80 protein-coding genes and 1 riboswitch are annotated in these 81,222 nt (G+C 64.2%); of the genes, 47 read left to right on the top strand and 33 right to left on the bottom strand.

The window, feature by feature from the left end; translation table 11 throughout:
• From N7333_RS08745 to N7333_RS08800, 12 genes are all read right to left on the bottom strand, one after another.
• Positions 1-1,203, bottom strand: a 1,203-nt coding sequence (locus tag N7333_RS08745; protein WP_279858693.1) for an AAA family ATPase, incomplete at its 3' end; no start/stop codon positions are given.
• A gap of 11 nt (positions 1,204-1,214) precedes the next feature.
• Positions 1,215-2,222 carry a type VI secretion system baseplate subunit TssG gene (gene tssG / locus N7333_RS08750; RefSeq protein ID WP_003242069.1) on the bottom strand — a complete coding sequence of 336 codons (1,008 nt, stop codon included), beginning with the start codon at positions 2,220-2,222 and terminating at the stop codon, positions 1,215-1,217.
• The gene (gene tssF, locus N7333_RS08755; protein ID WP_003242068.1) at positions 2,186-3,976 is read right to left on the bottom strand and encodes a type VI secretion system baseplate subunit TssF; all 1,791 of its coding nucleotides are present in this window, start codon (positions 3,974-3,976) and stop codon (positions 2,186-2,188) included. The genes tssG and tssF overlap by 37 nt, the downstream gene beginning before the upstream one ends.
• 30 nt (positions 3,977-4,006) lie before the next feature.
• Positions 4,007-4,393 (bottom strand): hypothetical protein, encoded by a 387-nt coding sequence (locus N7333_RS08760; RefSeq protein WP_129483200.1) that lies wholly within the window; start codon positions 4,391-4,393, stop codon positions 4,007-4,009.
• Positions 4,386-5,831: a PAAR domain-containing protein gene (locus N7333_RS08765; protein ID WP_129483199.1), complete on the bottom strand. Its 1,446-nt coding sequence runs from the start codon at positions 5,829-5,831 to the stop codon at positions 4,386-4,388. The genes N7333_RS08760 and N7333_RS08765 overlap by 8 nt, the downstream gene beginning before the upstream one ends.
• Positions 5,821-6,246, bottom strand: a complete 426-nt coding sequence (gene tssE / locus N7333_RS08770; protein ID WP_279858694.1) for a type VI secretion system baseplate subunit TssE — start codon at positions 6,244-6,246, stop codon at positions 5,821-5,823. Before tssE ends, N7333_RS08765 begins: the two co-directional genes overlap by 11 nt.
• A 6-nt stretch (positions 6,247-6,252) precedes the next feature.
• Complete coding sequence (gene tssC / locus N7333_RS08775; RefSeq protein WP_003242064.1) at positions 6,253-7,731, bottom strand: type VI secretion system contractile sheath large subunit; 1,479 nt, start codon at positions 7,729-7,731, stop codon at positions 6,253-6,255.
• A 25-nt stretch (positions 7,732-7,756) separates the two neighbouring features.
• Positions 7,757-8,263, bottom strand: coding sequence for a type VI secretion system contractile sheath small subunit (gene tssB / locus N7333_RS08780; protein WP_003242063.1), 507 nt, complete (start codon positions 8,261-8,263; stop codon positions 7,757-7,759).
• Between the two features lie 54 nt (positions 8,264-8,317).
• Positions 8,318-9,880 carry a type VI secretion system protein TssA gene (gene tssA / locus N7333_RS08785; protein ID WP_129483198.1) on the bottom strand — a complete coding sequence of 521 codons (1,563 nt, stop codon included), beginning with the start codon at positions 9,878-9,880 and terminating at the stop codon, positions 8,318-8,320.
• A 435-nt stretch (positions 9,881-10,315) separates the two neighbouring features.
• Positions 10,316-11,218, bottom strand: coding sequence for a D-hexose-6-phosphate mutarotase (locus N7333_RS08790; protein WP_129483197.1), 903 nt, complete (start codon positions 11,216-11,218; stop codon positions 10,316-10,318).
• Positions 11,219-11,322: 104 nt separating this feature from the next.
• Positions 11,323-12,699: a TRAP transporter large permease subunit gene (locus N7333_RS08795; protein ID WP_003242060.1), complete on the bottom strand. Its 1,377-nt coding sequence runs from the start codon at positions 12,697-12,699 to the stop codon at positions 11,323-11,325.
• On the bottom strand, positions 12,692-13,234 hold the full coding sequence (locus N7333_RS08800) for a TRAP transporter small permease subunit (protein WP_011920424.1): 543 nt from the start codon (positions 13,232-13,234) through the stop codon (positions 12,692-12,694). The genes N7333_RS08795 and N7333_RS08800 overlap by 8 nt, the downstream gene beginning before the upstream one ends.
• Before the next feature lie 184 nt (positions 13,235-13,418).
• Here N7333_RS08800 and N7333_RS08805 point away from each other — a divergent pair, with 184 nt between their 5' ends.
• The 3 genes from N7333_RS08805 to N7333_RS08815 all read left to right on the top strand — a co-directional run bounded on the left by N7333_RS08805 (position 13,419) and on the right by N7333_RS08815 (position 17,110).
• Positions 13,419-14,519 (top strand): TRAP transporter substrate-binding protein, encoded by a 1,101-nt coding sequence (locus N7333_RS08805; RefSeq protein ID WP_003242058.1) that lies wholly within the window; start codon positions 13,419-13,421, stop codon positions 14,517-14,519.
• Between the two features lie 568 nt (positions 14,520-15,087).
• On the top strand, positions 15,088-16,437 hold the full coding sequence (locus N7333_RS08810) for a cache domain-containing protein (RefSeq protein WP_011920423.1): 1,350 nt from the start codon (positions 15,088-15,090) through the stop codon (positions 16,435-16,437).
• Positions 16,438-16,477: 40 nt separating this feature from the next.
• A complete protein-coding gene (locus N7333_RS08815; protein WP_003242055.1) occupies positions 16,478-17,110 on the top strand; it encodes a response regulator transcription factor in 633 nt (210 codons plus the stop codon).
• A 75-nt stretch (positions 17,111-17,185) separates the two neighbouring features.
• Here N7333_RS08815 and N7333_RS08820 read toward each other — a convergent pair whose 3' ends face one another.
• Positions 17,186-17,587 (bottom strand): acyl-CoA thioesterase, encoded by a 402-nt coding sequence (locus N7333_RS08820; RefSeq protein WP_003242052.1) that lies wholly within the window; start codon positions 17,585-17,587, stop codon positions 17,186-17,188.
• A 349-nt stretch (positions 17,588-17,936) separates the two neighbouring features.
• Here N7333_RS08820 and N7333_RS08825 point away from each other — a divergent pair, with 349 nt between their 5' ends.
• From N7333_RS08825 to N7333_RS08840, 4 genes are all read left to right on the top strand, one after another.
• The gene (locus tag N7333_RS08825; protein ID WP_041772774.1) at positions 17,937-18,137 is read left to right on the top strand and encodes a hypothetical protein; all 201 of its coding nucleotides are present in this window, start codon (positions 17,937-17,939) and stop codon (positions 18,135-18,137) included.
• A gap of 19 nt (positions 18,138-18,156) precedes the next feature.
• The gene (locus tag N7333_RS08830) at positions 18,157-18,321 is read left to right on the top strand and encodes a DUF1328 domain-containing protein (RefSeq protein WP_003242048.1); all 165 of its coding nucleotides are present in this window, start codon (positions 18,157-18,159) and stop codon (positions 18,319-18,321) included.
• A 10-nt stretch (positions 18,322-18,331) separates the two neighbouring features.
• The gene (locus N7333_RS08835) at positions 18,332-18,793 is read left to right on the top strand and encodes an inhibitor of vertebrate lysozyme family protein (protein WP_129483195.1); all 462 of its coding nucleotides are present in this window, start codon (positions 18,332-18,334) and stop codon (positions 18,791-18,793) included.
• 164 nt (positions 18,794-18,957) lie between these two features.
• Entirely contained in the window at positions 18,958-20,187 is a 1,230-nt protein-coding gene (locus N7333_RS08840) for a spore maturation protein (RefSeq protein WP_003242043.1), read from the top strand.
• 242 nt (positions 20,188-20,429) lie between these two features.
• Here the strand turns inward: N7333_RS08840 and N7333_RS08845 are convergent, their stop codons facing one another.
• Entirely contained in the window at positions 20,430-21,011 is a 582-nt protein-coding gene (locus tag N7333_RS08845; protein WP_011920421.1) for a hypothetical protein, read from the bottom strand.
• Between the two features lie 283 nt (positions 21,012-21,294).
• Here N7333_RS08845 and N7333_RS08850 point away from each other — a divergent pair, with 283 nt between their 5' ends.
• Positions 21,295-22,272, top strand: coding sequence for an NAD-dependent epimerase/dehydratase family protein (locus N7333_RS08850; RefSeq protein ID WP_003242039.1), 978 nt, complete (start codon positions 21,295-21,297; stop codon positions 22,270-22,272).
• Here the strand turns inward: N7333_RS08850 and N7333_RS08855 are convergent.
• The 4 genes from N7333_RS08855 to N7333_RS08870 all read right to left on the bottom strand — a co-directional run bounded on the left by N7333_RS08855 (position 22,241) and on the right by N7333_RS08870 (position 24,331).
• Entirely contained in the window at positions 22,241-22,456 is a 216-nt protein-coding gene (locus N7333_RS08855) for a dodecin (protein ID WP_003242036.1), read from the bottom strand. The genes N7333_RS08850 and N7333_RS08855 overlap by 32 nt on opposite strands.
• A gap of 98 nt (positions 22,457-22,554) precedes the next feature.
• Positions 22,555-22,794 (bottom strand): hypothetical protein, encoded by a 240-nt coding sequence (locus N7333_RS08860; RefSeq protein ID WP_011920419.1) that lies wholly within the window; start codon positions 22,792-22,794, stop codon positions 22,555-22,557.
• Positions 22,795-22,847: 53 nt separating this feature from the next.
• Positions 22,848-23,759 (bottom strand): LysR family transcriptional regulator, encoded by a 912-nt coding sequence (locus tag N7333_RS08865; protein WP_096825006.1) that lies wholly within the window; start codon positions 23,757-23,759, stop codon positions 22,848-22,850.
• A gap of 74 nt (positions 23,760-23,833) precedes the next feature.
• Complete coding sequence (locus tag N7333_RS08870) at positions 23,834-24,331, bottom strand: DUF3060 domain-containing protein (protein WP_279858695.1); 498 nt, start codon at positions 24,329-24,331, stop codon at positions 23,834-23,836.
• A gap of 238 nt (positions 24,332-24,569) precedes the next feature.
• Between N7333_RS08870 and trpB the strand changes: the two genes are divergently transcribed.
• On the top strand, positions 24,570-25,784 hold the full coding sequence (gene trpB / locus N7333_RS08875) for a tryptophan synthase subunit beta (RefSeq protein ID WP_129483192.1): 1,215 nt from the start codon (positions 24,570-24,572) through the stop codon (positions 25,782-25,784).
• Positions 25,781-26,590 carry a tryptophan synthase subunit alpha gene (trpA, locus tag N7333_RS08880; protein ID WP_129483191.1) on the top strand — a complete coding sequence of 270 codons (810 nt, stop codon included), beginning with the start codon at positions 25,781-25,783 and terminating at the stop codon, positions 26,588-26,590. The genes trpB and trpA overlap by 4 nt, the downstream gene beginning before the upstream one ends.
• Positions 26,591-26,671: 81 nt before the next feature.
• Here the strand turns inward: trpA and N7333_RS08885 are convergent, their stop codons facing one another.
• Positions 26,672-27,481 (bottom strand): hypothetical protein, encoded by an 810-nt coding sequence (locus N7333_RS08885; RefSeq protein WP_279858696.1) that lies wholly within the window; start codon positions 27,479-27,481, stop codon positions 26,672-26,674.
• Between the two features lie 196 nt (positions 27,482-27,677).
• Positions 27,678-29,120, bottom strand: coding sequence for a SulP family inorganic anion transporter (locus N7333_RS08890; RefSeq protein ID WP_096825011.1), 1,443 nt, complete (start codon positions 29,118-29,120; stop codon positions 27,678-27,680).
• 203 nt (positions 29,121-29,323) lie between these two features.
• Between N7333_RS08890 and N7333_RS08895 the strand changes: the two genes are divergently transcribed.
• Positions 29,324-30,067, top strand: coding sequence for an SDR family oxidoreductase (locus N7333_RS08895; protein WP_096825013.1), 744 nt, complete (start codon positions 29,324-29,326; stop codon positions 30,065-30,067).
• A 15-nt stretch (positions 30,068-30,082) separates the two neighbouring features.
• Here N7333_RS08895 and N7333_RS08900 read toward each other — a convergent pair whose 3' ends face one another.
• From N7333_RS08900 to N7333_RS08920, 5 genes are all read right to left on the bottom strand, one after another.
• Positions 30,083-30,733 carry a 7-cyano-7-deazaguanine/7-aminomethyl-7-deazaguanine transporter gene (locus tag N7333_RS08900; protein WP_129483189.1) on the bottom strand — a complete coding sequence of 217 codons (651 nt, stop codon included), beginning with the start codon at positions 30,731-30,733 and terminating at the stop codon, positions 30,083-30,085.
• A 144-nt stretch (positions 30,734-30,877) separates the two neighbouring features.
• Entirely contained in the window at positions 30,878-31,276 is a 399-nt protein-coding gene (locus N7333_RS08905; RefSeq protein WP_252576712.1) for a C40 family peptidase, read from the bottom strand.
• Between the two features lie 359 nt (positions 31,277-31,635).
• Entirely contained in the window at positions 31,636-31,902 is a 267-nt protein-coding gene (locus N7333_RS08910) for a PilZ domain-containing protein (protein WP_129483188.1), read from the bottom strand.
• A gap of 116 nt (positions 31,903-32,018) precedes the next feature.
• A complete protein-coding gene (locus N7333_RS08915) occupies positions 32,019-32,906 on the bottom strand; it encodes a lysophospholipid acyltransferase (RefSeq protein WP_003241965.1) in 888 nt (295 codons plus the stop codon).
• Positions 32,907-32,999: 93 nt separating this feature from the next.
• Positions 33,000-33,566 carry a DNA-3-methyladenine glycosylase I gene (locus N7333_RS08920; RefSeq protein ID WP_011920372.1) on the bottom strand — a complete coding sequence of 189 codons (567 nt, stop codon included), beginning with the start codon at positions 33,564-33,566 and terminating at the stop codon, positions 33,000-33,002.
• A 247-nt stretch (positions 33,567-33,813) separates the two neighbouring features.
• Between N7333_RS08920 and glyQ the strand changes: the two genes are divergently transcribed.
• From glyQ to N7333_RS08970, 10 genes are all read left to right on the top strand, one after another.
• A complete protein-coding gene (gene glyQ, locus N7333_RS08925; protein ID WP_003241960.1) occupies positions 33,814-34,761 on the top strand; it encodes a glycine--tRNA ligase subunit alpha in 948 nt (315 codons plus the stop codon).
• Positions 34,758-36,812, top strand: a complete 2,055-nt coding sequence (glyS, locus tag N7333_RS08930) for a glycine--tRNA ligase subunit beta (RefSeq protein ID WP_129484049.1) — start codon at positions 34,758-34,760, stop codon at positions 36,810-36,812. The genes glyQ and glyS overlap by 4 nt, the downstream gene beginning before the upstream one ends.
• A 69-nt stretch (positions 36,813-36,881) precedes the next feature.
• Complete coding sequence (gene gmhB / locus N7333_RS08935) at positions 36,882-37,412, top strand: D-glycero-beta-D-manno-heptose 1,7-bisphosphate 7-phosphatase (RefSeq protein ID WP_129484051.1); 531 nt, start codon at positions 36,882-36,884, stop codon at positions 37,410-37,412.
• Positions 37,413-37,425: 13 nt separating this feature from the next.
• Complete coding sequence (locus tag N7333_RS08940) at positions 37,426-38,193, top strand: lysophospholipid acyltransferase family protein (protein ID WP_096825020.1); 768 nt, start codon at positions 37,426-37,428, stop codon at positions 38,191-38,193.
• A 210-nt stretch (positions 38,194-38,403) separates the two neighbouring features.
• Positions 38,404-39,009 (top strand): CDP-alcohol phosphatidyltransferase family protein, encoded by a 606-nt coding sequence (locus N7333_RS08945; protein ID WP_096825021.1) that lies wholly within the window; start codon positions 38,404-38,406, stop codon positions 39,007-39,009.
• Positions 39,010-39,034: 25 nt separating this feature from the next.
• Positions 39,035-40,789: a bifunctional alpha/beta hydrolase/class I SAM-dependent methyltransferase gene (locus tag N7333_RS08950; protein ID WP_129484053.1), complete on the top strand. Its 1,755-nt coding sequence runs from the start codon at positions 39,035-39,037 to the stop codon at positions 40,787-40,789.
• On the top strand, positions 40,789-42,126 hold the full coding sequence (locus N7333_RS08955; protein WP_177491336.1) for a phosphatase PAP2/dual specificity phosphatase family protein: 1,338 nt from the start codon (positions 40,789-40,791) through the stop codon (positions 42,124-42,126). Before N7333_RS08950 ends, N7333_RS08955 begins: the two co-directional genes overlap by 1 nt.
• On the top strand, positions 42,116-42,550 hold the full coding sequence (locus N7333_RS08960; RefSeq protein WP_129484054.1) for a hypothetical protein: 435 nt from the start codon (positions 42,116-42,118) through the stop codon (positions 42,548-42,550). Before N7333_RS08955 ends, N7333_RS08960 begins: the two co-directional genes overlap by 11 nt.
• Before the next feature lie 9 nt (positions 42,551-42,559).
• Complete coding sequence (locus N7333_RS08965; protein ID WP_129484056.1) at positions 42,560-43,183, top strand: lysophospholipid acyltransferase family protein; 624 nt, start codon at positions 42,560-42,562, stop codon at positions 43,181-43,183.
• Position 43,184: 1 nt separating this feature from the next.
• Positions 43,185-44,117 carry a phosphatidate cytidylyltransferase gene (locus N7333_RS08970; RefSeq protein WP_129484058.1) on the top strand — a complete coding sequence of 311 codons (933 nt, stop codon included), beginning with the start codon at positions 43,185-43,187 and terminating at the stop codon, positions 44,115-44,117.
• Positions 44,118-44,383: 266 nt separating this feature from the next.
• On the opposite strand, the gene gyrB is transcribed toward N7333_RS08970, so the two are convergent.
• The 4 genes from gyrB to dnaA are packed head-to-tail and all read right to left on the bottom strand — an operon-like array spanning position 44,384 to position 50,548.
• Entirely contained in the window at positions 44,384-46,804 is a 2,421-nt protein-coding gene (gene gyrB, locus N7333_RS08975; RefSeq protein ID WP_096825028.1) for a DNA topoisomerase (ATP-hydrolyzing) subunit B, read from the bottom strand.
• Between the two features lie 4 nt (positions 46,805-46,808).
• Positions 46,809-47,912, bottom strand: coding sequence for a DNA replication/repair protein RecF (gene recF / locus N7333_RS08980; protein ID WP_011920364.1), 1,104 nt, complete (start codon positions 47,910-47,912; stop codon positions 46,809-46,811).
• 7 nt (positions 47,913-47,919) lie between these two features.
• Positions 47,920-49,023: a DNA polymerase III subunit beta gene (dnaN, locus tag N7333_RS08985; protein ID WP_003246702.1), complete on the bottom strand. Its 1,104-nt coding sequence runs from the start codon at positions 49,021-49,023 to the stop codon at positions 47,920-47,922.
• A gap of 34 nt (positions 49,024-49,057) precedes the next feature.
• The gene (gene dnaA, locus N7333_RS08990; RefSeq protein ID WP_041772768.1) at positions 49,058-50,548 is read right to left on the bottom strand and encodes a chromosomal replication initiator protein DnaA; all 1,491 of its coding nucleotides are present in this window, start codon (positions 50,546-50,548) and stop codon (positions 49,058-49,060) included.
• 518 nt (positions 50,549-51,066) lie between these two features.
• On the opposite strand from dnaA, the gene rpmH reads away from it, so the two are divergent.
• The 22 genes from rpmH to glmS all read left to right on the top strand — a co-directional run bounded on the left by rpmH (position 51,067) and on the right by glmS (position 71,961).
• Complete coding sequence (gene rpmH, locus N7333_RS08995; protein WP_003246698.1) at positions 51,067-51,201, top strand: 50S ribosomal protein L34; 135 nt, start codon at positions 51,067-51,069, stop codon at positions 51,199-51,201.
• 13 nt (positions 51,202-51,214) lie between these two features.
• Positions 51,215-51,619 carry a ribonuclease P protein component gene (gene rnpA, locus N7333_RS09000; protein ID WP_003246694.1) on the top strand — a complete coding sequence of 135 codons (405 nt, stop codon included), beginning with the start codon at positions 51,215-51,217 and terminating at the stop codon, positions 51,617-51,619.
• A complete protein-coding gene (gene yidD, locus N7333_RS09005; protein WP_129483755.1) occupies positions 51,612-51,857 on the top strand; it encodes a membrane protein insertion efficiency factor YidD in 246 nt (81 codons plus the stop codon). Before rnpA ends, yidD begins: the two co-directional genes overlap by 8 nt.
• Positions 51,858-51,859: 2 nt before the next feature.
• Complete coding sequence (gene yidC / locus N7333_RS09010) at positions 51,860-53,605, top strand: membrane protein insertase YidC (protein WP_129483754.1); 1,746 nt, start codon at positions 51,860-51,862, stop codon at positions 53,603-53,605.
• Between the two features lie 162 nt (positions 53,606-53,767).
• On the top strand, positions 53,768-55,135 hold the full coding sequence (gene mnmE, locus N7333_RS09015; RefSeq protein WP_129483753.1) for a tRNA uridine-5-carboxymethylaminomethyl(34) synthesis GTPase MnmE: 1,368 nt from the start codon (positions 53,768-53,770) through the stop codon (positions 55,133-55,135).
• A 605-nt stretch (positions 55,136-55,740) separates the two neighbouring features.
• Positions 55,741-57,633: a tRNA uridine-5-carboxymethylaminomethyl(34) synthesis enzyme MnmG gene (mnmG, locus tag N7333_RS09020; protein ID WP_096825034.1), complete on the top strand. Its 1,893-nt coding sequence runs from the start codon at positions 55,741-55,743 to the stop codon at positions 57,631-57,633.
• The gene (gene rsmG, locus N7333_RS09025; RefSeq protein WP_177491283.1) at positions 57,630-58,277 is read left to right on the top strand and encodes a 16S rRNA (guanine(527)-N(7))-methyltransferase RsmG; all 648 of its coding nucleotides are present in this window, start codon (positions 57,630-57,632) and stop codon (positions 58,275-58,277) included. The genes mnmG and rsmG overlap by 4 nt, the downstream gene beginning before the upstream one ends.
• Positions 58,278-58,288: 11 nt before the next feature.
• The gene (locus N7333_RS09030; protein ID WP_003241395.1) at positions 58,289-59,077 is read left to right on the top strand and encodes a ParA family protein; all 789 of its coding nucleotides are present in this window, start codon (positions 58,289-58,291) and stop codon (positions 59,075-59,077) included.
• Positions 59,078-59,088: 11 nt separating this feature from the next.
• Positions 59,089-59,958 carry a ParB/RepB/Spo0J family partition protein gene (locus N7333_RS09035; RefSeq protein ID WP_003241393.1) on the top strand — a complete coding sequence of 290 codons (870 nt, stop codon included), beginning with the start codon at positions 59,089-59,091 and terminating at the stop codon, positions 59,956-59,958.
• Between the two features lie 131 nt (positions 59,959-60,089).
• Positions 60,090-60,479, top strand: coding sequence for a F0F1 ATP synthase subunit I (locus N7333_RS09040; protein WP_012020335.1), 390 nt, complete (start codon positions 60,090-60,092; stop codon positions 60,477-60,479).
• 24 nt (positions 60,480-60,503) lie between these two features.
• A complete protein-coding gene (atpB, locus tag N7333_RS09045; protein ID WP_003241389.1) occupies positions 60,504-61,322 on the top strand; it encodes a F0F1 ATP synthase subunit A in 819 nt (272 codons plus the stop codon).
• Between the two features lie 53 nt (positions 61,323-61,375).
• A complete protein-coding gene (gene atpE, locus N7333_RS09050) occupies positions 61,376-61,615 on the top strand; it encodes a F0F1 ATP synthase subunit C (RefSeq protein WP_224490516.1) in 240 nt (79 codons plus the stop codon).
• Positions 61,616-61,699: 84 nt separating this feature from the next.
• The gene (locus tag N7333_RS09055; protein WP_003241385.1) at positions 61,700-62,170 is read left to right on the top strand and encodes a F0F1 ATP synthase subunit B; all 471 of its coding nucleotides are present in this window, start codon (positions 61,700-61,702) and stop codon (positions 62,168-62,170) included.
• Positions 62,171-62,182: 12 nt separating this feature from the next.
• Entirely contained in the window at positions 62,183-62,719 is a 537-nt protein-coding gene (locus tag N7333_RS09060; RefSeq protein WP_003241383.1) for a F0F1 ATP synthase subunit delta, read from the top strand.
• 15 nt (positions 62,720-62,734) lie between these two features.
• Complete coding sequence (gene atpA, locus N7333_RS09065; RefSeq protein ID WP_003241381.1) at positions 62,735-64,279, top strand: F0F1 ATP synthase subunit alpha; 1,545 nt, start codon at positions 62,735-62,737, stop codon at positions 64,277-64,279.
• A 48-nt stretch (positions 64,280-64,327) separates the two neighbouring features.
• Complete coding sequence (atpG, locus tag N7333_RS09070) at positions 64,328-65,191, top strand: F0F1 ATP synthase subunit gamma (RefSeq protein ID WP_003241379.1); 864 nt, start codon at positions 64,328-64,330, stop codon at positions 65,189-65,191.
• Positions 65,192-65,221: 30 nt separating this feature from the next.
• Positions 65,222-66,598: a F0F1 ATP synthase subunit beta gene (gene atpD, locus N7333_RS09075; protein ID WP_003241377.1), complete on the top strand. Its 1,377-nt coding sequence runs from the start codon at positions 65,222-65,224 to the stop codon at positions 66,596-66,598.
• Between the two features lie 79 nt (positions 66,599-66,677).
• Positions 66,678-67,112: a F0F1 ATP synthase subunit epsilon gene (locus N7333_RS09080; protein WP_003241375.1), complete on the top strand. Its 435-nt coding sequence runs from the start codon at positions 66,678-66,680 to the stop codon at positions 67,110-67,112.
• A 124-nt stretch (positions 67,113-67,236) separates the two neighbouring features.
• Positions 67,237-68,595 carry a bifunctional UDP-N-acetylglucosamine diphosphorylase/glucosamine-1-phosphate N-acetyltransferase GlmU gene (gene glmU, locus N7333_RS09085; RefSeq protein ID WP_129483752.1) on the top strand — a complete coding sequence of 453 codons (1,359 nt, stop codon included), beginning with the start codon at positions 67,237-67,239 and terminating at the stop codon, positions 68,593-68,595.
• Positions 68,596-68,641: 46 nt separating this feature from the next.
• On the top strand, positions 68,642-69,253 hold the full coding sequence (locus N7333_RS09090; RefSeq protein ID WP_129483751.1) for a LysE family transporter: 612 nt from the start codon (positions 68,642-68,644) through the stop codon (positions 69,251-69,253).
• A 73-nt stretch (positions 69,254-69,326) separates the two neighbouring features.
• Complete coding sequence (locus N7333_RS09095; protein WP_090431647.1) at positions 69,327-70,097, top strand: DeoR family transcriptional regulator; 771 nt, start codon at positions 69,327-69,329, stop codon at positions 70,095-70,097.
• Positions 70,098-70,110: 13 nt separating this feature from the next.
• Complete coding sequence (glmS, locus tag N7333_RS09100) at positions 70,111-71,961, top strand: glutamine--fructose-6-phosphate transaminase (isomerizing) (RefSeq protein ID WP_129483750.1); 1,851 nt, start codon at positions 70,111-70,113, stop codon at positions 71,959-71,961.
• A gap of 52 nt (positions 71,962-72,013) precedes the next feature.
• Here the strand turns inward: glmS and map are convergent, their stop codons facing one another.
• Positions 72,014-72,793, bottom strand: a complete 780-nt coding sequence (gene map / locus N7333_RS09105) for a type I methionyl aminopeptidase (RefSeq protein ID WP_129483749.1) — start codon at positions 72,791-72,793, stop codon at positions 72,014-72,016.
• Entirely contained in the window at positions 72,790-73,002 is a 213-nt protein-coding gene (locus N7333_RS09110) for a ParD-like family protein (protein ID WP_129483748.1), read from the bottom strand. Before N7333_RS09110 ends, map begins: the two co-directional genes overlap by 4 nt.
• Before the next feature lie 160 nt (positions 73,003-73,162).
• Here N7333_RS09110 and N7333_RS09115 point away from each other — a divergent pair, with 160 nt between their 5' ends.
• Positions 73,163-73,393, top strand: coding sequence for a hypothetical protein (locus N7333_RS09115; RefSeq protein WP_129483747.1), 231 nt, complete (start codon positions 73,163-73,165; stop codon positions 73,391-73,393).
• A 221-nt stretch (positions 73,394-73,614) separates the two neighbouring features.
• Here the strand turns inward: N7333_RS09115 and cobM are convergent, their stop codons facing one another.
• Positions 73,615-74,370 carry a precorrin-4 C(11)-methyltransferase gene (cobM, locus tag N7333_RS09120; RefSeq protein WP_129483746.1) on the bottom strand — a complete coding sequence of 252 codons (756 nt, stop codon included), beginning with the start codon at positions 74,368-74,370 and terminating at the stop codon, positions 73,615-73,617.
• Positions 74,367-74,804: a cobalamin biosynthesis protein gene (locus N7333_RS09125; RefSeq protein WP_129483745.1), complete on the bottom strand. Its 438-nt coding sequence runs from the start codon at positions 74,802-74,804 to the stop codon at positions 74,367-74,369. The genes cobM and N7333_RS09125 overlap by 4 nt, the downstream gene beginning before the upstream one ends.
• 86 nt (positions 74,805-74,890) lie before the next feature.
• Positions 74,891-75,087: riboswitch (cobalamin riboswitch) on the top strand.
• A 93-nt stretch (positions 75,088-75,180) separates the two neighbouring features.
• Between N7333_RS09125 and cobW the strand changes: the two genes are divergently transcribed.
• From cobW to N7333_RS09140, 3 genes are all read left to right on the top strand, one after another.
• Positions 75,181-76,230, top strand: coding sequence for a cobalamin biosynthesis protein CobW (cobW, locus tag N7333_RS09130; protein WP_129483744.1), 1,050 nt, complete (start codon positions 75,181-75,183; stop codon positions 76,228-76,230).
• Between the two features lie 76 nt (positions 76,231-76,306).
• The gene (gene cobN / locus N7333_RS09135) at positions 76,307-80,053 is read left to right on the top strand and encodes a cobaltochelatase subunit CobN (protein WP_129483743.1); all 3,747 of its coding nucleotides are present in this window, start codon (positions 76,307-76,309) and stop codon (positions 80,051-80,053) included.
• Positions 80,054-80,193: 140 nt separating this feature from the next.
• Positions 80,194-81,195 (top strand): AAA family ATPase, encoded by a 1,002-nt coding sequence (locus N7333_RS09140; protein WP_129483742.1) that lies wholly within the window; start codon positions 80,194-80,196, stop codon positions 81,193-81,195.
• Positions 81,196-81,222 lie beyond the last annotated feature (27 nt).

Consider the following 81,222-nt stretch of genomic DNA (forward strand, 5'->3'; position numbering starts at 1 on the left):
AGTGTCGAGCACGTCCACCGCCTTGTCCGGCAACTGGCGACCAGCCAGGTAGCGCGCCGACAGCTCGGCGGCGGCGACCACGGCGTCGTCGCGCAGGTAGATGCCGTGGCTCTTCTCGTACACCGGCGCCAGGCCGCGCAGGATGGTCACCGCCTCGTCGACGGTCGGCTCATGCAGCTGCACCGGCTGGAAGCGGCGGGCCAGGGCCGGGTCCTTCTCGAAGTATTTCTTGTATTCGCTCCAGGTGGTGGCGGCGATGGTACGCAGCTCGCCACGGGCCAGCGCCGGCTTGAGCAGGTTGGCGGCATCGCCGCTGCCGGCCTGGCCACCGGCGCCGATCAGGGTATGGGCCTCGTCGATAAACAGGATGATCGGCTTGGGCGAGGCCTTGACCTCGTCGATCACGCCCTGCAGGCGGCGCTCGAACTCGCCCTTGACGCTGGCGCCGGCCTGCAGCAGGCCGAGGTCCAGGCACAGCAGCTCGACGCCCTTGAGCACCTGCGGCACCTCGCCGGTGGCGATGCGCAGGGCCAGGCCCTCGACGATGGCGGTCTTGCCCACGCCGGCCTCGCCGACCACGATGGGGTTGTTCTTGCGCCGGCGGGCGAGGATATCGACCATCTGGCGGATCGCGCCGTCGCGGCACAGCACCGGGTCGAGCTTGCCGTCGCGGGCCTGCTGGGTGAAGTTGTGGGTAAAGCGCGCCAGGTTCGACTCGCCCGGCGCCGCCGCTTTGCCGCCCGCGGCCTGCGGCTGCTGGCTGAGGGCGAAGTCGCGCAGACGCTCGGCATTGAGCTTGCTCAGCAGCGTCTGATAACGGCTGCCGGCGTAGCGCATGGGGTTGCGCAGCAGGGCGAGGATCAGCGCGGCCTGGTCGATCTGGCTGGCGCCCAGCTCCAGGTTGGCCACCAGCAGGGCGTCCTGCAGCCACTGCACCAGCTCGGCAGAAAACACCGGGTTGCGCGACTCGCTGTGCTCGCCGCGCGGCTGCAGCGTCTGGGCCAGCTCGCCGGCATCGATCTCGGCATCCTGCAGGGCGCGCGCCAGCAGGCTTTCCGGGCGCTCAAGGAGGCCCAGCAGCAGATCCTCGACGAGGATCTTGTTGCCGCCGCGTACCACGCAGCGTTCGGCGGCCATCTCCAGGTCGCGCTTGCTCGCAGCGTCCAGAGCTTGAACCAGTTGTTGCAGGTCGACGTTGATCATTTCATCTGTCCTTAATGAATCTTGCTGCCGAGGGTGACCAGACCGTCGGCGTTCTCACGGCCGAGCCAGGTGGTCCAGCCCAGCAGGCAGGGGTTGCCTTCGCCGATGCGCAGGTCGCGGATTTCGTCCTGACGCAGCTCCAGGCGGATGTCGTAGTCCAGCGGATCGCGCAGGGTGAAGCGCACCAGCGCGCAGAGCGGCTGGTAACCCGTGCCGATCGGCAGGAACTCGTGAAAGCGCGTCCAGCCCAGCTGGCGCACGTGGATGCGGAACTTGCCGCCGCGGTCGCGGACGCGCTCGCCGAGCACGGTGTCTTCGCCGAGCAGGCTGTTGGCGCGGCCGAGGCGGTTGCGCTGTTCTTCCAGCACCACCACCTGGCGCTCCAGGCACTGCTCGATGAACAGCTCGGCGTGCTTGAAGTAGTAACGCAGCACCGACTCGATCAGCGCCGCCGAATGGGCGCGCAGGCTGAGCAGGCCGAGGTAGGGCAGCAGGCGCTTCCAGTTCAGCTCCTGGGCCTGGCGGATCTGCTCGCTGCCCAGGCCGATCAGGGCGAACAGGTGCGCGGAGAAGGCGTCCATCGCCCCGCTCTGGAAGCTGGCGCGGTAGCGGTACTTCTGCCAGATCGGCAGCAACAGGCGCTGCAGACGGTTGTTGAACAGGTCGAGGAAGTCGCGGGTCGGGTTGCCGTCCTCGCTGTCACCCAGGGCCTGTTCGCTGTAGAAGGCCGGCAACGGCGAGCCGCCGCCGAACAGGCCGACCAGGTTGACGCGCATGCGCGCGCGCAGCTCGCCGTGCTCCTCGAAGAACTGCACGCGATCGATATCGCTGCCGGGGAAACCCAGGCTCGGGTTGGCCTGGAACTCCAGGTACTCGTAGAGGCGCTCGTCATCCAGTTGCGGATGGGCGACCTTGAGGCGCTCCAGCACCAGCTGTACGGCCTGGAACAGGCTGTACTCGCGGATGCCCCGGCTGAGCCGGTTCAGAGCAGGGGCTGCTGCCCCATGCGTGGCGTCCATTTGTACAACTCTCCCTGTGTGCTCTGTACGTGCAGCTCGTGGTAGCTGTTGAGGCTGGCGTAGAGGGCGAAAAATTCATTGAGTACCGAGGCGAAGAGGAACAGGTCGCCTTCGCCCAGGTAGCCGTCCGGGTTCATGGTCAGTTCGGTGCGCACGCCGCGCACCGGCAGGCCGCGGTGCAGGCGGTCGACATGGCGGTGGCCGATGCTCTTGAGGCCACCGAGCAGGCGCTTGCTGACGCGCTCGGCGTGCTGGTCGTAGTAGCGCGGCAGGTCGTAGGTCTCGAGGATCACCTTGAGCGCCTCGACGTTGGCCAGCGACAGGTAGTTCAGCGACATGTTGGAAATCAGCTTCCACAGGAAGTCGCGGTGCAGCGGCGGCGCATAGCAGGGGGTGACCGCGCTGATGTTGCGGAAGCTGAGAAAATCCGGAGTGTCCTCGCTGGGCAGGCAGATATCGCCCAGGCTCAGCTGACGCGGCAGATTCTGGTTGGTGCAGGTCAGCTCGATGGACAGCGTCTCGTGCTGGTCGAGGTTGCGCAGGCCGAAGCTGAGCCAGGTCTCCAGGCCGTCGCCGAGCATCGACGGCTGCTGACGCACGCTGTAGTGCGGGCGCGCCACCGGCACGTCGAAGCTGGGGTCGTGCTCGAACGACTCGAACGGCACGTACTCCTCGTAGCCCATGCCGCCCGGCTTCCAGCCGGTGACGCGGTCCACCGAGAACACGCCGCAATGCTGCGCGTCGAATTCGGCCGGCAGCAGCAGGTACTGGTCCTGCTTGCCGTCGAGGCGGATCGGGATGGCGTCGTGCTGGAACAGGTTGACCACCGGCGTGCAGTACAGGCGCACGTTTTCCAGGGTCGGGCGGATGCGCTGCACCCCGGCCTTGTGGATATCGAAGCGCAGCTCCAGACCGCGCGCCTGCTTGAGCAGATCCTCGGGCAGGCCATGGATGGCATCCAGGCCGAGCAGGTCGACGAAGAGGAACTTGTCCTGGAAGGCGAAGTATTCCTGCAGGTAGCGGTAGCCGCGGAAGGTGTTGAGCGGATAGGGGATCAGCGCCTCGTCTTCGGCGAAGCCCACCGGCTGCACCTGCTCGGGCTTGAGCTGCAGGGTGCCGAGAGTCTGGCCGAAGGCATCCTGCATGGGCTTGCCGGCCGCATCGAGCAGCACCAGCTGGATGCCGCCGAGGTTGCGCAGCAGCGCCAGGTAGAGCATCTGGCCGATATAGCGCTCGCCGGCCAGGTGCAGACGCAGCTTGTTCAGGCCGATCTCGCCGAGATGGCCGTCGGCGCTCATGCCCAGACGCAGGCTGAGCAGCGCGCCGTCGCCCTTGACCGAGTAGTCCAGGCCGTTCAGCGCCAGCGGCAGCACCTCGGTGGGGTAGCAGGTGCGAAAGCGGCAGGTGACGCCTTCGATGGCCTTGGCTTCCACCGGCGTGCCGCGCTTGACCGGCAACGCCGGGCCGGGGCGGGTCAGCGGGTCGAACTGCAGCATGCTGAAGGCCGGCAGCGGACGCATATAGTTCGGCCACAGCAGGTGCATCAGCGAGTGGGTCAGCTCCGGCAGCTCGTCGTCGAGCTTCTGCCGCAGGCGCCCGGTGAGGAAGGCGAAGCCTTCGAGCAGGCGCTCGACATCCGGATCACGCCCGGCCTGGCCAAGGAACGGCGCCAATGCCGGGCTGCGCTCGGCAAAGCGCTTGCCCAGTTGGCGCAGGGCGGTGAGTTCGCTTTGGTAGTAGTGGTTAAAAGACATGCTGTTTGCTCATCCCTGGGCGTGTTGCCGTTATGGACACAGAGAGGTGTCGTTGATCGTCCATATCGTTATGGCATTGCCTTTTTGTTCAATTGGCGAGCGCTTCAGATGAGCAAGCAGGCGCTGCTTGTCGAGCGATACCGACTTGCCATGTGCCGCGATATCCAGGCGATAAGTGCCTGGTACGCTGTCTTCCAGTGTTTCGTTGAACACGATGTAGGACAGCACCTCGATGGAGTCGTCAGCGGCCAGCCGCTGTCCAGCAGGGAATGAGCCTTTTCCGTTGGAGTAGTCATGGGTGGAAACTTCGACCGTGTAGCCACACACATTTTCGAAGTTGGCGATAAAGACGCTTTTCTGCTGGCTGCTGCAGCCAGCAAGCAGAATCGAAAGTAGACACAGCACGTGCTTAGTCATCGAATTTCACCCGGGTAAGCCACAACAGGCCCTTGACGTCGTTCTCCGAGGCGATGGAACGCTGCCAATAGTCCTGGTAGTTGCGTGGGCTGTGGGAGTGGTAATGCATAAGGTCTATCTCCCCTGCCGCTGGAATGGGGTGATTGTCCACAGGCGCCTGAGTGAGGATCGTGGAGGTCGACTTGTGGCTCCACGAGTACGCAGGTATCAAGCCACCATCGCCGTACTCGTTGAGGATGAGGTGACCCACCTCATGCGCAGCGGTGTGCGCGAAATCCTCATCGGCAAAATTGGCGGGATAGTTGGCAGCCGCCCACATGCCCAAGTTGTGGTAAATCTTTTTGAACATCGCGAAGCTAGTGGAACGACCGAAGTCATCACCGATTGAAGCAATGAGCGGGAAATTCTTGGCGCTGGGCTTGGCATGCACATCAGCGATGACCTTCACCTGAAACGCGCCTTTGGCTGTCTGAATCGGCTTGTCGATGCCGCCTGCACGACTGCCCTCACGCGACCAGTAGTATTCGACCCCCGCCTTGGCCAATACCTTCAGTTCATCGAATGTGCGGGCCGTCAATTGGTTGTTCCTGCCGGATACACCACCATCAGAGAAGCTGGGGCGCAGGGTGATCTCGACGGAGCCAGCGTTGCGATCAACGCGGGCATCGACCCACGGTGCGGCTGCAGCGCTATTGTCCAGCCGCAGCTCCGATACCTGCTCTTCAGCACCTTTCTTCACGGTCAGACGCACAAGCAGGTTGGGGCTTTTCAAAACACGAGTATCGAGAACGCCAGATCGGTCGTAGCCGTCCCACTGCCACTGGTGCTCACCTGTCGGAAGCAGCGCCGCTGTATCCGCTTCGCTATGGAGCAGCGTCTCGCCATCGTATACCTCCAGGGTCAGGCTATCGGCCGGATGTTTGCGGTTACGGATCTGGAAATCGATGGTCTCTCGATTGTTCGTTGTGCCTTGTCCAATTTCCTCGTAATCGGGAATCCGCAGAGGCGTGAGCACACGATTGCCTCCACGCTGCAAAGCAATGGTGTAATCCAGCGCGCGCTCTTCGGCCGCTTGAGCCGGAGGCACCAGAACATTGATGACGCTAGCTGCAGCAGCCACCAGCGACAGCGGCGCAACCGGGCTGAACGCCGCCCCACCGCCACTCGCGCCAATCAACACGGTGCCGGAGCCAGCCACCACGGTATTGCCATGACTACCCACCGAGCCCACCACCGCCGCCGGCTTGCCATTGATCAGCACGGTGGGAATCACCGCGCCGGCCATGGCGCCGCCGCAGGCGGAGGCGTCGCCCATGCGCGCGGCGGGCAGACTGTCGAACAGCACGTCGGGCGAGCCGGCGGCGATCGGGTTGGTGCCGTGGCCGGGAATCGGGCAGGCGGTGGGATCGCCGAGGCGGGCTGCGGGTTTACCGGACATGTGAGGCTCCTGGGTTGACCTTGACCTGACCGCTACCGTCCAGGCTCGCGGAGAAACTGACCTGACGCCTGACGCCATCCATCTCCAGCATCGCGTCGATGGCGAAGGCCTGGCGCAGCGGATCATGGGTGCGCGGCAGGGAAATCACGTGCACCTGGGTCAGACGGGGTTCGTACGCTTCGATAAAGCGTTCGATGGCGATACGCGCCTGCTGCAGCGAGTCGTGCAGCGACAGGCGCATATCGTTCAAATCGGGCAACCCGTAGTCGGGCAGCGTCTGCACGCTGCCCGCACGGGTGCTGAGCATCTTGGCCAGATGGGCAGCCACCGAGGCCATGGCGGCGACCTCGCGGCTCCAGCCGGCACGTTGGCCGGCCTCGCCACCGAGGCGCTCGAACAGGCTGCCGTAGGCCATGGCTGCTTACTCCTTGTCCAGCTTGCCGACCAGCGACAGGGTGAAGTCGGCACCCATGTACTTGAAGTGCGGGCGCACGTTCAGGCTGACGCGGTACCAGCCCGGCTCGCCTTCGACATCGCTGACGATGACCTGGGCGGCGCGCAGCGGACGACGGCTACGCACTTCGGAGCTGGGGTTCTCCTGGTCGGCCACGTACTGGCGGATCCACTTGTTCAGTTCCAGCTCGAGGTCGGTACGCTCCTTCCAGGCACCGATCTGCTCGCGCTGCAGCACTTTCAGGTAGTGGGCCAGACGGTTGACGATGAACATGTACGGCAGCTGGGTGCCCAGCTTGTAGTTCAGCTCGGCGGTCTTGCCTTCTTCGCTGATGCCGAAGAACTTCGGCTTCTGCGCCGAATTGGCGGAGAAGAACGCGGCGTTGTCGCTGCCCTTGCGCATGGTCAGGGCGATAAAGCCTTCCTCGGCCAGCTCGTACTCGCGACGGTCGGAAACCAGCACCTCGGTGGGGATCTTGGTCTCGATCTCGCCCATGCTCTCGAAGTGGTGCAGCGGCAGGTCTTCCACCGCGCCACCGCTCTGCGGGCCGATGATGTTCGGGCACCAGCGGAACTTGGCGAAGCTGTCGGTCAGACGGCTGGCGAAGGCGTAGGCGGTGTTGCCCCACAGGTAGTGCTCGTGGCTGTTGGCCACGTTTTCCTTGTAGACGAAGGTCTTCACCGGGTTGTCTTCCGGATCGTACGGGTTGCGCAGCAGGAAGCGCGGTACGGTCAGGCCGACGTAGCGGGCGTCTTCCTGCTCGCGGAAGCTCTGCCACTTGGTGAATTGCGGGCCTTCGAAGTGGTCCTTGAGGTCCTTCAGGTCCGGCAGGCCGGTGAAGGTTTCCAGGCCGAAGAATTTCGGGCCGGCCGAGGCGATGAACGGGGCGTGGGACATGCAGGCCACCGAGGCGACGTACTGCAGGGTCTTGACGTCCGGAGCGCTCGGGTCGAAGTAGTAGTTGGCGATCAGGGCGCCGACCGGCTGGCCACCGAACTGGCCGTACTCGGCGGTGTAGATGTGCTTGTACAGGCCGGACTGAACGATTTCCGGGCTGTCTTCGAAGTCATCGAGCAGGTCCTGCTTGGAGGCGTTGAGGATCTCCAGCTTGATGTTCTCGCGGAAGTTGGTGCGGTCCACCAGCAGCTTGAGGCCGCGCCAGGAGGATTCCAGGGCCTGGAAGTCCGGGTGGTGGAGGATCTCGTCCATCTGCCGGCTGAGCTTGGCGTCGATCTCCGCGATCATGCGGTCGACCATGGCCTTCTTCACCGGCTCGTTTTCGTTCTGCGGCTTGAGCAGCTCTTCGATGAAGGCCGATACGCCGCGCTTGGCGATGTCGTAGGCCTCGTCATCGGGGGTCAGTTTGGTCTCGGCGATGATGCGGTCGAGAATGCCGAGTTCGGCGGCGCTGTGGCTGCTTTCTACGGCTGCGCTAGTCGTGCTCATGAATATGCGTCCTTGTCAGTGAGAATCAGGAATCCAGCTTGTCTTTGGCGGCCAGGCCCAGTTCGCCGAGCACGCGATCGCGCGAGTCGTCGTCGGAGAGCACGCTTTCGATCGCCTTGCGGAAGGCCGGGGCGTTGCCCAGCGGGCCTTTGAGGGCGACCAGGGCGTCGCGCAGTTCCATCAGCTTCTTCAGCTCCGGTACCTGCTCGACCAGGTTGGCGGGGTTGAAGTCCTTCATGGAGTTGATGCGCAGCTGCACGGCCAGCTCGTCATCGGTCTGCTCGTCCTGCAGACGGTTCGGCACGGCGAAGGTCAGGTTCAGTTCCTGCTTGGCCAGCACTTCGTCGAAGCTGTTCTTGTCGATGCTGATGGGCTTGCGGTCTTCGATCTTGCGATCGTCGGCACGCTGGGTGAAATCGCCGAGCACCATGAGCTTCAGGGGCAGTTCGATTTCTTCCTGGGCGCCGCCGGTGGCGGGTTTGAAGGTGACGTTGATGCGTTCCTTGGGGGCTACCGAGCCTTCTTTGGCCATGGCTGTTCTCCTTTGCGTTGATGGCCCGGAGGCCTTGATTGGCGTGTTGGCGCCTTACTCCAGCACCACCTCGAGATCGAGGTGGCACAACCTGCGATAGATCTCGTCCTTGCTGTCGCGCACCGCATGGTTCTGCGGCAGCAGCTCGCAGCAGTGGTGCAGCAGGCGCAGCACGTCCAGGGCGAGATCGGGTTCCCACTCGCCGAGGCCGGCGGCCTGCAGCGTCTGGTCGAGCGATTCGAGTTGGGTCTTGGCCAGGTCGTACTTCTTCGCGGCGAAGCACAGGCGGGCCAGGGTCAGTTGCCAGAAGAAGCGTTCGCGGCCGCCACGGGCGCGCGACATGCCCTGCTTGAGCTGCTGCACGGCGGCCTTCAGGCCGTCCTTGCGCAGGCCGGGCAGCACCTGCTGCAGCGCCTCTTCCCAGGGCGGCGTGGCGCCCTGCTCGCTGGCGGCAGGCTTCTTCTCCACTTCCGGGGCCTGCAGGTGCGGCAGCACATGGGCACCGATCCAGGCACGGGTCTCGGCATCGGCGAAGGGCACGCCGTCATGGAAGCGCAGCTCGTCGAGGCCGGGCACGCGCTGCAAGAACAGGGCGAGCTGGATTTCCACTTCGCGCATGGCCTGCTCGGCCTTGAGCTCCTGCAGGCATTCCCAGACCAGGCGCTGGCCATCGAGCCAGAACGGCGCGCGGGCGATGCTGGCTTCCAGATCGGCGAGCAGGTCGGCGTAGGCGCCCTGGGCGAAACGTTCCTTGTAGGAGGCCAGCTTGTCGGCCGGCAGGCCGCGCAGGGCGGTGATCTGTTCGGCGTTGCGCTCGGGCAGCGACTCGATGGGCAGCCACAGCAGGGTACGCGCCAGGCGCAGCGGCTTGAGGTCGGTGGCCTTGTTCTTCAGCCACCAGGCGCACAGCGGGCGGGCGGCGTCCTGCTGGCTGCGCAGGGCCTTGTGGGCATCCTTCTCGCTTTCGATGGGACCGCTGCCGGTGATGATCTGGGTGGCGACCTGCTTGACCTGGGCAATGGCGGCGCCGACTGCGCCCGGCTCGGCCTGGCCCTGGCTGGCCCGCTTGATCTGCTCGTCGAGGCGGCGGCACAACGGCAGCAGCAGCGGCGAGTCCTCGCCGAGGTGGCTCGACAGGGTGGCTTCCAGACCGTGCAGGTGTTCGGCCAGACGGCGAAACAGCGGCAGCTGCTCGCTGATCGGCACGTGTTCGGCCAGCGCCTGTTCCAGGCGCGGCAGCAGCCAGTTGATGGCGGCGGTGCGGGTCCGCGCCTTGCGCGGGTGCAGCTCGTGCCAGTGGTGTTCGCAGAGGTAGTGCAGCAGGTTCAGACCGGCCTGCAGGCCGGCGAAGGATTCGCGCTGGAACAGGCCCCAGGTCAGCCAGGTGGCGGCGCGCAGATCCTTGGATTGGGTGGTCAGCAGGTTCTCGCTGCCCTCGCGCACCTTCTGCCAGTCGATGGCGCCGGTTTCATGCAGCGAGGAGGCCTTGCCCAGCTCGGTTTCCAGCATTTCGTATTCGCTGGAATAACGCACGTCTTCACCGGCGAAGTTCCCTTCATTAATAGGGGATTTAGCCAGATTGAGATAATGAGCGGTGAGCTTGCTGGAGTACGTCATTCCATGACTCGACTTCTAAGTGGGCAACTTCCGCAGGTGTAGCACTTGGCTATCCAGCCAGGGCAAAAACACCGCAGTGCGCAACTTTTTGCGCAGTTGTTTGTGCAACAACTTGCGCAAGATCCTTATAGGTCGGGCATCCTAGCCCCATGATCGAAGGGGGGCAACCGCCGGAAGTGTGAAATGCCTAACATTCGAGGACATCTTTCAAATTATTACCGGAACGTCAGTACCGGGTATTTGTCACGAACTTCCGACAAGTTGTCATCGATGTTTCAGGGCCGCGGAGATGTTCTTCCGTACTTGTAGGAAATAACTTACTAGCAAATTAGTGGCGCATCACATTTGATGGCACATTGATATTTGCTTATGTGACGCCGGCCGCTGTTTATATACTGGCTTTGTGCCAGGTCGGCTAGCGTCAGGCAGCGTCGATCAGTGCCCGAACGAGTCGCTGGAAAGCCGCAAATCGAGGCGGTGCCATTCGTCGGGTTTCACCTGCACCACATCCTCCAGCAGGTTGGCGGTCTCGATGCACAGCATGTTTTGCCAGGCGTCATCCGGGAACTGGGAAAGGCGCCTGGCCTTGTCGACCCAGGGATTCCACAGCACGGCCGAGCGCGAGCCGCTGCAATCGAGGTGAATGCGCCGCCCCCAGCCCGGATCGACGATGCTCAGGCGGGCCGGCGTGTCCATATAAATGCGGTCGGTCTCGCCGACGAAGCGCAATTCGGCATCCTGCCGCAGCTCTCGCCAGTCCTGCAGCGTGTCGACGTAGCGGCAGCCCCGCAGGCCATCGACGCTGACCTGGCGCACGTCGCTGACGGCGAAGTAGGTATGCAGGGCCTGGCTCAGGGTCAAGGGCGCTTCCCCACGGTTGTGGGTCTGCAGGCTCATAGCCAGATCGTCCGCCAGACGAATCTCGAACTGCAGGAGTGCCGCATGCGGCCAGCCCGCCAGCGGCTCCTTCTGCGTATCGAAGGCGAACCGCAGCGTCACCTGCTCGCCCTCCTCGTCGATGCCCAGCAGCTGCCAGTCCAGCCCGCGCACCAGACCATGGGCAGGCGCTTCGACCTGCTGGTAGTGCGCCTGCACCGCCTGGGGATTGCGCCGCAGGTCGCCGAACCAGGGCCAGCAGATCGGCACCCCGCCACGCACGCTCTGCGCGCGCTGATAGGCGGCCTCGGGGCTGAGCCAGATCAGCGGCGGCTGGCCGTCGCGCTGGTAAGCGAGTATCTGCGCCCCCTGCTGGGCCACCAGCAGCTCGCTGCGCTGGGTGCGAATGCGCCAGCAGATCAGTTGATCCAGTTCCACACGTTCGACTTGGGTATTGCTCATGGCGGCTTCTCGCTCTGCGAAATGGCTTCTATTGGACGCTCAGACGGCGCACAAAGCAAAACGCCCGTCACTAGGACGGGCGTCTGGCAACTGCGAGGTATGACCTACTTGCCGTAGACCTGTTCCGGCAGCCAGGTGATCAGCCCCGGGAACATGTAGGCGATCACCAGCAGCAGGATCTGGATCAGGATGAACGGCACTACACCCTTGTAGATGGTGCTGGTGGCCACCGATGCCGGCGTCACCCCGCGCAGGTAGAACAGTGCGAAGCCGAACGGCGGGGTGAGGAAGGAGGTCTGCAGGTTCAGCGCGATCATCACGCCGAGCCAGATCGGATCCAGCCCCATGGCCAGCAGCACCGGCCCGACGATCGGCACCACCACGAAGGTGATTTCGATGAAGTCGAGGATGAAGCCGAGCAGGAAGATCACCAGCATCACCAGGAAGAAGGCGCCAAGCACGCCGCCCGGCAGCTGGGCGAACACTTCCTCGATCATGTGCTCGCCGCCGAAACCGCGGAATACCAGGGAGAACAGCGAGGCGCCGATCAGGATCATGAAAACCATGGCGCTGATCTCGGTGGTGCCGTAGGCCACTTCCTTGAGCTGGCCGAAATTCAGCTTGCCCTTGCTCGCCGCCAGCAGCATCGCACCCACGGCGCCCAATGCCGCGGCCTCGGTGGGCGTGGCATAGCCGGCGAGGATCGAGCCAAGCACCGCGCCGATCAGGATCAGCGGCGGTACCAGCGCCTTGATCAGCTTGCCCCACTCGATCGGCCCCAGCTCTTCCTGCGGCAGCGCCGGCAGCTTCTTCGGCTGGAAGATCGCGGTGCCGACGATATAGAGGATGTACAGGCCGACCAGCAGCAGACCGGGCAGCAGGGCGCCGACGAACAGGTCGCCGACCGAAACGGTTTTCGGCGAGAAGATGCCCATCTTCAGCTGCGCCTGCTGATAGGCGCTGGACATCACGTCGCCGAGCAGCACCAGCACGATGGACGGCGGGATGATCTGGCCCAACGTGCCGGTAGCCGCCAGGGTGCCGGTGGAAATGGCCGGATCATAGCCGCGGCGCAGCATGGTCGGCAGCGCCAGCAGGCCCATGGTCACCACGGTGGCACCGACGATGCCGGTGGAAGCGGCCAGCAGGGCGCCGACCACGCACACGGAAATCGCCAGACCGCCACGCAGGGTGCCGAACAGGCGCGACATGGACTCGAGCAGATCCTCGGCCACTCGCGAGCGTTCCAGCATCACCCCCATGAACACGAACAGCGGCACGGCCAGCATGGTCTGGTTGTTCATGATGCCGAACAGACGGTTGGGCAGGGCGCTCAGGTAACCGGCATCGAAGGTACCGGTGAGCACGCCGATACCGGCGAACAGCAGGGACACACCGGCCAGGGTGAAGGCCACCGGATAACCGGCCATCAGCGCCAGGCAGATGCTGACGAACAGCAGAATCGCCATCAACTCAGCCATGTTTCACCTCCGGAGCCGGCAGGCGACCGCTGATGACGTAGAGCGCCTTGATCAGATTGGAAACGCCCTGCAGCGCCAGGCTGACCACCAGCACCAGGATGATGCTCTTCTGCAGGTAGACGAACTTCAGACCGCCGGACTCCCCCGAGGCCTCGCGGGTCGCCCAGGAGTTGCTGACGTAGTCCCAGCTGGCCCAGCCGAGGAACAGCGCGACCGGCAACAGGAACAGCAGGGTGCCGAGAATTTCCACCAGCGCCTGACGGCGACCGCTGAATTTCTGGAAGAAGATGTCCACGCGCACATGGCCGTTACGCTGCAGCACCCAGGCCGCAGCGCCCATGAATACCAGCGCATGGGCGTAGAGCACGGCTTCCTGCAGCGCCGTCGCGCCGATACCGAAGCCGTAGCGCAGTACCACGACGATGGCGGTGCCGATTACCAGAAACAGGGTGAGCCAGGCGCAGGCCTTGCCGAATAGGGCGTTGCACGCATCGATGAAGCGTGCCAACCCAAGTAAAGGGGGGGGATTGGGCATGGCAGATCCTTATTCTTATAGCCAAGGGGCTCGGGATTCTAGGTGGCCGCTCGAGAGCGTCGCAACCCGCAATACTACGTACGTAGTCGCTGCGCTTGAGTGATGCCATTGCCTATGATAGTCAGAACGCTCCGAATGCTGGCGATCCCGGTGTTCGAGTCATCACAACAACAAGGAGCATTGCATGAAACGTCGCGACATACTCGCCGCAGCCGGTGTTGGCCTGGCAGCCACCGCACTGGTGGGCTGCAAAGAAGAGGCAAAAAGCGCCGCTGCGCCCCAAGAGGGCTCGAGTTCCCAGACCTTCAACTGGAAGATGGTCACCTCCTGGCCGAAGAACTTCCCAGGCGTCGGCGTCGGCGCCGAGCGCTTCGCCAAGCTCGTCGAGGAGATGAGCAACGGCCGTCTGAAGATCAAGGTCTACGCCGCCGGCGAGCTGGTTCCGGCGCTGGAAGTGTTCGATGCAGTCTCTCGCGGCACCGCCGAAATGGGTCACGGCGCGCCGTACTACTGGAAGGGCAAGGTCCCGGCCGCGCAATTCTTCTGCGCCTCGCCGTTCGGTCCCAACGCCCAGGAAATGAACGCCTGGCTGCACCGCGGCGGCGGTCAGCAGCTGTGGGAAGAGGTGTACAAGCCGTTCGGCGTCCTGCCCATGGCCTGCGGCAACACCGGCGTGCAGACTGCCGGCTGGTTCAACAAGGAAATCAACTCGGTCGACGACTTCAAGGGCCTGAAGATGCGCACCCCCGGCCTGGGCGGCGAAGTGCTGACCAAGATGGGCGGTACCGTGGTCAACATGCCGGCCGGCGAGATCTTCACTGCCATGCAGACCGGCGCCATCGACGCCACCGAGTGGATCGGCCCGTACAACGACCTGGCCCTGGGCCTGCACAAGGCTGCCAAGTACTACTACACCCCGGGCTGGCAGGAGCCGAGCGTACTGTTCGAGCTGGACGTCAACCTCAAGGCCTGGGACACCCTGCCGGCCGACCTCAAGGCCATCGTTCGTGCCGCCGCTCGCGACGTCAACGGCGACATGCTCGACGACTACAACGCCAAGAACATGGAAGCCATGGAACAGCTCAAGGCCGATGGCGTGGAAGTCCGCCGCCTGCCGGACGAAGTCCTGGCCCGCCTGAAGGAAGTGGCGGCCGAGGTGGTCGATGCCAGCGCCGCGGCCGACCCGGCAGCGAGCAAGGTCTGGGAACACCAGAAGGCCTACCTCAAGCGCCTGTACGAATACGCCGAAAGCAACGAGAAGGACATCTACAACATCCGCGGCTGATTGCCGAGCCATGCAAAGCTCGGCGTCGCGCGGCGAGCCGTTCGCCTAGCGCGGCGACTATCGCAGACCCGGTGCAATCGCCGGGTCTTCTCTTTTGAGCCAAGGCAGATGGCCGCTGTCTGGCCCCTTCGCTGGGTATCGAGCGGTTTCCCGACCCGACTCGGGCTTTACCCGCTGCATCCTCGACCAGTCCCACTAGGCTCAGGCTTCGCTGCCGACGCGATTGCGCCCGGACGCTCAGGAGACACACCGCCTTCACCGGGAATCGTCAGCACTCGACATGGCCAGCGAGAGCCGTGGTGGATATCTCCTGATCGCCGACGAAGTGCGCGTCTTGGCCAGCCACACGCCACAAAGCACAGCGCAAATCCGGGTATGATCGACTGCCTGCAGACAGGCACCGAATACACACGGATGCGATGCGCCGTTCCAGCGACGCCGGTCATGCCGCTGGGCGGACGAGTCAGGCCAGCGCCGCTCGACCCCGCCAACCCGGCGACGACCCGGGTACTCTGCTGCGCCAATTTCGCATTCAGCTGGCTGTGTTCTTTCCGGAATGACCTGACCCATGCAGCTCAAACACAAGATAGTCGCACTCAGCGTGCTGCCGTTGCTGCTGGCCGTGGCGGTGGTCTGTGTTCTGGTGTTCTTCCAGAACCAGCGCCTGGGCGAGCAACAGGCGCGCCTGATCGAAGACAGCATCCTGGCGAGCAAGCGCGTCGAGCTCAAACACTATGTCGAGATGGCCCTGAGCATCATTTCGCCGCTGTACGAAAGCGGCCGCGACGATGCCGAGATCAAACAGCAGGTGTTGGGGGTGCTGGCCAGAATCAGCTTCGGCAGCGACGGCTACTTCTTCGTTTACGAGAGCAACGGGCGCAACCTGATGCATCCGCGTCAGGGCGAGCTGGTCGGGCAGGACCTCTGGAACATGACCGACCCGCGCGGCCTACTGGTCATTCAGGCCCTGATGCAGAGCGCGCAGAGCGGCGACGGCTTCCAGCTTTACGCCTGGCAGAAACCGTCCACCGGCGAGGTGACCGACAAGCTGGCCTACGTGGTCATGCTCGAGCGCTGGGGCTGGATGCTCGGCACCGGCATCTATCTGGAAGACGTCGACCAGGCGATTGCCCAGGTGCACGACGAGGCCAGCAACGGCATCCATGCCACCATGCTGGCGATTGCCGGCGTGGCCTTGGTCGCCGTGCTGCTGGTGTTCGCCGGCGGCCTGGCGCTGAACCTCAGCGAGCATCGCCTGGCGGATCGCAAGCTGCAGTTGCTCACCCAACGCATCGTCAGCCTGCAGGAAGAGGAGCGCTCGCGGGTCTCGCGCGAGCTGCACGACGGCATCAGCCAGCTGCTCGCTTCCATCAAGTTCCAGTTCGAGCTGGCCAGCCTGGAGCTGGCCTCGGGCAATGAGCAGGGTCTGGACACGCTGCACAAGGGCACCGAGCGGCTCGCGGGTGCCATCGGCGAAGTGCGACGGATTTCCCACGACCTGCACCCCTCGCTGCTCGACACCCTCGGCCTGCCCGCCGCGATTGCTCAGCTGGTCGCCGAATTCGAGCAACGCAGCGGCCTGCTGATCGACTACAAGAACGACCTGGGCGATACACTGCTCAACGATGGGATGGCGGTTGCGCTGTTCAGGATCCTGCAGGAAGCCCTGACCAATATCGAGCGCCACGCGCAGGCGAACACCGTTGCCATCAGCCTCGACGGCCGGGCGCGACGGGTGCGTTTGCGGGTTCGCGACGACGGTGTCGGTTTCAGCTCCCGGCATTTCGACACCCTGACTGGCGGTATCGGCTTGCGCAACATCCGCCAGCGTGTCGAACATTTTGGCGGGCGCTTCGCCCTGACCTCGCAACCCGGCCACACGGAGCTGATGGTGACGCTGCCACTACCGACACCCTAGCTCTCGACTGAAACGACCAAAACAACAAGAGCGCGCATCCATGACCGCTGCCACCATACGAATTGCCCTGATAGACGACCACGCTCTGGTGCGCGAAGGTATTCGCGCGCTGCTCGAGGTGCTGCCTCATTTCCAGGTCGTCGGCGAGGCCGGCAGTGGCGCCGAGGCGTTCGACCTGCTGCAGCGCACCCCAGTCGACATCCTGCTGATGGATGTGGGCCTGCGCGACATCAACGGGCTGGAACTGACCCGCCAGCTGCGCGAGCGCTACCCCGCCATAAAGGTGTTGATGCTGAGCATGTACGACAATCAGGAGTACGTGAGCAGCTCGCTGGCGGTGGGCGCCAGCGGCTACGTTCTGAAGGAAGCGCCTTCCCGGGAAATCGTCGCGGCTATCGAAGCCATTGCAGCCGGCGGCAGCTTCTACAGCGGCGATATCGCGCGCAAGCTGGTCAAGCCGGCCCCCAGCGAAGACGAACTGACGCCGCGCGAACGCGAGGTGCTGCTGATGCTCGCCCAGGGTCTGAACAACAAGGTCATGGCCCGCACCCTGCAGATCAGCGTGCGCACCGTGGAAACCCATCGCCTGAGCATCAGGCGCAAACTGGCTATCGACAAGCCGGCAGACCTGCTCAAGCATGCCCTGGCCCATGGCTGGGTACCCTACGACTAGCAGGCCGTCAGGTGGATAGAGCCCTGCAGCCCCCAAGCGCCGGAATGCGGCAGTCGACGGCGAGTAGCCTCAGCTTCAGCGGCGTGCCGGTACCGGGCGGGTACGGCCGCTGCCGTCGATGGCGACGAAGACGAACACCGCCTCGGTGACCTTGCGCCATTCGTTGGACAACGGATCGTCGCTCCACACCTCGACCATCATCTGGATCGAGCTGCGCCCCACTTCCAGGGCCTGGGTGTAGAAGGACAACTGCGCACCCACCGCCACCGGCACCAGAAAGGCCATGCGATCGATGGCCACGGTCGCTACGCGGCCCCCCGCGACCTTGCTCGCCATGGCGGTACCGGCGAGGTCCATCTGCGAAACCAGCCAGCCACCGTAGATATCACCGAAACCATTGGTCTCGCGCGGCAGCGCAGTGATCTGCAGGGCGAGGTCACCCTGAGGGATCGGATCTTCCTGTTCGTAGTCGTTCATCGGCTCGAGACTCGCGGCGCGGTTGTTGTTCTGAGGCGCGGAACCCGCATGGCACACGGGCGCAGCGAGTATACCGACTGAGCGGTCGGCGGGCGACCACATCAACGGCCCCCGGCGCCTGGCCGTCGGGCAAAACGCACGACCGGCAAACGCCCGTTCGGGCAGGATGCCCGTCACCGGTCACCCCAGCCAATATTCAAGTCACTGATTTTAAAAGGATTTACTTCCAGCAAAAGACTGGCACGGGCGCTGCAATGCTTTGGTTGAGTGATCGGTGATGCACCGGTCACGAGGTTGGAAAAGGAAGGGGCGGACATGCCATTCGCCCCAATGCGACAGGAGAACCGCCATGTGGATAGTCGCTTTGGTGCTGGCAGCCTTGCTGCTACTGCTGAGTCTGATCCTCGCCAGCGTCCTGCTGGTTGGCCAGACCCTGTGCGCCAGCCGCAACACCACCGCCGAGCTGGACCTGCCCGAGGGCAGCCCGCGCCAGCCGGCCATCCCGAGCAACCCGCAACACCCCTGGCCCGCCTGGGCCGCTACCCATTGAACCACCGAGGAGAAACGCCATGCTGAGTTGGGCACTTACTTTTCTGATCATCGCCATCATCGCTGCCGTACTGGGCTTCGGTGGTATCGCCGGCACCGCCGCAGGTATCGCCAAGATCCTGTTCGTGGTGTTCCTGGTGCTGTTCATCATCTCGTTCATCATGGGCCGTCGCCCCCGCATGTAAGGAGACGTCGATGCAGTTGATGCACGCCATTGCCGCCGCCCTGTTGATGGGTGGCGCCCTGGCGGCCCAGGCCGCCGATCGAGATGCCGCCTTCCACCCGGGCGAGCTGCTGACCAGCAACGCCGAATACCGCGAGGCCTGGCAGGGTCTGGTCAAGAACGAGGAACGCCTGCCGGACTGGCTGATCAACCTCAGCGGCCTGTCGACGCCGATGCAGGCCGTGGAAGCCGACAGTGACCGCTATCTGGTGGGCCAGGTGTGCGAAGCGCACAACTGCTTCAGCCAGCGCGCGTACATCGCCTTCGAATGGCAGGACGACGATGCCTATGCGCTCTACGTCCAGGTGCCCGAAGGCCTGCCGGAAGATCGCGCCCCCAGCGAGCACGCCAGCCTGCGCTGGCTGGGCGAGCCCAGCGAGGAAATCCAGCAGATGCTGATGGAGCAGCTGCGCAACGACCCCAACTGGTATTGAGTGACGGCTCATTGCCGGCGGTCCCCTACAACCTCGTCGGCACGCTATCATCCCCCGCCATAACGGCATGCCCTCCCTATCCGGCGCCTGGCGCCACCTTCTCCTGAGGGAGAAGGGCAGCAAGGAAGGCGTCGCTTCGCGACTTCGAGCTAAGGGGGATCGCAATGCTCAACGGCCTTTGGCTGAGTTTTTTCCTGCTGGGTGCGATCGCCGCCCTGGCCCGCTGGCTGATCGGTGGCGACGCCACCGTGTTCGGCGCCATGGTCGAGAGCCTGTTCGCCATGGCCAAGCTCTCGGTGGAGCTGATGGTGGTGCTGTTCGGCACGCTGACGCTGTGGCTCGGCCTGCTGCGCATCGCCGAGAAGGCTGGTCTGGTGGATCTGCTGGCGCGCCTGCTGGGCCCGCTGTTCGCCCGCTTGATGCCGGAAGTGCCGCGCGGCCACCCGGCGCTGGGACTGATCAGCATGAACTTCGCCGCCAATGGCCTGGGCCTGGACAACGCCGCCACGCCCATCGGCCTGAAAGCCATGCGCGCCCTGCAGGATCTCAACCCCAGCGCCACCACCGCGAGCAATGCGCAGATCCTGTTTCTGGTGCTCAACACCTCGTCGCTGACCCTGCTGCCGGTATCGATCTTCATGTACCGCGTGCAGCAGGGCGCGGAAGACCCGACCCTGGTCTTCCTGCCGATCCTGCTCGCCACCAGCGCCTCGACGCTGGCCGGGCTGCTGGCCGTGGCCCTGGTGCAACGCCTGCGCCTGTGGGACCCGGTGGTGCTGGCCTACCTGATCCCCACCGCCTTGCTGCTGGGCGGCTTCATGGCATTGCTGGCCGGCATGAGCGCCACCGCGCTGGCGGCGCTGTCCTCGCTGCTCGGCAACCTCACCCTGTTCGGCCTGATCATGCTGTTCCTGCTGGTCGGCGCCCTGCGCCGGGTGGCGGTGTACGAAAGTTTCATCGAAGGCGCCAAGGACGGCTTCGACGTGGCCAAGAGCCTGCTGCCGTATCTGGTGGCCATGCTCTGCGCCATCGGCGTGCTGCGTGCCTCCGGCGCCCTGGATTTCGGCCTCGACGGCATCCGCTGGCTGGTCGAGGCGCTGGGCTGGGATACCCGTTTCGTCGACGCCCTGCCGACCGCGCTGATGAAGCCCTTCTCCGGTGGCGCCGCGCGCGCCATGCTGATCGAGACCATGGAGAATTTCGGCGTCGACAGCTTCCCCGCCCTGATCGCCGCCACCGTGCAGGGCAGCACCGAAACCACCTTCTACGTGCTGGCGGTATATTTCGGCGCCGTCGGCCTGCAGCGCGCCCGTCACGCCGTGGGCTGCGCGCTGGTGGCCGATGCGGCTGGGATTATTGCCGCCATCGGCGTGTGCTACTGGTTCTTCGGCTAGACGGTCTACCGCCTCCGGCCGGGCTTCTGGGGTGTCCGAGGCCGCCGAGGTCGTGGCGATGCCCTCCGATCCGTAAACGAGTGGTGCGCACGGCGCACCCTACGGGGCGGTGGACGTCTTCGTCATCGGCGTGTGGTTGAGGGCGGGCGGTCGTCGGGTGCGCCGCGCGCACCGCTCTTACAGGCATTCCCAACCATGGCCAACCCGGCCGCGAGACGGGAACGATTGGTGCGCGGCGGCGGCTATTCGTCGAAACCGAGCGTCCTGCCAGCCCAGGTCAGCAGCGGATCGTCGTGCTTGTACTGACGCAGGGCGAGCAGCTTGGGCGCGACGAAGGCCTCGAAATCCTCGGCACGCTCGAAGTAGACGCCGGTGAAGATGGTGAACATCGACTTGTTGCCGACCGTGGCATAGAACAGGTTGCCCACTGGCTCGCCGTCCTGGGTCAGCAGCTTGAGGCTGGCGCGCGCGGCCAGCTTGGTTTGCAGCGGCAGCTCCTGCTCGACCAGACCGCTGCCGCGCAGGCCGAACGAGGCGCCGAAGGTTTCCGCGTAGCTGGTCATCAGTGCGTCGCTGGCACGCGGATAGAGCGAAACGCCGCTGTAGAGATAGAACCAGTCGCTGCCTTCGCTCTCGAAGCTGAGGTCGATGCTGCGCGCCGCATAGGTCACCAGCTTCTCGTAGCGACCGCCATCCGGCGCATCGTAGGCGGAGAAATCCTCCCCGCTGAGCAGCAGACGGCGCTCTTCGACCAGCGGCGTTTCGCTTTCGATGCAGCCGCCCAGCGCCAGCGCGGCCAGCAACATCAGCATTGATCTGAACATGACATTCCTCCCTGAACATGCGCCCTCAGCTTGCCCGAATCGCACCCTGCTCGCCAGCGGCCGCCCTGCGGGCTGTGCACGGCGCCACACCACTGGTCGGCTTGGCACGCATCATCATGGCCAATGGCCATTTTCGCCACTACCTGGCGGCGCGCTCCGGCCTAGACTGGCAAAAGGCTTTCAACAACAACTACGAGGCCTGCTCAGCGCGCTCAGCAAGCCCCGGCGCGCTTGCCGCAATCGACCAGGCCAGGCGGCCGCCAAGCGCCGCGGGGAGACAGCCATGCGCGTTCTGATCACCGGCGCAGCCGGCTTCATCGGCCACCAACTGCTCGACGAACTGGCCATTCAGCATCCGCAATGGACGCTGATCGCCGCCGATATCCGCGCGCTCGACAGTCGCGGGCTGAAAGCCAACGTCGAGCCGGTGTTGCTGGACATGGGCCGCCCCGCGCAGGTGCGGGCCTGCGTTGCCGGCTGGAAGCCGGACGCCATCGTCCACCTGGCCACCGTGATACGGCCACCGCGCGACATGAGCGAAGCACACCTGCACGCCATCGAAGTGGGCGGCACCCAGTGCCTGGTGGACAGCGCCATCGCCAACGGCGTGCGCCAGCTGATCGTCACCAGTTCCGGCGCCGCCTATGGCTACGCCCCCGAGAATGCCGAGTGGATAGACGAGAATCAGCCGCTGCGTGGGCACCCGCATTTCGTCTACGCCAGGCACAAGCTGGAGATCGAGCAGCTGTTGGCGCGCAGCCGGGCCCAGCATCCGCAGCTGCGTCAGCTGATCCTGCGTCCCGGCACCATTCTCGGCCGCCGTCTGAACAACCCGATCAGCGACCTGTTCAAGAAACGCGCCGTGCTCGGCGTCCGCGGTCATGACAGCCGCTTCGTGTTCATCTGGGAGCAGGACGTGGTCGGCATCATCCGCCAGGGGCTGGAGACCGCTCGCGAAGGCATCTACAACCTGGCCGGCGATGGCGCCCTGAGCCTGGCGGAGATCGCCGAGATTCTCGGCAAACCCTACCGGCCCGTGCCGGCCACGCTGCTGGCCGCTGCGCTGCGCCTGCTCAAGCCGCTGGGGCTGAGCCAGTACGGCCCGGAGCAACTGGACTTTCTGCGCTACCGGCCGGTGCTGGCCAACCAGCGGTTGAAGGAGGAGTTCGGCTATCAGCCGCGCTACACCAGCCGCGAAGCCTTTCTCGCCTTCCTCAACGCACAGGGCATCAGCTACCGCTCAGGCGAAAGCCGACCTTGAGGGTGACCTGGTAGTGACCCACCTTGCCGTCCTCGATATGGCCACGGGTTTCCACCACCTCGAACCAGTCCATGTTGCGTACGCTCTTGGCGCACTCACTCAGGGCGTTCTCGATGGCGTCCTCGATGCTGGTTCGCGATGAACCAACGATTTCGATCTTCTTGTAGGTGTGGTGATCGGTCATGCTGTTCTCCTCAGCTGGATGAACCTCTGGTAGGCAATGGAAACCACCTACCGTTCACGCTAGCCAAGCTGAGGAAAAGAACAAGCGAGGCGGCCGGCTCAGAACTGCAGCTCGGCCCTCAGCGCAGCGATCTTGGTCTGCATGTCGGCGGTCAGTTCGGCGGGGTTCAGGCGGGCCACGATGCCCTGCAGGATGCGCTTCTCGTTGGCATCGACCACGCCGTCGCGGCGGGCGATGTCGACCAGGCTTTCGAGCTCGTGAACCAGCAGCTTGCCGTCGTCGGCGAAGCATTTGATGGAGCGGAAGGCCATCTCCAGATAATCACGACTTTCTTTCATGCTGATTGCTCCCTGTCATGGTCCGGGCGCTGGATGCGGCCGGTCGCGCCACGCTATACCGGCGACCGAGGCGCAGCAAGTCCGTTCAGCTCCGCGGCCAGCCAGCCGGCCAGGCGCTCGGCACGCAGGTCATGCCCTCGTCCCGGCACCCACAGGGCCAGTTTTGCCCCTGTCTCGACGAAGCCCCAGGGCGCCAGCAGACGCCCGGCGGCCAGATCGTCCGCCACCAGCTGCTGCGGCGCGATGGCCACGCCAAGCCCTGCGGCGGCAGCCTCCAGCAGGTAGTAGAGATGTTCGAAGCCCTGCCCCTGCTGCAGGCGGGCCGGCTCCAGCCCCTGCGCCAGCGCCCATTGCGGCCAGGCCTGGGGCCGCGACACGGTATGCAGCAGCGGCTCGCCGAGCAGCGCGGCGGCGGGCGCACCCCGCAGAGCCTCATACCCGGCATAGCGCGGGCTGAGCACCGGCCCGATGCGCTCGGTGTCCAGTTCATGCACCTGTACATCCGCCGGCCAGGGCGGCGTGGCGAAACACAGTGTGGCGTCCACACCGGGCCGGCGCGGGTCCAGCTCGCCCTCGCTGGCCGACAGCTGCAGACGCAACTCGGGCAGATCGCGGTTCAGGCGATCCAGGCGGGGAATGAACCAGCGCGCCAGCAGGCTGCCGGGACAGCCAAGCACGAAGGGGGCGCCTTCCTGGCGTTGGCGGATCTCGGCGCAGACCCCACGCAGACGCTCGAAGGCATCGCCCGCCGCATCGCGCAGGCGCACCCCGGCCTCGGTGAGTTTCACGCCGCGGCCGTCCTTGTCGAACAGGCTGACGCCAAGCTGCTCCTCCAGCACGCGGATCTGGCGGCTGATCGCGCCGTGGGTGACGTGCAGCTCCTCGCCGGCGCGGCTGACGCTTTGCAGGCGGGCGGCCGCTTCGAAGGCGCGCAGAGCATTGAGTGGGGGCAGATCGCGGCTCATGGGAGAGGTGATTTTTCCTGACGAGTCAGGGGCATCTAATCATGTTCCCGGCGGGCCGCCAACCTGGCAGCTGCTTACTGCCGCTGCAAACGGTGGTCGATGCCGCTGGTTTCCACCTCCGGGTCGTCCCCTTGCCAGGTGACCTGCTGATCAGTTCCATTGACCTCCAGCCGCACTGGCCCTTGTAGATCGAGCGTGAGTACGTTGCCGCCGCCATAGAGCACGACCTGTGCGGGCTGCTGGCCGTCGCCGTGCACCAGGGCCGTGATCTGGTGATCGGCACCGTCCACATCCAGGCCACCGAGCCGTCCGGCCTGTATCTGATTCGTCGCACCGGTCACTTCCAGGCCGGCGGCCTTGTCCAGGCTGATCACATGTTTCGAACCGTGCACCTCGACGCGGCCACAGTCGCCACTCAAACGGAAGTGGTTGTCGGCGCCGCTGATGCTGACGTCCTGCCCCTTGCACGCAACATCGCGTGAGTTGCCAATACCGTGGAGTTCCAGTGTCGCAGCCTGAGCCGTCGTCGCCAGCGCCGCGCAGATCACGCTTACCGCCATTACCTTATGCATTCGTATCTCTCCCTGTGGGGCGACGCCACGCCGCCTGCGGCTGGGACAGATTGGGCAGCGCCAAGTTCTGCCCAGTAGTCGACCGCGTGTGGCGCATCACACCGGCGCGCCTTTCGATACGTGAGTTTTACTGACCAATAAGCTCAATCAAATCGCTTTTCGCCGCGTTTCATGGGGCTAGAATGGGCCCATCTCTCACTCGCCCTGCCAGCCATTGGCTGTCGACAAGGAGCACGCCATGACCTCATTTCGCACCGGCCCCGACGCTCGCGGCCTGTTCGGCCGCTTCGGCGGTCAGTTCGTCGCCGAAACCCTGATGCCGCTGATCAACTCGCTGGCCGCCGAATACGAAAAGGCCAAGAGCGATCCGGCCTTCCTCGAAGAACTGGCCTACTTCCAGCGCGACTACATCGGTCGCGCCAGCCCGCTGTATTTCGCCGAGCGCCTGAGCGAGCACTTTGGCGGGGCGAAGATCTACCTCAAGCGCGAAGACCTGAACCACACCGGCGCGCACAAGATCAACAACTGCATCGGCCAGATCCTCCTGGCCAAGCGCATGGGCAAGCAGCGCATCATCGCCGAGACCGGCGCCGGCATGCACGGCGTGGCCACCGCCACCGTGGCCGCGCGCTTCGGCATGCAGTGCGTGGTGTACATGGGCACCACCGACATCGACCGCCAGCAGGCCAACGTCTTTCGCATGAAGCTGCTCGGCGCCGAGGTAATTCCGGTCACCGCCGGCACCGGCACCCTCAAGGACGCCATGAACGAGGCCCTGCGCGACTGGGTGACCAACGTCCACAACACCTTCTACCTGATCGGCACCGCCGCCGGCCCGCACCCGTACCCGGCCATGGTCCGCGACTTCCAGTCGGTGATCGGCAACGAAGTGCGTGAGCAGATCCTGGCGAAGGAAGGGCGTCTGCCCGACTCGCTGGTGGCCTGCATCGGCGGCGGCTCCAACGCCATCGGCCTGTTCCACCCCTTCCTCGATGATGAAGGCGTGCAGATCGTCGGCGTCGAGGCGGCCGGCCATGGCATCGACACCGGCAAGCATGCGGCGAGCATGGCCGGCGGCGCGCCGGGCGTGCTGCACGGCAACCGCACCTTCCTGCTGCAGGACGACGACGGCCAGATCACCGATGCCCACTCGATTTCCGCCGGCCTCGACTACCCCGGCGTCGGCCCGGAACACGCCTGGTTGCACGAGATCAAGCGCGTCGAATACGTGCCGATCAGCGATGACGAAGCCCTCGACGCCTTCCACCACTGCTGCCGCCTGGAAGGCATCATCCCGGCCCTGGAAAGCGCTCATGCGCTGGCCGAAGCCTTCAAACGTGCGCCGAAGCTGCCCAGGGATCACCTGATGGTGATCAACCTGTCCGGTCGTGGCGACAAGGACATGCAGACCGTGATGCACCACATGCAGGACAACCAGGAGAAACACGCATGAGCCGCCTGCAGAACCGTTTCGCCGAACTGAAAGCGGAAAACCGCGCCGCGCTGGTGACCTTCGTCACCGCCGGTGATCCCGACTACGCCACCTCACTGAGCATTCTCAAGGGCCTGCCGGAGGCCGGCGCCGACGTGATCGAGCTGGGCATGCCCTTCACCGACCCGATGGCCGACGGCCCGGCCATCCAGCTCGCCAACATCCGCGCGCTGGCCGGCAAGCAGGGCATGCATCAGACGCTGCAGATGGTTCGCGAATTCCGCGCCGGCAACCAGAGCACGCCGCTGGTGCTGATGGGCTACTACAACCCGATCTTCGTCTACGGCGTCGAGCGCTTCATCAGCGACGCCAAAGAGGCCGGCGTCGATGGCCTGATCGTGGTCGACCTGCCGCCAGAGCACAACGACGAGCTGTGCGAACCGGCGCAGAGCGCAGGTCTGGACTTCATCCGCCTGACCACCCCGACCACCGACGACGACCGCCTGCCCACCGTGCTGGCCGGCAGCTCCGGATTCGTCTACTACGTGTCGGTGGCCGGTGTCACCGGCGCCGGTGCGGCGACCCTGGATCATGTCGAGCAAGCCGTGGCGCGCCTGCGTCGCCACACCGACCTGCCCGTTTGCATCGGCTTCGGCATCCGCACCCCGGAGCACGCCGCCGAAGTGGCCAAGCGCGCCGAGGGCGCGGTGGTCGGCTCGGCGCTGATCGACAAGATCGCCGAGGCGAAAAGCCCGCAGCAGGCCATCGACGGCGTGCTCGGCCTGTGTCGCGAACTGGCCGAAGGGGTACGCAGCGCGCGCCGCTGATCGCCCACCGCGGCAAGAGAAACCGCTGCACCTGGCGACAGGGCAGCGGTTTTTCGTTGGCGCAGCGGCTGCGCCAAGCCATCACTGCTCGCGCATCAGAATGTAATCGAAGCGTTTCTGGCCGATGAAAAAGCTGTAGCGAATCTTGCCCGCTTCAGCCTGTGGCGACAGGATCGAGCGATGTTGGGATTTGTGGAACGGATGACTGAACAGCCTCGGTTGATCCGAGTAGGCAAAGCTCTGGTAATGCAGCTCGTCGCCCTGCCAGTTCATGTCATTGAAGAGGTAATGCCAGTTCTTGTCACTGGCGTGATGCAGCTTGGCACGACCGGATGAATCTTTGATCACCTCGAATTGCAACTCTTCCTTTTCGTTTACCCAACGCCCCATGTAGCGCTCGATATCGGCGTGTGCCGGTATGTACGGAGCCGCGACGAAGTCGCTTGCCTTGAACGCTGACTGCTTACTTTCATCGACCTGCGGTTCGACGTAGAGCGCGCACAGCGGCGCGACCTCGTTGCGCTTGAGGTAGGAAAAATTCAGCTCGAAGCCCGCCACCTGCATACCGAGCTTCATGCTGTTCGGCTGAAGGTCCAGCACTTGAAGGTCGAAGGCGCGCTGAGGCGAGGAGACATGAATGGTCCGGCCGTTCTCGCTGAAACGGTAGTCCGACTCTTCGATAACGCGCTTGTCAGGCTCGGCGCAGTTGAAGGAGTGCAGCAGAACCTTGCCGTCGGCGCGGTATTCGGCAACGTTGGCAATACCGTTACGCAGCGGCAGCATCGCCCAGATGCCGACCAGCCGTTGGTCGTTCTCGGCCGCAGAGGGTGCCTGCTCCTGCTGCACGGCCTGATTGGAGCAAGCGCCGAGCAGCAGGCCGGCCAGCGACACGAACAAAAGTCTTTTCACGGATATCTCCCTATATATGACACTCCGGCGCTTCGGATTGGCCCGAGAGCGGTTGGCGAAGCCGGCGAATTTTGCCTGTTCATCCGCGCCAGCGCGCTCGTGGAGTTCGCAGAAAACAGCGATGGCACCCGTTCTTTTTCATACGTGCCAGCCAAAGCGTGACACTGCACAGAAGGTCCTACTCGCCAGCCCCAGCCCGCTTGAGCAACTGCTTGCAACGCTCGGACAGGTGCACCACGCGCAGGTGCTTGCCGGCGCGTTCGTAGCGCTCGCGCAGGGTCTTCAGCGCGGCGATGGCCGAGTAGTCGACGAAGCTCAGGTGGCGGCAGTCCAGGGTCACCTGCCGCGGGTCGTCGGCCGGCTCGAACTGCGCCAGGAAGGTGGTGCAGGAGGCGAAGAACAGTGTGCCATGCACGCGGTACAGCTTGCTGCCGTCGGCCTGCATATCGCTGTCGGCATAGAGTTCGCGGGCATGCTGCCAGGCGAAGTTGAGCGCGGCGATGACGATGCCGCAGAGCACGGCGGTGGCCAGGTCGGTGGCCACGGTGATGGCGGTCACGGCGACTATCACCAGCACGTCGTTGGCCGGCACCTTGCCGGCCACGCGCAGCGAACCCCAGGCAAAGGTCTGCTGCGCCACCACGAACATCACACCCACCAGTGCTGCCAGGGGGATGCGTTCGATCAGCGGCGAGAGGAACAGCACGAAGAGCAGGATCATCACCCCGGCGACAACGCCGGAGACCCGACCACGCCCGCCCGAGCTGAGGTTGATCACGGTCTGGCCGATCATCGCGCAGCCGCCCATACCGCCAAACGCGCCGGACACCATGTTGGCCGCACCGAGCGCTACGCATTCGCGATCCGGATGGCCACGGGTGGCGGTGATCTCGTCGGTGAGGTTCAGCGTCAGCAGGGTTTCCAGCAGGCCGACCAGGGCCATCAGCACCGCATAGGGAGCGATGATGGCGAGGGTTTCCAGGTTCCAGGGAATGTCCGGCAGCATCAGGCTCGGCAGCCCGCCGGCGATCTGCGCCATATCGCCAAGGGTGTGGGTCGGCAGCTCCAGCAGGTAGACCAGCGCGCCGATGCCGAGGATCGCTACCAGGGCCGGCGGCACCGCACGGGTCAGGCGTGGCAGCAGGTAGACGATGACCATGGTCAGCGCCACCAGACCGAGCATCAGGTACAGCGCCTTGCCCTGCAGCCAGTGGCCGTCGTGCTGGAAATGCTCGAGCTGGGCCAGGGCAATGATGATGGCCAGGCCGTTGACGAAGCCCAGCATCACCGGATGTGGCACCATGCGGATCAGCTTGCCCAGACGCAACAGGCCGAACGCCAGCATGATCAGGCCGCCGAGCAGCACCGTGGCCAGCAGGTACTGCACACCGTGCTGCACCACCAGGGCGACGATCACCACCGCCATCGAGCCGGCTGCGCCTGAGATCATGCCCGGCCGGCCGCCGAACAGCGCGGTGAGGGTGCAGATGATGAAAGCGCCGTACAGCCCCATCAGCGGGTTGACCTGGGCCACCAGGGCGAATGCGATGCACTCGGGCACCAAAGCGAAGGACGAGGTCAGGCCGGCCAGCAGGTCGGCGCGCAAGCTTGCAGGTTTCATGAGCAGGTGCGGGTCGCTAGAAGGGCGCGCATGGTAACCCCCGAGTCCGCTAGCGGCCACCCGTCCTGCCCACTGGTTACTGACGAGCCCCTGCCGTAGGGTGGACAACGCTTTTTTGTCCACCATTGGACTCGTCAGGTGGTGGACGGGTGACGCGTCGTCCACCCTACGCATGATGACCACAACGAACAGGAGACCTCCCCATGAGCAAGAACCTGCTGATCACCGGTGCCAGCCGCGGCATCGGCCGCGCCACGGCCCTGCTGGCCGCCGCCGGTGGCTGGACGGTCGGGGTGAACTATCGCAGCGACCGCGCCGCCGCCGATGAGGTGGTGGCGCAGATTGAAGCCATGGGCGGCTCAGCCGTCGCCCTGCCTGGCGACGTGGCCAATGAGCAAGAGGTGCAGCGCCTGTTCGAGGCCATGGACAGGCTCGGCCCGCTGCACGGTCTGGTGGTCAATGCCGGCATCGTCGCGCCGCCCCTGCCGCTACTGGAGATGAGCGGCGAGCGCCTGCGGCGCATGTTCGACGTCAACGTGCTGGGCAGCTACCTGACCGCGCGCGAAGGCGCCCGGCGCATGGCGCGCAGCCGGGGCGGCGAGGGTGGCTCGATGGTGCTGGTGTCTTCGGTGGCCGCCAGCCTGGGCGCGCCGTTCGAATATGTCGACTACGCCGGCGCCAAGGGCGCCATGGACGTGCTGACCCGCGGCCTGGCCAAGGAGCTGGGCGGCGAGGGCGTACGGGTCAACGCCGTGCGGCCGGGGCTGATCGACACCGAGATCCACGCCAGCGGCGGCCAGCCAGATCGCGCCGAGCGCCTCGGCAAGGCCACCCCGCTGGGCCGCGCCGGCCGCGCGGAGGAGGTTGCCGAGGCCATCGTCTGGCTGCTCGATGACAAGGCCAGCTACACCACCGGTGCGCTGATCGATATTGCCGGCGGGCGTTGAGTACGTGCGCTCGGCTCAGGCCGTGGCCGGGCGCTGGGGCAGGGCGCGGACGATGGCGCTGAGCAGCATGCCGTACAGCGGTACGAAGAGCATCAGGCTGATGGCCAGCTTGATCACGTAGTCCACCGTGGCGATCTCCACCCAGTTGGCCGCCATGAACGGATCGTCGCTGCGCCAGAAGGCCACCGAGAAGAACAGGAAGGTATCGAGCAGGTTGCCGAAGATGGTCGAGGCCGTCGGCGCGATCCACCACTGGCGCATCTGGCGCAGGCGGTCGAACACCTGGATATCGAGCAACTGGCCGAAGGCGTAGGCCAGGAAGCTGGCCACGGCGATACGGAAGACGAACAGGTTGAAATCGCCCAGCGCCGCCAGGCCGCCGAAGGCCCCTTCATGGAACAGCACCGACACCACGTAGGAGGCGAGCAGCGCCGGCAGCATCACCCGGGCGATCACCACCCGCGCGGCATGCTTGCCGATCAGACGCACGGTGAGGTCGGTAGCCAGGAAGATGAACGGGAAGCTGAACGCACCCCAGGTGGTATGCCAGCCGAACAGGGTGATCGGCAGCTGCACCAGGTAGTTGCTGGCGATGATGATGAGGATATGGAAGGCGATCAGGCCGGCCAGCACGGGCCGACTGACCGACGCAGGAATCAGGGTCATGTCGATGTCCTTTTTCATGAAGTGGGGTGAGGGAACCCACTGCCGCAGCCGGCATGGCCACGAGCGGCGCGCATTCTAGCGCATTGTTGACCCGCGGGATAGGTTTTGTCGGAGTCACCCGGCTACGCTCGTCCGCTTCATCGTTCACACCTCGGGAACGACACGTTTGGCCAGCTGAAAATGACGTTGCCAGTAACCGTCATCGAGACGATCGATGCGTACGTTGCTGCCGCGGCGCGGGGCATGAATGAAGCGACCTTCACCCAGATAAATGGCCACGTGATCCACCGAGCTGCTGCGTAGACGGAAAAACAGCAGGTCGCCAGCCTGCAGCTCGTGACGGCCAATCGACGGTGCATCGAGGCGGGCCAGGGCTCGTGAGGTGCGCGGCAGGTCGAGATCCTCCAACGGCTTGAAGGCATACTGCACCAGACCGCTGCAGTCGAAGCCCTGCTTCGGGCTGGCGCCGCCCCAGCGATAGGGAATGCCGACCGCACCAAGGGCGCGCTTGACCACCTCGCGCGCCGGCTCCGCCCGGCTCACCGGTGCGCCCTGTACAGCCGAAGCACTGGGGGAGGTGTGAATACGGAATGTGGCGGACGCCTCGGCGCACATGCCGAACAAAAGGGCACCGCCCAGACAAAGTGACTTGCAGAACTTGTTCAAAACCCGCTGACCCTGGTCGTTGGCCGCTACCCGGAAGCCATCCCGAGGCAAGGCGTTACATCGAAGGAGGGGCATCCGGCCCGTCCCCGGGACGGACTGCCGAAACAGGCGCTGGGTTCACTTGGCTTCGCCAGCAGGCGACCAACGGACAGGTCCGCCCGGGCGCAGGTACAGCGAGCAGAGGGGAAGAATGGAGTGCGAGGGAGGCCACCGCAGGGCCGCTGCGTTGCAGCGCTTCAGACCTCGTCGAGAAAGCGCAGACCGGCCCCCTCGGTGTCCACACGCACCACCTCCATCTTCAACACCGGAGCGGGGAACGGCAGGTCCTGCACCTGGCCGGTCACTTCGGCACCGACGGTCAGGCTCGTCATGTCGGGGTGCTTCACATAGACACCGCTATCGGACAGGTCGCGGGTCTGTGCCACCAGCTCGCCGAAACTCGGGTGGCTGATCTTGATCCGGCACTTCATCGGGGTTCGTACCTGGTGACGCTGGTTCGACATGAGAACTCCAGGAGTGGAAAGGCGGTGCTGCCTTTAATAGCGCATTCCCGGGCCAAGGCCCAGCGGGTGGCGGAAAAAAGGCGCCATCAAGGCGCCTTGTCGATCTCGTCCCGCGGTCAGTACCACTTGGCCTCGCCGTCCGGACGCTTCTTGAAGCGCTTCATGCTCCACATGTACTGGCTCGGGTAGTTGCGTACGTAGCGCGACACCACTTCGCTCATCGCCGCCACGCCTTCTTCCACGTTCTCGCTGTACATGCCTTCGGGCGCCGCCTCGAGGATCACCTTGTAGCCGCTGCCATCGGGCAGGCGCAGCGCATGCAGGAATACACCCACCGCCTTGCCGCCGCTGAGCATGCCCGGGACAAACTTGCTGGTCAGCGCAGTGGTGCCGAGAAAGGGCACGAAAACGCCGGCGGAACGGCTCGGCTCCGGATCGGCCGGAATGCCCACGGCGCCGCCCTTGCGCACTTCCTTGATGACGCTGAGGATGCCTTCCTTGGTCGAGGGCGCCACGCGGTTGCCCATCTGCACGCGCTGCTGCTGCAGCAGCTCGTCGACGGCCTTGAGCTTGGGCGGACGGTAGAAAATGATCGGTTTACACTGGTTGCAGTAGAAGTGGTTGAGCACTTCCCAGTTGCCCAGGTGGCTGGTGATGCCCACCACGCCCTTGCCCGAGGCCAGCGCCTGCTGCAGCACCTCCAGGCCTTCCACTTCACGGATCAGCTTGAGCGATTTCTGCGCCGGCCAGATCCAGGCGCAGGCACTTTCGGTCAGGGTCTTGCCGATGTCCTTGAGGCTCTGCCCGACCAGACGATCCAGTTCGGCCTGGTTCAGCTCGGGAAAGCACTTGCTCAGGTTGATGCGCACCACGTCGCGCGAGCCGTTGGGCAACTTCCACATCAGCCAGCCGATGGCATTGCCCACCGCTTGCACGGCGCGCCAGGGCAGCAGGGCGAACAGACGGAGAAAGCCGACCACCAGCCGGCCTTTGAATGCTTCCACGAATGACTCCAGGGTTGCATGAAAAGCCGGCATTGTACCTGCCATGGTCAGATCACATAGCCCGGATGCGATCTATGGCCCCTGCCGCAGCCTTCAGGCAGTCGCCGCCGAACCGCTCAACTCGGGGTAACGGTCGCAGTCGGTGGTGTGGTCCATCACCATGCCCGTGGCCTGCATGAAGGCATAGCAGATGGTCGGGCCGACGAAGTTGAAGCCGGCCTTGCGCAACGCCTTGCTCATCGCCTCGGCCTCGGGCGTCACTGCCAGCATCTGGCTGCGGTCGCTGAAATGGTTGATCTTCGGCGCGCCGCCGACGAAGGACCAGAGCCAGCTCACCGGATCCTCCAGCTTCAGCCAGGCCTGGGCGTTCTGCCGCACGGCCTTGAGCTTGAGGCGGTTGCGGATGATGCCGGGCTCCTGCATCAGCGCCTCGATTTCCTCGTCGCTCAAACGCGCCAGGCGTTCGGGGTCGAAGCCATGCAGCACCTGGCGGTAGCGCTCGCGCTTCTTCAGCACGGTGATCCACGACAGCCCGGCCTGGGCGCCTTCGAGCAGCAGCATCTCGAACAGCTGGCGCGCATCGCGCTGCGGCACGCCCCATTCCTCGTCGTGGTAGGCCTGGTACAGCGGATCGTCGGTACACCAGAAGCAGCGGGGCATGGTCGGGGCCTCGGTCGGGATGAAGCGAAGACTATAACCAGGACTGGATATAAATACAGCTATTGGAATGGCAACATTCCCTGTAGGCGAATCTCTTCGCGATGCCGGGCGAATGGTTTGCCAAGCCATCGCCAATGGATTCGCTGCGCCCTCGGCCACGCTCTGTACCAGCCGCACCCTGCGGCCTGCGTCGAGTTTCGATATACTCCCCGGCTTTCCCTCGCAAGCCTCCACAGGTGATTTTTTCGTGAGCCAGAACAAGCCTGCCGTGCGCACCTTCCAGGACCTGATCCTGGCCCTGCAGAACTACTGGGCCGAGCAGGGCTGCGTGGTGCTGCAACCCTACGACATGGAAGTGGGCGCCGGCACCTTCCACACCGCCACCTTCCTGCGCGCCGTCGGCCCCGAGACCTGGAACGCCGCCTACGTGCAGCCGTCCCGCCGCCCGACCGACGGCCGCTACGGCGAAAACCCCAACCGCCTGCAGCACTATTACCAGTTCCAGGTGGTCTTGAAGCCCAACCCGGAGAACTTCCAGGAGCTGTACCTGGGTTCGCTGAAGGCCATCGGCCTCGACCCGGAAGTGCACGACATCCGCTTCGTCGAGGACAACTGGGAATCGCCCACACTCGGCGCCTGGGGCCTGGGCTGGGAAATCTGGCTCAACGGCATGGAAGTCACCCAGTTCACCTACTTCCAGCAGGTCGGTGGCATCGAGTGCTACCCGGTCACCGGCGAGATCACCTATGGCCTGGAGCGCCTGGCCATGTACCTGCAGGGCGTCGACTCGGTCTACGACCTGATCTGGACCGACGGCCCGTTCGGCACCGTGACCTACGGCGACGTGTTCCACCAGAACGAGGTGGAGCAGTCCACCTACAACTTCGAGCACGCCAACGTCGAGAAGCTGTTCGAGCTGTTCGATTTCTACGAGAGCGAAGCCAACCGCCTGATCGAGCTGGAGCTGCCGCTACCGACCTACGAAATGGTGCTCAAGGCCTCGCACACCTTCAACCTGCTCGACGCCCGCCGCGCCATTTCGGTGACCGCGCGCCAGCAGTACATCCTGCGCGTGCGCACCCTGGCCCGTGCGGTAGCGCAGAGCTACCTGCAGGCGCGCGCCAAGCTCGGCTTCCCCATGGCCACCCCCGAACTGCGTGACGAAGTACTGGCCAAGCTGGAGGCGCAAGCATGAGTGCGAAAGATTTCCTGGTCGAACTGGGCACCGAAGAGCTGCCACCGAAAGCCCTGAAGAGCCTCGGTGACGCTTTCCTCGCCGGTATCGAGAAAGGCCTCAAGGCCGCCGGCCTGAACTACGCCGCCAGCCGCGTATACGCCGCGCCGCGTCGCCTGGCCGTGCTGGTGGAACAGCTGGAAGAACAGCAGGCCGACCGCAGCATGAACCTCGACGGTCCGCCTATCCAGGCTGCCTTCGACGCCGACGGCAACCCGACCCAGGCCGCCCTGGGCTTTGCCCGCAAGTGCGGCGTGGACATCGCCGAGATCGACCGCAGCGGCGCGAAACTGCGTTTCGCCCAGCACATCCCCGGCCAGCCGGCAGTGAACCTGCTGCCGACCATCGTGCAGGACTCGCTGAACGACCTGCCGATTCCCAAGCGCATGCGCTGGGCCGCCCGTCGCGACGAGTTCGTGCGTCCGACCCAGTGGCTGGTGATGCTGTTCGGCGACGCCGTGGTCGACTGCGAGATCCTCGCGCAGAAGGCCGGTCGCGTCTCCCGCGGCCACCGCTTCCACGCCAACCGCGAGGTGCGCATCAGCAGCCCGGCCAGCTATGCCGAAGACCTGCGCAGCGCCTATGTGCTGGCCGACTTCGCCGAGCGCCGCGAGATCATCAGCCGCCGCGTCGACGAGCTGGCCGCCGCCGAGCAGGGCACGGCCATCGTGCCGCCGGCGCTGCTGGACGAAGTCACCGCCCTGGTGGAATGGCCGGTGCCGCTGGTCTGCTCGTTCGAGGAACGCTTCCTCGAAGTGCCGCAGGAGGCGCTGATCAGCACCATGCAGGACAACCAGAAGTACTTCTGCCTGCTCGATGCGGGCGGCAAGCTGCTGCCGCGCTTTATCACCGTGGCAAACATCGAAAGCAAGGACCCGGCGCAGATCGTCTCGGGCAACGAGAAAGTCGTGCGTCCGCGCCTGACCGACGCCGAGTTCTTCTTCAAGCAGGACAAGAAGCAGAAGCTCGAAGGCTTCAACCAGCGCCTGGCCAACGTGGTGTTCCAGGCCCAGCTCGGCTCGGTGTTCGACAAGGCCCAGCGGGTATCGGCGCTGGCCGGTTTCATCGCCCGCGAAGTCGGCGGCGACGAGGCGCGCGCCGCCCGTGCCGGCCTGCTGTCCAAGTGCGACCTGGCCACCGAGATGGTCGGCGAATTTCCCGAGATGCAGGGCATCGCCGGCTACTACTACGCGCTCAACGACGGTGAGCCGCAGGACGTCGCCCTGGCCCTGAACGAGCAGTACATGCCGCGCGGTGCCGGCGCCGAACTGCCGAGCACTCTGACCGGTGCCGCCGTGGCCGTGGCCGACAAGCTCGACACCCTGGTCGGCATCTTCGGCATCGGCATGCTGCCGACCGGCTCGAAGGACCCCTACGCCCTGCGTCGCGCCGCCCTCGGCGTGCTGCGCATCCTGATCGAGAAGGGCCTGGATCTGGACCTGGCCGCCGCGGTCGACTTCGCCGTCGCCCAGTACGCCGGCAAGGTCAAGAGCGACGGCCTGGCTGCCCAGGTGCTGGAGTTCATCTTCGACCGCCTGCGTGCACGCTACGAAGACGAGGGTATCGAAATAGCCGTGTATCAGGCGGTGCGCGCGGTCAACCCGACCTCGCCGCTGGACTTCGACCAGCGCGTGCAGGCCGTGCAGGCCTTCCGCAAGCTGCCGCAGGCCGAGGCCCTGGCCGCTGCCAACAAGCGCGTGTCGAACCTGCTGAGCAAGGCCGAAGGTGGCGTCGCCGCCCAGGTCGAGGCGCACTACTTCGACAACCCCAGCGAGTTCGCCCTGCACGCCGCCATCCAGCAGGCCGACCAGGCCGTACAGCCGCTGGCCGCCGCCCGCCAGTACAACGAGGCCCTGGCCAAGCTGGCCAGCCTGCGCGAGCCGGTGGACGCCTTCTTCGAGGCGGTGCTGGTCAACGCCGAGGATGCACGCGTGCGCGCCAACCGTTACGCCCTGCTGGCCCGTCTGCGCGGGCTGTTCCTCGGCGTGGCGGATATCTCGGTACTGGGCTGACGCCAGGCGCTGGCCGCGGCAGTTGTCGCGGCCAGCGTCGGTTTCCATTTCTGCTTCTGGCGTGGCTGCATGAAATTGCTGATCCTCGACCGCGACGGTGTCATCAACGAAGACTCCGACGCCTATATCAAGACGCTCGACGAGTGGATTCCGATTCCCTCGTCGATCACCGCCATCGCGCGCCTGTCGCAAGCGGGCTGGACGGTGGCCGTGGCCACCAACCAGTCCGGCATCGCCCGTGGCTATTACGACCTGGCGACCCTGGAGTCGATGCACGCGCGCCTGCGCGAACTGGTGGGCGAGCAGGGCGGCGAAGTCGGGCTGATCGTCTACTGCCCCCACGGGCCGGACGATGGCTGCGAGTGCCGCAAGCCCAAGGCGGGCATGCTCCGGCAGATTGCCGCGCACTACGGCACGGATCTGGCAGGAATCTGGTTCGTCGGCGACAGCAGCGGTGACCTGCAGGCCGCACTGGCCGTCGATTGTCAGCCCGTTCTGGTAAAGACTGGCAAGGGCGAACGTACCCTGGCCAAGCCGTTACCGCCGGGAACTCTGGTATTCGATGATCTGGCGGCGGTCGCCGATCAACTGCTCTCATAAGGTGCATGGCTTCATGGCGATATTGCAGGCTCTCAGAATCACGCTTTTCTACCTGCTGCTGTCGTCCAGTTCGTTCTTCTGGTGCCTGATCAGCCTGGTGGTCGCACCCTTCTTGCCGTTCCGCCAACGCTACCGTTTCGTCGTTCAGGCCTGGTGCAGCTGCGCCGTATGGCTGGCGAGGGTGATCGTCGGCATCCGCTACGAAGTGCGCGGCCTGGAGAACATCCCCGAACGTCCCTGCGTGATCCTCGCCAACCACCAGAGCACCTGGGAAACCTTCTTTCTTTCCTCCTACTTCGAACCCCTCAGCCAGGTGGTCAAACGCGAACTGCTGCGCGTGCCGTTCTTCGGCTGGGGCATGGCGCTGCTCAAGCCCATCGCCATCGACCGCAGCAACCCCAAGGCGGCGCTCAAGCAACTGGCCAAGCAGGGCGACGAGCGCCTCAAACAGGGCGCCTGGGTGCTGGTGTTCCCCGAAGGCACGCGCATTCCACCGGGGCAGATCGGCAAGTTCTCCCGCGGCGGTACGTCCCTGGCGGTGAATGCCGGCCTGCCGGTACTGCCCATCGCGCACAATGCCGGTGAGTTCTGGCCCAAGGCAGGCTGGGGCAAACGCCCGGGTACCATCCAGGTGATCATCGGCCAGCCGATGTACGCCGAGGGCGAAGGCCCGCGCGCCATCGCCGAACTCAACGAGCGCGCCTTCCAGTGGGTGTGCCGACAGCAGACCGAACTGCGTGGCGAGGAGCCGCAGCTCAGCCGTCTGGGCGAGCCGGTCTGAGCCTGTGGATAAGCTGTGCAGAAAATACAATCAAATTGCTATCACCCAACCTAGTCGACTGATTTTCCTGGCTAATCGACGACGCTAGGAAAATCCCCCGACTGGGTATAAGTTGCACGGACGCAGGTGGTATCGCACAAGCCTCGACAGACGCACAGTCGCGTGCGCCGCAATGGCTGAAGATTCGATCAAGAAAGGGAATTCGCTGCCATGCCTTCGATCTACCAGCTCAAACCCGCCTTCCAGAACCTGCTGCGCCCCGGCGTCGAACGCCTTTACGCGCGCGGCGTCACCGCCAACCAGGTGACCCTGGCCGCCGCCCTCGTCTCCGTGCTGCTCGGCGTTCTGCTCGCAGCCTTCAGCCACATCACCTGGCTGTTCGCCCTGATTCCCCTGTGGATGCTGCTGCGCATGGCGCTCAATGCCGTCGATGGCATGCTCGCGCGCGAGTTTGGCCAGCAGTCGAAGCTCGGCGCCTACCTCAACGAGCTGTGCGACGTAGTTGCCGACAGCGCGCTGTATCTGCCTTTCGCCCTGCTGCCCGGCGTCTCGCCGCTACTGGTGGTGACCGTGGTGCTGCTGGCGGTGATCAGCGAGTACGCCGGCGTGCTCGGCCCCATGATCGGCGCCTCCCGCCGCTATGACGGGCCCATGGGCAAGAGCGACCGCGCCTTCTGCTTCGGCGTGCTCGGCGCCGGCGTCGCCACGGGCCTGCTGCCTGCCTTGTGGATCAACCTGCTGCTGGCCCTGATCCTGGTCTTGCTGCTCTACACGCTCTACAACCGCGTTCGCCAGGGGTTGGCCGAAGCGGCCTGACCCATTCCAGGAATAAGGAGATTCCATGCGCCCCGTACAACTGCATACCTTCACCACCCATGACGGCGTCGAACTGAGCTATCGCCATTGGCCGGCAACCGTGCCGGCGGACGGCTCACGTCAGGCCGTGGTGCTGTTTCATCGTGGCCACGAGCACGGCGGGCGCATGGCTCACCTGGTGGACGAACTGGAGCTGCCGCACTGCGATTTCTTCGCCTGGGACGCCCGCGGCCATGGCCTGTCGCCCGGTGCGCGCGGCGACAGCCCGAGCTTCGCCACCAGCGTGCGCGACGTGCAGACCTTTATCGAGCATATCGGCAGCGCACACGGCATCGCCGAAGAGGACCTGGCGGTGGTGGCGCAAAGCGTCGGCGCGGTGATCGTCTCCACCTGGGCCCATGACTACGCGCCGAAGGTGCGCTGCCTGGTGCTCGCCTCGCCGGCCTTCAAGGTCAAGCTCTACGTGCCCTTCGCCCGGCCCGGCCTGAAGCTGCTGCACGCCTGGCGCGGCAACTTCTTCGTCAACAGCTACGTGAAGGCGCGCTTCCTTAGCCACGATCCCGAGCGCATCGCCTCCTTCGAGAACGACTCGCTGATCGCCCGGCCAATCTCGGTGACCATGCTGCTCGGCCTGTACGAGGCGGCCGAGCGCGTCGTCGCCGACGCCCAGGCGATCCAGGTGCCGACCCAGCTGCTGATCTCCGGCGCCGACTTCGTCGTCCACCGCAAACCGCAGGAGGACTTCTTCGAGCGTCTCGGCAGCCTGCGCAAGGAAAAGCACCTGCTGCCCGGCTTCTTCCACGACACCCTTGGCGAGCGCGACCGCGCCCATGCCCTGAGCCGCGCGCGGCGCTTCATCCTGCGCAACTTCGAGGAGCCGGTGACGCGCCCCTCGCTGCTCGATGCCGACCGCCTGGGCGCCACCTGCGCCGAGGCCGAGGAACTAGCCGCACCGCTGCCGAAAAATTCGCTGCGCGACCTCTACTGGCGTGCCACCCGAGCCGGCATGCGCCTGGGCAGCACGCTGTCGGCCGGGGTGAAGCTGGGCTTCGACACCGGCTTCGATTCCGGCAGCACCCTCGATTACGTCTACCGCAACCAACCCACCGGCAAGGGCGCGCTGGGCCGCCTGATCGATGCGAACTACCTGGATTCCATCGGCTGGCGCGGCATCCGCCAGCGCAAGCTGCACGCCGAGGAGCTGCTGCGCCTGGCCATGACCAGGCTGCGTGAGACGGGCAGGGCGGTGCGCATCGTCGATATCGCCGCCGGCCACGGCCGCTACATCCTCGAATCGCTGGAAGGCCAGACGCAGCGGCCAGACTCGATTCTGTTGCGCGACTACAGCGACATCAACGTGCGCGACGGCAATGCCCTGATCCAGCACAAGGGCCTGGACGACATCGCCCGCTTCGTCAAAGGCGATGCCTTCGACCGTGACGATCTCGCCGCGCTGGAGCCGAAACCGACCCTGGCAGTGGTCTCCGGCCTGTACGAGCTGTTCGGCAGCAACCAGATGGTCGGCGACTCGCTGGCCGGGCTGGCGGCGGCGGTCGAGGAGGGTGGTTACCTGGTCTACACCGGCCAGCCCTGGCACCCGCAGCTGGAGCTGATCGCCCGCGCCCTGACCAGCCACCGCGGCGGCCAGGCCTGGGTCATGCGCCGGCGCAGCCAGGCGGAGATGGATCAGCTGGTGGAAGCGGCGGGCTTTCGCAAGGTGGCGCAGCGCATCGACCAGTGGGGCATCTTCAGCGTAGCCCTGGCACAACGGGTGAAATGATGGACAACACGCGCGAACAGGGATTGTGGAAGCGCGGCGTACTCTGGCTGCTGTTGCTCGGCCCGCTGTTCTTCGCCAGCTACGGCTTCGCCAACTGGCTGACCGGGCAGCGCGATGATGTCGGCAGCCTGGTCTTCGCCTGGGAACCACAGATCCCGCTGTGGCCCTGGACCATCGTGCCGTACTGGTCGATCGACCTGCTCTATGGCCTGTCCTTCCTGTTGCCGGCCTGCCGCCGCGAGATGGATCGCCACGCCCTGCGCCTGCTCGCCGCGCAGGTGATCTGCGTCGCCTGCTTCCTGCTCTGGCCGCTGCGCTTCACCTTCGAGCGGCCGCCGCTGGACGGCACCTTCGGCCTGATGTTCGACGTGCTGATGGGCTTCGACAAACCCTTCAACCAGGCGCCGTCGCTGCATATCACCCTGCTGGTGATCATCTGGGCGATGTTCGCCAATCACACCCGCGGCCCGTTCTGGCGTGGCCTGCTGCACGGGTGGATGGCGCTGATCGGCATCTCCGTGCTGACCACCTGGCAGCATCACTTCATCGACCTGCCAACCGGGGCGCTGGCGGGCTTCTTCTGCCTGTGGCTGCTGCCGCTGCAGGGCGCTACGCCGCTTACGCAGATGCGCCTCACCAGCGATCCACGGCGTTGGCGCCTGGCGCTGCGCTATGGGCTTGGCGCAACGCTGTGCGCCGTGCTGGCCGTCAAGCTGGGCGGTGCCTGGCTATGGCTGTTCTGGCTGGCCGTTGCCCTGGCCATGGTCGCGCTCAACTACCTGCTGTTCGGCGCTGGCGGTTTCCAGAAGCAGGCCGACGGGCGCCTCAGCCCGGCCGCGACGGTGTTGCTCGCACCCTATCTGCTCGGCGCCTGGATCAATTCGCGGTTGTGGACGTTTCGCCAGCCGGCGCCCAGCCAGGTGGCAGAGGGCATTTACCTCGGCCGCCTGCCGGGCACGGGTGATCTCGATGGCTACGCCGCCGTGGTCGACCTGTGCGCCGAACTGCCGCTGCTGCGCACACCGAGCGCCTACTGCAGTCTGCCATCACTGGATCTGGTGGCGCCTGATGCGCTGACCTGCCAACGCGCCGCCGAGGCCATAGAAAACCTGCGCCACAAGGGCCCAGTGCTGGTGTGCTGTGCACTGGGCTACTCGCGCAGTGCCACCGCCGTGGCGGCCTGGCTGCTGCATAGCGGCCGCTGCCAGGACGTGGATGCGGCCGTGGCGCTGATCCGCCAGGCGCGGCCACAGGTCGTGCTCGGCCCGCAGCATCTGGCCGCGCTGCAATCCATGGCCGATGCACAACCGGGGTTGGAGGTCGCTCATGCAGGCTGATCTGCTGCTGGTCGCGGCACTGTTGCGACGTGGCCGTAGCCTCGATCATTGCTCCAGCGCGCTAAGCCTGGTCGCCGTGCTCTTCGGCCTGGCGCCTTGGCTGGGAGCACCGCCCAGCCTGATCCTGGCGCTGCTCTGCGCCGCGCTGCTGATCGCCGGCCTGGCCGAAAAGTACTGGGCGTTGCGCGTCGCGCTAGACGCCAAGCTGTTCCAACGCCTGGCTGAAGCCGGCGAACAGCTCGACAGCCAGACTCATGCGCTGGATCAGGCCCTACAGAATCTTGGCCTGCAAAATGCGCAACAGACTGGCCGCAGCTGGAGCCTTCGATCTCAGGGCGCACTCGACCTGCTGCGCAAACAGGCCCTATGCCTGTTGCTACAGATCGTCATCGTCGTACTCGGGTTCTTCATCGTTCTCGCTTAAGGAGTCGCCATGCTCGCCGCATTGACCGCTTTCGCCATCACCTCGGCAGCTCGCCTGCTGACCGGCGCACGAGCCCTTTGGCTCGGCAGTACCGCGCAGGCGACCCAGCGCCTGTACTACGCCAACCACAGCAGCCACGGCGACTTCGTCCTGCTCTGGGCCTCGCTGCCGCCGGAGCTGCGCAAACGCACCCGGCCGGTGGCCGGCGCCGACTACTGGCAGAAGCCGGGCGTGCGCAGCTTCCTGATCAATAACGTGTTCAACGGCGTGCTGGTCGACCGCGAACGCAAGGAGGCAGGCGTCAACCCGCTACAGGCGATGCTCGACGCGCTGGATGGCGGCGACTCACTGATCATCTTCCCCGAGGGCACGCGCAATCTTGGCGACGAGCCGTTGCTGCCCTTCAAGAGCGGCCTTTATCACCTGGCTCAGGCGCGCCCGGACGTGGAACTGGTGCCGGTGTGGATCGCCAACCTCAACCGGGTCATGCCCAAGGGCAGAGCGCTGCCACTGCCGCTGCTGTGCACCCTGAGCTTCGGCGCGGCACTGGAGCCCATCGAGGGGGAGGGCAAGGAGGCCTTCCTGGAACGCGCTCGTAACGCCCTGCTGGCACTGGCACCCGAGGAGGCCTGAGATGGATAACAACACTTTGCTGCTGTTCGCCGGTATCGGTGCCCTGTTGTTGCTGGCCAGCCTGGTCGGCTTCGTCCTCAAGCGGCGCAGTGGCGATCAACCCAACCCGGTGGTCGACAACCTCAACGCGCGGATCAATGCCTGGTGGGTGATGGTGCTGGTGATCGGCATCGCTTTCCTGTTTGGCAACAACGGCGTGATCCTGCTGTTCTACTTCGTCTCCTTCTATGCCCTGCGTGAGTTCATGACGCTGACGCCGACCCGGCGCAGCGATTACCCGGCGCTGGTGGCGGCCTTCTACTTCGCCCTGCCGATGCAGTACCTGCTGATCGCCTTCGGCTGGTACGGCCTGTTCGCCATCTTCATCCCGGTCTATCTGTTCCTGCTGCTGCCGATCCTGGCTTCGCTGGGCGGCGACACCACCCGCTACCTCGAGCGTGCGGCCAAGGTGCAGTGGGGCTTGATGATCGCCGTGTACTGCATCTCCTCGGTACCGGCCCTGCTGACCCTGGACATTCCCGGCTACGAGGGGCGCAACCTGCTGCTGATCGCCTGGCTGATCATCGTCGTGCAGCTCTCCGACGTGCTGCAGTACGTGTGCGGCAAGCTGTTCGGCAAGCACAAGATCGCCCCCAGCCTGTCGCCCTCGAAGACCGTGGAAGGCTTCGTCGGCGGCGTCGCCCTGGCCACGCTGATTGGCGGCCTGCTGTGCTGGATTACTCCCTTCGCCTTCTGGCAGGCAGCGCTCTTCGCCCTGCTGGTATGCCTGCTCGGCTTCGCCGGTGGCCTGGTGATGTCGGCGATCAAGCGCGACCGCGGGGTGAAGGACTGGGGCCATATGATCGAAGGCCATGGCGGCATGCTCGACCGCCTGGACTCCGTATGTTTCGCCGCACCGGTGTTCTTCCATATGGTGCGTTACTGGTGGGCCTAGGGAGGGCCCGCCGTTTTCGCAGGCAACAAAAAACCCGCCGAGGCGGGTTTTTTCATGACCTTCCGACATCCTGTCGTTTGCCTTCCTGGCGCGGTCTGTCTTCCTTGACTCGGGATATCCATTTCCCGGTACGTGTGCTTAGAGTAACCAAGCTTCGCAGACGAGGGCAGAAGCCCTTTGCGCCTCGGTTTGTAAGCCTTTTGCCATAGGGCAAAAAAAAAGAACCCCAGCACAAGGCCGGGGTTCGCTTTTGTACGGCGAGCGAATCAGAAGTCCAGATTCGACACTGCCAGGGCATTGGACTCGATGAAGTCGCGGCGCGGCTCCACGGCGTCGCCCATCAGGGTGTTGAAAATCTGGTCCGCCGCGATGGCGTCTTCGATGGTCACCTTGAGCATGCGACGCACTTCCGGATCCATGGTGGTTTCCCACAGCTGATCCGGGTTCATTTCGCCGAGCCCCTTATAGCGCTGGATGCTGTGGCGCTTGGTGCTCTCGGCCATCAGCCAGTCCAGCGCTTCCTTGAAGGTCGCCACCGGCTTCTTGCGCTCACCGCGCTGTACGTAGGCACTGTCTTCCAGCAGGTTGTTCAGCTGGTCGCCCAGGGCCGTGACTGTCCTGTAGTCATTGCTGGCGAAGAAGTCGCGGTTGAAGGTGGTGTAGCTGGAAAGACCATGCGCCTTGACCTCTACCTCAGGCAGCCAGACATGGCGCTCGCGGTCTTCGCGCAGGCTGGCAGTGTAGGTCTGGCCGGACTTTTCCATCGTCTTCAGACGCGCGCTGAACTGCTCCAGCCAGGCCTGCATGCCGGCATGATCAGCTAGCTGTTCAAGGCCGATGCGCGGCAGGTAGACGAAGTGCTCGGTGATTTCCTTCGGATACACGCGCGACAGGCGGTCCAGGGTCTTCATCACGCCGCGGTATTCACCAACCAGCTTCTCCAGAGCACCGCCGGACAGGCCAGGAGCGTTCTCGTTGACGTGCAGGCTGGCGTCTTCCAGGGCCGACTGGGTCATGTATTCGTCCATGGCCTCGTCGTCCTTGATGTACTGCTCCTGCTTGCCCTTCTTCACCTTGTACAGCGGCGGCTGGGCGATGTAGACGTAGCCACGCTCGATCAGCTCCGGCAGCTGACGGAAGAAGAAGGTCAGCAGCAGGGTACGGATGTGCGAACCGTCAACGTCAGCATCGGTCATGATGATGATGTTGTGGTAGCGCAGCTTGTCGATGTTGTACTCCTCGCGACCGATACCGCAGCCCAGTGCGGTGATCAGGGTGCCGACTTCGGCAGAGGAGAGCATCTTGTCGAAGCGCGCCTTCTCGACGTTGAGGATCTTGCCCTTGAGCGGCAGGATCGCCTGGGTCTTGCGGTTACGGCCCTGCTTGGCAGAACCGCCCGCGGAGTCACCCTCCACGATGTAGAGTTCGGACAGCGCCGGGTCTTTTTCCTGGCAGTCGGCCAGTTTGCCGGGCAGACCGGCAATGTCCAGAGCGCCCTTGCGGCGGGTCATCTCACGCGCCTTGCGCGCCGCTTCACGGGCACGGGCGGCGTCGATCATCTTGCCGACCACGGCCTTGGCTTCGTTGGGATTCTCCAGCAGGAAGTCGGCAAAGTACTTGCCCATCTCCTGCTCGACAGCGGTTTTCACCTCGCTGGAAACCAGCTTGTCCTTGGTCTGCGAGCTGAATTTCGGGTCCGGCACCTTCACCGAGATGATCGCGGTCAGGCCTTCACGGGCGTCATCGCCAGTGGTGGCGACCTTGAACTTCTTCGCCAGACCTTCCTGCTCGATGTAGTTGTTCAGGTGGCGGGTGAGGGCAGAGCGGAAGCCTGCCAGGTGGGTGCCACCGTCACGCTGCGGAATGTTGTTGGTGAAGCAGAGGATGTTCTCGTTGAAGCTGTCGTTCCACTGCAGGGCCACTTCCACGCCAACGCCATCTTCCTCACGCTGGATGTTGAAGTGGAATACCTGGTTCACCACGTTCTTGTTGGTGTTTAGGTACTCGACGAAGGCCTTCAGACCGCCTTCGTACTTGAACAGCTCTTCCTTGCCGGAACGCTCGTCACGCAGCAGGATGCCCACGCCGGAGTTGAGGAACGACAGCTCGCGCAGACGCTTGGCCAGGATGTCCCAGCTGAAATGGATGTTGCTGAAGGTCTCGGCAGATGCCTTGAAGTGAATCTCGGTACCAGTGCCATCGGTGTCGCCGACAGTCGCCAGCGGCGCTTGCGGCACGCCGTGGTGATAGATCTGCTCCCACACCTTGCCAGCGCGGCGGATGGTCAGGCGCAGCTCTTCGGACAGCGCGTTCACCACCGATACACCCACGCCGTGCAGACCGCCGGACACCTTGTAGGTGTTGTCATCGAACTTACCGCCGGCGTGCAGCACGGTCATGATGACCTCGGCCGCGGAAACGCCTTCTTCCTTGTGGATGTCCACCGGAATGCCGCGACCGTTGTCGCGTACGCTGATCGATTCGTCAGGGTGAATAGTGATGACGATCTCGCTGCAATAGCCGGCCAGCGCTTCGTCGATAGAGTTATCGACCACCTCGAACACCATGTGGTGCAGACCACTGCCATCGTCAGTGTCACCGATGTACATCCCGGGACGTTTGCGTACGGCGTCCAGTCCTTTCAGCACCTTGATGCTGGAGGAGTCGTACGTTTGATTCTCGCTCATGCCTTCACTCCCGATGGTCTTGGGTCTGGGTGATACGGCCATGTTCCACGTGGAACATGGCAACCGGCGTATCCGTGTGCCAGCCTTCCCTCAACAATTCATGATCCACACAGGTGATGAACACCTGGCAGTGCAAATCTTCCAGCAACCGGCACAATGCCTGACGATGCTGTTCATCCAGTTCCGACGGTAAATCGTCCACCAGATAGATACATTGGCCACGCTTGGCTTCATTGACCAAATGGCCCTGGGCGATGCGCAACGCACACACCACCAGTTTCTGCTGTCCTCGCGACAGGATTTCCGCCGCGTTATGTCCCGCAAGCCGCAAGCGCAGATCGGCGCGCTGCGGTCCGGCCTGGGTATGCCCGAGCTGTTGATCACGAAGGAGAGACGAGGCGAGCACTTCGCTCAGCTCACGATCCTTGTCCCAGCCGCGGTAATAGCTCAGGGTCAGCCCTTCCAGCTGCAGCAGTTCCGCCAACGTGCGTTCGAACACCGGTTTCAGCGCCTGGATATAGGCTCTACGGTAGGTGTCGATCTCCTGGCTCGCACTGCACAGCTCTCGGTCCCATGCGGCCTGCGAAGCACCGTCAAGTGTACCATGGCGCAGCCACGAGTTCCGCTGCCGCAGGGCTTTCTGCAGGCGTTGCCAGGCCCCGAGAAAACGATGTTCCACGTGGAACACACCCCAATCGAGAAACTGCCTGCGAATCTTCGGTGCGCCTTCCAGCAAGCGAAAGCTGTCCGGGTTGATCAACTGCAAGGGCAACAGATCGGCCAGCTGCGCAGCGCTGCGCGCATTCTGCCCATCGATACGAATCTGCAGCTCGCCCTGACGGTCACGCGAAATCCCCAGATTGCTGGAACCACCTTCAGCCAACTGCACCTGACCGAAAACGGTACAGGCCGGTTGTTCGTAATGGATGACAGGCTGCAGGCGGGTGCTGCGGAAGGAGCGGGCGAGGCCGAGCAGATGAATGGCCTCGAGCACGCTGGTCTTGCCGCTGCCGTTGGCGCCGTGAAGGATGTTGATGCGGGGGGAGGGGGAGAGGGTCACCGGGTGCAGGTTGCGCACCGCGGTGACCATGATGCGGCTCAGGGACATTAAAGGCTTAGAGCCTCATCGGCATGACGACATAGGCCGAATCATCGTTGTCGGCTTCCTGCAGCAGGGCACTGCTGTTGGAATCAGACAGGATCAGGCGTACCTGCTCGGTGCCCATCACGCCCAGTACGTCCAGCAGGTAGCTGACGTTGAAACCGATTTCCAGACCGCCGCCAGCGTAGTCGACGACGATCTCCTCCTCGGCCTCTTCCTGCTCCGGGTTGTTAGCCTGGATCTTCAGCAGGCCGGCAGCCAGGGTCAGACGAATGCCACGGTACTTCTCGTTGGACAGGATCGCGGTACGGCTGAAGGCCTCACGCAGGCCCTGACGGTCGGCCAGCACCAGCTTGTCACCGCCACGCGGCAGCACGCGCTCGTAATCCGGGAACTTGCCGTCCACCAGCTTCGAGGTGAAGGTGAACTCGCCGGTGTTGGCGCGAATGTGGTGCTGCCCCAGCACGATGGCGACTTCGGCATCCTGCTCGGTGAGCAGACGGGCCAGCTCGAGAATACCTTTGCGCGGCACGATCACCTGATGCTTGCCGTCCTGCTGGATGGCCGCCTCCATGGAGCACATCGCCAGACGGTGACCGTCGGTGGCGACGGCGCGCAGCATGCCGCTCTGCACTTCCAGCAGCATGCCGTTGAGGTAGTAGCGCACGTCCTGCTGGGCCATGGCGAAGCTGGTGCGTTCGATCAGACGACGCAGCTTGGCCTGCGGCAGGTTGAAGGTCAGCGAACCCGGACCTTCCTCGACGGTGGGGAAGTCGTTGGCGGGCAGCGTCGACAGGGTGAAACGACTGCGCCCGGCCTTGACCAGCAGCTTCTGGTCATCGACGCGGATATCGATCAGCGCATCGCTCGGCAGGCTCTTGCAGATATCCATCAGCTTGCGCGCCGGTACGGTGATTTCGCCCGGCTCGGCAGCGTCCTCGAGGGTGACGCGGCCAACCAGCTCGACCTCCAGGTCGGTACCGGTAAGCGAGAGCTGCTGGCCTTCGACCACCAGCAGGACGTTGGACAACACCGGCAGCGTCTGGCGTCGTTCCACGACACCGGCGACCAGTTGCAGGGGTTTCAACAGGGCTTCGCGTTGAATGGTGAAATGCATGGTCTAGTCCCTTGCCTCGTGGAGCTGCATTGAATCAGGTAGTGAGGGTGCGCAGCAGGTTCTTGTAGTCCTCGCGGATGTCCGCGTCGGATTCCCTAAGTTCAGCAATCTTACGGCATGCGTGCAATACCGTGGTGTGATCGCGACCGCCGAAGGCCACACCGATTTCCGGCAGGCTGTGGTTGGTCAGCTCCTTCGACAATGCCATGGCCACCTGGCGTGGCCGGGCGATGGAGCGTGAGCGACGCTTGGACAGCAGATCGGAAATCTTGATCTTGTAGTACTCGGCCGTGGTGCGCTGGATATTGTCGATGCTGACCAGCTTGTCCTGCAGGGCCAGCAGATCCTTGAGCGATTCGCGGATCAGCTCGATGGTGATATCGCGGCCCATGAAGTGCGAGTGGGCGATCACCCGTTTCAGCGCACCTTCCAGCTCACGCACGTTGGAGCGAATGCGCTGGGCAATGAAGAATGCGGCATCGTGCGGCAGCTCGACCTTGGCCTGGTCGGCTTTCTTCATCAGGATCGCCACACGGGTTTCCAGCTCCGGCGGCTCGACGGCCACGGTCAGGCCCCAGCCGAAACGAGACTTCAAGCGCTCTTCCAGGCCTTCGATCTCCTTCGGGTAGCGGTCGCTGGTGAGGATCACCTGCTGGCCGCCTTCGAGCAGGGCGTTGAAGGTATGGAAGAACTCTTCCTGGGAGCGCTCTTTCTTGGCGAAGAACTGGATATCGTCGATCAGCAGCGCGTCCACCGAACGGTAGAAGCGTTTGAATTCGTTGATGGCGTTGAGCTGCAGCGCCTTGACCATGTCGGCGACGAAGCGCTCGGAATGCAGGTACACCACCTTGGCGTTGGGGTTCTTCGCCAGCAGGTGGTTACCCACGGCGTGCATCAGGTGCGTCTTGCCCAGGCCCACGCCGCCATAAAGGAACAGCGGGTTGTAACCGTGCTTGGGATTGTCTGCCACCTGCCAGGCAGCGGCGCGCGCCAATTGGTTGGACTTGCCCTCGACGAAATTGTCGAAGGTGAAGGTGCGGTTGAGGTAACTGGTGTGCTTGAGCCCGCCCTCGACCTGCACGGTGCGCTCGGCACGCGGTGCGACGGCTGGGGTCGGTGGCTGCGGCGCGGCACCGGCCATGGAGTCGAAGCTGGCGCGCGAGGGTTCTTCCTGGGCGGGCGGTGGTACCGGCTTGCTCGCCGTGGCGGCTGCCTGCACCTGCGCTGCACGCGCTGCGGCAGGCAAGGGCGCGGTAGGTGCGACCCGAGCGGTAGCCGCTCGCTTGCTGCCTATCAATAAGGAAAGCGCCGGCACCAGGCCCCCGGCGCGCTCACCCAGCAACTCGAGCAGGCGGCTCAGGTACTTTTCGTTGACCCAGTCGAGCACGAAACGATTGGGCGCGTAGACACGCAGCTCGTCGCCTTCGGCTTCGACCTGCAGAGGACGGATCCAGGTGTTGAATTGCTGAGCCGGCAATTCGTCGCGCAGAAGCTCGACGCACTGCTGCCATAGTTCCACTGACACTGACTATCCCCTATCCAGGCGGCGATGCAAAAACAGCGGCTATTGTAGCGAGCAACGCCCGAGTTATCCACACGCCAGGCGCTAGATGGCCAAGTAAAATCAAAGCCTTAGTTACATTCATCAGACTTATCAGGATAGACCTGAGCCTTGTGGATAAGCGCCCCGCAAGTCTCTGTACAAGCCTGGGGAAGAATGCCCGGATAACCCGGCTGTGGGTAAAGACGCGTTTGGCCCCCAGCTTGTGGGCAGGCTTCGCACAGCTCGAGCACCTCTTTTGGACAGCCTTGTCATCGCCGCTCGAGCAGTGGCAACGGGGCACCAGAGCACTTGTCCACAGATCGTCTCGGCACCAATAGTCATCAATTCAGAAAGAGAGCTTTAAAGATTTCCTTCTTTCTATTCCTATCTGGCGAATAAGGCTGGTTGGAAATTGACCTACCGCGCGGCTTTCTCTAGAATTGCCGGTCTCTTTAAACCAGGGTCATTCCGACCCTAGTCGATCACCCAGGTAACGCACCATGAAACGCACTTTCCAACCCAGCACCATCAAGCGCGCTCGTACCCACGGTTTCCGTGCCCGCATGGCCACCAAGAACGGCCGTGCCGTCCTGTCGCGTCGTCGCGCCAAGGGCCGCAAGCGTCTGACTGTCTAATTCATCCAGACAGGTGGTGAGTCGAGGCTTCGGCCGGGAAAAGCGACTGCTGACTCCCCGGCAATTCAAGGCAGTCTTCGACTCCCCAAGCGGCAAAGCTCCGGGCAAAAGTGTCCTGCTGCTAGCGCGCGATAACCAGCTTGATCATCCCCGCCTAGGTCTGGTGATCGGCAAGAAGAGCGTCAAGCTCGCCGTCGAGCGCAACCGCATCAAGCGTCAAATCCGCGAATCCTTTCGGCTCAACCAGGACAACCTGGTGGGCTGGGATATCGTGGTGGTCGCCCGCAAGGGGTTAGGCGATCTGGAGAATGGCGAACTCGCTCAGCAGTTCGGCAAGCTCTGGAAACGCCTGGCCCGTAGCCGGCCCAGTCGCGACGCAGACGTCTCCCCCGGGACAAGCGACAATCCCCATGCGTAAAGCGGCCCTAGCCTGCATTCAGGTGTATCGCTATGCCATCAGCCCACTGATGGTCAGCCACTGTCGCTTCTATCCCAGCTGTTCCTGCTATGCCTACGAAGCCATCGAGCAACATGGCTTCCTGCGTGGTGGCTGGCTGGCAGCGCGCCGTCTCGGTCGCTGCCACCCCTGGAATCCCGGCGGTTACGACCCGGTTCCCCCCGCAAAAACCTCCCGTTCCCCTTCGATGGCCGAATAATCATGGATATCCAACGCTCGATCCTGATCGTCGCCCTGGCAGTCGTGTCCTACCTCATGGTCCTGCAATGGAACGAGGACTATGGTCAGGCTGCTCTGCCGGCCGAGGTAAGTTCCTCGACCGCCGCGACGCCCGCCCTGCCCGATACGCCTGCAGCTACTGCCAGCACTGGCAGCGACGACATCCCCACTGCCGTGGCCGAGCCCACTGCGGCTGCCGTTGCGCCGACTGCAGCGGCCAGCGATGAGCTGATCCGCGTCAAGACCGATGTGCTCGACCTGGCCATCGACCCGCGTGGTGGCGACATCGTGCAGCTGCGTCTGCCGCAGTACCCGCGTCGTCAGGACCGCCCGGACGTGCCGTTTCAGCTGTTCGACAACGGCAGCGAGCGTACCTACCTGGCCCAAAGCGGCCTGATCGGCCAGAACGCGCCGGACAAGTCAAGCGGCCGTGCCCTGTGGTCCAGCGAGAAGCAGAGCTATGCAATGGCCGACGGCCAGGACAGCCTGGTGGTCGATCTCACCTATAGCGAGAACGGCGTCAGCTACATCAAGCGCTACAGCTTCAAGCGCGGCCTCAACCCGCAGTGCTCGGCGCGCGAGCAACAGCTGAAGAAGCCGGGCTGCGTCGATCCGTCCGCCTACCAGGTCGATGTGCGCTACCTGATCGACAACCAGAGCGACCAGGCCTGGAGCGGCAACCTGTTCGCCCAGCTCAAGCGCGACAACAGCGGCGACCCGTCCTCCACCACCGCAACCGGCACCGCAACCTACCTGGGCGCCGCGCTGTGGACCAGTGACGAGCCGTACAAGAAGGTGTCGATGAAGGACATCGACAAGCAGTCCTTCAAGGAAACCGTGCAGGGCGGCTGGGTCGCCTGGCTGCAGCACTACTTCGTCACCGCCTGGGTACCGAGCAAGGACAGCACCAACCTGGTCCAGACCCGCAAGGACAGCCAGGGCAACTACATCGTCGGCTTCACCGGTCCGGCCGTACAGGTCGCTGCCGGCGCGCAGGGCGAAACCGGCGCGATCCTCTATGCCGGTCCCAAGCTGCAGGAGCACCTGGGCAAGCTGTCCCCGGGCCTGGAGCTGACCGTCGACTACGGCTTCCTGTGGTTCCTGGCGCAGCCGATCTTCTGGCTGCTGGAAGTGATCCACGGCCTGCTCGGCAACTGGGGTTGGTCGATCATCGTCCTGACCATCATCATCAAGCTGATCTTCTTCCCGCTGTCGGCCGCCAGCTACCGCTCGATGGCTCGCATGCGCGCCGTTTCGCCGAAACTGCAGGCGCTGAAGGAGCAGCATGGTGACGATCGCCAGAAGATGTCCCAGGCGATGATGGAGCTGTACAAGAAAGAGAAGATCAACCCGCTGGGCGGCTGCCTGCCGATCCTCGTGCAGATGCCGGTATTCCTTGCCCTGTACTGGGTGCTGCTGGAATCCGTGGAAATGCGTCAGGCCCCGTGGATGTTCTGGATCACCGACCTGTCGATCAAGGATCCGTTCTTCATCCTGCCGATCATCATGGGCGCCACCATGTTCATCCAGCAGCAGCTCAACCCGACGCCGCCGGATCCCATGCAGGCCCGTGTGCTGAAGCTGATGCCGATCATCTTCACCTTCTTCTTCCTGTGGTTCCCGGCAGGTCTGGTGCTGTACTGGGTGGTCAACAACATCCTGTCCATCGGTCAGCAGTGGTACATTACGCGCAAGATCGAAGCCGCAGCGAAACCGGCCAACGCCTGATTCGCCAAGCTTCCAAGCAACACGCAAACGCCCCATGATTGGGGCGTTTTGCTATCCAAGCATTTGTCGTAGGGCACACGAATCTCTGTTCACAAGCGTTGCGAGCAGAGAACCGGGCTTCCCCCGCTCCTACAGCCACCCGTACACACCGAGTAGACCGCCATGAACCACGCCCGAGACACCATCGCCGCCGTCGCCACCGCCCAGGGTCGGGGCGGCGTGGGTATCGTGCGCGTGTCCGGACCGCTGGCCGGGCAGCTGGCCCAGGGCATCTGCCGACGTGAGCTGAAGCCGCGCTTCGCCCATCACGGGCCGTTCTACGGCACCAACGAGCTGACCCTGGACGAAGGCCTGGCCATCTACTTCCCCGGCCCGAACTCCTTCACCGGCGAAGACGTGCTCGAGCTGCAGGGCCATGGCGGCCCGGTGGTGCTCGATCTGCTGCTGCGCCGCTGCCTGGAGCTGGGCGCGCGCCTGGCACGCCCGGGTGAGTTCAGCGAGCGCGCCTTTCTCAACGACAAGCTCGACCTGGCCCAGGCCGAAGCCATCGCCGACCTGATCGAGGCCAGCTCCGAACAGGCCGCGCGCAATGCGCTGCGATCGCTGCAGGGCGAATTCTCCAGACGCGTGCATGCACTGACCGAATCCCTGATCCAGCTGCGCATCTACGTCGAGGCCGCCATAGATTTTCCCGAAGAGGAGATCGACTTCCTCGCCGATGGTCATGTGCTGAGCCAGCTCGATAGCGTGCGCGCCGACTTATCCACAGTGCTGCGCGAAGCCGGCCAGGGTGCCCTGCTGCGCGACGGCATGACGGTGGTCATCGCCGGCCGGCCCAATGCCGGCAAGTCCAGTCTGCTCAATGCCCTGGCTGGGCGCGAAGCAGCCATCGTCACCGATATCGCCGGCACCACCCGCGATGTGCTGCGTGAACATATCCACATCGACGGCATGCCGCTGCACGTGGTCGACACCGCCGGCCTGCGCGACACCGACGACCAGGTCGAGCGCATCGGTGTGGAGCGCGCGCTCAAGGCTATCGGCGAGGCCGACCGGGTGTTGCTGGTGGTGGACTCCACCGCGCCGGAAGCGGCCGATCCCTTCGCCTTGTGGCCGGAGTTCCTCGAACAGCGCCCGGACCCGGCGCGGGTCACCCTGATCCGCAACAAGGCCGACCTGTCCGGCGAGGCGGTCACGTTGCAAACCAGCGCCGATGGCCATGTCACCCTCAGCCTGTCGGCCAAGTCGGCGGATGGTCTGGAGCTGCTGCGCGAACACCTGAAAGCCTGCATGGGTTATCAACAGACCGCCGAGAGCGGTTTCAGCGCTCGCCGCCGCCACCTAGAAGCGCTGCATCAGGCCGAGCAGTACCTCGAGCACGGCCGCAACCAGCTCACCCTGATGGGCGCCGGCGAGCTGCTGGCCGAGGACCTGCGCATGGCCCAACAGGCCCTGGGCGAGATCACCGGCGCCTTCAGCAGCGACGACCTGCTGGGGCGAATCTTCTCCAGCTTCTGCATCGGCAAATAGAAAACCGCTGAGTCGCAAGACAAGCGCCGCGCGCACGAACAAGGCGCGCCTTCGTTCCTTGGCGCGTCACATTCCCCGATGAACCTCAATCGATATCCTGGATTTCATCCGGGCTACGGGCGTTCGCCTGCAGCACATGAAGCTGTTTTCGACTTATTCAACGCCCAGATAAACCCTGTGGAAAACCGCCCCTGAGCCCTGCTCATAAGCCTCTGACAAAGCTGGGCGTAAATCCCCCTGTGGACAACTGGTACTTCCATCCACAGTGGTTCAGCAGCTTTCCCAGCGGAACCGAGCAGGAACGGCACAGGCTTATCATCCGCTGTACACCTGCAATGACGGGGCTCTCAGCACCTTATCCACAGAATTGCCTTGCACCATACATAAACATAAAGAACAAGCTTTATAAAAATTCTCTCTTTCTATTTTCTATAAGCAGGCTTGAACGCTCCGAGGCGAGAAGTGTTCAGGAAGGCTGATCCGGTTGTACGGATCAGCCAGGAAGATTGGCTATTTTCTGTGCAGAAGGCTTCATTCAAGAGGCCGAAGTCCCTATACTTGCCGCCTTTCTTTCAGACCCCTTTTCAACAGGCACGAGGTGCGTGGTGGATTTCCCTTCCCGTTTTGACGTGATCGTGATCGGCGGCGGTCATGCCGGTACCGAGGCAGCCCTGGCTGCAGCACGCATGGGCGTGAAGACCCTGCTGCTCACCCACAATGTCGAGACCCTTGGCCAGATGAGCTGCAACCCGGCCATCGGTGGTATCGGCAAGAGCCATCTGGTCAAGGAAATCGATGCTCTCGGCGGGGCCATGGCCACTGCCACCGACAAGGGCGGGATCCAGTTCCGTATCCTCAACAGCCGCAAGGGCCCGGCCGTTCGCGCCACTCGTGCCCAGGCCGACCGCGTGCTGTACAAGGCCGCGGTACGCGAGATCCTGGAAAACCAGGCCAATCTGTGGATTTTTCAACAGGCAGCCGATGACCTGATTGTGGAAAACGCCCAGGTCAAAGGCGTCGTCACCCAGATGGGGCTCAGGTTCCATGCGGATTCCGTGGTGTTGACCACAGGCACCTTCCTCGGCGGACTTATCCACATCGGTCTGCAGAACTACTCCGGCGGCCGTGCTGGTGATCCGCCCTCCATCGCTCTGGCGCATCGCCTGCGTGAACTGCCACTGCGGGTTGGCCGTCTTAAAACCGGTACACCGCCACGCATCGATGGCCGCTCTGTGGATTTCTCGGTGATGACCGAGCAGCCAGGCGACACCCCGACGCCGCTGATGTCCTTTCTCGGCAAGCGTGAGCATCAGCCCAAGCAGATCAGCTGCTGGATCACCCACACCAACGCGCGCACCCACGAGATCATCGCCGCCAACCTCGACCGCTCGCCGATGTATTCCGGTGTCATCGAAGGCGTCGGTCCGCGTTACTGCCCGTCGATCGAGGACAAGATCCACCGCTTCGCCGACAAGGACAGCCACCAGGTATTCATCGAGCCCGAGGGGCTGACCACCCACGAGCTGTATCCCAACGGCATCTCCACTTCGCTGCCGTTCGACGTGCAGCTGCAGATCGTGCGCAGCATCCGCGGCATGGAGAACGCCCATATCGTGCGTCCCGGCTACGCCATCGAATACGACTTCTTCGACCCGCGCGACCTCAAGTACAGCCTGGAGACCAAGGTCATCGGCGGGCTGTTCTTCGCCGGGCAGATCAATGGCACCACCGGCTACGAAGAAGCCGGCGCCCAGGGCCTGCTGGCCGGCTGCAACGCGGCCTTGCGCGCGCAGGGCAAGGAAGCCTGGTGCCCGCGGCGTGACGAGGCCTATATCGGCGTGCTGGTCGACGACCTGATCACCCTGGGCACCCAGGAGCCGTACCGCATGTTCACCTCGCGCGCCGAATACCGGCTGATCCTGCGCGAGGACAATGCCGACCTGCGCCTGACCGAGAAGGGCCGCGAGCTGGGCCTGGTGGACGACGAGCGCTGGGCCGCCTTCGAGGCCAAGCGCGAAGGCATCGTCCGGGAAGAACAACGCCTGAAGAGCACCTGGGTGCGCCCGGGCACGCCGCAGGGCGATGCCATCGCTGCGCGCTTCGGCACGCCGCTGGCCCACGAGTACAACCTGCTCAACCTGCTCGCTCGCCCGGAGATCGATTACGCGGCCCTGGCGGAAATCACCGAATCTCCGGCTGTGGATAACCAGGTGGCCGAGCAGGTCGAGATCAAGACCAAGTACGCCGGCTACATCGATCGCCAGCAGGACGAGATCGCCAGGCTGCGCGCCAGCGAAGACACCAGGCTGCCGGAAGACCTGGACTACAGCGCCATTTCCGGCCTGTCCAAGGAGATCCAGTTCAAGCTCGGCAACACCCGCCCGGCCACGCTCGGCCAGGCCGGCCGCATCCCCGGGGTCACCCCGGCGGCGATTTCCCTGTTGCTGATTCACCTGAAAAAGCGCAGCGCCGGCCAGAAGCTGGAGCAGAGCGCCTGATGTCGGTCACTCAGCGTCACGCCGAAGAACTGCTGCAGGGCGCTCGCGAGCTGGGCATCGAGCTCAGCGAGCGGCAGCAGGAACAACTGCTCGCCTACCTGGGCCTGCTGATCAAGTGGAACAAGGCCTACAACCTCACCGCGGTGCGCGACCCGGACGAAATGGTGTCGCGTCATCTGCTCGACAGTCTGTCGGTGGTGCCATTCGTTGCCGAGCGTGGGGATAACTGGCTGGATGTCGGCAGCGGCGGCGGCATGCCCGGTATTCCCCTGGCGATCATGTTTCCCGAGCGGCGTTTCACCCTGCTCGACTCCAACGGCAAGAAGACCCGTTTTCTCGTCCAGGTGAAGCTGGAGCTGAAACTCGCCAACCTCGAGGTGGTCCACAGCCGGGTCGAAACCTATCGCCCCGAGCAGCCGTTCGACGGCATCAGCTCGCGGGCCTTCAGCAGCCTGCAGGACTTCAGCGACTGGACCCGCCACCTGGGCAGTGCCGACACCCACTGGCTGGCCATGAAGGGCGTGCACCCGGACGACGAGCTGCAGGCCCTGCCGGCGGACTTCCGTCTCGATGCCACCCATGTGCTGCGGGTTCCCGGTTGCCAAGGCCAGCGCCATCTGTTGATACTGCGTCGCTCGGTCTAAGGGGAAAGAAGATGGCCAAGGTATTCGCGATCGCCAACCAGAAAGGCGGCGTGGGCAAAACCACGACGTGCATCAACCTGGCCGCTTCGCTGGTGGCGACCAAGCGTCGCGTGCTGCTGATCGACCTCGACCCGCAGGGCAACGCCACCATGGGCAGCGGTGTGGACAAGCACGGGCTGGAGCACTCGATCTACGACGTGCTGATCGGCGAATGCGACCTGAGCCAGGCCATGCAGTTCTCCGAGCACGGCGGCTATCAGCTGCTGCCGGCCAACCGCGACCTGACCGCCGCCGAAGTCGCCCTGCTCGAGATGAAGATGAAGGAAAGCCGCCTGCGTTATGCCCTGGCGCCGATCCGCGAGAACTACGACTACATCCTCATCGACTGCCCGCCGTCGCTGAACATGCTGACCATCAACGCCTTGGTCGCTGCCGACGGCGTGATCATCCCCATGCAGTGCGAGTACTACGCGCTCGAGGGCCTGTCCGATCTGGTCAACAGCATCCAGCGCATCGGTCAGCTGCTCAATCCCAAGCTGCAGATCGAAGGTCTGCTGCGCACCATGTACGACCCGCGCATCAGCCTGACCAACGACGTCACGGCTCAGCTCAAGGAACACTTCGGCGACAAGCTGTACGACGCCGTGATCCCGCGCAACGTGCGCCTGGCCGAGGCGCCGAGTTTCGGCATGCCGGCGCTGGTCTACGACAAACAATCCCGTGGTGCCATCGCCTACCTGGCCTTGGCCGGCGAGCTGGTGCGCCGTCAGCGTGCCGCCGCGAAAACCGCTACCGCTTAAGGAACAACCGCATGGCTGCGAAGAAACGAGGTCTGGGTCGAGGTCTGGACGCCCTGCTCGGTGGCAACACCGTCAGCGCACTGCAGGAAGAGGCCGCCCAGGTCGATACGCGCGAATTGCAGTACGTGCCGCTGGATCTGATCCAGCGCGGCAAGTACCAGCCGCGCCGCGACATGGATCAGACCGCACTGGAAGAACTCGCCGCCTCCATTCGCGCCCAGGGCGTGATGCAGCCCATCGTGCTGCGCCCCATCGGCGGTGGCCGTTTCGAGATCGTCGCCGGTGAGCGGCGCTGGCGGGCCAGCCAGTTGGCCGGTCAGGACAAGATTCCGGCCATGGTCCGTGAGCTGCCCGATGAAGCCGCCATCGCCATGGCGCTGATCGAGAACATCCAGCGCGAAGACCTCAATCCGATCGAGGAAGCCGTGGCCCTGCAGCGCCTGCAGCAGGAATTCGAGCTGACCCAGCAACAGGTCGCCGATGCCGTCGGCAAGTCGCGCGTCACCATCACCAACCTGCTGCGCCTGATCGCCCTGCCCGAAGAGATCAAAACCCTGCTCGCCCATGGCGACCTGGAGATGGGTCATGCCCGTGCGCTGCTCGGTCTGCCCCTGGAACAGCAGATCGAGGCGGCGCGACATGTTGTCGCACGTGGCCTGACCGTTCGTCAGACCGAGGCCCTGGTGCGCCAGTGGCTGAGCGCCAAACCGGCGCCGGCCAAGGCCAAGGCCGATCCGGACATCAGTCGCCTGGAACAGAAGCTCGCAGAGCGTCTGGGCTCACCGGTGCAGATCAAGCACGGGAGCAAGGGCAAGGGGCAGTTGGTGATCCGCTACAACTCCCTCGATGAACTGCAGGGTGTACTGGCGCACATTCGTTGAAACAATTCAGTCTGTAGTCCTAATCGCCTCCTACTACAGCACGGTTGATCGGGCGCTGGGAGGCCCATATACTCCCCGCGCAATTTTGTCGGCTACAGGCCGAGATTCGGCGGCTTTGCAGGGAGAGGTCGATGGGCATCCCGAGTAAGGCCCCGTTTCATCGTCAGCCCGGTTTTCCGATCCTGATTCTTCAGGCCATCGTGACGGCTGTGAGCGCAGTGGTTTTTGCCGTCAGTGTCGGGTGGGTTGCGGCTTATTCGATATTGCTGGGAGGGCTGATCGCCCTGCTGGCCAACGCGTATTTTGCATTCAAGGCCTTTCGTTATTTTGGCGCGCGTTCGGCCAAGGCCATCGTCCAGTCGATCTGGGCCGGGGCCATGGGTAAATGGATTATCACGGCAGTGCTGTTTGCACTGACGTTCGTAGGGGTTGAACCACTGGAACCGATGATGCTGTTCATCGGTTATCTGCTTGCCCTTCTGGCGGCAGCCTGTGCGCCCCTGCTCATGAAAGTTTTCTGAAGCATTGGACCGTTTGAGGCGTTTATGGCTGATACCCCAGCAGAATATATCCAGCATCACCTGCAGAACCTGGTCTACGGCTCGCATCCGGAAAAGGGCTGGATCATTGCCCAGACCCCGGAAGAAGTGAAAGCGATGGGCTTCTGGGCTGTCCACGTGGACACTCTGGGCTGGTCGCTGTTCATGGGCCTGATCTTCATCACCCTGTTCCGCATGGCCGCCAAGAAGGCCGTGACCGGCGTTCCTTCCGGTCTGCAGAACATGGCCGAGATGTGCATCGAGTTCGTCCAGGGCATCGTCAAGGACACTTTCCACGGCAAGAACCCGCTGGTTGCGCCGCTGGCCCTGACCATCTTCGTCTGGGTGTTCCTGATGAACAGCCTGAAGTGGATCCCGGTCGACTACATCCCCGGTCTGGCTCATGCCATGGGGCTGCCCTACTTCAAGATCGTCCCCACCGCCGACCCCAACGGTACCTTCGGTATCTCCCTGGGCGTGTTCCTGCTGATCATCTTCTACAGCATCAAGGTCAAGGGCGTTGGCGGCTTTACCAAGGAACTGTCGTTCACCCCGTTCAATCACTGGGCGCTGATTCCTTTCAACCTGTTCCTGGAAATCATCGGCCTGCTGACCAAGCCGCTGAGCCTGGCCCTGCGTCTGTTCGGCAACATGTATGCCGGTGAAGTGGTGTTTATCCTGATCGCGCTGCTGCCCTTCTACGTTCAGTGGGGCCTCAACGTGCCGTGGGCTATCTTCCACATCCTGGTCATCCCGCTGCAGGCGTTCATTTTCATGGTGCTGACCGTGGTTTATCTGAGTGCTGCGCACGAAGATCACCACTGATCGACACCGAAAACCCGAAAACCCCTAACTCGTAACCTTAACCTCTAAAAACTCTGGAGCTAACTATGGAACTCGTCTACATCGCCGCTGCCATCATGATCGGTCTGGGTGCCCTGGGTACCGGTATCGGCTTCGCCCTGCTGGGCGGCAAGCTGCTGGAATCCACCGCTCGCCAGCCTGAGCTGGGCCCGCAGCTGCAAACCAAGACCTTCCTGATGGCCGGTCTGCTCGACGCCGTTCCGATGATCGGCGTGGGTATCGCGATGTACCTGATCTTCGTTGTCGCGGGTTAAGAGCTCCTGAGTTCGAGGCAGCATGCGTGCTGCCTCTTCAGGCTTTTCTTCCCCGGAACACGAGATAGCACGAGGTAAATCGCTGTGAACATTAACCTGACCCTGTTCGGTCAAACGATTGCCTTCGCTATTTTCGTCTGGTTCTGCATGAAGTTCGTATGGCCGCCGCTGACGCAGGCCATGCAGGAACGCCAGAAGAAAATCGCAGAAGGTCTGGATGCTGCCGGGCGCGCCGAGCGTGATCTGCAGTTGGCCCAGGAACGCGCTGCCCAGATGCTTCGTGACACCAAAGAGCAAGCTGCCGAGATTCTCGATCGGGCGAACAAGACCGCCAACGCGATCGTCGAGGAAGCCAAGGCCCAGGCCCGCTCCGAAGGTGAAAAGTTGATCGCAGGCGCCAAAGCCGAAATCGATCTGGAAGTGAACCGTGCCAAGGATCAACTGCGTGCACAGGTAGCAGCTCTGGCTGTCACCGGCGCCGAGCAGATCCTGCAGTCCTCCGTGGACGGCGCTGCGCACAACGATCTGGTCGCAAAACTGGCCTCTCAACTCTAAGCGAGGCTCGCGATGATCAATACCAACACGCTCGCTCGGCCCTACGCGAAAGCCGCGTTTGAGTTTGCCAGTGCTGCACAGCAGGCCGACGCCTGGCTGAACATGCTGTCGCTTTCCGCGGCTGCCGTTCAGACCTCGGCCGTGGCTCAGCAGTTGGTCAACCCGGCGTTGACCGATGAGCAGAAAGTCAATGTACTGGCGCAGATCTGTGCCGGGCACATCGACGCTTCGTTCAGCAACTTCCTGCGCTCGCTGGGTAGCAACGACCGACTGTCGCTGCTGCCGGTGGTACGCGAACAATTCGCCGTGCTGAAGGCTGAAGCCGAACGCGCCCTCGATGTCGAGGTCGAGTCGGCTTTCGAGCTCAATGCCGAACAATTGCAAACTCTGGCTGCCGCCCTTTCCAAGCGGCTCGATCGCACCGTCCAGCCCAAGCCCGTGGTCAATCCCGCCCTGATCGGCGGCGTTGTCATTCGTGCAGGTGACCTGGTCATCGACGGTTCGGTCCGCGGCAAGCTGAACAAGCTGGCCGAAGCGTTGAAATCCTGATTTGAGGGAACTGGCATGCAGCAACTGAATCCTTCCGAAATTAGCGAAATCATCAAGCAGCGCATTGAGTCGCTTGATGTAACCGCTCAAGCCCGTAATGAAGGCACCATCGTCAGCGTTTCCGACGGTATCGTGCGCATCTACGGCCTCGCCGACGTGATGTACGGCGAGATGATCGAATTCCCTGGTGGCGTGTACGGCATGGCCCTGAACCTGGAGCAAGACTCCGTGGGTGCCGTGGTACTGGGTAGCTACCTGACCCTCGCCGAAGGCATGAGCGCCAAGTGCACCGGCCGCATCCTGGAAGTCCCGGTTGGTCCGGAACTGCTGGGCCGTGTGGTTGACGCACTGGGCAACCCGATCGATGGCAAAGGCCCGATCAACGCCGCCGCCAGCGACGCCGTTGAAAAGGTTGCGCCGGGCGTGATCTGGCGTAAGTCGGTCGACCAGCCGGTACAGACCGGTTACAAGTCCGTCGATGCCATGATTCCGGTAGGCCGTGGCCAGCGCGAGCTGATCATCGGTGACCGTCAGATCGGTAAGACTGCTCTGGCCGTCGACGCCATCATCAACCAGAAAGACAGCGGCATCCGCTGCGTCTACGTCGCCGTAGGTCAGAAGCAGTCGACCATCGCCAACGTGGTACGCAAGCTGGAAGAAGCTGGCGCCCTGGCCAACACCATCGTGGTTGCAGCTTCGGCTTCCGAATCCGCTGCCCTGCAGTTCCTGGCTCCGTACGCCGGCTGCACCATGGGTGAATACTTCCGCGACCGCGGTGAAGATGCCCTGATCGTGTACGACGACCTGTCCAAGCAGGCCGTTGCCTACCGTCAGATCTCCCTGCTGCTGCGCCGTCCGCCAGGCCGTGAAGCCTACCCGGGCGACGTGTTCTATCTCCACAGCCGTCTGCTGGAGCGCGCTTCCCGCGTTTCCGAAGAGTACGTCGAGAAGTTCACCAATGGCGCCGTGAAGGGCAAGACTGGCTCGCTGACCGCTCTGCCGATCATCGAAACCCAGGCCGGTGACGTTTCCGCGTTCGTTCCGACCAACGTGATTTCCATCACCGACGGTCAGATCTTCCTGGAATCGGCCATGTTCAACTCGGGTATCCGTCCGGCCGTCAACGCCGGTATCTCGGTATCCCGCGTCGGTGGCGCGGCTCAGACCAAGATCATCAAGAAGCTCTCCGGTGGTATCCGTACCGCTCTGGCTCAGTACCGTGAACTGGCGGCATTCGCCCAGTTCGCTTCTGACCTGGACGAAGCCACCCGCAAGCAGCTTGAGCATGGTCAGCGCGTAACCGAGCTGATGAAGCAGAAGCAGTATGCGCCGATGTCCATTGCCGAAATGTCGGTGTCCCTGTACGCAGCCGAGCGCGGCTTCCTGCAGGACGTCGAAGTCGCCAAGATCATCAGCTTCGAGCAGGCCCTGATCGCCTTCTTCAAGCGTGATCACGCCGACCTGATGGCGAAGATCAACGAGAAGGGTGACTTCAACGACGAAATCGACGCTGGCCTGAAAGCCGGTATCGAGAAGTTCAAGGCCACCCAAACCTGGTAACCGCAGCGGGGGCTTCGGCCCCCGCCTGCTTGAACCAAAAGGTGTGAAATGGCAGGCGCAAAAGAGATTCGCAGCAAGATTGCGAGCATCAAAAGCACGCAAAAGATCACCAGCGCCATGGAAAAAGTGGCGGTCAGCAAAATGCGCAAGGCTCAACAGCGCATGGCTGCCGGTCGCCCCTACGCCGAGCGTATTCGTCAGGTGATCGGTCACCTGGCCAAGGCGAACCCGGAATACCGCCACTCGTTCATGGTGGAGCGTGATGTAAAGCGCGTCGGTTATATCGTGGTGACCTCGGATCGTGGTCTGTGCGGTGGCTTGAACATCAACCTGTTCAAGGCGCTGTTGAAAAGCCTGAAGGAATGGCGCGACCAGAAGGTCGACGCCGATTTCTGCGTGGTGGGCAGCAAGGGCGCGAGCTTCTTCCGCAGCAACGGGGGCAACGTGGTTGCCGCCATCAGCAAGCTGGGTGAAGAGCCGTCCATCAACGACCTGATCGGTAGCGTCAAGGTCGTGCTGGATGCCTACGCCGAAGGCCGTATCGACCGCCTCTACCTGGTATCGAACAAGTTCGTGAACACCATGGTGCAGAAGCCGGAAGTGCAGCAGTTGTTGCCGCTGGCCGCGAGCGAAGAGCAAGGGGTACAGAAGGGTCTGTGGGACTACGTGTACGAGCCGGACGCCCAGCAGCTGCTGGATGCGCTGCTGGTCCGCTACGTGGAGTCGCAGGTCTATCAGTCCGTGGTCGAGAACAGCGCGTGCGAACAGGCCGCGCGGATGATCGCCATGAAGAACGCAACCGACAACGCCGGCAACCTGATCAGCGATCTGCAGCTGATCTACAACAAGGCGCGTCAGGCTGCGATCACCCAGGAAATCTCGGAAATCGTCGGCGGCGCTGCCGCGGTTTAAGAACGGTTCAAATATTCAGAGGAACCAAAGATGAGTAGCGGACGTATCGTTCAAATCATCGGCGCCGTTATCGACGTGGAATTCCCGCGCGATCAGGTACCGAACGTCTACGAAGCCCTGAAGGTACAGGGCGCTGAAACCACTCTGGAAGTCCAGCAGCAGCTGGGCGACGGCGTGGTACGTACCATTGCCATGGGTTCGACCGAAGGCCTCAAGCGTGGCCTGGACGTCAGCAGCACCGGCAAGGCCATCTCCGTACCGGTCGGTAAAGCGACCCTGGGCCGGATCATGGACGTGCTGGGCAACCCGATCGACGAAGCCGGCCCCATCGGTGAAGAAGAGCAGTGGGAAATCCACCGCCCGGCGCCGAGCTACGCCGAGCAAGCCGGCGGCAACGATCTGCTGGAAACCGGTATCAAGGTAATCGACCTGGTCTGCCCGTTCGCCAAGGGCGGTAAGGTCGGCCTGTTCGGTGGTGCCGGTGTGGGCAAGACCGTAAACATGATGGAGCTGATCCGTAACATCGCCATCGAGCACAGCGGTTATTCCGTGTTCGCCGGTGTGGGTGAGCGTACTCGTGAGGGTAACGACTTCTACCACGAGATGAAGGACTCCAACGTTCTCGACAAGGTAGCCCTGGTCTACGGTCAGATGAACGAGCCACCAGGCAACCGTCTGCGCGTCGCGCTGACCGGCCTGACCATGGCCGAGAAGTTCCGTGACGAAGGTCGCGACGTTCTGCTGTTCGTCGACAACATCTACCGTTACACCCTCGCCGGTACCGAAGTATCCGCACTGCTCGGCCGTATGCCGTCGGCAGTAGGTTACCAGCCGACTCTGGCCGAGGAGATGGGCGTTCTGCAGGAGCGTATTACCTCCACCAAGAAAGGCTCGATCACCTCGATCCAGGCCGTCTACGTACCTGCGGACGACCTGACCGACCCGAGCCCGGCGACCACCTTCGCCCACTTGGACGCCACCGTCGTACTGTCCCGTGATATCGCTTCCCTGGGTATCTACCCGGCCGTTGACCCGCTGGACTCCACCAGCCGTCAGCTGGACCCGAACGTGATCGGTCAGGAGCACTACGAGACCGCTCGTGGCGTTCAGTATGTTCTGCAGCGCTACAAGGAGCTGAAGGACATCATCGCGATCCTGGGTATGGACGAACTGTCCGAAGACGACAAGCTGCTGGTAGCGCGCGCTCGTAAGATCCAGCGCTTCCTGTCCCAGCCGTTCTTCGTGGCTGAAGTCTTCACCGGTGCCCCGGGCAAGTACGTGTCCCTGAAGGACACCATTGCCGGCTTCAGCGGCATTCTCAAAGGCGACTACGACCACCTGCCGGAACAAGCGTTCTACATGGTAGGCGGCATCGACGAAGCCATCGAGAAAGCCAAGAAACTGTAAGTAACGGGTGCGCCCTCTAGGGGGCGTCCGGGCCGGATAGGGCAGCTGCCTTGTCCGGCCTCTCAACCGAGGCATTGTTATGGCTATGTCAGTCCACTGCGATATCGTCAGTGCGGAAGAAGAGCTGTTCTCGGGGCTGGTGGAAATGGTCATCGCCCACGGTCACCTCGGTGACCTGGGTATCCTGCCGGGCCACACCCCGCTGCTGACCGATCTCAAGCCGGGTCCGGTGCGAGTGATCAAGCAGGGTGGCACCGAGGAGGTGTTCTACATCTCCGGTGGCTTCCTGGAAGTTCAGCCGAGCATGGTGAAGGTTCTTGCCGACACCGCCGTTCGTGCCGGCGACCTGGATGAAGCCGCTGCCATCGAGGCGCGCAAGGCTGCCGAGAAGGCGCTGAGCGAGAAGGGCACCGAGTTCGACTACGGCAGTGCTTCGGCACGCCTGGCCGAGGCTGCTGCCCAGCTGCGCACCATCGAAGAGATGCGCAAGAAGTTCGGTGGTCGCGTCCGCTGACGCTGTATCGCGGTATCACGCAAGGGGCGACTTAGGTCGCCCCTTTGCGTTTCTGGCAAAATAGCGTTCTTTTCGCGCGGCCCTTTCTCGCCGCGGTCCAATCTTGCCCCGCAAGGAGCCTTCTATGAGTCTGGATATCGTCATTCTTGCCGCTGGCCAGGGCACGCGCATGCGTTCGGCGCTGCCCAAGGTGCTGCACCCGGTCGCCGACAAGCCCATGCTGGGGCATGTCATCGACACCGCGCGGCGCCTGCAGCCGAGCAGCATCCAGGTGGTGATCGGCCACGGCGCCGACAAGGTGCGCGAGCGCCTGGCCGCCGACGACCTGAATTTCGTCATCCAGGCCGAGCAGCTGGGCACCGGCCATGCCGTGGCCCAGGCCCTGCCGCAACTCGGCGCCGATACCGTGCTGGTGCTCTACGGCGACGTACCGCTGATCGAGACCGCGACTCTCGAGCGTCTGCTGGCACTGGTCAGCGACAACCAGCTGGGCCTGCTCACCGTCGAGCTGGCCGACCCGACCGGCTACGGTCGCATCGTGCGCGACGCCGCTGGCGTGGTGCAGGCCATCGTCGAGCACAAGGACGCCAGCGAAGCGCAGCGGCAGATCCGCGAGGGCAATACCGGCATCCTCGCGGTGCCCGGCAAGCGTCTGGCCGACTGGCTGGGCCGCCTGTCCAACAGCAACGCCCAGGGCGAGTACTACCTGACCGATGTGATCGCCATGGCCGTGGCCGACGGCCTGACTGTGGCCACCGAGCGTGCCGCCGACGAGATGGAAGTGCTGGGCGCCAACGACCGCATCCAGCTTGCTCAGCTCGAATGCCACTACCAGCACCGCATCGCCCGCCGCCTGATGGCTCAGGGCGTAACCCTGCGTGATCCGCATCGCCTCGATGTGCGCGGTGAGGTGAGCGTCGGCCGCGACGTGACCATCGACATCAACGTGATCCTCGAAGGCAAGGTGGTGATCGAAGACGATGTGCAGATCGGTCCGAACTGCGTGATCAAGGACTCGGTGCTGCGCAAGGGCGCCATCGTCAAGGCCAACAGCCACCTGGACGGCGCCGAGATGGGCGAGGGCGCCGACTGTGGCCCGTTTGCGCGCCTGCGCCCCGGCACCAAACTGGGCGCCAAGGCCCATGTGGGTAACTTCGTCGAACTGAAGAATGCCGTGCTGGGCGAAGGCGCCAAGGCCGGTCACCTGAGCTACCTGGGCGATGCCGAAATCGGCGCGCGCACCAATATCGGTGCCGGCACCATCACCTGCAACTACGACGGTGCCAACAAGTTCCGCACCGTCATGGGCGAGGACGTCTTCATCGGCTCCAACAGCGCGCTGGTAGCACCGGTAACGCTGGGCGACCGCGCCACCACGGGCGCCGGTTCGGTGGTGACCAGCGACGTGCCCGCGGACACGCTGGCAGTCGGCCGGGCCAAGCAGCGCAATATCGAGGGCTGGAAGCGGCCGACCAAGAAGTGAGTGCGGGAGATCAGGCCTGTGGATAACCTGCCGGAGGCAGTCCTGTATGTTCGGTGTGACGGATTACGCCGCCTTCGTGGTGGCTTTCATCATCCTGCTGGCCATTCCCGGGCCGGGTAACCTGGCGCTGATCCTGTCCACCGGCAAGGGCGGGATTCGCGGTGGGCTGGCCTCGACCTTCGGCATCATCTTCGGCGACCAGGTGCTGCTGTGGCTGGCCGTGGCCGGGGTCGCCGCGCTGCTCAAGGCCTATCCGGCAGCCTTCCATGTGGTGCAATGGCTCGGTGCGGCCTACCTGATCTACCTTGGCCTGCGCATGATCCTGGCCAAGCCAGGCGCGGCGCCGACGCTGGATATCAAGCCGCGCCAATACCTGTGGCAAACCCTGGTAATCACCGTCTTCAACCCCAAGGCCATCGTCTTCTACATGGCCTTCTTTCCGCTGTTCATCGACCCGCAGCGCCATCAAGGGCTGATTACTTTCGGTTTCATGGCCGTGACCATCATGGCGCTGACTTTCCTCTACGGCCTGCTGATCGTACTGCTGACGCACTTTCTCGCCGAGCGCATGCGCGCCAACCCACGTATCGCGAGGGCTCTGGAGAAACTGGCAGGGCTGTGCCTGGTCGGTTTCGGGGTCAAACTGACGCTGAACTGATCGGCGGACGCTTGCGGGCCTTTCGATCATATGTTTTGATTCGCGCCATTATCTTTCGAATCGAAACTTAAGCATGTCGAAGCGCAACACGCCGCAACGTCGCCACACCATCCTTGCTTTGCTCGCCGAGCAGGGCGAGGTGAGCGTGGACGCTCTGGCCCAGCACTTTGCCACCAGCGAAGTGACCATTCGCAAGGATCTCGCTGCCCTGGAAAAGAACGGTCTGCTGCTGCGTCGCTATGGCGGCGCCGTGCCGGTGCCGCAGGAGCTGATCAGCGAGCCGACGCAGCCCATTTCTCCCTACAAGCAGGCCATCGCCCGTGCCGGCGTGGCACGCATCCGCGAGCATGCGCGCATCATCATCGACAGCGGCACCACTACGGCGGCCATGATTCCGCAGCTTGGCTACAAGCCTGGTCTGGTGGTGATGACCAACTCGCTCAACGTGGCCAACGCCCTGCGCGATATCGAGCACGAGCCGGTGCTGCTGATGACCGGCGGCACCTGGGACCCGCATTCGGAGTCCTTCCAGGGCCAGGTGGCCGAGCAGGTGCTGCGCTCCTACGACTTCGACCAGCTGTTCATCGGCGCCGATGGCATCGACCTGGAGCGTGGCACCACCACCTTCAACGAGCTGCTCGGTCTGTCGCGGGTGATGGCCGAGGTGGCCCGTGAAGTCATCGTCATGGTCGAGAGCGACAAGATCGGCCGGCGCATTCCCAATCTGGAGCTGCCCTGGAGCAGCGTCCATACCCTGATCACCGACGAGCGCCTGGATGCCCAGGCGGCCGAACAGATACGCGCGCGCGGCATTCAGCTGATCCTCGCGGCGCTGGAAAACTAAAAAGGAGAGCCCCATGTGTGGAATCGTTGGCGCCATCGCCGAGCGCAACATCACCCCGGTCCTGGTCGAAGGCCTCAAGCGCCTGGAGTATCGCGGCTATGACAGCGCCGGTGTGGCGCTCCTGACTGAGCAGGGCGCGCTGGATCGCCGCCGCCGCGTCGGCAAGGTCAGCGAGCTGCAGGCCGCGCTAGACGCCGAGCCGCTGGCCGGGCGTCTGGGCATCGCCCACACCCGCTGGGCCACCCACGGTGCGCCCAGCGAGCGCAACGCTCACCCACACTTTTCCGGGCACGAGCTGGCCGTGGTGCACAACGGCATCATCGAGAATCACGAAGAACTGCGCGAGCGCCTCAAGGGCCTGGGCTACGTCTTCACCTCCGATACCGACACGGAAACCATCGTCCACCTGCTCGATCACAAGCTGCAGCAGCTCGGCGACCTCAGCGCTGCGCTCAAGGCCGCCATCCCGGAACTGCATGGCGCCTATGGCCTGGCGGTGATCTCGGCCCGCCAGCCGGACCGCCTGCTCGCCGCGCGCAGTGGCAGCCCGCTGGTAATTGGCCTGGGCCTGGGCGAGAACTTCCTCGCCTCCGATCAGTTGGCCCTGCGCCAGGTCACCGACCGCTTCATGTACCTGGAGGAAGGCGATATCGCCGAGATCCGTCGTGACGGCGTGCAGATCTGGGACGCCGCCGGCCAGCCGGTGCAGCGCGAAGCCGTGCAGTACCACGAAGGCGCCGAGGCCGCCGACAAGGGCGAATACCGCCACTTCATGCTCAAGGAAATCCACGAGCAGCCCAAGGTGGTGCAACGCACCCTGGAAGGCCGCCTGGGCAGCGACCACGTGCTGGTGCAGGCCTTCGGTCCGCAGGCGGCCGAGCTGTTCGCCAAAGTGAAGAACGTACAGATCGTCGCCTGCGGCACCAGCTACCACGCCGGCATGGTCGCCCGTTACTGGCTGGAAGAGCTGGCCGGCATTCCCTGCCAGGTCGAGGTGGCCAGCGAGTTCCGCTACCGCAAGGTGGTGGTGCAGCCGGATACCCTGTTCGTCAGCGTGTCGCAGTCCGGGGAAACCGCCGACACCCTGGCCGCGCTGCGCAACGCCAAGGAGAAGGCGCCAGGGCAGGGCGGCTACCTGGCCAGCCTGGTGATCTGCAACGTCGGCACCAGCTCGCTGGTGCGTGAATCCGATCTGTGCCTGCTGACCCAGGCCGGCCCGGAAATCGGCGTGGCCTCGACCAAGGCCTTCACCACCCAGCTGGTCGGCCTGATGCTGCTGACCCTGGCCCTCGGCCAGGTGCATGGCACGCTGGACAAGGCGCTGGCTGCCGAACTGGTGGAAGAGCTGCGTCGCCTGCCGACCCGTCTGGGCGAAGCCCTGGCCATGGACAAGACCGTGGAGAAGATCGCCGAACTGTTCGCCGAGAAGCACCACAGCCTGTTCCTCGGTCGTGGCGCGCAGTACCCGGTGGCAATGGAAGGCGCGCTCAAGCTCAAGGAGATCTCCTACATCCACGCCGAGGCCTACCCGGCCGGCGAGCTCAAGCACGGCCCGCTGGCCCTGGTGGACGCCGACATGCCGGTGGTCACCGTGGCGCCGAACAACGAGCTGCTGGAGAAGCTCAAGTCCAACCTGCAGGAAGTGCGCGCCCGTGGCGGCGAGCTGATCGTCTTCGCTGACCAGCAGGCCGGCATGAGCAACGGCGAGGGCACCCATGTGGTGGCCATGCCGCATATCCACGACCTGCTCGCGCCGATCCTCTACACCGTGCCGCTGCAGCTGCTGTCCTACTACGTGGCCGTGCTCAAGGGCACCGACGTTGACCAGCCGCGTAATCTGGCGAAAAGCGTCACGGTCGAATAAGGCCGCCCGGGAAGAAAAAGCCCGTCCAGATGGACGGGCTTTTGCGTTTCTATCACGCCGAAACGCTGCTCAGTTGCAGCTCTTCCGGGCGCAGCGTAAGCACACGAACGCTGTCTCGGGTGACCGCTACGGTGTGTTCGAACTGCGCCGAGAGCTGGCCGTCGCAGGTCACCACCGTCCAGCCGTCGCGCAGGGTACGGACATCCGCCTTGCCCTGGTTGAGCATGGGCTCGATGGTGAAGGTCATGCCTTCGCGCAGCGTCAGGCCGGTGCCAGCTTTGCCCCAGTGCAGCACTTCCGGTGGTTCGTGCATTTCCCGGCCAATACCGTGGCCGCAGTAATCGCGAACCACCGAATAGCCGTGGGCGCGAGCGTGCCGTTCGATGGCATGGCCGATATCGCCGAGGCGGGCGCCCGGCCTCACGGCTGCGATGCCCTTGCACATCGCTTCATAGGTCACTCGGGCGAGCTGACGAGCCTGGTCCGTTACCTCGCCGATCAGGTAGGTCTTGCTCGAATCGGCGATGTAGCCGTTCTTTTCCAGGGTGATATCGAAATTCACCAGATCGCCATCGCACAGAATCTCGTTTGCGCTGGGTACGCCATGGCACACCACTTCGTTGCGCGACGTGTTCATGGCGTAGGCGAAACCATACTGCCCCTTGCTCGCCGGACGCGCCTTAAGTTCCTCCACGATGTACTTATCCACAAGGTCGTTGACTTGCAGAGTGGACATGCCGAGCAAATCCAGGCGATCCAGATAGCCGAACACGGACGCGAGCAATCTTCCGGACTCCGCCATCAGGGCGATCTGTTCGGGCGTCTTGCTCATGACGCGTCCGCCATACGCGGCGGTACCACCACACCGGCCGCGCGCATCTCGGCGGCCATCACCTCATTGAAGCTCAGCGTCGGGTTCATCTCGCAGAGCATGCCGATGCGAATCCAGAAGCCTGCCTGGGCATTGATGGAGCGGCCCGAGACGCTACTCGCACGGCGAATCTGGTCATGCAGCTCGTCATCGATATTGACGATACCCATACTGGTTTCCTTTATATGTTTCGTATATGAAGCATATATAAGCATGAATCTGTTCAGTTCACCAGCTGGGCAAGTAGGGCCACCTCATCCCTTACACTGTCCGCCCGCCTGCCAGGCTTTTCGGCAGGCGCACCCCTGACAGGCTGGAACAGGAGAGCGGATGAAGCGCGCGGATGTAAAACGCGGAACGGCCGAGGGCGTTCTGTTCGACACCCAGATCATGGTCAACCCGGCCAATACCACGCAGTGGATCGTGTTGTTCGAGAAGGAAGCGGGCCGCAGCTTCTTTCTGGTGGATGAAGACGAGCAGGTGCAGACCTTTGCCAGCCTGGATGCACTAATGCCGGAACTGCGGGCTCTGGGTATCAAGCGGGTCGAGGTGCAGCTGTGAGCAGTTGCTCACAGTAGGCGTGGATCATCCTGTGGATATCCTTGTGATACCTGGCTAAGGCTTTGATAGTCAGGGCCTTTCAGCGACTTGTACAGAAACTGTTCGCCTGCCTGTTCGCTATCCACAGAGCATCTGGATAACAGGCTTTCTATCCTGTTGATAAGACTCTGCAAGCCATAAATGGCGGGGCCTTCAGCGCTTTGTACGGTTTCTCGCCAGGCTCAATCGTTGCCGGGACGGTAAAGGTGACGATGCCCGGCGTCATATAGCGCCGACTCGGCAAAGGAGCCCGGATCGAGCACCCGCCCTACGAGGATCAATGCCGTGCGGCGGAACTCCTTGGTGGCGACCTTTGCCTCGATATCGGCCAGGGTGCCCAGTACCCAGTCCTGATCCGGCCAACTGGCCCTGTGGATAACGGCAATGGGGCAGTCGGCGCCATAGTGCGGCAGCAGTTCGCTGACGATAGCCGGCAGTTGGCGCACACCAAGGTGGATGGCCATGGTTGCGCGGTGCCTGGCCAGGTCATGCAGCTGTTCGTCCTCGGGCATTGGCGAGGTGGTGCCATAGCGGGTAAGGATCACCGTCTGGGCGATACCCGGCAGGGTCAGCTCGCTTTCCAGTAGCGCCGCGCAGGCGGCGGTGGCGGTGACGCCTGGGACGATCTCGAACGGAATGCCCAGAGCACGCAGTTCGCGAATCTGCTCGCCGATGGCGCCATACAGCGAAGGGTCACCCGAATGCACCCGGGCCACGTCCTGGCCGCGCCTATGGGCCTGATGCAGCAGGGTGACGATTTCCCCAAGATTCAGCTCGGCCGTGTTCACCACCTGTTCGGCGCTATGGCCCTGCAGCACCGCTTCGGGCACCAATGAGCCGGCATAGAGGATCACCGGGCACGCACGGATCAGGCGCTGGCCCTTGACGGTGATCAGCTCGGGGTCGCCGGGGCCGGCGCCGATAAAGTAGACGGTCATTCGGGTTCTCTGTCGAATATGGCTAGCGCGCAGGTGGCGCTGGCGCTGCGGGTTTTCTCGCCGAGCCGGCGCGGCGCTGTGCCCATGTTTGCCGCCAGCGCCAGGGCACAAGGCTCGGCTACGGCGGGGCTGCCGGTGGTGGCTTGGCTAAGGGCGCTGGCGCCTGTCGGCGTCTGATAGCCAGCCAGTTGCTCGGGCGAAAAGAACACCAGCTCCAGGCCCAGATGTTCGGCCAGGTCATGCAGGCCGGCTTCGTCGCGCTTGTGGGCGATGCTGGCCAGGCCGGCCAGATTGTTCACCGTCAGCTCATGCCGAGCCAGGCTGTGGATAAGCAGTTCGAGCAGCTCGTCCCGGCTGCAGCCGCGACGACAACCCAGCCCGGCGACGACCTGTGTCGGTGAGGCGGATGGGGGGGCGGAGGCAGTCGGCAACATGAGTGGCATTCGGGCTGAGCGGTGGCGTAGCTCAACATGGCACCTGCCAGCGGTCAACCGCGATTGACCGGCCGCCGCGGCCTGCGTAGCCTTCTTGCTTTCGAGGTTCTTCGCCGCCGAAGCGCGGCGAAGCTAAGAGGGAACAGGGTCGATGCCCTGGCTGCCCCCGCAACTGTGAACGGTTATGCCCTTCGTTAGACCACTGCCAACCGGCGGGAAGGTGAAGGGACGCGCGCCGCGCAAGCCGTGAGCCAGGAGACCTGCCTCGATTGACCAGCCACTTGCTCGGACGGGGTGATCCGATGCGGCCAGCATGCCTCTGCGTGCCTGTCTGCCCGTACCCGTCCGCCGAATTGACCGACGCCACGGGGCCACCATGAAAACCCTCGCCAAACTGCCTGTCACCATCGTCACCGGTTTTCTCGGTGCCGGCAAAACCACCTTGCTGCGCCACCTGCTGGCCCATGCCGAAGGACGCCGTATCGCGGTGATCGTCAACGAGTTCGGCGAGCTGGGTATCGATGGCGAGATCCTCAAGCAGTGTTCCATCGGCTGCAGTGAGGAAGAGGCCAACGGTCGGGTCTTCGAGCTGGCCAACGGCTGCCTGTGCTGCACCGTGCAGGAAGAGTTCTTCCCGGTGATGCGCGAACTGGTGGCGCGCCGGGGTGACCTCGACCACATCCTGATCGAGACCAGTGGTCTGGCCCTGCCCAAGCCGCTGGTGCAGGCCTTCAACTGGCCGGAAATCCGCAACGCCTGCACGGTCGACGCGGTGATCACCGTGGTCGACAGCCCGGCAGTGCTCGCCGGCACCTTCGCCGCCTTCCCCGATCAGGTGGACGAGCAGCGCAAGCTCGACCCCAACCTCGACCACGAGTCGCCGCTGCATGAACTCTTCGCCGATCAGCTGGCCAGCGCCGACCTGGTGATTCTCAACAAGGCCGACCTGCTCGATGCCGAGGCACTGGCCGCGGTGCGCGCCGAGGTGGCCGAGGAACTGCCGCCAGCGGTGAAGGTGATCGAGGCGCACGGCGGCGAGCTGCCGCTGGACGTGCTGCTGGGCCTGAACAGCGAAACCGAGCTGCATATCGACAGCCGCCGTACCCATCACGACGACGAAGATGAAGACCATGATCACGAGGAATTCGACTCGTTCCACGTGGAACTACCCGAAGCCGAGGAGGCGCGCCTGCTCGCTGCGCTGAAGGCGGCGGTGTCCCAGTACGGCATCCTGCGGGTAAAAGGCTTCGCGGCAATCCCTGGCAAACCTATGCGCCTGCTGGTGCAGGGCGTCGGCCAGCGCTTCGACCGCCATTTCGACCGCGCCTGGCAGGCCGACGAGCCGCGTGTGAGCCGCCTGGTGCTGATCGGCCAGCAGCTCGACCGCGCGGCTATTGAAGCCGAGCTGAAGGCGGCGCTGGCTTGATAATGATCGCCCGCAAGCGGGCTCCTACACACACCCTGTAGGAGCCCGCTTGCGGGCGATGTCCTTGGATTCGTAGATGCACTTACTGCGTACCCAACCCGGTGCTCAACTGCCGGCCGACAGCATCGCCGACCTCGGCCAGACCCCGGCCGAGCTGGTGATCCTGTGCACGGGTGATTCGCACCTGTCGTTGCTGGCCGAAGCGGCGCGGCAACTGCCGGACGACTACCCCAGCCTGCGCCTGGCCAGCCCGGCGCAGCTGAGCAACCACGCCTCGGTGGATTACTACGTCGAGCAGGTGCTGCAGCATGCCAAGGTCATCCTGATCTCGGTGCATGGCGGGGTGAGCTACTGGCACTATGGCGTCGAGCGCCTGGTTGAGCTGGGTGCGCGCGGCGCCACAGTGATCATGGTGCCGGGTGACGACAAGCCCGACCCGGAGCTGAGCGCGCTCGGCAACGTCGGGGAAGAAGACAGCCAGCGCCTGTGGCAATACCTGCGTCAGGGCGGGCTGGACAATGCCCGCCAGCTGTTTCGCTGCATCGGCAGCCGCTGGCTGGGGCGCGACGATGCCTGGCAGGAGCCGCAAGCGCTGCCGCGTGTCGGCCTCTATCACCCGCAGCACAGTCCGGCCACGCTGGCCGACTGGCATGCGCAGTGGCAGCCTGACGCGCCTGTGGTGGCGCTGCTGTTCTACCGCAACCATGTGCAGTCGGCGAACACTGCCTTCGTCGATACCTTCTGCCAGCACCTATTCGGCCAGGGCCTTAACCCGCTGCCGATTGCGGTGGCCAGCCTCAAGGAGCCGGCCTGTCTGGGCCAGGTGCAGGACTGGCTGGACGAAACGAACGCCGCGCTGATCATCAATACCACCGGCTTTGCCCTGTCCAACCCTGAGGCGCCACAGGCGCGGGTGTTCCGCCGCGATATCCCGGTGCTGCAGGCCATCTGCTCGCTGGATAACCAGGCGCAGTGGCAGGCCAGCGCCCAGGGCCTGGGCTCGCGTGACCTGGCCATGCATGTGGTACTGCCCGAGCTGGATGGCCGGCTGATCGGCACCGCCATCAGCTTCAAGGGTCTGGCCTGGCGCAGCGAGCGCAGCCAGAGCGATGTGGTGTGCTACCAGGCACACGAATCGGGTATGGCCTTCGTCGCTGAACTGGCGCGTAACTGGTGTCAGTTGGCGCTTAAAAGCAACGATCAGAAGCGAATCGCGCTGATTCTTGCCAACTACCCGACCCGCGATGGCCGTATCGGCAATGGCGTGGGTCTGGATACGCCGGCCGCCGCGCTGAATATCCTCCACGCGCTGCAGACCCAGGGCTATCCGGTGGATAACCTGCCCGATAGCGGCACCGCACTTGTCCACAGCCTGCTCGGCGGCGTCACCAACGATCTGGATGGCCTGGATACGCGCCCCTGTGCGCAGAGCCTGGCGCTGGACGACTACCTGACGTTTTTCCACAGCCTGCCTGAGCAGAATCAGCAGGCAGTACGCGAGCGTTGGGGCGAGCCGCAGGATGATCCCATGTTCCGCTGCGGGCGGATGATGGTGGCCGGGCTGCGCTTCGGTCTGTGCTTCGTCGGCATCCAGCCGGCGCGCGGCTACCAGCTCGACCCGGCGGCGGTGTACCACGACCCGGATCTGGTGCCGCCGCACGGCTATATCGCCTTCTACGCCTGGCTGCGCAAGGTCTTCGCCGCCGATGCGCTGATCCACGTCGGCAAGCATGGCAATCTGGAATGGCTGCCGGGCAAGAGCGTCGGCCTGTCCGAGGGCTGCTGGCCGCAGGCGCTGATCGGCCCGCTGCCGAATATCTATCCCTTTATCGTCAACGACCCGGGCGAGGGCGCGCAGGCCAAGCGCCGCACCCAGGCGGTGATCATCGACCATCTGATGCCGCCGCTGACTCGCGCCGAAAGCTATGGCCCGCTGCGTGATTTGGAGCGCCTGGCCGACGAGTACTACGACGCCAGCCAGCTCGACCAGCGCCGCGCCGTGGAGCTACGCGGTGAGATCCTGGCCAAGGTGCGCGAGGCCAGCCTCGACCGCGAGCTGGGCCTGCAACTCAACGACGATGCCGACAGCTGGCTGCCGCAGCTCGATGCCTACCTCTGCGACCTCAAGGAATCGCAGATCCGCGATGGCCTGCATGTGTTCGGCGAGTCGCCGACTGGCCAGCTGCGCCGCGACACCCTGCTGGCCTTGCTGCGCATCCCACGTGGCGATGGCCAGGGCGCCAATGCCAGCCTGCTGCGCGCACTGGCGCGCGGCCTGGAGCTGGGCCTAGATCCGCTGGACTGCGATATGGGCCAGGCCTGGGCGGGGCCCCGTCCACAAGTGCTGATGGCTGTGGATAACAGCCTGTGGCGCACCGTCGGCGATACCCGCGAGCGCCTGGAGCTGCTGGCGCTGAGGCTGATCGAACAGCGCCTGGCAGGGGAGTGCAGCGAAGCCTTTGGCGCCGAGGTGGCGCTGATTCTCGACGGCCTGGCCGAGCATATCGCGCCGTTGCTGGATGCCTGCGGCGACGCCGAAATGGGCGGTCTGCTGGCCGCGCTGGAGGGGCGTTTCGTGCCTGCCGGGCCGAGTGGCGCGCCGAGTCGCGGACGCTTGGACGTGCTGCCCACTGGGCGCAACTTCTTCACCGTCGACGTGCGCCACTTGCCCACGCCCACTGCCTGGCGCCTCGGCGTGCAGGCGGCGGATCGCCTGCTGGAGCGCCACCTGCAGGACGAGGGCGACCACCTGCGCCAGCTCGGCCTGTCGGTATGGGGCACGGCGACCATGCGTACCGGCGGCGACGATATCGCCCAGGCGCTGGCGCTGATGGGCGTGCGCCCGGTATGGCAGCCGGGTAGCCAGCGCGTCGAGCGTTTCGATGTGTTGCCGCTGGAGCAGTTGGGCCGCCCCCGGGTGGATGTCACCCTGCGCGTGTCGGGCTTCTTCCGCGATGCCTTCAGCAACCTGATCCGCCTGTTCGACGAGGCCGTGCAGGCGGTGATCGAGCTGGACGAGCCGGAAGACATGAACCCGCTGTCGGCGCGGGTCTGGCGCGAGTCGCTGGCGCTCAAGGATGGTGGCCTGGATGAAGCCGAGGCGCGGCGTCAGGCCGGCTGGCGGGTGTTCGGCGCCAAGCCGGGGGCCTATGGCGCCGGGGTGCAGAACGCCATCGAGGAGCGCCTGTGGCAGAGCCGCGCGGATCTGGCCGAGGTGTATCTGAACTGGGGCGGCTACGCCTACGGCAGCGGCGCCGAGGGCGCACCCGCGCGGCAGCGCTTCGTCGAGCGCCTGGAGCAGATGCAGGCGGTGCTGCACAACCAGGACAACCGCGAGCACGACATCCTCGATTCCAACGACTACTACCAGTTTCAGGGCGGCATGCTGGCGGCGGTGGAAACCCTGCGCGGGCTTAAGGTGGCCAGCTACTTTGGCGACAACAGCCAGCCGGATACGCCGCGCATCCGCAGCCTCAAGGAAGAACTCAACCGTGTGGTGCGTGCCCGTGCTGCCAATCCCAAGTGGATCGAGGGCATGAAGCGCCACGGCTACAAGGGCGCCTTCGAGCTGGCGGCGACCATCGACTACCTGTTCGCCTTCGACGCCACCAGCGAGCTGGTGGACGACCACCAGTACGCGCTGCTCACCGATGCCTACCTGCTCGACAAGGACACCCGCGATTTTATCCAACAGCACAACCCGGGGGCGCTCAACGATATCCTCGAACGCCTGCTGGAAGCCCAGCAGCGCGGCCTGTGGGAGAATCCCGGCGAGTACCGCGAAGCGCTGGAAAACCTGCTGCTCGATAGCGAGGAAAGCTGATGCGAGCGCTTTTCTCGCCTCTCCCGTTGATGGCAGAGGGAATATTTCGTAGCCCGGATGCAATCCGGGGCGGTCTGAGTCATCACTCCCGGATTTCATTCGGGCTACAGTCGCAACGCATTTATCCACAGGCCTGAGCCATGACCGAATACCACTTCCCCCTCGCCGCCGTGGTCGGTGCCGATTCGCTGAAGCTGGCGCTGTGCCTGGCGGCCATCGACTCGGCCATCGGCGGCGTGCTGATCGAAGGCCCGCGCGGCATGGCCAAGTCCACCCTGGCCCGAGGCCTGGCCGATCTGCTGGAGGGCGGGCGCTTCGTCACCCTGCCGCTGGGGGCGAGCGAGGAGCGCATCGTCGGCACCCTGGATCTGGACGCGGCGCTGGGCGAAGGTCGGGCGCAGTTCTCTCCCGGGCTGCTGGCGCGCGCCAACGGCGGCGTGCTCTATGTCGATGAGGTCAACCTGCTGCCGGATCATCTGGTCGATCTGCTGCTCGATGCCGCCGCCAGCGGGGTCAACCATGTCGAGCGTGACGGCATCTCCCATCGGCATGCCGCGCGCTTCGTGCTGATCGGCACCATGAACGCCGAGGAGGGTGAGCTGCGTCCGCAACTGCTCGATCGCTTCGGCCTCAACCTGGCCCTCGATGGCCAGCCGCAACCGGCCGAACGCGCCGAGATCGTCCGTCGCCGGCTGGCCTTCGATGCCGATCCTGCTGCTTTCCTGCAACGCTGGCAGGGCGAGCAGGATGCCCTCGCTGCCCGTTGCCAGAACGCCCGCCAGCGCCTGGTCGATATCCCGCTGGATGACGCCGCCTTGAGCGAGATCAGCCAGCGCTGCTTCGCTGCCGGCGTCGATGGTCTGCGCGCCGATCTGGTCTGGCTGCGCGCCGCTCGCGCCCATGCCGCCTGGCGCGGCGCGGCGGCTATCGAGCCTGTGGATATCGACGCAGTGGAGGACTTCGTCCTGCGCCATCGCCGTCGCCAGCAACAGCCGCCGGCTGCCACGCCGCCCGAGCAGAACCAGGCGCCGCAGCAGGCGCGGCAGCAGAGCCAGGGCGAAGGTCAGTGGGGTGAGCTGCCGGCGCAGCCACAGGCCATGGGCGAGCGGCGCGTACCGCCGCGCTGGGCAAAAAAGCCCTGAGCATCCGCCCGCCCACAGCCACAGGCG

The organism is Pseudomonas sp. GD04158 (genome assembly GCF_029834875.1).
Taxonomy (GTDB): domain Bacteria; phylum Pseudomonadota; class Gammaproteobacteria; order Pseudomonadales; family Pseudomonadaceae; genus Aquipseudomonas; species Aquipseudomonas hydrolytica.

Coding starts and splice junctions, on each gene's coding strand:
- tssG (WP_003242069.1), bottom strand. CDS start 2,222: ATGGACGCCACGCATGGGGCAGCAGCCCCTGCTCTGAACCGGCTCAGC.
- tssF (WP_003242068.1), bottom strand. CDS start 3,976: ATGTCTTTTAACCACTACTACCAAAGCGAACTCACCGCCCTGCGCCAA.
- N7333_RS08760 (WP_129483200.1), bottom strand. CDS start 4,393: ATGACTAAGCACGTGCTGTGTCTACTTTCGATTCTGCTTGCTGGCTGC.
- N7333_RS08765 (WP_129483199.1), bottom strand. CDS start 5,831: ATGTCCGGTAAACCCGCAGCCCGCCTCGGCGATCCCACCGCCTGCCCG.
- tssE (WP_279858694.1), bottom strand. CDS start 6,246: ATGGCCTACGGCAGCCTGTTCGAGCGCCTCGGTGGCGAGGCCGGCCAA.
- tssC (WP_003242064.1), bottom strand. CDS start 7,731: ATGAGCACGACTAGCGCAGCCGTAGAAAGCAGCCACAGCGCCGCCGAA.
- tssB (WP_003242063.1), bottom strand. CDS start 8,263: ATGGCCAAAGAAGGCTCGGTAGCCCCCAAGGAACGCATCAACGTCACC.
- tssA (WP_129483198.1), bottom strand. CDS start 9,880: ATGACGTACTCCAGCAAGCTCACCGCTCATTATCTCAATCTGGCTAAA.
- N7333_RS08790 (WP_129483197.1), bottom strand. CDS start 11,218: ATGAGCAATACCCAAGTCGAACGTGTGGAACTGGATCAACTGATCTGC.
- N7333_RS08795 (WP_003242060.1), bottom strand. CDS start 12,699: ATGGCTGAGTTGATGGCGATTCTGCTGTTCGTCAGCATCTGCCTGGCG.
- N7333_RS08800 (WP_011920424.1), bottom strand. CDS start 13,234: ATGCCCAATCCCCCCCCTTTACTTGGGTTGGCACGCTTCATCGATGCG.
- N7333_RS08805 (WP_003242058.1), top strand. CDS start 13,419: ATGAAACGTCGCGACATACTCGCCGCAGCCGGTGTTGGCCTGGCAGCC.
- N7333_RS08810 (WP_011920423.1), top strand. CDS start 15,088: ATGCAGCTCAAACACAAGATAGTCGCACTCAGCGTGCTGCCGTTGCTG.
- N7333_RS08815 (WP_003242055.1), top strand. CDS start 16,478: ATGACCGCTGCCACCATACGAATTGCCCTGATAGACGACCACGCTCTG.
- N7333_RS08820 (WP_003242052.1), bottom strand. CDS start 17,587: ATGAACGACTACGAACAGGAAGATCCGATCCCTCAGGGTGACCTCGCC.
- N7333_RS08825 (WP_041772774.1), top strand. CDS start 17,937: ATGTGGATAGTCGCTTTGGTGCTGGCAGCCTTGCTGCTACTGCTGAGT.
- N7333_RS08830 (WP_003242048.1), top strand. CDS start 18,157: ATGCTGAGTTGGGCACTTACTTTTCTGATCATCGCCATCATCGCTGCC.
- N7333_RS08835 (WP_129483195.1), top strand. CDS start 18,332: ATGCAGTTGATGCACGCCATTGCCGCCGCCCTGTTGATGGGTGGCGCC.
- N7333_RS08840 (WP_003242043.1), top strand. CDS start 18,958: ATGCTCAACGGCCTTTGGCTGAGTTTTTTCCTGCTGGGTGCGATCGCC.
- N7333_RS08845 (WP_011920421.1), bottom strand. CDS start 21,011: ATGTTCAGATCAATGCTGATGTTGCTGGCCGCGCTGGCGCTGGGCGGC.
- N7333_RS08850 (WP_003242039.1), top strand. CDS start 21,295: ATGCGCGTTCTGATCACCGGCGCAGCCGGCTTCATCGGCCACCAACTG.
- N7333_RS08855 (WP_003242036.1), bottom strand. CDS start 22,456: ATGACCGATCACCACACCTACAAGAAGATCGAAATCGTTGGTTCATCG.
- N7333_RS08860 (WP_011920419.1), bottom strand. CDS start 22,794: ATGAAAGAAAGTCGTGATTATCTGGAGATGGCCTTCCGCTCCATCAAA.
- N7333_RS08865 (WP_096825006.1), bottom strand. CDS start 23,759: ATGAGCCGCGATCTGCCCCCACTCAATGCTCTGCGCGCCTTCGAAGCG.
- N7333_RS08870 (WP_279858695.1), bottom strand. CDS start 24,331: ATGCATAAGGTAATGGCGGTAAGCGTGATCTGCGCGGCGCTGGCGACG.
- trpB (WP_129483192.1), top strand. CDS start 24,570: ATGACCTCATTTCGCACCGGCCCCGACGCTCGCGGCCTGTTCGGCCGC.
- trpA (WP_129483191.1), top strand. CDS start 25,781: ATGAGCCGCCTGCAGAACCGTTTCGCCGAACTGAAAGCGGAAAACCGC.
- N7333_RS08890 (WP_096825011.1), bottom strand. CDS start 29,120: ATGAAACCTGCAAGCTTGCGCGCCGACCTGCTGGCCGGCCTGACCTCG.
- N7333_RS08895 (WP_096825013.1), top strand. CDS start 29,324: ATGAGCAAGAACCTGCTGATCACCGGTGCCAGCCGCGGCATCGGCCGC.
- N7333_RS08900 (WP_129483189.1), bottom strand. CDS start 30,733: ATGACCCTGATTCCTGCGTCGGTCAGTCGGCCCGTGCTGGCCGGCCTG.
- N7333_RS08910 (WP_129483188.1), bottom strand. CDS start 31,902: ATGTCGAACCAGCGTCACCAGGTACGAACCCCGATGAAGTGCCGGATC.
- N7333_RS08920 (WP_011920372.1), bottom strand. CDS start 33,566: ATGCCCCGCTGCTTCTGGTGTACCGACGATCCGCTGTACCAGGCCTAC.
- glyS (WP_129484049.1), top strand. CDS start 34,758: ATGAGTGCGAAAGATTTCCTGGTCGAACTGGGCACCGAAGAGCTGCCA.
- gmhB (WP_129484051.1), top strand. CDS start 36,882: ATGAAATTGCTGATCCTCGACCGCGACGGTGTCATCAACGAAGACTCC.
- N7333_RS08940 (WP_096825020.1), top strand. CDS start 37,426: ATGGCGATATTGCAGGCTCTCAGAATCACGCTTTTCTACCTGCTGCTG.
- N7333_RS08945 (WP_096825021.1), top strand. CDS start 38,404: ATGCCTTCGATCTACCAGCTCAAACCCGCCTTCCAGAACCTGCTGCGC.
- N7333_RS08950 (WP_129484053.1), top strand. CDS start 39,035: ATGCGCCCCGTACAACTGCATACCTTCACCACCCATGACGGCGTCGAA.
- N7333_RS08955 (WP_177491336.1), top strand. CDS start 40,789: ATGGACAACACGCGCGAACAGGGATTGTGGAAGCGCGGCGTACTCTGG.
- N7333_RS08960 (WP_129484054.1), top strand. CDS start 42,116: ATGCAGGCTGATCTGCTGCTGGTCGCGGCACTGTTGCGACGTGGCCGT.
- N7333_RS08965 (WP_129484056.1), top strand. CDS start 42,560: ATGCTCGCCGCATTGACCGCTTTCGCCATCACCTCGGCAGCTCGCCTG.
- N7333_RS08970 (WP_129484058.1), top strand. CDS start 43,185: ATGGATAACAACACTTTGCTGCTGTTCGCCGGTATCGGTGCCCTGTTG.
- gyrB (WP_096825028.1), bottom strand. CDS start 46,804: ATGAGCGAGAATCAAACGTACGACTCCTCCAGCATCAAGGTGCTGAAA.
- recF (WP_011920364.1), bottom strand. CDS start 47,912: ATGTCCCTGAGCCGCATCATGGTCACCGCGGTGCGCAACCTGCACCCG.
- dnaN (WP_003246702.1), bottom strand. CDS start 49,023: ATGCATTTCACCATTCAACGCGAAGCCCTGTTGAAACCCCTGCAACTG.
- rpmH (WP_003246698.1), top strand. CDS start 51,067: ATGAAACGCACTTTCCAACCCAGCACCATCAAGCGCGCTCGTACCCAC.
- yidD (WP_129483755.1), top strand. CDS start 51,612: ATGCGTAAAGCGGCCCTAGCCTGCATTCAGGTGTATCGCTATGCCATC.
- yidC (WP_129483754.1), top strand. CDS start 51,860: ATGGATATCCAACGCTCGATCCTGATCGTCGCCCTGGCAGTCGTGTCC.
- mnmE (WP_129483753.1), top strand. CDS start 53,768: ATGAACCACGCCCGAGACACCATCGCCGCCGTCGCCACCGCCCAGGGT.
- N7333_RS09030 (WP_003241395.1), top strand. CDS start 58,289: ATGGCCAAGGTATTCGCGATCGCCAACCAGAAAGGCGGCGTGGGCAAA.
- N7333_RS09035 (WP_003241393.1), top strand. CDS start 59,089: ATGGCTGCGAAGAAACGAGGTCTGGGTCGAGGTCTGGACGCCCTGCTC.
- N7333_RS09040 (WP_012020335.1), top strand. CDS start 60,090: ATGGGCATCCCGAGTAAGGCCCCGTTTCATCGTCAGCCCGGTTTTCCG.
- atpB (WP_003241389.1), top strand. CDS start 60,504: ATGGCTGATACCCCAGCAGAATATATCCAGCATCACCTGCAGAACCTG.
- N7333_RS09060 (WP_003241383.1), top strand. CDS start 62,183: ATGATCAATACCAACACGCTCGCTCGGCCCTACGCGAAAGCCGCGTTT.
- atpA (WP_003241381.1), top strand. CDS start 62,735: ATGCAGCAACTGAATCCTTCCGAAATTAGCGAAATCATCAAGCAGCGC.
- atpG (WP_003241379.1), top strand. CDS start 64,328: ATGGCAGGCGCAAAAGAGATTCGCAGCAAGATTGCGAGCATCAAAAGC.
- atpD (WP_003241377.1), top strand. CDS start 65,222: ATGAGTAGCGGACGTATCGTTCAAATCATCGGCGCCGTTATCGACGTG.
- N7333_RS09080 (WP_003241375.1), top strand. CDS start 66,678: ATGGCTATGTCAGTCCACTGCGATATCGTCAGTGCGGAAGAAGAGCTG.
- glmU (WP_129483752.1), top strand. CDS start 67,237: ATGAGTCTGGATATCGTCATTCTTGCCGCTGGCCAGGGCACGCGCATG.
- N7333_RS09090 (WP_129483751.1), top strand. CDS start 68,642: ATGTTCGGTGTGACGGATTACGCCGCCTTCGTGGTGGCTTTCATCATC.
- N7333_RS09095 (WP_090431647.1), top strand. CDS start 69,327: ATGTCGAAGCGCAACACGCCGCAACGTCGCCACACCATCCTTGCTTTG.
- glmS (WP_129483750.1), top strand. CDS start 70,111: ATGTGTGGAATCGTTGGCGCCATCGCCGAGCGCAACATCACCCCGGTC.
- map (WP_129483749.1), bottom strand. CDS start 72,793: ATGAGCAAGACGCCCGAACAGATCGCCCTGATGGCGGAGTCCGGAAGA.
- N7333_RS09110 (WP_129483748.1), bottom strand. CDS start 73,002: ATGGGTATCGTCAATATCGATGACGAGCTGCATGACCAGATTCGCCGT.
- N7333_RS09115 (WP_129483747.1), top strand. CDS start 73,163: ATGAAGCGCGCGGATGTAAAACGCGGAACGGCCGAGGGCGTTCTGTTC.
- cobM (WP_129483746.1), bottom strand. CDS start 74,370: ATGACCGTCTACTTTATCGGCGCCGGCCCCGGCGACCCCGAGCTGATC.
- N7333_RS09125 (WP_129483745.1), bottom strand. CDS start 74,804: ATGTTGCCGACTGCCTCCGCCCCCCCATCCGCCTCACCGACACAGGTC.
- cobW (WP_129483744.1), top strand. CDS start 75,181: ATGAAAACCCTCGCCAAACTGCCTGTCACCATCGTCACCGGTTTTCTC.
- cobN (WP_129483743.1), top strand. CDS start 76,307: ATGCACTTACTGCGTACCCAACCCGGTGCTCAACTGCCGGCCGACAGC.
- N7333_RS09140 (WP_129483742.1), top strand. CDS start 80,194: ATGACCGAATACCACTTCCCCCTCGCCGCCGTGGTCGGTGCCGATTCG.